The organism is Bacillus sp. K2I17, from assembly GCF_002209985.1.
Lineage (GTDB): Bacteria > Bacillota > Bacilli > Bacillales > Bacillaceae_G > Bacillus_A > Bacillus_A wiedmannii.
Map to the genome: position 1 here is coordinate 519045 of NZ_NJGF01000001.1, position 90559 is coordinate 609603.

96 protein-coding genes, 1 pseudogene and 4 other annotated features (1 of these 101 running past the window's edge) are annotated in these 90559 nt (G+C 36.5%); of the genes and pseudogenes, 21 read left to right on the top strand and 76 right to left on the bottom strand.

What is annotated here, in order from left to right; genetic code table 11:
• Both CER22_RS02955 and CER22_RS02960 read right to left on the bottom strand, forming a co-directional pair.
• Nucleotides 1-71, bottom strand: the 5' end (the start) of a protein-coding gene (locus CER22_RS02955; RefSeq protein ID WP_000439780.1) for a ComE operon protein 2. Its footprint begins 487 nt before the window's first position; 71 of the gene's 558 nt are visible here — the first part of the coding sequence; its start codon is at nt 69-71; its stop codon lies beyond the left edge, outside the window.
• A 63-nt stretch (nt 72-134) separates the two neighbouring features.
• Nucleotides 135-734 carry a helix-hairpin-helix domain-containing protein gene (locus tag CER22_RS02960; RefSeq protein WP_000989940.1) on the bottom strand — a complete coding sequence of 200 codons (600 nt, stop codon included), beginning with the start codon at nt 732-734 and terminating at the stop codon, nt 135-137.
• Nucleotides 735-811: 77 nt separating this feature from the next.
• On the opposite strand from CER22_RS02960, the gene comER reads away from it, so the two are divergent.
• Nucleotides 812-1639 carry a late competence protein ComER gene (gene comER, locus CER22_RS02965; protein WP_001020561.1) on the top strand — a complete coding sequence of 276 codons (828 nt, stop codon included), beginning with the start codon at nt 812-814 and terminating at the stop codon, nt 1637-1639.
• Nucleotides 1640-1810: 171 nt separating this feature from the next.
• Here comER and CER22_RS02970 read toward each other — a convergent pair whose 3' ends face one another.
• From CER22_RS02970 to CER22_RS03005, 8 genes are all read right to left on the bottom strand, one after another.
• The gene (locus tag CER22_RS02970; RefSeq protein ID WP_000873071.1) at nt 1811-2560 is read right to left on the bottom strand and encodes a class I SAM-dependent methyltransferase; all 750 of its coding nucleotides are present in this window, start codon (nt 2558-2560) and stop codon (nt 1811-1813) included.
• Nucleotides 2557-2913: a ribosome silencing factor gene (gene rsfS, locus CER22_RS02975; protein ID WP_000653202.1), complete on the bottom strand. Its 357-nt coding sequence runs from the start codon at nt 2911-2913 to the stop codon at nt 2557-2559. The genes CER22_RS02970 and rsfS overlap by 4 nt, the downstream gene beginning before the upstream one ends.
• Nucleotides 2910-3479, bottom strand: coding sequence for a bis(5'-nucleosyl)-tetraphosphatase (symmetrical) YqeK (gene yqeK / locus CER22_RS02980; protein WP_088608160.1), 570 nt, complete (start codon nt 3477-3479; stop codon nt 2910-2912). The genes rsfS and yqeK overlap by 4 nt, the downstream gene beginning before the upstream one ends.
• Nucleotides 3469-4038: a nicotinate-nucleotide adenylyltransferase gene (gene nadD / locus CER22_RS02985; RefSeq protein ID WP_001226041.1), complete on the bottom strand. Its 570-nt coding sequence runs from the start codon at nt 4036-4038 to the stop codon at nt 3469-3471. Before nadD ends, yqeK begins: the two co-directional genes overlap by 11 nt.
• Nucleotides 4039-4168: 130 nt before the next feature.
• Nucleotides 4169-4471, bottom strand: coding sequence for a ribosome assembly RNA-binding protein YhbY (yhbY, locus tag CER22_RS02990; protein ID WP_000955225.1), 303 nt, complete (start codon nt 4469-4471; stop codon nt 4169-4171).
• Nucleotides 4472-4476: 5 nt separating this feature from the next.
• The gene (gene aroE / locus CER22_RS02995) at nt 4477-5310 is read right to left on the bottom strand and encodes a shikimate dehydrogenase (protein ID WP_000812092.1); all 834 of its coding nucleotides are present in this window, start codon (nt 5308-5310) and stop codon (nt 4477-4479) included.
• Between the two features lie 15 nt (nt 5311-5325).
• Nucleotides 5326-6432 (bottom strand): ribosome biogenesis GTPase YqeH, encoded by a 1107-nt coding sequence (yqeH, locus tag CER22_RS03000; RefSeq protein WP_000140797.1) that lies wholly within the window; start codon nt 6430-6432, stop codon nt 5326-5328.
• A gap of 3 nt (nt 6433-6435) precedes the next feature.
• Nucleotides 6436-6948 (bottom strand): YqeG family HAD IIIA-type phosphatase, encoded by a 513-nt coding sequence (locus CER22_RS03005; RefSeq protein WP_000765308.1) that lies wholly within the window; start codon nt 6946-6948, stop codon nt 6436-6438.
• Nucleotides 6949-7195: 247 nt separating this feature from the next.
• Between CER22_RS03005 and CER22_RS03010 the strand changes: the two genes are divergently transcribed.
• Nucleotides 7196-7351: a sporulation histidine kinase inhibitor Sda gene (locus CER22_RS03010; RefSeq protein ID WP_000853283.1), complete on the top strand. Its 156-nt coding sequence runs from the start codon at nt 7196-7198 to the stop codon at nt 7349-7351.
• Between the two features lie 148 nt (nt 7352-7499).
• Here CER22_RS03010 and CER22_RS03015 read toward each other — a convergent pair whose 3' ends face one another.
• Both CER22_RS03015 and sigK read right to left on the bottom strand, forming a co-directional pair.
• Nucleotides 7500-8288, bottom strand: coding sequence for a phosphatidylserine decarboxylase (locus CER22_RS03015; protein ID WP_001255007.1), 789 nt, complete (start codon nt 8286-8288; stop codon nt 7500-7502).
• A gap of 290 nt (nt 8289-8578) precedes the next feature.
• The gene (sigK, locus tag CER22_RS03020; RefSeq protein ID WP_000051382.1) at nt 8579-9292 is read right to left on the bottom strand and encodes an RNA polymerase sporulation sigma factor SigK; all 714 of its coding nucleotides are present in this window, start codon (nt 9290-9292) and stop codon (nt 8579-8581) included.
• 181 nt (nt 9293-9473) lie between these two features.
• Here sigK and CER22_RS03025 point away from each other — a divergent pair, with 181 nt between their 5' ends.
• Entirely contained in the window at nt 9474-10367 is an 894-nt protein-coding gene (locus CER22_RS03025; RefSeq protein WP_142293420.1) for a hypothetical protein, read from the top strand.
• A 43-nt stretch (nt 10368-10410) separates the two neighbouring features.
• Here CER22_RS03025 and CER22_RS03030 read toward each other — a convergent pair whose 3' ends face one another.
• Nucleotides 10411-11910, bottom strand: coding sequence for a YcdB/YcdC domain-containing protein (locus CER22_RS03030; protein ID WP_088608162.1), 1500 nt, complete (start codon nt 11908-11910; stop codon nt 10411-10413).
• A 90-nt stretch (nt 11911-12000) separates the two neighbouring features.
• On the bottom strand, nt 12001-12150 hold the full coding sequence (rpmG, locus tag CER22_RS03035; protein WP_001265617.1) for a 50S ribosomal protein L33: 150 nt from the start codon (nt 12148-12150) through the stop codon (nt 12001-12003).
• A 337-nt stretch (nt 12151-12487) separates the two neighbouring features.
• Between rpmG and CER22_RS03040 the strand changes: the two genes are divergently transcribed.
• Nucleotides 12488-13138, top strand: coding sequence for a GTP pyrophosphokinase (locus CER22_RS03040; protein WP_000456212.1), 651 nt, complete (start codon nt 12488-12490; stop codon nt 13136-13138).
• 75 nt (nt 13139-13213) lie between these two features.
• Here the strand turns inward: CER22_RS03040 and CER22_RS03045 are convergent, their stop codons facing one another.
• A complete protein-coding gene (locus tag CER22_RS03045; RefSeq protein ID WP_088123422.1) occupies nt 13214-13681 on the bottom strand; it encodes a hypothetical protein in 468 nt (155 codons plus the stop codon).
• A 55-nt stretch (nt 13682-13736) separates the two neighbouring features.
• Nucleotides 13737-15122 carry an alkaline phosphatase gene (locus tag CER22_RS03050; protein ID WP_088123423.1) on the bottom strand — a complete coding sequence of 462 codons (1386 nt, stop codon included), beginning with the start codon at nt 15120-15122 and terminating at the stop codon, nt 13737-13739.
• A gap of 261 nt (nt 15123-15383) precedes the next feature.
• Between CER22_RS03050 and CER22_RS03055 the strand changes: the two genes are divergently transcribed.
• Nucleotides 15384-16217 carry a GNAT family N-acetyltransferase gene (locus tag CER22_RS03055; protein WP_088123424.1) on the top strand — a complete coding sequence of 278 codons (834 nt, stop codon included), beginning with the start codon at nt 15384-15386 and terminating at the stop codon, nt 16215-16217.
• A gap of 15 nt (nt 16218-16232) precedes the next feature.
• A complete protein-coding gene (locus CER22_RS03060; RefSeq protein WP_088064441.1) occupies nt 16233-17111 on the top strand; it encodes an alpha/beta fold hydrolase in 879 nt (292 codons plus the stop codon).
• A 41-nt stretch (nt 17112-17152) separates the two neighbouring features.
• Here the strand turns inward: CER22_RS03060 and CER22_RS03065 are convergent, their stop codons facing one another.
• The 3 genes from CER22_RS03065 to CER22_RS03075 form a co-directional block, all read right to left on the bottom strand.
• On the bottom strand, nt 17153-17653 hold the full coding sequence (locus tag CER22_RS03065; protein ID WP_000236605.1) for a DoxX family protein: 501 nt from the start codon (nt 17651-17653) through the stop codon (nt 17153-17155).
• A gap of 259 nt (nt 17654-17912) precedes the next feature.
• Nucleotides 17913-18449 carry a delta-aminolevulinic acid dehydratase gene (locus CER22_RS03070; protein ID WP_088608163.1) on the bottom strand — a complete coding sequence of 179 codons (537 nt, stop codon included), beginning with the start codon at nt 18447-18449 and terminating at the stop codon, nt 17913-17915.
• Nucleotides 18450-18467: 18 nt separating this feature from the next.
• On the bottom strand, nt 18468-19070 hold the full coding sequence (locus CER22_RS03075) for a histidine phosphatase family protein (protein WP_088123427.1): 603 nt from the start codon (nt 19068-19070) through the stop codon (nt 18468-18470).
• A gap of 198 nt (nt 19071-19268) precedes the next feature.
• On the opposite strand from CER22_RS03075, the gene CER22_RS03080 reads away from it, so the two are divergent.
• Together CER22_RS03080 and CER22_RS03085 are read left to right on the top strand one after the other, a co-directional pair.
• Nucleotides 19269-19580 (top strand): phosphoglycerate mutase, encoded by a 312-nt coding sequence (locus tag CER22_RS03080; RefSeq protein ID WP_088608164.1) that lies wholly within the window; start codon nt 19269-19271, stop codon nt 19578-19580.
• Between the two features lie 69 nt (nt 19581-19649).
• The gene (locus CER22_RS03085) at nt 19650-19772 is read left to right on the top strand and encodes a DUF4023 domain-containing protein (RefSeq protein ID WP_002173541.1); all 123 of its coding nucleotides are present in this window, start codon (nt 19650-19652) and stop codon (nt 19770-19772) included.
• A gap of 43 nt (nt 19773-19815) precedes the next feature.
• Here the strand turns inward: CER22_RS03085 and CER22_RS03090 are convergent, their stop codons facing one another.
• Entirely contained in the window at nt 19816-21054 is a 1239-nt protein-coding gene (locus tag CER22_RS03090) for a TolB family protein (RefSeq protein WP_088608165.1), read from the bottom strand.
• A gap of 297 nt (nt 21055-21351) precedes the next feature.
• On the opposite strand from CER22_RS03090, the gene CER22_RS03095 reads away from it, so the two are divergent.
• The 3 genes from CER22_RS03095 (at nt 21352) to CER22_RS03110 (ending at nt 27008) form a co-directional block, all read left to right on the top strand.
• A complete protein-coding gene (locus tag CER22_RS03095) occupies nt 21352-24099 on the top strand; it encodes a S8 family serine peptidase (RefSeq protein ID WP_088608166.1) in 2748 nt (915 codons plus the stop codon).
• 188 nt (nt 24100-24287) lie between these two features.
• Nucleotides 24288-24517, top strand: a binding site (T-box leader).
• Nucleotides 24518-24568: 51 nt separating this feature from the next.
• Nucleotides 24569-24796, top strand: a binding site (T-box leader).
• A 162-nt stretch (nt 24797-24958) separates the two neighbouring features.
• Nucleotides 24959-26713 carry an aromatic amino acid hydroxylase gene (locus CER22_RS03105; RefSeq protein ID WP_088064447.1) on the top strand — a complete coding sequence of 585 codons (1755 nt, stop codon included), beginning with the start codon at nt 24959-24961 and terminating at the stop codon, nt 26711-26713.
• On the top strand, nt 26694-27008 hold the full coding sequence (locus tag CER22_RS03110) for a 4a-hydroxytetrahydrobiopterin dehydratase (protein WP_087985280.1): 315 nt from the start codon (nt 26694-26696) through the stop codon (nt 27006-27008). Before CER22_RS03105 ends, CER22_RS03110 begins: the two co-directional genes overlap by 20 nt.
• 17 nt (nt 27009-27025) lie before the next feature.
• Here the strand turns inward: CER22_RS03110 and CER22_RS03115 are convergent, their stop codons facing one another.
• A complete protein-coding gene (locus CER22_RS03115) occupies nt 27026-27883 on the bottom strand; it encodes a VOC family protein (RefSeq protein ID WP_088608168.1) in 858 nt (285 codons plus the stop codon).
• 21 nt (nt 27884-27904) lie between these two features.
• Entirely contained in the window at nt 27905-28309 is a 405-nt protein-coding gene (locus CER22_RS03120) for a DoxX family protein (RefSeq protein ID WP_001071550.1), read from the bottom strand.
• A 156-nt stretch (nt 28310-28465) separates the two neighbouring features.
• Here CER22_RS03120 and CER22_RS03125 point away from each other — a divergent pair, with 156 nt between their 5' ends.
• Complete coding sequence (locus tag CER22_RS03125) at nt 28466-29011, top strand: helix-turn-helix domain-containing protein (protein ID WP_001020697.1); 546 nt, start codon at nt 28466-28468, stop codon at nt 29009-29011.
• 33 nt (nt 29012-29044) lie between these two features.
• Here the strand turns inward: CER22_RS03125 and CER22_RS03130 are convergent, their stop codons facing one another.
• The 13 genes from CER22_RS03130 to CER22_RS03195 form a co-directional block, all read right to left on the bottom strand.
• A complete protein-coding gene (locus tag CER22_RS03130; protein ID WP_001101451.1) occupies nt 29045-29422 on the bottom strand; it encodes a MaoC/PaaZ C-terminal domain-containing protein in 378 nt (125 codons plus the stop codon).
• Between the two features lie 108 nt (nt 29423-29530).
• A complete protein-coding gene (locus tag CER22_RS03135) occupies nt 29531-29989 on the bottom strand; it encodes a GNAT family N-acetyltransferase (protein ID WP_087985282.1) in 459 nt (152 codons plus the stop codon).
• Between the two features lie 56 nt (nt 29990-30045).
• Entirely contained in the window at nt 30046-30552 is a 507-nt protein-coding gene (locus CER22_RS03140) for a GNAT family N-acetyltransferase (RefSeq protein WP_000469127.1), read from the bottom strand.
• A 311-nt stretch (nt 30553-30863) separates the two neighbouring features.
• On the bottom strand, nt 30864-31259 hold the full coding sequence (locus tag CER22_RS03145) for an ankyrin repeat domain-containing protein (RefSeq protein WP_087985284.1): 396 nt from the start codon (nt 31257-31259) through the stop codon (nt 30864-30866).
• Complete coding sequence (locus CER22_RS03150; RefSeq protein ID WP_088123434.1) at nt 31226-32044, bottom strand: ABC transporter ATP-binding protein; 819 nt, start codon at nt 32042-32044, stop codon at nt 31226-31228. Before CER22_RS03150 ends, CER22_RS03145 begins: the two co-directional genes overlap by 34 nt.
• Nucleotides 32031-33059 (bottom strand): FecCD family ABC transporter permease, encoded by a 1029-nt coding sequence (locus CER22_RS03155; protein WP_060488239.1) that lies wholly within the window; start codon nt 33057-33059, stop codon nt 32031-32033. The genes CER22_RS03150 and CER22_RS03155 overlap by 14 nt, the downstream gene beginning before the upstream one ends.
• 5 nt (nt 33060-33064) lie before the next feature.
• Nucleotides 33065-34012 carry an ABC transporter substrate-binding protein gene (locus tag CER22_RS03160; protein ID WP_048541454.1) on the bottom strand — a complete coding sequence of 316 codons (948 nt, stop codon included), beginning with the start codon at nt 34010-34012 and terminating at the stop codon, nt 33065-33067.
• A 155-nt stretch (nt 34013-34167) separates the two neighbouring features.
• A complete protein-coding gene (locus CER22_RS03170) occupies nt 34168-34395 on the bottom strand; it encodes a YrhC family protein (protein WP_000661457.1) in 228 nt (75 codons plus the stop codon).
• Nucleotides 34396-34521: 126 nt separating this feature from the next.
• On the bottom strand, nt 34522-37125 hold the full coding sequence (gene adhE / locus CER22_RS03175) for a bifunctional acetaldehyde-CoA/alcohol dehydrogenase (RefSeq protein WP_088608169.1): 2604 nt from the start codon (nt 37123-37125) through the stop codon (nt 34522-34524).
• Between the two features lie 259 nt (nt 37126-37384).
• Entirely contained in the window at nt 37385-38518 is a 1134-nt protein-coding gene (locus CER22_RS03180; RefSeq protein WP_046956311.1) for a bifunctional cystathionine gamma-lyase/homocysteine desulfhydrase, read from the bottom strand.
• 3 nt (nt 38519-38521) lie between these two features.
• Nucleotides 38522-39445: an O-acetylserine dependent cystathionine beta-synthase gene (locus CER22_RS03185; RefSeq protein ID WP_088608170.1), complete on the bottom strand. Its 924-nt coding sequence runs from the start codon at nt 39443-39445 to the stop codon at nt 38522-38524.
• A gap of 82 nt (nt 39446-39527) precedes the next feature.
• The gene (gene mtnN, locus CER22_RS03190) at nt 39528-40223 is read right to left on the bottom strand and encodes a 5'-methylthioadenosine/S-adenosylhomocysteine nucleosidase (protein ID WP_048531328.1); all 696 of its coding nucleotides are present in this window, start codon (nt 40221-40223) and stop codon (nt 39528-39530) included.
• 14 nt (nt 40224-40237) lie between these two features.
• Nucleotides 40238-40876: a class I SAM-dependent DNA methyltransferase gene (locus CER22_RS03195; RefSeq protein ID WP_088064455.1), complete on the bottom strand. Its 639-nt coding sequence runs from the start codon at nt 40874-40876 to the stop codon at nt 40238-40240.
• A 136-nt stretch (nt 40877-41012) separates the two neighbouring features.
• Here CER22_RS03195 and CER22_RS03200 point away from each other — a divergent pair, with 136 nt between their 5' ends.
• Nucleotides 41013-41228 (top strand): YrzA family protein, encoded by a 216-nt coding sequence (locus CER22_RS03200; protein ID WP_000010984.1) that lies wholly within the window; start codon nt 41013-41015, stop codon nt 41226-41228.
• 34 nt (nt 41229-41262) lie between these two features.
• On the opposite strand, the gene CER22_RS03205 is transcribed toward CER22_RS03200, so the two are convergent.
• From CER22_RS03205 to alaS, 12 genes are all read right to left on the bottom strand, one after another.
• Complete coding sequence (locus tag CER22_RS03205) at nt 41263-41910, bottom strand: YrrS family protein (RefSeq protein WP_060488236.1); 648 nt, start codon at nt 41908-41910, stop codon at nt 41263-41265.
• Nucleotides 41911-42026: 116 nt separating this feature from the next.
• The gene (locus CER22_RS03210; RefSeq protein WP_088608171.1) at nt 42027-43781 is read right to left on the bottom strand and encodes a peptidoglycan D,D-transpeptidase FtsI family protein; all 1755 of its coding nucleotides are present in this window, start codon (nt 43779-43781) and stop codon (nt 42027-42029) included.
• A 92-nt stretch (nt 43782-43873) separates the two neighbouring features.
• Nucleotides 43874-44350, bottom strand: a complete 477-nt coding sequence (greA, locus tag CER22_RS03215; RefSeq protein ID WP_000179964.1) for a transcription elongation factor GreA — start codon at nt 44348-44350, stop codon at nt 43874-43876.
• A 279-nt stretch (nt 44351-44629) separates the two neighbouring features.
• Nucleotides 44630-45268, bottom strand: a complete 639-nt coding sequence (gene udk / locus CER22_RS03220) for a uridine kinase (RefSeq protein WP_000537082.1) — start codon at nt 45266-45268, stop codon at nt 44630-44632.
• A gap of 18 nt (nt 45269-45286) precedes the next feature.
• Nucleotides 45287-46567: a peptidase U32 family protein gene (locus CER22_RS03225; RefSeq protein ID WP_000217969.1), complete on the bottom strand. Its 1281-nt coding sequence runs from the start codon at nt 46565-46567 to the stop codon at nt 45287-45289.
• 18 nt (nt 46568-46585) lie between these two features.
• Complete coding sequence (locus CER22_RS03230; protein ID WP_000742789.1) at nt 46586-47515, bottom strand: peptidase U32 family protein; 930 nt, start codon at nt 47513-47515, stop codon at nt 46586-46588.
• 7 nt (nt 47516-47522) lie between these two features.
• The gene (locus CER22_RS03235) at nt 47523-48164 is read right to left on the bottom strand and encodes an O-methyltransferase (RefSeq protein ID WP_046956307.1); all 642 of its coding nucleotides are present in this window, start codon (nt 48162-48164) and stop codon (nt 47523-47525) included.
• A gap of 202 nt (nt 48165-48366) precedes the next feature.
• Nucleotides 48367-49437: an endolytic transglycosylase MltG gene (gene mltG, locus CER22_RS03240; RefSeq protein WP_087985288.1), complete on the bottom strand. Its 1071-nt coding sequence runs from the start codon at nt 49435-49437 to the stop codon at nt 48367-48369.
• Between the two features lie 220 nt (nt 49438-49657).
• Nucleotides 49658-49936, bottom strand: coding sequence for a DUF1292 domain-containing protein (locus CER22_RS03245; protein ID WP_000392245.1), 279 nt, complete (start codon nt 49934-49936; stop codon nt 49658-49660).
• Between the two features lie 12 nt (nt 49937-49948).
• Nucleotides 49949-50362 carry a Holliday junction resolvase RuvX gene (gene ruvX / locus CER22_RS03250; protein WP_001221204.1) on the bottom strand — a complete coding sequence of 138 codons (414 nt, stop codon included), beginning with the start codon at nt 50360-50362 and terminating at the stop codon, nt 49949-49951.
• Nucleotides 50363-50365: 3 nt separating this feature from the next.
• Nucleotides 50366-50632, bottom strand: a complete 267-nt coding sequence (locus CER22_RS03255) for an IreB family regulatory phosphoprotein (protein WP_000348590.1) — start codon at nt 50630-50632, stop codon at nt 50366-50368.
• Nucleotides 50633-50708: 76 nt separating this feature from the next.
• A complete protein-coding gene (gene alaS / locus CER22_RS03260) occupies nt 50709-53351 on the bottom strand; it encodes an alanine--tRNA ligase (protein WP_088608172.1) in 2643 nt (880 codons plus the stop codon).
• Between the two features lie 40 nt (nt 53352-53391).
• Nucleotides 53392-53611: a binding site (T-box leader), on the bottom strand.
• A 211-nt stretch (nt 53612-53822) separates the two neighbouring features.
• Between alaS and CER22_RS03265 the strand changes: the two genes are divergently transcribed.
• Nucleotides 53823-54167, top strand: coding sequence for a PH domain-containing protein (locus CER22_RS03265; RefSeq protein ID WP_060488234.1), 345 nt, complete (start codon nt 53823-53825; stop codon nt 54165-54167).
• Between the two features lie 38 nt (nt 54168-54205).
• Here CER22_RS03265 and CER22_RS03270 read toward each other — a convergent pair whose 3' ends face one another.
• Nucleotides 54206-55273 carry an AI-2E family transporter gene (locus tag CER22_RS03270; protein WP_048541428.1) on the bottom strand — a complete coding sequence of 356 codons (1068 nt, stop codon included), beginning with the start codon at nt 55271-55273 and terminating at the stop codon, nt 54206-54208.
• A gap of 176 nt (nt 55274-55449) precedes the next feature.
• On the opposite strand from CER22_RS03270, the gene CER22_RS03275 reads away from it, so the two are divergent.
• Entirely contained in the window at nt 55450-55662 is a 213-nt protein-coding gene (locus tag CER22_RS03275) for a hypothetical protein (RefSeq protein ID WP_000242555.1), read from the top strand.
• Between the two features lie 35 nt (nt 55663-55697).
• On the opposite strand, the gene CER22_RS03280 is transcribed toward CER22_RS03275, so the two are convergent.
• From CER22_RS03280 to cymR, 7 genes are all read right to left on the bottom strand, one after another.
• Nucleotides 55698-55826, bottom strand: a complete 129-nt coding sequence (locus CER22_RS03280; protein ID WP_001053553.1) for a YrzQ family protein — start codon at nt 55824-55826, stop codon at nt 55698-55700.
• An 18-nt stretch (nt 55827-55844) separates the two neighbouring features.
• Complete coding sequence (locus tag CER22_RS03285; protein WP_000469281.1) at nt 55845-56033, bottom strand: hypothetical protein; 189 nt, start codon at nt 56031-56033, stop codon at nt 55845-55847.
• Nucleotides 56034-56160: 127 nt separating this feature from the next.
• Nucleotides 56161-58497, bottom strand: a complete 2337-nt coding sequence (recD2, locus tag CER22_RS03290) for an SF1B family DNA helicase RecD2 (RefSeq protein ID WP_088608173.1) — start codon at nt 58495-58497, stop codon at nt 56161-56163.
• Nucleotides 58498-58593: 96 nt separating this feature from the next.
• The gene (locus CER22_RS03295; protein ID WP_000066396.1) at nt 58594-59253 is read right to left on the bottom strand and encodes a tetratricopeptide repeat protein; all 660 of its coding nucleotides are present in this window, start codon (nt 59251-59253) and stop codon (nt 58594-58596) included.
• 110 nt (nt 59254-59363) lie between these two features.
• Nucleotides 59364-60479, bottom strand: coding sequence for a tRNA 2-thiouridine(34) synthase MnmA (mnmA, locus tag CER22_RS03300; RefSeq protein ID WP_001038022.1), 1116 nt, complete (start codon nt 60477-60479; stop codon nt 59364-59366).
• A 16-nt stretch (nt 60480-60495) separates the two neighbouring features.
• Nucleotides 60496-61641 carry a cysteine desulfurase family protein gene (locus CER22_RS03305; RefSeq protein ID WP_000439914.1) on the bottom strand — a complete coding sequence of 382 codons (1146 nt, stop codon included), beginning with the start codon at nt 61639-61641 and terminating at the stop codon, nt 60496-60498.
• A 35-nt stretch (nt 61642-61676) separates the two neighbouring features.
• Nucleotides 61677-62093 (bottom strand): cysteine metabolism transcriptional regulator CymR, encoded by a 417-nt coding sequence (gene cymR / locus CER22_RS03310; protein WP_000704116.1) that lies wholly within the window; start codon nt 62091-62093, stop codon nt 61677-61679.
• A gap of 292 nt (nt 62094-62385) precedes the next feature.
• Here cymR and CER22_RS03315 point away from each other — a divergent pair, with 292 nt between their 5' ends.
• Together CER22_RS03315 and CER22_RS03320 are read left to right on the top strand one after the other, a co-directional pair.
• Nucleotides 62386-63672 (top strand): replication-associated recombination protein A, encoded by a 1287-nt coding sequence (locus tag CER22_RS03315; protein ID WP_000812941.1) that lies wholly within the window; start codon nt 62386-62388, stop codon nt 63670-63672.
• Nucleotides 63673-63709: 37 nt separating this feature from the next.
• On the top strand, nt 63710-64351 hold the full coding sequence (locus tag CER22_RS03320; protein WP_048541421.1) for an RsfA family transcriptional regulator: 642 nt from the start codon (nt 63710-63712) through the stop codon (nt 64349-64351).
• A gap of 489 nt (nt 64352-64840) precedes the next feature.
• On the opposite strand, the gene CER22_RS03330 is transcribed toward CER22_RS03320, so the two are convergent.
• The 11 genes from CER22_RS03330 to CER22_RS03380 all read right to left on the bottom strand — a co-directional run bounded on the left by CER22_RS03330 (nt 64841) and on the right by CER22_RS03380 (nt 79384).
• Nucleotides 64841-65608: a tRNA threonylcarbamoyladenosine dehydratase gene (locus CER22_RS03330; RefSeq protein ID WP_000903181.1), complete on the bottom strand. Its 768-nt coding sequence runs from the start codon at nt 65606-65608 to the stop codon at nt 64841-64843.
• Nucleotides 65609-65801: 193 nt separating this feature from the next.
• On the bottom strand, nt 65802-67577 hold the full coding sequence (gene aspS / locus CER22_RS03335; RefSeq protein WP_046958824.1) for an aspartate--tRNA ligase: 1776 nt from the start codon (nt 67575-67577) through the stop codon (nt 65802-65804).
• A gap of 12 nt (nt 67578-67589) precedes the next feature.
• Nucleotides 67590-68861, bottom strand: a complete 1272-nt coding sequence (gene hisS, locus CER22_RS03340; RefSeq protein ID WP_033656406.1) for a histidine--tRNA ligase — start codon at nt 68859-68861, stop codon at nt 67590-67592.
• A 69-nt stretch (nt 68862-68930) separates the two neighbouring features.
• Nucleotides 68931-69161, bottom strand: a binding site (T-box leader).
• A gap of 54 nt (nt 69162-69215) precedes the next feature.
• Nucleotides 69216-69392, bottom strand: coding sequence for a hypothetical protein (locus CER22_RS32910; protein ID WP_001242605.1), 177 nt, complete (start codon nt 69390-69392; stop codon nt 69216-69218).
• 269 nt (nt 69393-69661) lie between these two features.
• A complete protein-coding gene (locus CER22_RS03350; protein ID WP_001266955.1) occupies nt 69662-70102 on the bottom strand; it encodes a D-tyrosyl-tRNA(Tyr) deacylase in 441 nt (146 codons plus the stop codon).
• Nucleotides 70103-70119: 17 nt separating this feature from the next.
• Nucleotides 70120-72303: a GTP diphosphokinase gene (gene relA / locus CER22_RS03355; protein WP_001262796.1), complete on the bottom strand. Its 2184-nt coding sequence runs from the start codon at nt 72301-72303 to the stop codon at nt 70120-70122.
• A 210-nt stretch (nt 72304-72513) separates the two neighbouring features.
• On the bottom strand, nt 72514-73026 hold the full coding sequence (locus CER22_RS03360) for an adenine phosphoribosyltransferase (protein WP_000346221.1): 513 nt from the start codon (nt 73024-73026) through the stop codon (nt 72514-72516).
• Nucleotides 73027-73073: 47 nt separating this feature from the next.
• Nucleotides 73074-75413 carry a single-stranded-DNA-specific exonuclease RecJ gene (recJ, locus tag CER22_RS03365; RefSeq protein ID WP_088608174.1) on the bottom strand — a complete coding sequence of 780 codons (2340 nt, stop codon included), beginning with the start codon at nt 75411-75413 and terminating at the stop codon, nt 73074-73076.
• 101 nt (nt 75414-75514) lie between these two features.
• Nucleotides 75515-76408 carry a cation diffusion facilitator family transporter gene (locus tag CER22_RS03370; RefSeq protein ID WP_048541414.1) on the bottom strand — a complete coding sequence of 298 codons (894 nt, stop codon included), beginning with the start codon at nt 76406-76408 and terminating at the stop codon, nt 75515-75517.
• A 156-nt stretch (nt 76409-76564) separates the two neighbouring features.
• Nucleotides 76565-78829, bottom strand: coding sequence for a protein translocase subunit SecDF (gene secDF / locus CER22_RS03375; RefSeq protein WP_088608175.1), 2265 nt, complete (start codon nt 78827-78829; stop codon nt 76565-76567).
• Between the two features lie 270 nt (nt 78830-79099).
• Nucleotides 79100-79384: a post-transcriptional regulator gene (locus tag CER22_RS03380; RefSeq protein WP_000890214.1), complete on the bottom strand. Its 285-nt coding sequence runs from the start codon at nt 79382-79384 to the stop codon at nt 79100-79102.
• 186 nt (nt 79385-79570) lie between these two features.
• Here CER22_RS03380 and spoVB point away from each other — a divergent pair, with 186 nt between their 5' ends.
• Nucleotides 79571-81130 (top strand): stage V sporulation protein B, encoded by a 1560-nt coding sequence (gene spoVB / locus CER22_RS03385; RefSeq protein WP_048541409.1) that lies wholly within the window; start codon nt 79571-79573, stop codon nt 81128-81130.
• A 29-nt stretch (nt 81131-81159) separates the two neighbouring features.
• On the opposite strand, the gene CER22_RS03390 is transcribed toward spoVB, so the two are convergent.
• Nucleotides 81160-81807, bottom strand: a complete 648-nt coding sequence (locus CER22_RS03390) for a DUF421 domain-containing protein (RefSeq protein ID WP_000455380.1) — start codon at nt 81805-81807, stop codon at nt 81160-81162.
• A 103-nt stretch (nt 81808-81910) separates the two neighbouring features.
• Between CER22_RS03390 and CER22_RS03395 the strand changes: the two genes are divergently transcribed.
• Nucleotides 81911-82294 carry a TIGR04086 family membrane protein gene (locus CER22_RS03395; protein ID WP_000349129.1) on the top strand — a complete coding sequence of 128 codons (384 nt, stop codon included), beginning with the start codon at nt 81911-81913 and terminating at the stop codon, nt 82292-82294.
• Nucleotides 82295-82330: 36 nt separating this feature from the next.
• Here the strand turns inward: CER22_RS03395 and yajC are convergent, their stop codons facing one another.
• Genes yajC through ruvA form a run of 6 tightly spaced genes read right to left on the bottom strand, consistent with a single transcriptional unit; the run spans nt 82331 to nt 86664 of the window.
• On the bottom strand, nt 82331-82591 hold the full coding sequence (gene yajC / locus CER22_RS03400; protein ID WP_088608176.1) for a preprotein translocase subunit YajC: 261 nt from the start codon (nt 82589-82591) through the stop codon (nt 82331-82333).
• A 27-nt stretch (nt 82592-82618) separates the two neighbouring features.
• Nucleotides 82619-83758 (bottom strand): tRNA guanosine(34) transglycosylase Tgt, encoded by a 1140-nt coding sequence (gene tgt / locus CER22_RS03405; RefSeq protein WP_000125362.1) that lies wholly within the window; start codon nt 83756-83758, stop codon nt 82619-82621.
• A 12-nt stretch (nt 83759-83770) separates the two neighbouring features.
• Complete coding sequence (gene queA / locus CER22_RS03410; protein ID WP_048541404.1) at nt 83771-84823, bottom strand: tRNA preQ1(34) S-adenosylmethionine ribosyltransferase-isomerase QueA; 1053 nt, start codon at nt 84821-84823, stop codon at nt 83771-83773.
• A 19-nt stretch (nt 84824-84842) separates the two neighbouring features.
• A complete protein-coding gene (locus CER22_RS03415) occupies nt 84843-85043 on the bottom strand; it encodes a DUF2905 domain-containing protein (RefSeq protein ID WP_000138162.1) in 201 nt (66 codons plus the stop codon).
• On the bottom strand, nt 85040-86041 hold the full coding sequence (gene ruvB, locus CER22_RS03420; RefSeq protein WP_088064463.1) for a Holliday junction branch migration DNA helicase RuvB: 1002 nt from the start codon (nt 86039-86041) through the stop codon (nt 85040-85042). The genes CER22_RS03415 and ruvB overlap by 4 nt, the downstream gene beginning before the upstream one ends.
• A 5-nt stretch (nt 86042-86046) precedes the next feature.
• Nucleotides 86047-86664: a Holliday junction DNA helicase RuvA gene (gene ruvA, locus CER22_RS03425; RefSeq protein ID WP_016086163.1), complete on the bottom strand. Its 618-nt coding sequence runs from the start codon at nt 86662-86664 to the stop codon at nt 86047-86049.
• A 188-nt stretch (nt 86665-86852) separates the two neighbouring features.
• Here ruvA and CER22_RS03430 point away from each other — a divergent pair, with 188 nt between their 5' ends.
• Nucleotides 86853-87797, top strand: a complete 945-nt coding sequence (locus CER22_RS03430; protein ID WP_088608177.1) for an iron-hydroxamate ABC transporter substrate-binding protein — start codon at nt 86853-86855, stop codon at nt 87795-87797.
• A gap of 10 nt (nt 87798-87807) precedes the next feature.
• Here the strand turns inward: CER22_RS03430 and CER22_RS03435 are convergent, their stop codons facing one another.
• The gene (locus CER22_RS03435; RefSeq protein WP_088608178.1) at nt 87808-88338 is read right to left on the bottom strand and encodes a BofC C-terminal domain-containing protein; all 531 of its coding nucleotides are present in this window, start codon (nt 88336-88338) and stop codon (nt 87808-87810) included.
• 433 nt (nt 88339-88771) lie between these two features.
• On the opposite strand from CER22_RS03435, the gene CER22_RS03440 reads away from it, so the two are divergent.
• Nucleotides 88772-89215, top strand: a complete 444-nt coding sequence (locus CER22_RS03440) for a branched-chain amino acid ABC transporter substrate-binding protein (RefSeq protein ID WP_088608179.1) — start codon at nt 88772-88774, stop codon at nt 89213-89215.
• Between the two features lie 33 nt (nt 89216-89248).
• Here CER22_RS03440 and CER22_RS03445 read toward each other — a convergent pair whose 3' ends face one another.
• Both CER22_RS03445 and CER22_RS03450 read right to left on the bottom strand, forming a co-directional pair.
• Nucleotides 89249-89896, bottom strand: coding sequence for a YhcN/YlaJ family sporulation lipoprotein (locus CER22_RS03445; protein WP_001093539.1), 648 nt, complete (start codon nt 89894-89896; stop codon nt 89249-89251).
• Nucleotides 89897-90075: 179 nt separating this feature from the next.
• Nucleotides 90076-90559 (bottom strand): annotated as a pseudogene (locus CER22_RS03450) (peptigoglycan-binding protein LysM); the annotation flags it as partial.

Below are 90559 nucleotides of genomic sequence, written 5' to 3' on the forward strand. Positions count from 1 at the left end.
GTACATGTACTACGTAAAGATAGCAGATGGCTTTGCGTCATAAAATATTGATCCCATGAAATTCGTTCCATATTTTTCACCTACTTTTTTGTCTACTTGTAGTGTAGCGAATGAAGAAAAACTTCGTCAATCTTTTACGGAATAATAATTTGATCTTTTATTCTTTCCAATGACTTCACACCGATCCCATCAATCTCCAACAAATCTTCTATTTTCTGAAAAGGACCATGTTCTTCTCGATATTTCAAAATACTTTCTGCTTTCCGAGAACCAATGCCTGTAATTTTTTCAAGTTGTTCTTTAGAAGCTGCATTTATTTGAACTTTCCCCTCCCCCTTTGCAATAGCAGCTACCTCTTGCACTTGTTCGTTTTCATTCGGTACATAAAGGATCATTTGGTCTTGTACCATTTGTGCTAAATTTACCTTCTTCCTATCTGCCTCAGGTAAAAAACCACCTGCCTTTTCAATAGCATCCTTGACCCGGTCCCCTTCTTTCATTTCATACACCCCCTCTTTAACAACAGCCCCTTTCATATCAATTACAATTATTTTTTTCTGCTGCTTTGTATCCGATATTTTCGGTTTACTTTTCTTCTCTAGCTCTTTCGCTTGAACATCCGTTGCAATGACCGTTCGCTCTGTATGCTGGTTCGTTTTCCAAAAAAGAAGAAAAAGTACAGTTCCAATAATAGCTACTAATCCTAACCATTTCTTTGGAAAATCCCACATCATTTTACACCTCTAATCATAAATTTATAACATCATTCATATTGTTTAGGAGAAAGCTGTTACGAAGGAGGGATGAAACATTGAACATAGGAATTATAGGGACAGGGAACATGGGGAATATACTAATCGACGCATTTTTAGAAACCCGTGCTGTCAAACCTTCGTGCCTTACAATGATTAATCGAACGCCCGCCAAAGCATATCATATAAAGGAAAAACACCCTTCTGTTCATATCGCCAAAACTATCGATGAGGTAATCGAACGATCACATCTTATTTTTATTTGCGTAAAGCCGATAGATATATACCCGATCCTACAAAAATACGCTGAACATTTTTCTGATGAAAAGTGCTTAGTTTCTATCACAAGTCCAATATCTCCGTCACAATTAGAGACGCTTGTACCTTGCCACATTGCACGTATCATTCCGAGCATTACAAACCGCGCCCTGTCTGGCGCATCACTATTTACATTTGGAAGTAAATGCTCTGAAGAGTGGCAACAAAAGCTATTTCGCCTATTCAAAAACATTTCTACTCCTCTTATGATAGAAGAAGATATAACGCGCGTTTCATCTGATATAGCAAGCTGCGGCCCTGCATTCTTTAGTTATTTATTACAATGTTTCATTAACGCTGCTGTAGATAAAACAAATATTACACATGAAGAAGCCACTACTTTAGTAAGTGAAATGGTCGTTGGAATGGGGAAACTACTTGAAAAAGAGATTTTCACATTGCCTACTTTACAAGAAAAAGTATGTGTTAAAGGCGGCGTTACAGGAGAAGGCATTCGTGTTTTAGAAGAACATGTTGGGGATATGTTTCATAAATTAATTGAGCGGACACACGAGAAATTTGATGAAGATTTAAAATGCGTCGATCAGCAATTCAATAAACACACATAATAAATACGTCATCGTCATTCCAAATCCTTTTTATAAATACTTACTTTTTTACATTACATTTTCACCTAAACTAGTATTTTCACACTTCACGTATATCATCTTCTTATTATGCTAGAACTAAAATTACAACTTCTTTACAAAACAAAAGCAACCTTCTCGGTTGCTTTTGTTTTATCCGTTTTTCTTCGCCATGAAGAAAATACGCTCTGTTTGTTCTGTAACTTCAAGTCGCTCAAAATCACCAGTGACGCGAAGCACGGTAAAACCAGCTTCTTCAAGCCATGTCGTTAACTCTTCGACCTGATATGCACGTTGCACGTGACATTCGTCAAAACGATGGTACACATCTTCTTCTGGGTCTTGAACAAAGAATGTTAAATCATGTTCTACACTATTTGATTCTTCACCAGGGAAGCAATTCCAAATAAGAGATATTTCTTCTCCATTCACTGTGTATGTTTCATTTTGAAATACATGATGTATTTTATATAAAGAATGTACATCAAATAAAAACAAACCATCTTGACGTAAATGGTGAAACACTCTTCGAAATGTTTCTTGCACTCCATCTTCTTGCAATACATAGTTTAATGAATCACAAAAGATCGTTACACAGTCAAACTCACCTGGAACGTCAAGCTCTCGCATGTCTTGTTGGTAAAAAGGAATAAAGTATCCTTCTCCGCCTAGTTTTTGCTGAGCGACCGTTAACATCTCTTCTGAAAGATCGACACCGATTAAATCGTAACCCTTTTGTACAAGCGGAAGTGTTACATTACCAGTACCGCATGCTACATCAAGAATCTTCGCCTCTTTCATATCCGCTTGCTGTAAACTTTCCTCTGTGAATTCCACCCATTTATCATAAGGAACATCATTCATTAGTTCGTCGTACAACAATGCAAATTGTTCGTATTTCATTGGTCTAGCTCGTCTGTAATATCCTCACGTGGCACATCGCCCCAAAGACGCTCTAAATTATAGTGATTACGCTCATCTTTATGGAATACATGAGCAACTACATCTCCAAGGTCAACTAGTACCCAGCGTGCTTCGTCAAAACCTTCCATACGTTGTACGTCGATTTCAAACTCATGTGCTTTTGATTTAATTTCACGCGCAATTGCTTGCACTTGCTTATCTGAGTTACCGTGACAAATAATGAAATAATCTGCAATTGGTGAAATACCTTGCATATTTAGGACAACCATATCTTCTGCTCTCTTATCATCAGCCGCTTTTGCTGCTAATACTAATAAATCTTTATCTTTCATTTACTAATTTCCTCCTTGATAACTGCGTTGTATGTTTGGAATGTTAATGGATAAATCGTTTGATTTTTTTCCATTAAAAATTGAATTGTTCGCTTTAACGCAAATAATAAAGCTTGATTTATATCCTTATATGCGAGTTTACGAGCTTCCTCCACCCCTGGAAACTTTCGCCCAGGCTCAATGTAATCAGCTACATAAATTACTTTATCTAACATCGTCATTTTCTCATGACCACTTGTATGATATGTAATAGCTTGCAGGATTTCAGAATCCGTAATGCCTACTTCTTTTTCTACTAAGTATGCCCCAACAGGTGCATGCCATAACTCTTTGTTATAACAAAGTAAATCTTTCGGCAAATCTTCACTTTTAATAATCTCTTCCATCTCAGAAATCGCTCTACACTTCGCATAATCATGGAATATAGCTGCAACTTCAGCCTTTTTTTCATCCACACCGTATAACTTAGCAAGTTCAATTGCTGTCTCCATTACACCTATTGTGTGTATATAACGTTTTTCATGCATTTGTTGTTTGACAATATGAAGTGCTTTCTCACGATTCATACAACCCATTCCTCTCGATATACACCTGTACTTTTTCGGGAAGTAAATATTTACATGTTCTCTTCTCTTTATATCTCTCACGCAATAAAGATGAAGAAACTGCAAACTCCGGAATTTCCACAGTGGTGATAGGATAAGGCGTACGCAATGTATAACCAGGTCTTGCAACCCCAACAAACGTCACAAGATCGAGTAACGCTTCAATGTTATACCACTTCGGTAAATACTCAACCATATCTCCACCAATAATAAAGTGAAACTGCACATCCGGATACTTCTTCGTCAATTGTAACATAGTGTCATACGTATAAGATGGGCCCTTTCTGCTTAGCTCTTCTAAACAAATAGAAAAATGTTCCTCCGCCTCAGTCGCAAGCTCTAACATTTGTAAGCGATTTTCTACACTTGTAATATTCCGTCCTTGTTTATGTGGTGGAATTTGGTTCGGTAAGAACCATACTTCTTCTAAATTCAAAGCGTGATATACTTCATTTGCAATTAGCAAATGCCCATAATGTGGCGGATCAAATGTACCGCCAATGATGCCAATTTTTCTCAAAAGAAACGCCCCTTCCTTTTACCTACAGTAACTCTCTTCATTCCTATCCGAAGAGAGTTCACTGTTAATAAAAGTTCAATTGGTTTCGCTCTCTACATCATTACGCACTAACGATAAAAAATAGCATATGCTATTCTTTTGATCGCGGAAGTTTAATTTGTTTATTTTCTCTAGATTCTTTGTATAAAACGATTGTACTTCCAATTACTTGAACGATTTCAGCACGTGCGCCTTTTGCAAGTTCTTCTGCAACTTCACGACGATCGAATTCACAGTTTTGTAGCACACTTACTTTAAATAGTTCACGAACTTCTAAAGTATCTGCGATTTGTTTAATCATATTTTCATTTACTCCGCCTTTTCCTACTTGAAAAATTGGTGTTAAATGATGTGCTTGTGCACGTAAAAATCTTTTTTGTTTTCCTGTTAACATATATGTTAGCCTCCAAGCTTTCTTATAACTAATTGTTTCATTCTATCGATATTCGGTACACGCCCTGTCCACATTTCAAATGCAAGTGCACCTTGATAGACAAACATATCAATACCATTTTGAATCATTGCACCTTGCTCTTTTGCCTCACATAAAATTTTCGTTTCAAATGGATTATAAATTATATCTGATACAATCGTCCCTTTTTTTAACGAAGAAATTTGTAATGGCGTATATTCGACGCGTGGATGCATACCTATTGTTGTCGTCTGAATGATAATATCATAATTTCCTTGTTCTTCTGTTGCTTTTTCTAGCGATAAAGCAACAGAATTAACAGTAGCCGTACATGCAGCAATAAGTTCTTTCGCCTTATCTGCTGTACGATTAGCTACATCAATCTCTTTCACACCTACATCAGCAAGAGAAAAATAAATAGCTCGACTAGCACCACCTGCGCCAAGCAATAAAATACGTTTCTCCTGAAGTGGTTCACTACTAATTGACTGCAGCGCTCGGACAAAACCAATTCCATCTGTATTGTAGCCAATCAATTTTCCATCCTTATGAACCACTGTATTTACTGCACCAATTTGTTTTGCTAGCGGGTCAATCTCATCCAAATAATCCATAATAGCAACTTTGTGCGGCGTTGTTACATTAAATCCTGAAATACCTAATGCTTTTAAACCTCTTACTGCTTCCCCTAGCACTTCCTCTTTAACAAGAAATGCATGATAATGGGCATCCATATTCAAGTGTTCAAATGCATCGTTATGCATAACTGGCGATAATGAATGTCCAATTGGATTTCCGATTACACCATATAATTGTTTCATAAATCCCTCTCCATATTAAATTAAAGATTTACGTAGCGAAACACTTACTCCTTTTGGTACGTGTGCAACAATTTTTGCTCCCGATTCGTTTACCGTAACCCATCCTAACCCAGAGAATACAACATCCGTTTTTGGTTCACGAATATTAAATTCGTATTTCACTAACTCTGGCATATTTTCTAATTCTTCTGGTGTTGGCGGGCTTAGTAAATCCCCAGCATGATTTTTATACAATTCATCTGCTTTCTCAAGCTTTGTACGATGGATTGTTAAACGATTCGAGAAGTGACAAGTAAATGCACGACGACCACCACTTACATAATCAAAACGTGCCAATCCACTGAAGAATAGTGTTTGTTCTTCATTTAATTGGAACACCATTGGCTTAATTTCTTTTGTTGGTGTAATAAGCTTTAAGCTTTCTTTTCCAACATAATGAGCCATTTGATGGTGGTTAATAATACCTGGCGTATCATATAAAGAAGATTCTTCGTCTAACGGAATATCAATTAAATCAAGTGTTGTTCCTGGGAAATGAGATGTTGTAATTACATTTTCAGTCTCATCACTAAATTCTTTAATCATACGATTAATAAATGTTGATTTTCCTACATTCGTACATCCAACAACGTAAACATCTTTTCCGCCGCGGTAATACTCAATAGCATCTGCCAACTCAGCAATCCCTTGTCCCTTTGCTGCACTAATTAAAAAGACATCTTCTGGCTTTAATCCTAGCTGCTTTGCACTATAGCGCATCCAATGCTTTACTTTATCATGTTTTACTGACTTAGGAATTAAATCAGCTTTATTTCCAACAAGTAATACTTTATTATTTCCCACGAAACGATGTAGGCCAGGTAACCAGCTACCATTAAAATCAAAAATATCTACAATTTTAACTACTAACGCATCCGATTTTCCAATTCCATTTAGAATACGTAGGAAGTCATCATCTGTTAATGATACATCTTGAATTTCGTTATAATGTTTCAAGCGAAAACAGCGTTGACAAATTACTTGTTCTTTCTCTAAAGATGAGGTAGGAGCATATCCCACTTCGTTTTTATCTTCTGTTTGAATTTCTACACCGCAACCAATACACTTAATTGTTTCAGTCAAACTTTATTCCTCCCAGTTAATTAAACCTTTTTTCTTCATATTTCTCATAATTCTTCGTTCAATTTTTCGATTAAAGCGCGTTACTAATCCGTCCGTTTGTGCTACCGGTACAACTAAAATTGTATGAAGTCCCACTCGGTTTCCACCTAAAACATCCGTTAGTAACTGATCTCCAATTACTACAACTTCATCTGGTTGCAGGTGCATCTCTTGTATCGCACGCTTAAACGCGCGAACAAATGGTTTACGCGCACTATGAATAAATGGAATACCTAATGGATCAGCAAAGTCTTTCACACGTTGCTCATTATTATTTGAAACGACCGTTACTTGAATACCTTGCTCTTTCATTTTCAAAAACCATTCTTCAAGTTGTGGCGTTGCATTTGGACGATCCCATTCAATTAACGTGTTATCTAAATCAGTAATGACACCTTTAATTCCACGTTTTTTCAAATCTTCTGGTTGAACATGATATACATTTTTCACATATTCATTTGGTAAAAATAGCTTCAATTTCTTTCACCTCTTTGAGGAGTTTTCATAAAAATTTTTCGACAACATATTTCGATATATGACCTGTGGATAAAATTGTACACATTTTCCACATTAATTTTTCAGCCAATTTGGAATTTACTAACAATCTATACACATTTTATCCACCTAGGTATGTGGATAACCACTCGTTTGTGACTGTCATATTTTTTTGGTACATTAAATGCAACAACGAATCAATCCTTAAATTATTAGGAGGTGACTCACCTTGAAAACAAAATATATGGAACAGTTGTCTACTGAGTTACTCACTGAGTCTTATTATAAAGCAAAAGAACTAAAATTAAATCCCGACTTCATTTTACTTATAAAACAAGAAATGATTAGACGCTCATTAGAGGACAAGCTTGTCAAATCGTCTTGATTACATATAAAGTGAAATTTTAATGAGCTAACTTGTAAAAAGAGCCATCCTGCGATGGCTCTCGAATAAACAAGTACTCCCATCTAGGGAATTTCATCATTAAGCATCTTTGTCCATAACTCTTGCTTACAGTTATAAAATGTTTTCTTTACTTATGAGCCGAACGAGTAGCAATTTTTTCACCAAGACGAAGCTCTTGTCCACTCTTCAATTCCTGCACTACTTCTATCATATCTTTTTCAAACAATAACACAACTGTTGAGCCAAATGTAAAGTATGCCATTTCTTCACCTTTTTGAACAGTGTCTCTTTCATGCAACAACTCAATACTATTAACAAACATAGCTCCTACTTTTACAAGTGCCATATGTTCACCGTCACTATTTACTTCTGTAACAGAGCGATAATTTTTTGACAATGGCTCTTTCCCATATTCCATACCAGCTGCATTTACCGGATATGACTTTCTACCAAGTACAAACCTTTCAGTCACAGAACCAGAAAGCGGACTATGAATACGATGATAATGACTTGGGCTTAAATAAATAACCATGTATGTACCACCTGCATATCGCTTTGCACGTTCTTCATTACCTAGCATATCCACGATTGAATAACGCTTACCTTTAATATCAAATGTTTTTGTGTCCTCAATAGGACCGTGATCAGCAAAAACACCATCAACAGGACTAACGATACTCGATGCATCTGTATCAACACTACGCTTTCCTTCTTTTAGCTTACGCGTAAATAATTCATGCAATGTTCTATATTCCTTCAAACCCTTTTCCATCTCATCTTGGTTAATTTGAAAAACTTTCGCATACGATGGAATAATGATAGAGCTCAAACGAGATTGTGCAAATTTACGTAATATATAAGAAGTAAAACGACCATTTGTAAGTTCGATCATAAGTCGATATAATGTACGTCGCAAATTGCGAAACCTCCTAATCAGTCTATAACTTTAGCTTCCCCTTCTTTTCCTTCTATATCATATGTAAAATTGGTTCTTATTCCCACATATCATATAGAACTGTTTCATTATACATGCGGAAAACTAAGTATGGTATTATTCTTAAATTGTTTAGCACCCTCTAATATTACAGATAGAATCCGTCATTTTCAACAGTGAACATAGATTTCTTCTGAACACAACTCTTTTTCTTTCCTTATTTACAAAAAGAAAAGCAGCCCATTTTAAAATATGGCTGCTTGCAATGTACATTATTCTTTCGCTTTTTTCTCTTTCTCAGCTCTTACAAATTCATGGAACATTTTCATTAAAGCGCGCTTTTCAATTCTTGATACGTAGCTTCTGGAAATACCAAGTGCCTTCGCAATCTCTCGTTGCGTTTTCTCCTTATCAAGCCCCAGTCCAAAACGCTTCACGATTACTTCTTTCTCTCGTTCGTCTAAAATATCGATATACTCTTTAATCTTTTCTAACTCCATACTAAGCTGAATCATATCAATTACATCTTCAGACTCTGATTTTAATATATCGATAAGCGATATTTCATTCCCCTCTTTATCTTGCCCGATTGGATCATGAAGTGAAACGTCTTTTTTCGTTTTTTTCAGTACACGTAAATGCATTAAAATTTCATTTTCAATACATCGTGCTGCATACGTCGCAAGTTTTGTGCCTTTTCCTGCCGAATAGCTCTCGATCGCTTTAATGAGCCCAATTGTACCAATTGAAATTAAATCTTCTGCATCTTCCCCTGTGTTTTCAAATTTTTTAACGATATGAGCTACAAGCCGTAAATTATGTTCAATTAACAGATTTCTCGCTTGAGCATCACCTTGCTCCATTAACTCTAAGTACTTTCTCTCATCGTCTGATGATAACGGCTGCGGAAACGCATTATTCTTCACATAAGAAACAAAGACAAACACTTCTCGAACCATATATCCAATTGCGGCGAATAGACTCAAACCTTTCACCTCCGCCAAAATAGTGGTCTTTACTATGTGTATGTGGGCGTGAGGTTGTTTGTGTCTGTACAGTTTATTTATAAAACTCAACACTTCCAATATTTAAAATAATTTATCGTTATATTATAATTATATTAATTATTAGTTATATATGAATATGCTATTAAAGGGGACACTATTCATGCTTACATTAGATCGATTATTAAATGTAACAATTTATTTAGGGGTATTTTTACTTTTCATTTCGTTCATTACTTTTGTTATTAAGAGAGGGCCTGATTTATTATTTTTTCAATTTGGAATTTCTTTGTTTTTTGGAGCTCAAATTATAATTGGAATGAAATTTCTTCATAACTATGGTTTCTCCTTTCACTCAAAATTAGAACTACTTATCTTTATTTTCTATGTAATTGGATTTATTACATGTATACTATTGTTCTTTCACTTTCAAAATCACTATCGAATTTTTTTATTAATTTGTAGTTTTTTATTTTTAACTGGATCCAATTATTACTTTAAAGAAACATTAAAGTTTAGTGAAAAAATTCCAAAGCAACATAAAACTTTTTTAAATACAAAAGAAGAAGACTCTTTCCCAAAAGAAGTCCGTAAATTTTCCGAGGATTACAACAATATAATACGGAATGATTTTTATGAAATACCGATGATTCCCACTGAATTACAGATTACAAGCAAAAAAGATTCTTCCCATAGTACATCTTTCTTAGTTGAACTTCATAATATGGAGGATGAAATTACTGATGACTCTGTACAATTAACTCCATCAGACCGTTTTTATATACTGTTAAATACACAAAAAACAAAAATATCAAAAATAGTATATGAAGGGCGAAATTTTTTCACATTAACAGTCACACTAAAGGCTCTTAATTTACAGCAAGAACCAGAAATTCATAATATGTTTTTAGAAATAGATAAACGTAGAGCAATGAATCTTCTTGATTTCGAAACTAAAGCTCATTCTAAAGAATGGAAAGTAACATTTAAAAGTGATAGTTCTCCTTGCAACCTTCCTATCACATTTACATTTGAAAAACGAACAGGCAAATTATAAAAATAAAAAGAGTTATTTTCTTTGAAAAATAACTCTTTTTATTTTACTTGCTCCAAATTTTCTCCCCCGTATGCGCATCAATATAACGAATTTCTCGACTACAATCGAAGGATTCTTTATAATTTTCATCCGTCGTTTGTTTATACAGTAGTTCGTAGTTCGTTTCCTCTACGTCATTTTCTAAAAACCATTCTAAATTAACTCGCATGGCCCCTCTGTATATTGCTAACGCTTTTTCCTTTTTTACTTTTGGTGTTGTTTCGTATGTAAGCAATTCTTTTATAAGGTTGCTAGACTCTCCGGAATAATGCACCACAGCCCCATTTCCCGCATTGATATTAACCATAAATTGCTTATACTCTGCCGGAATGCCATTCACATATACGGAAAAAGTAAATCTTTCAATCCCATCTTCTGCTTCTTCATGTTCTTCCCAAAGACGTAGATATTGTGTGACATCTGGAATAACTTGTTCCAAAAATTGAAGTGCTTTTTGTAAACATTCCTCTCTAGGAAATATTTGCTTTACTTCTTTATCGTCTGTCAGTTTTATAAAACCAGTTAATTCATTGGTAGATTTATCAACCGTAATGCCAATTAAATTATTATATTTTAACATCGGTAAATGCTTTTTAAAGAATTCATTCATTAAATATGGATTCTTTTCTTCTTTCTGTTTTTGTAATTCCTCTTTCGGAACAAATTTCATTCTTATTTCATCATCATTTTCCGTCTCAGCTACTTTTGTAAAATTTTCTTTATTCCATTCAAACAAATCGAATATATCGTCTGGCCGGCTACCTTTTTTCGGTTTTTCAACAGCTACAGTTGAAGGCAATTTATAATGATCGGGCCCAAATAAATCTTTACCTGTACTTGCATTAATAAACGCATGACTAGGTTCTGGTTCATATACAAGATGGTACCCGGTTCCTTCTTCTCCACTTTCATATTTACATGAAGAGAATGTCAAATCTACAAATACAAGTCTCATATCTTGTCTAGCTTTTAAATTCTCTAAAACGATGTTCTTCTCAACAATTTCATTTGGCCATAGCGGTTTTTCTTGTATAGCTTTTTGTCCATTATAACGAAAATGCACAACATTACCTGAAGGATGAACTCGCACAACACACCCTGTATTCGGCAATGGATAGCCATTTACTTCTTGCATATAATTTACTTCTTTCCGACCACGCCTGTCGTCCTTAACCGTTACATATATATAAAATTCATATCCTTCTTTTGTATATTTTTTTAAGAATGCATTTGCAATCTCTCTTGCTTTATTCTCTCCTATTGCTTCCTTACCACTCGAACTCGAAAAATATTTTTTATCATCTATACTAAATTCGATTAAATTACCAGTATGTCTATTCAGCGTAATTTGTATCGTTCTCTCCTCATCCTCTTTATGTTCCCACCATAATAGATGATATGGGTCATCCACACCTTCTTGATCATCTACGACAAGCCTATAATCATCTGGAATATCAATCATATGAGCCACTTGCTCTTTTCTTTCTTTATCTTTTTGATTCATCATACCTCTCCTTCATTACAATTTAAGGTAATTATAACAAATAAAACTAAATGACTATAAACAAAAAAGACTAGAGATATCTCTAGTCTTCTACTTCGTCTCACGATGTAGCGTTACTCGCTTTAATCGTGGACAATATTTTTTTAGTTCGATGCGCTCTGGATTGTTTCGTTTATTTTTTTTAGAAATATAATTACGATCACCGCACTCTGTACAAGCCAATGTAATATTTACACGCATATGTAATTCTCCTTTCTTTCAAAGATCGCAAACTAAAACGTAATGATTACGATTTATATGTTATATAAGTTTATTCTATTTGTCAATTACAAAAAAAGACAAAAATCTGAAACAATTAGTTCATACGAAATTCACACGAATCTATTACTATAAGAATTGTACATAGTGAATTTATTAACAATCACGTTTATTCATATAGAATCTTACTCGAAAGGAGTTGAAAGTATGAAAACTAAATATCGTTTTATGATCTCCTCATTTGCTGCTTGCGCTTATATGCTTTGGTATTTAGTATAATAACAACCTCACTTGTAAATAGGAAAAGGTGTGTATATAAATGGAATATAATCAATCAACAGTTAACTACTGGAAAGCTTTTGTACTACCATATACATTTGCTTTAGAAGAGTTAAAAACTAAATTTGAAATTATGAACCGGGAAGCTCAATTTTTAGAGGATTACAACCCGTTTGAACATATAAAAACAAGATTAAAACAACCTGAAAGTATTATTAAAAAACTTGAACGTAAAAATTTATTACCGACAGTTGAGAATGCGCAAACACATTTACAAGATATCATCGGCATTCGTATTACATGTTGCTTCGTAGAAGATATTTATCATTTAAAAGAAGTCATTCAAAAGCGTGAGGATATGGAAATCATAGAAGTAAAAGATTATATCGCTAATCCAAAGGGCAACGGATATAAAAGTTTACACATGATCATTAAGTATCCTTTATCACTGAATTCTGGTACAAAAGATGTATTTGCAGAAATCCAGTTACGTACACTTGCTATGGACTTTTGGGCAAGTTTAGAACATAAACTTTATTATAAATATGAGGGGAAAATACCTGAGTATTTAAAAGATGAACTACATGATGCAGCAATGAAAGCTGAAGATCTTGATAATAAAATGGCAACAATTCGCCAAGATATTGATGATATCGAAGCATGTTCAAATCAAATTCTATTACCACTATAAAAAGGTTCTCTCCAATGAGAACCTTTTTTATTTCGCTATTTACGGGCAGTAAGACTCCCTGATTAAAGTTTCACTTTATTTCTTCCCTATCGTGCGAACCTCTTCAATTTTCCAGCCATCTTCTTCTTTTCCAAGCGCATACTGTACATTTTTCTGAAGAGTGACCTCCCCATCTATTTCCTTTTCCTTTGTTTCAACTACAACATACCCTGCTTTACTAGCTTTCATGTCTATATGTTCCAATTCAATTTTCTTATTTCCCTTTTGAAAAGCGGCTTCTTTTTGTGTTTTTAAATCTTCAGCACTAGGCATCTTCTTTGAGAATAACTCCATATGTTCAGCAAGATTTTTTTCATTTGTCGTCCGTACAAATTTCTCCATAACATCTTGAATCGATTTCTCTTCTTCTTTCGTTATTTGTACCTTTTCCTCAGTTTTTATAATAGTAGATTTTTGTTCTATATGATTCTCCTTGGATTGACACCCGACTAGCAATACTACAACTATTAGAAGGGATCCTATTCCCATGAAAAAAGCCTTCATCTTTCCCATCTCCTAAAAAGAAAAGTGAGGCATTTCGCCTCACTTTCATTTATAATTAGCGTCTTCCTTTATTCGGATCGCCACCACCAACAATATCAAAGACACGTTTAGCGATATTTGTATTCTCTTGAACGCCAGAGAACAAGTATTTACCTGGGCCAAATGCATATACGTTTACATCTTCCCCTGTATGTCCACCTGTCGTCCATCCTGTAACCGAACGCTTATTGAAAATATCCTCAATCGCATTATCAATCTTTGTTACATCTTTTGAAGGAGCTATATCATTTACCGCTTTAATTTCTTCTGGTGTTAACTGTAAATCAATATATTTTTTCAATGTTTCTTCTACATTTGCACCTTTTGCAATCTCATTTGCCATGAAGTCTGGTGTGCGTTTTGCAGCTTTAATTGGATCTACTTTAAAGTTATACTCACCATTCGCACCTAAAGATAATCCGCCAGTAGCGTGGTCTGCCGTTGCAACGACTAACGTATTTTTATCTTTTTTCGCAAACTCAATCGCTGCTTTAAATGCTTTTTCAAAGTCTTCCATTTCACTCATTGCACCTACGATATCATTATCGTGTCCAGCCCAGTCGATTTGACTTCCTTCAACCATTAAGAAGAAACCATTTTTATTTTTGTTCAAACGCTCAATTGCTGCATTTGTCATTTCTTCTAATGAAGGTGTTTTATCGGTACGGTCAATCATTTTATCTAAACCGCCTGATGCAAATAAACCTAGAATTTGATCGTTTTTATCATTTAACAATTGATTTCGATCTGTTACGTAGCTATAACCAGATTTCTTGAATTCTTCTGTAAGATTGCGATCTTTTCTAACAAAGTTATTTACACCGCCGCCAAGCATAACGTCTACTTTATGCTTCCCTTTAATTTTCTCATCAAAATAATCATTTGCAATTGCGTCCATATTTTTACGACTAATGTCATGCGCACCGAAAGCCGCTGGTGTTGCATGTGTAATTTCAGAAGTAGCAACGAGTCCCGTTGATTTCCCTTTTTCTTTCGCTTGTTCAAGAACAGTTTTCACTTCTGCTTTATCATTATCAACTGCAATTGCTGCATTATATGTTTTAACTCCTGCTGACATAGCTGTTGCTGCAGATGCAGAGTCTGTAATATTTTCATGTTCATCTTCCGGATATGTCTTTTGCGTTCCTACAAGATGCTTATCAAATTCTGTAGATTCCATCTCAAAAGTTTTTGGATTATCTTTCATATAACGGTGAGCCGTCATATATGAAGGTCCCATACCATCCCCAATTAATACAATGACATTTTTAATCTTTGCATTGCTTCCGCTCTCATCTGCATTTACTTCACTAGAACGTGTAAAATTCCATGTTGCCACCGAAGTAACTGCTAACGACGCCACAACTGCAAATGGCCATGCTTTTTTCACAAACTTTTTCACTGTCTTGTCCCCCTAATTAGGTTATTCATTTCCCACTATCAAATTTAATAGAAGACTATTAAGAGAAAATTAGTTATATGTAAATTTTTTGTTAACTTATGTAAATATCAGTTATAATTTGTATAAGTTTGTCCTTTCATAGCAACCTCCTTCCCCTTTACAATTAAAATATAAACAAGTTGGATTTCATGTAACGTAAATCTCTTATTTAACATTTTCAATCTACTTTTATGAAAATTAATAGAAATGTGGGGCGTATTTATGAAAACAATAAAGCTAGATGAATCTTTTATTTTTGATTTACTCGACCTTTGTAAAGCTATTGGATGGTTACAAGATAAAGAATTTATGAAAAAACAATTCGAAATGTATCTTTCTCTCGGCACACTTATCGGTTATATGCATGAAAATAAACTGATTGCAGCTGGAGGAGTATTTCCTTTTAAAGATAGTTTTTCTACTATTGGCATGTTAATCGTCCATCCTAATTTTCAAGGCCAAGGCATCGGACGTATTTTGCTAAATTGTTGCTTAGAGCACACTCATCCAAAACAACCAATTGCACTTATTGCAACAAAAGCTGGCGAGCCTCTTTATACATCATGCGAATTTCAAACAGTAACGACGATTCATCGTTTTGAAAAACAAACTACTAAGACACATATTGCTCATACACAACAAGTAAAAGAACCAGATCTTATATCACTTATTTTTCTCGATCAAATTACAACTGGAGCTAATCGTTCCTTACTTTACTCATCGCTATTACCAAGAGCCATACACTCTTTTAAAATTGAGAGAAATAACTGTATAGAAGCTTTTTCCTTATGTATACAAAAAGGTAATATATTATGCGTCACTCCACTTATCGCAAAACAAGAGAAGGATGCTATTCAATTATTCAAGAGAATCTGTGAATGTTGGAATGGCACAGTAAGGATTGATGTCCCACATTCACAATTTTCATTTCGTAAATTTCTTCAAACAGAAAATTTCCAAGAAACGCTCCTTTCACCTCTTATGATAAAAAATGGTAGCCAACTTCCTGGAAATCGTAATATGCTATTTGCTATGATAGACACAGCGTTATGTTAGAAAGGGGACACCTAATTGAAGCGATTTAGCTATTTTATGGTAGGTTGTCTTACTCTTACACTATTAGTAGGATGTAGTGCAGCAGAAAAGCCAGTAGAGCAAGTAAAACAAGTGAAAAATACACTTACAGCGAAACTAGCTACCGAGGAAAAAATGGTAGAAATAGATGGTCAAACCATTTACTTTAAAAAGATTGGTAATGAAAAACCACCTTTACTTATGATCCATGGATTTGGAGGATCGTCAGATGGTTTTCAAAAGATTTACTCAGACTTAGCAAAAGATCATACAATTATTTCTGTAGATGCTTTAGGATTCGGGCGCTCATCTAAGCCAATGGATTTTTACTATTCTTTCCCAACCCATGCAAATTTGTATTATAAATTAATGAAAAAACTAGGTTATGATTCGTTTGCAATACTAGGACACTCAATGGGCGGAGAAATTTCTCTTAATTTAACCTATTTATATCCTGAAGCCGTTACCCACCTTATTTTAACTGATGCTACAGGCGGTCCTCATACATTCGTTAATAAACAAGGTTCACCAAAACCACAGTTGTCGACTGATTTAAATACTGTTTCTACTATTGCAGATTATGATGAAAACAAAGTTAAATCCAAGCGTAATGATGAAGAGCATTACAATAAAATGAAATTATGGCCTAGACGTCTTCAAATCAATGCAAATGAAATTAAACAACCAACCTTAATTATATGGGGAAGAAATGATAGTAGCGTTTCTTGGAAAGAAGGAGAAACGTATCATCAATTCTTAAAAAATAGTACTTTCCATATTATCGAAAAAGGTTATCATGCACCATTTCGTCAAGAGCCACAAGAATTTGTAGGTTATGTAAAAGAATTCTTTAAGAACAATAAAGTTGAAAAATAACATAAGCGGGTATCTCATTTTGAGATACCCGCTTTCATATATTAAGCAGCTTGCTTTTGGCGCTTTTGAGTTTTTGATCCTAATACTTTCGGAATAACGAAACCATCTATTCCAAATTTACCAGCATTCATACCAGAGACTAGAACGAACATTGATAGGATAACCATTTCAGGATTTACACCAATTGACCCACTAAGCATATAGGAAAAGTTCATTACAAGACCGAAAAAGACCGCTGTTTTTGTTAAACAGCCTACAATTAAACCAATTCCGACTAAAATTTCTCCCCACGTTACAAGTGTATTAAATAGATCAACGTTTGGAATTGCGAAATCTTGTAAAAATGATGCCCACCAAGATTGAACAGCCGGTTGTGCTCCTTTAGATTTTTCAATTGCACCTTGTAAATAACCAGTTGCATCGAACCCTTTTCCTTGTAGTTTACCGATTCCAGCCATTAACCATGTATAACCAAGATACACTCGAATTACTGCCAACACAAAAGAAACTGCTTTGTTTTCTCTTAAAAATTGAATAACCATATCTTCCTCCTAAAGTTGTAATTAAGTTAGTTACAGATAATATAATATCATTAGTTACTTATTTTTAAAATGTTAATCATGAATAATTTGTGACATACATAAAAAACATTAAATACTAATATATAGTAACTTCTATTACCTGTAAAAACTTGAACATATCATACCATAGGTGATAATCATTTTCATTGAAGAAAATGTAAAAAAAATGTGAGTTAAGTGTGAAACGCATTTATTCAAATATAGAATAAATGCGTTTTCACTATTTATAGAATTGAAATGTACGTGTCTCCTCATCGATTAATTTCGCCTCTTGAAAAGCATCTTCTAACGTTTTTTCATGGCTAATAAGCCCATAAAATAAGCGTATTGTAAACATAAGTGCTGCATTCCCATCTACATAATCTATCGATCCAATATACGATTTCGCCCCACTATGTAAGAAAGATTCTGCTAGTTTTCGCTCCCCTAACGTACACCCGCTATTTACAATATGTGTATTATGCAATTTTGCATATTTATAAATTTCTGCTGCACCAAAGTATCCCCTCGGTTCATCTTGCTCATATATATCTTCACCTAACTCTTCCATGACAAACTTTCCTTCCTCACCATGAAAGCAAAAAATAACATACTTGATATCATTATATAAACCTTTTCCAGAAAGAATATTAATGAACTCTCTCGGTCTACCAATCCAGTATGTTACAACTTTTGCCCCAAAATATTCAAGCGATGCTCGGATTGATTGCGCCTCTAAATCCGAATTGAAACCAACTACTAATGCAACATTCAACATACACCCTCCATCCTATAATTAGATCTCATCAATCAGACTTTTAAAAGATACATCCATTTCATATATACCTGTTTCTTGCAAAAAATCAGATCTAGTTAAAACGACTTTCTGTACATATTGCCTATACGCTGTAATTGTCCCGTCGTGAGATACAATGCAAATTCTTTCAGCGCCTAGCTCATAGCACCAAAGAAGAAAATCATCTACTATTTGCTGAAAACGATTCTCTGAAATAGTATTTATACCTTCCGTCCATAACTGCTTATTTGTACTTTTCTCTATCGAAAAATGTGGAAATAAATTTGCTATCATTTCCTGATCTACTATGTCATCACATGGTAATGTTTTCGCTCCTTCTCGATAAGGAAAAATACGTGGGGATACATATGGATGGACGATTTTTTGACAAGCTACTTTCGCACTCCATATTGCCGCTGTTTGTAAAGTTCTACGTGTAGGACTAACAATTAATATATCCGTTTCTTGTAATGGCACATTGCATTGAAGTAATTTAGCCTGATTCTTTCCCTCATCCGTTAATGGCGGATGAAGCACTTGTAAACTTGACGGCAAATCCTTTGTATGTTCACCTTCTCCGTGCCGAACAAAGACAAGCTTCATATCCAGCCTCCTCTCTCTATGAAATCCTCTTACATATTTCTTCCCTATCTCATTCTTTATTCCTGCTATATGAAAAACTGGTATGTAAAAAACATTTGACACAATTAATTAAAAAACATTACAATTATAATATGTAAAATACTTTTTACAAGAGAGAGGTGAATCACAAATATGAAATGAATTATCGCCTTTATCGGAATGATCATATGGGGATACATAAATGGATTTTTTAATAGTGATAAAACTGCTAATCCTTGGATTACAGATGATGAACGTGAAACAAAAATTAAACAGAAAGCAATTATTGCAAGCTGGTCTGGTGTTTTCATGTTTTGTATCATTAACCTCTTAAACAAATGGTTAGGTTTAGGAACGAGTAATACATCACCTTACTTACCATCTTCTGTCGCAACTATTTTAAAAGAAAATGTAGAGTTACAAGTTTTACTTATGCTATTTATTACGTATGGCATATTTTACGTATACTATCGAAGAAAATTAAGCGCTTAACTTTTATCTCATGATTATCCTCCTAAATGGTTATAGTAATTAGGACGAAATGAAAGGAGCGATATAAAAATGAGTAACTCGAATGACTTTTTAGATACACTACATGAAAAACAAGCAAAAGATGAACAAAATAGAAAGCATCAGGGAAACGGAAACCCCGCGAAAAAAAAGCCAAATAAAACACATAAATAACAATAAAAAAAACTGCCTAAAATTATCTTTTAGGCAGTTTTTTTTATTCTTCTTTCACCGAGATAACATTTTCCCAGTTCCATTTCTCATAATACCATTCTGGTACATCTATATTTTCAATCCACTTCTTTTCCTGTTTTCCATCACTACTGGAAAGCCATACATTGGCTTTCTTACGGTCTGAACGTATCCATATCAATTGATTGTTCTTCTTCATAAAGATGGGATGATAGTCACCTTGCTTATGGGGTGGCTTTGTGATTTGATGTTGTTCGTCGCTTGTACTATCGATCTCATATAAGGATGGCAGTGGCCTTTTTTCTGGCGGAGTTTCTATCCCTGCCTCTTTTGCTCGTGAAACGATCATTACTTTATCGTTCTTCCATACAAAATCCCAATCGACATATCCTTTCGGCGTAAAGGTGTTCTGCTGAAGTGCCGGCAGCTCTTTTACTTTTAAATGTTTATTCTCTAACGCAACTCTTCCGCTTCCTTCAATATAAGCTAAAATATTCTTGGATGGCGCCCATTTGAACCATTGTGTGTTTAATAACATTTGATCTACTTTTTCAAATCGACTGCCATCTGCTCGAACTAAGCAAAGCGTATTACTATCAGCTGACCACGAAGCTGTCGGTACCGCTAAAAATGAAATCCACCTTTGATTCGGTGACCACTCAAACCCACTTGCAACTAGCGCTAGAAAATCATCATGTTCATTTGGTAATGCATACAAATGCTTCATTTTGTGAGGATTCATATGTGCATCTTTTTGCACTTCATATAGCTGAGCTCCTGTCCATCCTGTTGGAAGTAAGTGTGCTTCAGAAGATACAAGAAACTTCTTTCCATCAGGGTACCATGCATAATCACCTACACCAGCTGACACATTTTCAAAATCTGTATTCTTATTTTTGACATCAAACGTATTTAATGTATTTGCAAATACAAATGCAATTATATTCTCTTTCGGTGACCATTGATAATTCGATACCTCAGATTGCAACGGCCTAACTTTTTTTCCATCTTCCAGTCGGTACAACTCCAAGGTGTTTTGCTTCTTTCCTTTAGCATAAGAAATCCATTCTCCATCATGAGACCATTTCGGCCCTGTTATGTACTCGCCTTTTGTTATTTGTTTTTCTTTTCCATCAATTTTAACCCAAAGATCATGATGACGAATAAAAGCAACCTTCACCCCATTATGTTCCGCACTAGTACTAAAAATTGAAGATAAAAAAATAAACAAAACCACACTACTACTCACGATAATTTTTTTCATATGTCCCTCCATTTTTCTTATAGCATTCCTCATATTCCGCTTACTATATGCTAATTTCGCTCCATATTAATTGCACAATTGTTGTGGATTTATACACAGTAAGGATGTGCTTCCCCCCACTGTGTATGAGCCATTCGACATAATTCCAAAAAATTTCCCAAGAAATTTTTAATTCAAAGAGGATTGGTATGAATTATGTCGAAAGTATAGTTTAGCCAACATTCGATTTTATATTTCAGAACAAAAATGTAAGATAACTTTTCGGAATATTGGCACTTTTTATTAGGGGGAGTTTCAATGAACAAAACTACATCTGCACTATTAAGTATGGCGCTTGTCTTTTCTAGTTTTGGAGCTTTAAGCGCGCATGCTGAATCGCTACAAAAGGAGAAGCAATTTAGTCCACAGTTAAAAGCGAATATTGAGCAATGGGGAGAAAACAAAATCGCGCAAAATGTTGAAACAAAAACATCAAAAGAAATTTCAGTCATTGTAGAATTGCAACATGCTCCGCTCGCTTCACAAAGTAACATTCAGCATGCTCCAGATTTAAAAAATGGAAATGTGCAATCATACCATGCACAACTAAAAAAGGCGCAAGAGGATACAACAAAGAAAATTAAAGAAAAAGCACCAAAAGCAAAGATAAAAGAAACGTATAGTACGTTATTTTCTGGATTCTCTATTTCTATCCCAGGAGATCAAGTTGCTGCTTTAGCCTCTTTACCTGAGGTAAAAGCTGTTTATCCGAACTTAACATATAAATTGCATGAAACAGCAAAAAGCGCAACTAAAGAAGAAGCGCCAAATATCGGCGGACCGACAATCGGTGCACCTGAAGCATGGAATTTAAAAGATCCATCTGGCAAACCGCTTGATGGAAAAGGTATGAAAGTCGCTATTATTGATTCTGGCGTAAACTATACACACCCCGACTTACAAGCAAACTATATCGGTGGATACGATACAGTCGATGAAGATAACGATCCGATGGATGGTAACGTACACGGTACTCATGTAGCTGGTATTATTGCTGGTAACGGAAAAATTAAAGGCGTTGCTCCAAATGCGTCTATTCTAGCCTATCGTGTAATGAATGATAGCGGTACTGGTACGACCGAAGATATTCTTCAAGGTATTGAGCGCGCTATTCAAGATGGTGCAGATGTTTTAAATCTATCTCTCGGTCAAGATTTGAATGTCCCTGATCAACCTGTAACAATGACGTTAGAACGCGCAGCAAAACTTGGTGTTACTCCAGTCGTTTCAAATGGAAATGATGGACCAAAACCTTGGTCTGTTGATGCTCCTGGTAACGCAAGTAGTGTCATCTCTGTTGGCGCATCAACTGTTTCTATTCCATTCCCAACATTCCAAGTAGCTGGTTCTAATAAATCTTATCAAGGATTACCGTTATCAAAAGCAGATTTCCAAGTAGGAAACGATGCTCAGCTTGTCTATGTTGGCTACGGTAATTCAAGCGATTACGCTAAACAAGATGTGAAAGGTAAGTTCGCCCTTGTTTTACAAGGAACTTCGAGCACGTTAGTAAAGGCAGAACAAGCGAAACAAGCTGGAGCTATCGGGGTGCTACTAATTTCTAATGAAAAAGAAATTAATATTATGCCTGAATATTTTGGCCGTGAAGAGATAGCTCTTCCAGTTATGCAACTATCAAGTACAAATGGCGAAGAATTGAAAAATTTAATTACAAAAAGAAAGAAAAATATAAAGATTGGACAACCGAACAAAACAGAACTTATTGGTAACTTCAGCTCAAGAGGACCATCACAAGGAAGTTGGCTCATAAAACCTGATGTTGTTGCACCTGGCGTACAAATTACTAGTACGGTACCAAGGGGTGGCTATGAATCTCACAACGGAACAAGTATGGCTGCGCCACAAGTAGCAGGAGCTGTTGCCTTACTACGTCAAATGCATCCTGATTGGACGACAGAACAATTGAAATCTGCTCTTGCCAACACTGCAAAAACATTAAAAGATGTCAATGAAAATACATATCCTGTTATGGCACAAGGATCAGGTTTAATTAACATTCCGAAAGCAGCTCAAACGGATGCGTTAGTAAAACCGAACAATGTAAGTTTCGGTCTTATTAAACCGAATAGCGGCAAAGTGAAACTAACACAAAATATTACGTTACAAAATCTTTCTAACAAAAAGAAAAACTTTTCAACTCGTATTGAATTACTAGATACAAAAACAAAAATCCAAACTTCTTTCCCTTCTTCTATTAGTATGAAACCGAATAGTAATATTGAAAAACCTTTTACTATTACTGTAGATAGCTCCTTACCGCAAGGCGTATATACAGGGAATCTGTATGTAAAAGAGCAAGGGAAAACTGAAGAAATGCGTATTCCATTTACATTTAGTATCGATCCGAAAGAATACAAGCGTATTGATGGCCTTGAAATCGTTAATTCTACTTTCAGTCCAAATAATGACAAAATATTAGATGACAACCTAATCAATTACTATTTAGTTACACCAGTTGAAGATATAGCGTTTCATGCCAATTTAATCACGAAAGACCGTGTGACATATCAAGGCACGGTATATCAAGGTAAAAACGAAACACCAGGTTATAAATCTTTCAAATGGAATGGTACAAAAACTGATGGATCTCCTCTACCTGATGGCTTATACCAAATCGAAGCTGTCGCTTCTACCTCGGGTGGAGAAACAAAGCAAACAGGAGCTGTATTTATCGACCGAACAGCCCCTAAGTTAACACACGAAATTGATCAAGAAAATCTTGTTATTAGAGGGAAAGTTGACGATATCCTACTAGATTGGATGACAGAATCTGGTTGGGTTGCACCTGGTATTCCAGTGAGAATGCAATATGAAATTAACGACAATGGTGTGTGGGAAAGTGCGTTCCTGAATCCTTGGGAGAAAAGTTACGACATTTATTTCGATCGTAACCAATTACAAGAAGGAAAAAATACTATTCATATTGTAGCAACTGATGCAGCTGGAAATACATCTAATTTAAATGTTGATTTAGAAGTGAAATAAAGTGAAACTTTAATCAGCCCTCACTAATCGGACGTTTACGGACAGTAAAGCTTCCATCTAACTTCTTTGCTCCGGCCGAATTTTGAGGTAGGAGTTTTACTGCCCACAAATAGCGAGATAAAATTATTGTTGACAATCTTTTAAAAATAGTTTTATAATACGAAACATAGTTTAGTTGAACGAATTATATATCGGCTTTGAAGGAATACTAGTAGCGACTTATATCCCTGTCTCAGAGAACTGATGGTTGGTGCGAATCAGTACATATACAAGCGTGAATTACAATTCTGGAGCTTCTTTCCCGTAGTGCACATAATGCATGAAGAGAAAGGCGGATCTTTCCGTTATCTTAAAGTGAGTGGTAAACAATTTTTCTGTTTACAATTAGGGTGGTACCGCGATTTTTATCGTCCCTATCGGATTTTCCGATAGGGGCTTTTTTGCGTCCTTCCCTTTTGCACAATTTCATATATACGCGTTGAAAGAATCGCAGTAATATCTTATATCCCTGTTACAGAGAGCTAATGGTCGGTGGAAATTAGCACATATATAAATATGAATTACAATTCTGGAGCTTCTTTTTCGTAGTGCTTGTACGCATGAAGGAAAAGACGGAGTTTTTCCGTTATCATTAATTGAGATGTAAGTATTTTTTCACTTACAAATAGGGTGGTACCGCGATTCTTTCGCCCCTATCGGATTTTCCGATAGGGGCTTTTTCTATTTCTCACAGAAACAAATGTTAAATAATTCCGAATCTTATGATAAAATTTTATAAGCGCTTACAATTTTGAAAGGTGGTGGTTCCAGCTATACCCAACCAATATTCAATTTTATAGAAAACAAGGAGGATGTCTAAATGACAAAGAAAACAGAAATTCCATCGCATTTAAAACCATTCGTATCCACGCAGCATTATGATCAATATACACCGGTGAATCACGCTGTTTGGCGTTACATTATGAGACAAAATCATAGTTTCTTAAAAGACGTTGCTCATCCAGCCTATGTGAACGGACTACAATCATCTGGTATAAATATAGATGCAATTCCAAAGGTAGAAGAAATGAATGACTGTTTAGCACCAAGCGGATGGGGAGCTGTAACAATTGATGGACTTATTCCCGGCGTAGCATTCTTTGATTTCCAAGGACACGGATTACTACCAATCGCAACAGATATTCGCAAAGTAGAAAATATCGAGTATACACCAGCTCCAGATATCGTACACGAAGCAGCAGGACACGCACCTATTTTACTGGATCCTACATATGCGAAGTATGTGAAACGCTTTGGACAAATTGGTGCGAAAGCTTTCTCCACAAAAGAAGAACATGATGCTTTTGAAGCTGTTCGTACATTAACAATCGTAAAAGAAAGCCCTACTTCTACTCCTGACGAAGTTGCCGCTGCTGAAAATACTGTAATTGAAAAACAAAAATTAGTTTCTGGTTTATCAGAAGCTGAACAAATTTCACGTCTTTTCTGGTGGACAGTAGAATATGGGTTAATCGGAAATATAGATGCTCCAAAAATATATGGTGCTGGTCTCCTTTCTTCTGTTGGCGAAAGCAAACATTGCTTAACGGACGCTGTAGAAAAGGTTCCATTCTCTATCGAGGCATGTACAGGTACAACTTATGACGTAACAAAAATGCAACCACAACTATTTGTTTGTGAATCATTTGAAGAGCTGACTGAAGCACTTGAGACATTTGCTGAAACGATGGCCTTTAAAACAGGTGGAAAGGAAGGTTTAGAAAAAGCGATTCGCTCTGAAAACTATGCAACTGCTGAACTAACTAGTGGATTACAGATTACAGGTACATTCAGCGAGACAATTGAAAACGATGCAGGTAAAGTGATTTACATGCGAACAAATTCACCAACTGCATTAGCAATTCATAATAAACAACTAGCGAATCATTCTACATCTATACACAGTGACGGCTTTGGAACACCAATTGGATTACTCACTGAAAATATTGCATTAGAAAATTGTACAGATGAACAACTACAATCATTAGGAATTACAATTGGAAATATTGCTGAGTTTACTTTTGCAAGTGGTATTCATGTAAAAGGAAAAGTAACAGATATTATAAAAAACGATAAGAAAATTGCTCTTATTTCCTTTATCGATTGCACAGTTACTTATAACGCCCGCGTATTATTTGATGCTTCATGGGGCGCATTTGATATGGCTGTTGGCTCACAAATCATTTCAGTATTCCCAGGAGCAGCAGATGCAGCATCATTTTTCCCAATTGATGAAGAAACAGAGGAAACTCCAGCACCTCTTGCATTAACTGAGCTGGATCGTATGTATCAAACAGTTCGTGATATTCGAGGTGGAGGTATTTTACACGACGCACATGTCGATCAATTAGTAGCAATTCAAGAGGTATTAAATAAATTTTATCTGAAAGAATGGCTGCTTCGCCTTGAAATATTAGAATTACTTTTAGAGCATAACAAAGGACACGAAACATCAGCAGCATTATTACAACAACTTTCTACTTTCACAACTGACGAAGCTGTAACACGCCTTATTAACAATGGTCTTGCACTACTGCATGTAAAGGATGTGAAAAATGATGCTACGATTAACTGAAGAAGAAGTTCAAGGGGAATTATTAAAGGTGGATAAATGGATGATAAAAGATGAAAAATGGATTGAACGAAAATATATGTTTTCCGACTACTTAAAAGGAGTCGAATTTGTCTCTGAAGCCGCCAAACTATCAGAAGAACGTAATCACCATCCATTTATCCTTATCCAGTATAAAGCAGTCATTATTACTTTGTCATCTTGGAATGCAAAAGGTTTAACGAAACTAGATTTTGAGCTTGCAAAGCAGTTTAATGAACTATTTTTACAAAACGAAAAAGCAATTATAAGAAAGTAAAAAAAGAGAAGCCTTTTTTAGGCTTCTCCTTTAATTTTGAAATGGATACAATGTCCAAATGGATCTTGGGCTTGTAATATTCCATCTTTGTACGTAGCAATCTTGCCAATATTTTTTAAGCTTTCACATACTTGCTCTTTTTGTTTTTCATCTGCTAGTACAATTGTGAAATATTTCAAGCCAACAGAATTTGGCATTTGCGGCGGTATTCCTTCACCATGCCACGTATTTAAACCGATATGGTGATGATAGCCACCTGCCGATACGAACAACGCGCCATTACGAGCTGGGATTGTTACTTCAAAACCAAGACCATCCACATAGAAACGTTTCGCTTCTTCCAAATCAGCTACATGGAAATGAATATGCCCCATCACAGTACCAGCTGGAAAACCATTCCACGCAATTCCTTGCTGCAATAATTCTTCACCAGCTAACGGGTTACTAACAAATGGTAGTTCTCCATTCTCATCACGCCAAACTTCTTTTTGGCGATCATGATAAATTTCAATCCCGTTTCCATCTGGATCAGCTAAATAGAGGGCCTCACTAAAGTAATGGTCGGCTCCGCCGTGCAGTGGATATACCATTTCTACAAGATGACGAAGAATATTCGCTAAATCCTGTCTACGTGGTAGTAAAATTGCGTAATGATATAACCCCGTTCTCCCTCTTTGCTTTGGTAAAGCTTCTTTCTTTTCTTCAATGATAAGGAGTGGTTCGTTATTTTCATTCCCAAATGTAACGACCATTTCATCTTCTTTTAGTACTTTCATACTTAGTACTTCTGTATAAAACTCTAGTGATTTCTTTATATTTGATACATATAAATGAACAACATCAAGTGTTGTATCGGGATGAAGTTGAAAACTCATCTTGTTAGCCCCCCATTTAATTTAGTTCTTCTTTGACATTTTCTCTTTTAAGAAATTATCTACAAAACCGTCTGCTTTCGCAACAAATAAGTACGCACCCATTGCTAACAATGCAAGTTCTAATTCGAAGCCAGGATTTTTTCCATCCCCTAATAAACCAGCTGACCATTTTACTTTTACAATTGCTCCAACCATTACAAGTGCAAATAATAATCCAATATATCTAACACCTAAACCTAGAATTAACAATATACCACCAACTACTTCCGCTGTTGCTACACCGTATGCAAGACCTCCTGGTAAACCAATGCTTGTAAACCACCCTGCAATATTGTCAATCCCCGATTGGAATTTTGTTAAACCGTGCATAAAGAATGTTACCCCTAACACGATACGAATAATTAAGTTACCGATATGTTGATTCATTTCATTCTCTCCTTTATAGTTTTCTTATACAAAACTTTTATTTACATTACAAAACATACACTAATTTTTTTTATTCGTCAATTCATTTTCACTGGGAAAAAATATATTTTTTTTGCTATGATACAAATAGTTGTTTACAAAAAGGAGCTTGATTTTATGAATATTGGTTCTGCAATACGTGAAATTCGTCAACGTAGAGGCATAACAATCGCACAAATTTGTGAGGGAACAGGTCTTTCTAAAGGATTTATGAGTCAGGTTGAAAATAATAAAACATCACCATCTATCTCAACTTTAGAAACAATCTCCAATTTTTTAAACGTTCCCCTTCCCTATTTATTATTAGAACAAAAAGATCGGTTGAAAGTTGTCAAAAAGGTAGAGCGTAAATACAGTGTATACGGAAAAGATGAACAAAGAATTGAACATGTTGCAGAGCAAGGTGGCCTCCGCCTAAACCTCGTGGAAATTCCTGCTGGGTTTCCGAAAGAAAATATACCAAATGCCCATGAAGGGGAAGAATGTCACCTTGTATTACGCGGAAAACTAGAAGTTCAACATGGAGAAGATATTGCAATAGTAGAAGAAGGTGATTCTTTCTCCTGGAATGCATGTGTTCCTCATATCGTTCGTAATATAGGGGAAGAAACTGCATTATTACTCATCTCTAGTCATGCAGAAAATCGAAAACGTGTTTATTAAATAAAAAAGAAGCCTGTAAATCAGGCTTCTTTTTTATCCCCTTATAACGCCATAACTTGTCCCAACTAGTACAGTCTTTTCATGTTGATTGCGATAAACTGACTCGATTGAAACCTTTTTATATCCTTCCATCTGTTCAATATTTGTTAAAGTTAATTCACAAGTGATCGTATCTCCTGTAAAAACCGGTCTAATAAACTCACTTACTAATTCTCTTGCTATGTAATGTAATTCTTCTCCTACTTTCGTTCCAATACTAGCAGTTAATAAACCATGAACCATTAAACGTCCTTTTTCATCATATTCCATATGATGCCTACCTTTATCTCCTGTAATATTTGCAAATTCAAAAACCTCTTCCTCAGTAAATCTTCTTTCGTATTTAAATACATCCCCAACTTTTACATTCATTTTTATCCCCCGTTTAATAAACAGAATTTTCTTTTATTTTATCATAAAATGAGTCTCAGTTCAGTTTATATTATTAAAATAGCATCCTTTTTCTACACTATCTTACTTTTATCGGTGCCCATCTTTTTTTGCTACTTGATACCCGTAGTACGCACATGTTCCATTTCTCGATAATTCTCTCACCTCAAAACCACAACTTCTATAAAAATCAAAATTACTCGCAGATGTATGTGCAAACCAGTCTCCATGTGGCAACTTTTGCAAACAAAGAGCGACAAGTTTCTTACCTAATCCCTTCCCTCTATATTCACATTTCACAACTAAATTTACTATGTTCGCGATCATGATTCCATCAGAAATGACTCTAACCATCGCAATCATCTCTTCTTCATCCCAAATTGTGAATGCCCATGTTGAATTTTCGAATGCTATCGTGAATTTTTCAATTTGCCAAGAAGGGATATCATCATTACTCCAACCAGCATCTTCGAATAAAGTTTTAATTGCATATGCTGGCACACCATTCGTTCCCTCACGAATAATAAGGCCATTATGATAAATATACATGTAATCCCCCCTTTATTTTTATATACCATTCTTCAAAAGATGCAATTTACCTTTTTTCATCCAACGCGTTTAATGGAATAAACAAGAACGTCCATCCCATGAAATGAAGTTGTTTTCTCATAACTAAGCCCTGTTTTTCTAGCAACAAAGATTGAGGCGGGGTGATCCGGATTAATAAGAGAAATTAATTTATTCATTCGTAACGCTTGGAAACCATAGTCTCGAAATGCTGCCGCTGCTTCTTTCGCATACCCTTTTCCCCAATACTGAGGTAATAACCAATAACCAATTTCAATTTCTTCTTTTCCATCTATCTGCTGCTTTACTAACCCTGCATGACCAATTCGTATTCCCGTTTCCTTTTCAATCAATACAAATAAACCAAGACCGTTTTTATAGCTAGGAATCACCCACTCCTCCAAACTTTTTTTACATTGCATATATGTTTTTAACGTCCCATTTCCAATATAGCGCATTACCTTCTCATTTCCCCATAGCGAAGCATAGAACTGCAAATCATCCATTGTATATTTGCGAATTTGTAAACGATCTGTATGAAACATCTCTGCACTCCTTCCCACGAATTTGTACTTAACTACACGATCATGTTTTGTATATATACTAAAATGTTACTATCTATTATAAATGAACCAAGAATAAAATACAGAATATTCAATCCCTCAAGAATCTAAAAAAGGCAGTAGACAAAATATTGTCTACTGCATCCATATCATAACTAGCATAAAGAAAACTACAATTGAGGGGGGTGTAGGATTTTCAAATATACTAGATACTTATCCCGTTCTAACGGGCGGTAAACTTTTCAATTATATGAAAGTGAAAAGTTTACCGCACATAAGAACCTTTGCGGTCATTAAGAGATCACCGTTAAGTACTCAAATACACGCTGTGCTTGTTCTCCACCCATTCGTGCATGTTGAAGAAGGGAAATACCATGTGGACCCGATGCACGCAATGCCTCTGGTTGTGCTACTAAAATAGCTTGTACAACTTCTAATTCTCCAAGCATCGCGGCCGCGAAAATGTCCATTCGAGCACCCTTTTCTAGTAAATAGAGAGCAATATCTTTACGACCTACATGTGCCGCCGCTCCTAACGCACTTTCCCAATCTGATCCGCCCCAATTGTAAGAGGCATGAAGTAAGCTTGGCGATTCAGCCAACAGTTCTTGTACTTTTTCTAAATCTCCGTGAGCTGCCATAACAAATTCTCTTACTAACTCAGTGGTAATACATTCTTCTGTTCGCATCTTGCTCCTCCTTTTTTAGAAATTCGTTTTGGTATGAAAAATGGCTTGTCACTTCCTTGAAAAATATCTACCTCTATGCCGAACACACGTTGAAACATTTCATGACATAACACTTCTTCTGGTATACCGTCATACTGAAGCTGCCCTCGCTTTAATACGAGTAAACGATCACTATATTGAGCCGCTTGGTTAATATCATGTAAAACCATTACAATTGTCATGCCAAACTCCTCGTTTAACCGTTTCACAAGTTCCATTACTTCCAACTGATGAACGATATCTAAAAAGGTTGTTGGCTCATCTAATAATAAGACATTTGTACGTTGTGCTAGCGTCATTGCAATCCAGGCACGTTGTCTTTCTCCTCCTGATAAAGATTGCAAAAGGCGATATTCATACCCTTGAAGATTTGTAACAGACAATGCCCAATCAACAATTTTTTCATCGTCTTTATTTAAGCGACCTCTCCATGATTTATGAGGTCCTCTTCCAAATTCGATTAATTCTTTCACTGTTAAATCTAATTGATGATCATGCATTTGTGGTAACATCGCTAATTGCTTCGCTACATCGGCACTTTTCATCGTATGAATACTTTTTCCATCTAAAATGATATCCCCTTCACTTTGTTTAAGTAGTCTTGCCATTAAACGAAGCAAAGTAGATTTCCCTGATCCATTCGGTCCAATTAAACTAACGACCTCTCCAGCTTTAATATGTACATTCATATTTTGCATTTGAAATCTTTCAGAATGTGCGTAAAACACTTTATTAACGGAAATCACGTTGTTTCCCCCCTCTATGAATTAAATATAAGAAGAACGGACCGCCTAAGAAGGATAATAAAATACCGACAGGCAATTCAATTGGATCGAACCAACTTCGAGCTATCGCATCCGCGAAAACAAGTAATATCCCTCCACCAAGGCATGATAATGGCAGTAAATATTTATAGTCATTTCCAACTAATAAACGTAACATATGTGGTACAACAAGACCGACAAATCCAATAAGACCAGAAACACTAACTGCAATTCCAGCTAATAGTGTACTTACTACTATTAAATAAAACCGGCTTCTCTCCACGTTATGACCTAATAATTTCGCCATTTCATCTCCAAGCATTAATACTCGAATATGCTTTATACCAAAGAAGGCTAATATAATAGCGAATAGTGCATAATAAATAATCATGTTTAAATGTGCCCAACTTACACCACCAATGCCACCTGCTAACCAGGGTAACACCGATTGTACTTTGTCACTATGTAATAACATTAACGCTGACGTCGCTGCACCAATTAATGCATTGATTGATACACCTACTAAGACAATCCTTGAAGGCGGCGCCCCTTTTTGCCATGATAAAGCATAAATGACCATCGCCGTTATGAAAGCTCCTATAAACGCCCCGAGCGGTAAAAATGCCATATGCTGAGGGAATAAAATCATAATTACAATTGCTACAAGGCCTGCTCCAGATGAAACCCCGATAATACCAGGGTCTGCAAGAGGATTTCTCATAACCCCTTGCAGCAGTGCACCAGATGCTGCTAAACATGTTCCTACTATAAATCCAACGAGCACTCTCGGTATACGAAGGTCCCATACAATTCGATGAACCGTCGAACCTTCATCTTCTATCCCTGTTAGAATTTCTCGTAAAGAAAAGGATAGGCTTCCTGCGAAAAGACCGTAAAAAAGACCTAGAATCGTTAATACAACTAAAGTAACTGCTATTATCCATCTTTTTTTCGCAAAAGGATGTTCCTTTTCCCTTACTACTTCACTACTTTCCATACGTATCATTTCCTTACATCTTGTATACTTTTATACATAAAGTCCATTGCTTCTGTAACTTTTGTTCCAGGATTTGATCCAAATAAGTCTGGTGGCAAAATAACTACACGATTTTGTTTTACTGCATCTAAATTTTTCCACGCTTCATTTTTCATCATTTCGCCTTCAAATGCTTTTTTAACGCTATTTGGATCTCCATGTGTAATTAAATAAATCACATCTGGATTTGCCTCAATAATACGTTCTACACTTAGCTGCGCATATTGCGGATATTCCTTCATTTCCGGAAAATCAGCTGCAATATTTTTTCCGCCTGTTTTTTCTAAAATATTACCTGATAAAGATGTTGGTAATGCTGCTAAATAAGTACCTGGTGCTCCGTATACTAACAGTGCTTTCACATCACTCTTTTTCTCATATGTCTTCATTTGATCATTAATTTTTTGATTAAGTTCTTTTGCTTTATCTTCTTTCTTCATTATCGTTCCATATAGTTCAATATTCTTTTGAATATCTTGTACAGAATTCGCAGAAGAAATCATTACTTTCGTTCCTTGTCCTTCAACCGTTGGAACATTCTTTTGAAACCCATTGTTAGCAATAAGTACATCCGGTTTTAAACTAGCGATTTGCTCAAAATTCGGTTGATGTGCATTCCCGATTACTTGTACTTTCTTTACATCCTCTGGAAGAGTTATTTTTGCATCCGGACGACCTACTATTTTTCCGCCTAAAGCATGAATAATATTCATGTCCCCCATACTTAATGTTGCAAAACTCTCTGGCACTTTATCGAATGTTACCTTTCTTCCTGATAGGTCGGTAACTTCGATTTTCTCTTTTCCTTTTTCTGTTTTTGTTGCAGATGCTTTTTCGTCTCCCTTTGCATTGCAACCTATTAACAAGAAAAAAATAGATAAAATCGCTGTGAATAGCGTAATAGATTTTTTCATTCTTCCACCTCTAAATGATAATGATAATCATTAACTACTATTCTACTTTAATTGATAAGGATTATCATTGTCAATATAAACCGCATACATTTTTTACAAAAACAAAAAGCACTACAAAAAGATTCGTTCTTTTCGTAGTGCTCTATTTCATAATATTACTCACATTCGTTTCCCTCTAACTGTTCTCGCATCATTTTCACACGCTGAAAGAAAAAGAATGATAAACTTAAAAATATAACGGTACTCCCCATCATAACAAAAGATTGTATTGCTTCTTTTGCTCCATTCGGAATCAATAAGCCAACCATTAACAATGTACTTACAGCGAGAAGGATTTGTCCGAACCGAGTATAATCTTCTATTTTTCCTTGTAATTCTTTCATTATATTCTCACTCCTCTATTTCACTGTATCATATTCTATTAAACTTAAAGACCAGTAAATACAGCCATTCTGGGAGATGTTTTCCAAATGAAAAAGAGCCGCTTTATTGCGACTCTTTCATACCCATTACTCCCCTTTATATGCTTCCATATAAATTTCTTTCAACTCTGAAATGAGAGGTAATTTCGGATTAGCTGTTGTACATTGATCTTCAAAAGCTCTTTCTGCTAATAATCCAACAACCTCTTCAAATTGGTCTTTAGCAACTCCTTGTCCTGCAATACTCATATTTATATTTAAGCTTTTTCCAAGCTCAATAATTGCTTGGACGAGGGATTCCACACCTTCTGCTGTCGAGCCTGCTGGAAGCCCGAGCATTCTCGCAATATGTGCATAACGTTCATCAGCCACAAAGTGCTCATATTTTGGGAACAATGCGTGTTTTCTTGGCTTAATAGCATTATAGCGAACTACGTGCGGCATAAGAATTGCATTCGCACGCCCATGCGGAATATGAAATTCCGGTCCAATTTTATGTGCTAAGCTGTGATTAATACCTAAGAAAGCATTTGCAAATGCCATCCCTGCGATTGCAGAAGCATTATGCATTTTTTCTCGTGCTTCTTCGTCATTTCCATCTTTAAATGCTCTTGGTAAATATTTAAATACGAGATCAATGGCCTTTAATGCTAATCCATCTGTATAGTCATTTGCTAGAACAGACACATACGCCTCGATTGCATGCGTTAATACGTCCATACCAGTGTCTGCTGTTACATGTGGTGGTACTGTCATTACAAACTGTGGATCAACAATTGCTACATCTGGTGTTAATTCATAATCCGCGAGCGGATACTTTATATTATTTTTCTTATCTGTAATAACCGCAAATGGTGTTACTTCTGATCCTGTTCCTGATGTTGTTGGAATGGCAACAAACTGCGCCTTACTTCCTAATTCCGGATATTTACATGTACGTTTTCTTATATCTAAAAACTTCTGTTTAATTCCATAGAATGTTGTTTCTGGTTGCTCATAGAAAAGCCACATCCCTTTCGCTGCATCCATAGCTGAACCACCACCAAGTGCGATAATTACATCTGGCTTAAAACTTCTCATCATTTCCGCACCTTTAAACACAGTTTCATCTGATGGATCTGGCTCGACCTCAAAGAAAACTTCGACTTTTACATCATTTGCATGTTTACGTAAATAATGCGTAACCGTATCTACATATCCGTGCTCAACCATTCCTGGATCCGTTACAATAAATGCACGTGAAATGTTAGGCATATTTGCTAAATATGCTGTCGCATGTTTTTCAAAATAAATTTTTGGTGGTAATTTGAACCACTGCATATTCTTTTTTCTATTTGCCAACCTTTTTATATTTAATAAATGCGTCGCTGTTACGTTTTGAGAAACTGAGTTTTTCCCATACGAGCCGCAACCGAGCGTAAGTGATGGAATAAATCCATTATATATATCACCGATTCCACCTTGTGATGAAGGAGCGTTTACAATAAGACGGCAAGCTTTCATACGTAATCCAAATTGTTTTTGTACTTCTTTATTTGTAGAATGAATGACTGCTGAATGTCCTAAACCACCAAGGTCTAACATGTCTTCGCAATATGTAAGTCCCTCTTCTAGTGAATTTGCTTTTACACAAGCTAATACTGGACTCAGTTTCTCACGAGATAGTGGATATGCTTCTCCGATACCTTGTATTTCAGCTACAAGCATTTTTGTATTTTCAGGCACAGTAATTCCAACTAATGCGGCAATGTACTGTGCTGATTTCCCTACAATATCACTATTTACTGCACATGTATTTTCATTAATAACAAGCTTTTCTAATTTTCTTCTCTCTTCTTCTGTTACAAAGTAACAATTGTTTGCAATCATTTCTTTTTTCACATCATCATAAATTTCCTTGTCTACAATGATTGCTTGTTCTGATGCACAAATCATACCGTTATCAAATGTTTTTGATAAAATTAAATCATTAACAGCTCGTTTTATATGCGCTGATTTCTCTATATAGCATGGTACATTACCAGGACCTACACCTAGCGCTGGTTTTCCAGTAGAATAAGCTGATTTCACCATACCTGCTCCTCCAGTTGCCAAAACAAGCGCAACACCTTCATGGTTCATTAATTGTTTCGTTGCTTCGACAGAAGGTCTTTCAATCCACTGAATACAATGTTTTGGTGCCCCGGCCTTCACCGCTGCATCATATACTGTTTTCGCCGCTGCAATGGAACAGTTTTGTGCTGAAGGATGAAATGCGAAAATAATTGGATTTCTCGTTTTCATCGCGATTAATGCTTTAAACATTGTTGTCGACGTTGGATTCGTTACTGGCGTTACCCCAGCTACTACACCGACAGGTTCCGCAATTTCTATTATTTCTTCATGAGGATCTTCGTGAATAATCCCTACTGTTTTATCTTTTTTTATGCTATGCCAAATATATTCAGTAGCAAAAATATTTTTAATACATTTATCTTCATATACACCACGACCTGTTTCTTCAACAGCCAACTTCGCAAGCGGCATATGTTGATCAACACCTGCTAATGCCATTTCATGAACAATGTTGTCAATTTGCTCTTGTGTAAAACTTTCTAATGCTTGTAAAGCCTTTCGACCGTTATTCACTAACGTATCAATCATCTCTTTTACTTCCTGCATTTCATTTACAACTTTCTCTTTGACTACCATGTAAATTCCTCCTATTCTGCTATCATGGACTAAATAAGACCCTATAGGTCATAATGAGTCCCGATTAGCGCAAAAAAAATAGAGTTGCTTTCCTACATGAACCTCATTGTTTGTGAAATATTTCACAAGTTTGTTCGTGAGTAACACTTCATGAACTTAATATACATGAAATGATTTCATTTGTGTATGTCTATTTTGTGAAGTTTTTCACAAAAAGATGTAATAAAAATGCACTGCCTATATGAGCAGTGCATTTTTACTATGCTAACGCTTGTGCTAGATCTTCAATTAAATCTTCACCGTCTTCAATACCGACAGAAATACGAATTAATGTATCTGTAATTCCTAGCTCTTTACGACGATCTGCTGGGATTGATGCATGTGTCATTTGAGATGGGATAGAAATTAAACTTTCTACTGCCCCTAAACTTTCAGCAAGTGTAAAGTATTGTAAGTTCTCTAGTACTTTATTTAATGTTTCTTCACTATCTACATCAAATGAGATAATAGCACCAAATCCATTTGCTTGTTCTGTCGCTAGTTCATGGTTTTGATGTGATGCAAGACCTGGGTAATATACTTTATTTACTTTTGGATGGTTATTTAAAAACTCAGCAATTGCACGTGAATTCGTTTCATGCTCTTCCATTCGAATTCCTAATGTTTTTAAACCACGAAGTAGTAAGAAGCTATCTTGTGGGCCAAGAATGCCTCCTGTTGAGTTTTGTACAAAGTGAAGGTCTTCTGCTAATTGCGGGCTATTTACAACTACTAGGCCTGCAACTACGTCACTATGACCTCCTAAATATTTCGTTGCACTATGAAGTACAATGTCTGCTCCTAAAGTAATCGGCGACTGCCAATATGGCGTCATGAATGTGTTATCGATAATTGTTAATAAATCTTTCTCTTTAGCAAGAGTAGATATTTTCTTAATATCAGTAATTTTCAGTAATGGGTTCGTTGGTGTTTCCACATAAATCGCTTTCGTATTTGGACGAATCGCTTCTACAACTTCCTCTAGGTTTGTTGTATCTACAAATGTATGCTCAATGCCGAAGCGATTTAATACTTTCGTGATAACGCGGTACGTTCCACCATACACATCATCTGTTAAAATAACGTGGTCACCTTTTGAGAACAACATAATTGTAGCTGTAATAGCAGCCATTCCTGAACCAAATGCAAAACCAGCATGACCGTTTTCTAATACTGCAATCATTTCTTCTAAAGCTGCACGTGTTGGGTTGCCTGTACGTGAATATTCATATCCTTGATGCTTACCAACTGCTTCTTGTTTGTACGTACTTGTTTGATAAATCGGTACATTTACAGATCCAGTTGAAGGTTCTCCTATGCGAATACCATGAATTAACTTTGTCTTTGCTCTCATTTTTTATTCCCATCCTTTGTATATGTCTTTACTTAAATAACGCTCACTACTATCAGGAAAAATCGTTACAATATTTGTACCTGGCGCCGCTTTCTCTGCTTCAAGTAAACTTGCATGAAATGCTGCTCCGGAAGAGCTCCCAACGAGCAGTCCTTCTTTTTGCGCTAATTCCTTCACTCGTAAAAATGCATTTCGATCAGAAATTGTATGAATTTCATCAAAATAAGATGTTTTCAAAAATGGCGGGATAAATTCAAGGCCAATCCCTTCTGTTTCATGCGAACCAGCTTTACCACCATTTAAAATAGATCCTTCTGGTTCGACAATAACCGTTTTTATATCTATATTTTTTTCTTTCAAATAAGATGCAGTTCCCATGAATGTACCACCAGTTCCTGCTCCTGCAACAAATATGTTAATCTCTCCGTTCAGTGCATCCCACAGTTCAGGACCTAGTGTTTTGAAATAAGCACGCGGGTTTGCTTCATTCGCAAACTGACTTGGAGAGTATGAATTCGGTATTTCATTTACTAATTCTTTTGCTTTTGCAATTGCGCCGGTCATTCCTTGCTCAGTCGGTGTATGCACGACCATTGCGCCTAGTGCTTTCATTAATTCTTGTTTTTCAATACTAAATTTCTCTGGTACACAAACAATAACGCGTAAATCATGTTGTAACGCTGCAAGTGCCAGTCCAATACCAGTATTTCCAGCAGTTGGTTCAATAATTGTTCCACCCTGGGTAACAAGCCCTTTTTCTAGCGCATCTTCGATTAATTCTCTTCCTAAACGGTCCTTAACGCTTCCACCTGGGTTATAAAATTCAAGCTTTGCAAATAAACGGACCCCTTCTGGAAGTGAAAAACGAGTAATTTCTACAATTGGTGTATGACCAATCAACTCATGAACTCCACGATATACATTCATCGTGTTCTCCCCCTTATTTGCCAATAAAGAAAAGGCAACTGTATGTATTTTCTTTATATGAGACAGTTGCCTTTTTGTTACATTACTTTAACTCTTCTAGTACTTTTACGATAAAGTTTGTAGAATGAAGAGCTGCTTGATCTAAAAATTGATCAAATGAAACATTTGATTCTTTACCTGCAATATCAGAAAGCGCACGAATAATAACAAACGGAACTTCATATTGGTGGCATACTTGTGCAACAGCTGCTGCTTCCATTTCTACTGCATAAAGGTCTTCAAATTTATCACGAATTGCTGCAACGCGGTTCGGATCACTCATAAATGAATCACCTGTTGCAATCATACCTTTTACAACTTGAATATTTTCTTCTGCCTGCATACATTTCTCAGCTAATGTAACTAATGCTTCATCAGCCTTGAATCCAGGCGGCATTCCTGGTACTTGACCATACTCATAGTTAAATGCTGTTACATCTACGTCATGATGACGAACTTCTGTTGAAATAACTACATCTCCAACGTTTAGAGAATGATGGAAGCCACCAGCTGAACCAGTATTAATTACTTTTTCAGGCTTATATCTTTCTAATAAAATTGTCGTTGACATCGCTGCATTTACTTTACCAATACCAGACTTTAACAAGATTACTTCGTGTCCTGCTAATTGTCCTTTCGTAAATTCACAACCCGCAACCGTTTCTGTTTCTGCTTGTTCTAATTTGTCACGTAAAATACGTACTTCTTCTTCCATTGCTCCAATTACAGCAATTCTCAATCTAATCCCTCTTTCTATTGCTTAGTTGCCTCCATTACCCAAACGAAATGATTTGATCTCGTAAACGTTACATGGAAGCCATTGTTTTCAAAAATAGACTGCATGACTGGAATACGTGTATAGTATTCCGTTTGCAAATCGTTTGCTAACTGATGGAAACCTCTTTGTTTTGCTGTTTCAACAGTTTTATCATATGCATCTTGATCTGCAAATATCGTATCAGCAAACACTATTTTACCACCTTTGTTTAGCAATTGACTATACTTCGCAATCGCTACATTTTTTTCATCATCTGTTAAATGATGAAATGCGTAGGTGCTTACTATGGTATCAATTGAATTTGGGACTTCAAACGAAAGAAAATCACCTTCTGTAATGGACAATTCTTTTGGCAATTTCTCTTTTGCAATCATGCGCATTTCACGTGACGGTTCTATACCGTAAACTGTGCGTCCAGCAAACAATAATTTATTTGTTAAATTGCCAGTACCAACACCAAATTCTAATACATTACCAAATGACTTGTTAACTACATCCTCTAGAATGTCCTCATAATGGGCGAAAACTTCTTTATATTGTATATCTTCGCCTTGTACAAATGAGTCGTACGTATGAGCCCACTCATCAAATAAACCATTAAATTCTGTACCCATAAAAATTCCCCTTTTTCTTATCGGTTTTATCAGTATAATATGCCCTCTTTCTAAAAATGTCAATTGAAATGTACATGGTATTTCCTTCTTTTCTTTGTTACACTATAGTTGATTAAACAGGAGAGGGGCCGTCTTCATGTCATTTACCTTTGAAATGTTAGAAGATAAAGTAGAATTTTTTGAAGCGGGAGACTTAGCTTCTTTAGAACGAAAAATTAGTGAACAAATTGATAATAATAAAGCACTTATGCTTGAAGTTCATCACATCTCACATCAAATGGTTATGGATCCTGAAAGCAAAAGACCGTATTATAGCGCGGTTGTTCATTTTAAATTAAAAAAATTGCGTTAACAAAAAAGAGAAGCTCCTAAGGAGCCTCTCTTTTTTAGTTTAGAGTTTGAACAAGTACTGGTTTCCAGCCCTCATTCTCTACCCAATCAATATTTACATAATATTTTTTACCTGATTGTTTATCTTGTACGTTACCGTAAGCTTTATTTTTACCGTTATTTCCGATTCGATGAATAACTAATTGCTCTACTGGAACGTCAATTGCAGCTGAAATTGCTTGGTTCATCTCATTCCAATCTGCTGTACCTTTTTTAAACGTCATCGCAGGTGTTGCACCTTGCTCTGTACCTACTGGCTTCCAAGAAGACTTCGTATAAGCGTCAGTTGCCTTTGGCTGTGTTTTTTCAGCTGGTACTTTCTCGTTAGCTTTCGCTTCTTCTTCAGCTTTTTTCTGTTCTTCTTCAGCCTTTTGCTTCTCTTCTTCCTTATTCTTAGCCTCTGCCTTATCTTGCTCGTTCTTCTTCGTCTCTTCTTTGCCTTTAGCTTTCTCAGACTTATTCTCTTTTGTTGTTTGCTGAGCTACTTTTTTATCACTAGAAGACGCTTGTTCTTTTCTTTCAGGAACAAACAATTGATATGATACAATAGCTACTAATATTAATACAATTGCAATTGCAATATTTAAAACACCGTTTTGACGACGTTTTTGTTGTTTCTGTTGGAATCTAGATCCTCCTGCCATTCTTCAAACCTCCATGCAGTTTTTCATACTTGCTATTGTAACATTAAATCTAGAAAGGTTGAACATTTACAATAATATTTTCACGAAATGAAAACATTTCACTATGAATTGCAAGATTACTTTTCATTCTCTAATCGATAGATTGATTCTACGATAGCTTTGAAAATAGGTGTAACTTTATTTACATTGCTATTCGTTTCTATATCCACGACAACTAAAGCATATCTTGGATTTTCATATGGAAAATAACCCGCAAACCAACGATTCACTTTCATCCCTTTTCCTGTTTGCGCTGTCCCAGATTTTCCGGCAACACTTAGTGGTAACGACCTGAATGCTGCTCCTGTTCCTTTCTCCGTTGTTACAACACCCCTTAATAACTCTTGTAATGTTTTCACCGTTTCATAGGAAAGCTGTTTTCCACCTAATGTATGGTCTTCAAATGTATAGAAGTCCGTTCCATTTTTATACATTATTTTTTCCACAGCTTTCACTTCCATCTTTTCTCCACCTCTAGCAATCGTCGCCATCATATTTGCAATCGCTAGAGGTGACATACGTACATCTTTTTGTCCAATTGCTGTTTGCGCTACCGCCTTTTTACTATTCTTATTTCCTTCACTACCCCAAATCGTAACCCTCTTCTCCTCTGGCATTTGCTCAAAATGAGTTGTATGAAATACAGAACCTTTCCATCCAACCTTACTAGCGGCTCCTAACGCTGCTACGTAAGTTTCTAACACCATCTTATCCTTTTGTATTAGCTCATTACCTAACTCTGAAAATGTCCTGTTACAGCTTCTAGCAAAGCTCTCTTTAAAACTAAGTGTACCCATCATAACTTGTGGGTGGTCTTCACCATATAAATCTTGATTACAATTAAATGTACGATTAAACACATTTTCATTTTGATCAATCACTGCCGCTGCAACTATTGTTTTAAAAACAGAACCGGGAAAATGTGGTGTCAACATTTGATTTTCAAGTGTAGTTGTATATAAACGCTCATCCTTCACCTGCACAGATGGTTTACTGACCATCGCTAAAATTTCATTTGTCTTTACATCAAGTAATACTAATCCCCCCTTCTTTATTTCGCTTGCTTCAACCACTTCTTCTGCTTTTTGCTGTAACCTGTTATGTAAAGTTGTTTGAATCGTCACTGGATAAAACGGATTTCCAGGCGCAGTATATTTCGCTTGTTTTCCAAAAATCGGTTCCCCTTGTCGGTCCACTTGATACAATACTTTTGCCTCTCCATCGGTCAAAAGAAATTCATCAAATGATTGCTGCAATCCTGAAATACCAATTGGCGTTTGCCCTGAAATTTTTCTTACTTCTCCGTATCGTTTTTGAAATTCTCGTTCATTCTCCCCCACATCGCCAATTAAATGATTCACCCTGCCAGTTTGCCGTAAACGAACTTCAGCTGCTACAATACCTAATACATTTAATTGATTTACCTTCTCCATCTGCTCTCGTGCCAAGCGAAATGGACCATTTCCCCTTTGCATGATAAATGCACTTTTCTTGTCTTTCATTTGACTTTCAATCTCTTGTCTCGACACACCAATGATATGCGCAATTTTCTCTAACATGTCATTTTTTATTTGTAGAAATGGAAAAACAATTAAAACAGGATACTTTTTCTCACCTATTCCCTTACCGTTCCGATCTATAAAATGGCCTCGTCCATCATCTACCGTAATGGACTGCGTCCGTTGTGTAACACTTTTTTCAATTAAATTTATCTTACGATCTGTAAATGATTCTGTATCTATAATTTGTATTTGAATTAAACGACAAAGTAAAATAAACATGATACATATAAAAAAAATTAAAACAATTGTAATTCTCCGTTTTATTTTCATAAAAAAACACCTCGTCTATTATAGTTTGGACGGAGTGTTTCATCTTTTATACAAATAAAAAAATCACTCGCTTTTACACGAGTGATTTTTTATTATTTTACAGAGATAATCTCTACTTGCATTTCTCCACCTGGAGTTTGGATTGCTACCTTCTCACCAATTTGCTTACCTAATAAGCTTTTTGCAATTGGAGAATCGTTAGAAATTCTTCCTTCAAATGGATCTGCTTCTGCGCTACCTACGATTGTGTAAGATTCTTCATCTCCACCTGGTAACTCTTTAAATGTTACTGTTTTACCTAATGTAACAACTGTAGACTCTTCGCCGTTATCTGTGATGATAACTGCGTTACGAATCATGTTTTCTAATTGTGTAATACGTCCTTCTACGAACGCTTGCTCATCTTTCGCTGCATCATACTCAGAGTTCTCAGAAAGATCTCCGAAGCTACGTGCAATCTTAATTCGCTCTACAACCTCTTTACGTTTTACCGTTTTTAAATCTTCAAGTTCGTTCTCTAGCTTTTGCTTACCCTCTTGCGTCATAGGGTATGTTTTTTCTGTTGCCATATTTTCCACTCCTTTTATATACCAATCCCCCGAAAAAAAAGAGGAGTTCCATATGAAAACTCCCCCACTTATATGTATAGCGGAGGTTTCTAGCACGCCTGTACTAGCGGAGTTGTCACATACAACCCCGTATTCCCAATTCCTCTTTATATAAAGAAGATATGTATGGAAAGTTGATATAAATATGCCCTCACCTATATATAGATGAGGTTGCATGTTTCATTGTATTCGATAGGAAGGGAAAAAATCCCTTCCTATCGTATATCTTTTACTATGCTATTACAAATTTACTTTTTGTTCAAGAATTGTTGCAATTTTTGTCACCATAATATCAATTGCAACATGGTTTTGTCCACCTTCAGGGATAATAATATCCGCAAATTTCTTAGAAGGCTCAATAAATTGATTGTGCATTGGACGTACAACACTTACGTATTGATCAATAACTGAATCCATCGTACGGCCGCGTTCCTTAATATCACGCTGCATGCGGCGTAAAATACGAAGATCTGCATCTGTATCAACGAATAGCTTAATGTCCATTAACTCACAAAGACGTGGGTCTTCTAAAATAAGAATTCCTTCTAAAATGATTACATCTTTCGGCTCAACTGGAATAACTTCTTCTGAACGCGTATGCAATGTATAGTCATATACAGGCTTATCAATTTGCTCATATGCAAGTAACTGCTGCAAATGTTCAATTAACAGATCATTATCAAACGCAAGCGGATGATCATAATTTGTTTTTAAACGCTCTTCCATTGGTAAATGGCTTTGATCTTTGTAATAATAATCTTGCTCTAAGATTAAAATAGAATGACCTTTAAAATGGTCAAAAATCGCTTTCGTTACACTCGTTTTACCTGATCCCGAACCACCAGCAATTCCAATTACAACAGGCTTATTCGTCCCCATTCGACTATCAACTCTTTCTTATTGAAGTATGCTTTTGCGCATCATATTATTCACATACACTGGTTGATCCACTTTGAATTTCACGATTTGCAGCGGATGTCTCGCTGCATCTAATTCGTTTCCATCCTCATCCCAAATTTTCTCCACCGTCTGCGTAAAGTTTTCTATTTCTGGCCCAAAGAACTCCACTTCATGTCCTGGTTTGAAATGATTACGTTGCTCAATCGTTACGATGCCTGTTTCTTCATTATAATCTAACACTAAACCAGCGAAATCATACGTTGTTTTCTTACTATGATTTCCAAACATTTGCTCTTGATGTCCTGGAACCCCTTCAAAGAATGCGGGAGCTGTATCACGATTTGCACATTTATCAAGCTCATCTAACCATTCTTGTTTAAACTCAAAATTATCCGGATCCGCACAATACGCATCAATTACTTTACGGTATACCGTTGCTACAGTTGCTACGTAATGGATTGATTTCATACGTCCTTCAACTTTTAAGCTATCAATTCCAATTTCAATCATTTTCGGAATTGATAAAATTAAATTTAAGTCTTTTGGACTCATTGCAAAGTGAGCATCTTCTTCTTGGAATAGAGGAAGCTCTTTTGCATCTTTATGTTGTGATACTGTTTGAACTAAATCATAGTCCCAACGGCAAGATTGACAACAACCACCACGGTTAGAGTCACGTGCTGTCATATGGTTACTTAACGTACATCTGCCTGAATATGCGATACACATTGCACCATGGACGAATGCTTCAATTTCAATATCCACTTTTTCTTTAATTTCTTTCATTTCTTCATAGCTTGCTTCACGAGCTAATACAAGACGATGTAAACCTTCTTCTTTCCAATACTGTGCTGCTTTCCAGTTGGATAGTGATTGTTGTGTACTTAAATGCACTTCAACAGAAGGCGCTACACGTTTGCAAGTCTCAATAATAAGCGGATCAGCAACGATAATTCCCGTTACGCCAGCTTTTTCAATCCCTTTTAAATATTCCTCTAGCCCGTCCATATTTTCATTATGTGCAAAGATATTTGTTGTTACATATATTTTTGCTCCATATTTCTTTGCAAATTCAACACCTTCTGCCATTTCTTCCAGTGTAAAGTTACCTGCATTCGAACGAAGACCAAATTCTTGTCCACCTAAATATACAGCATCTGCCCCATAATGGATAGCTACTTTTAATTTTTCTAAGTTACCCGCAGGGATTAACAGTTCAGGTTTCTTCACAATAACGCGTTTGCCATCGATTACTCGTGAAATTTCTTGTACAGTCATTTCCTACACCCTCCTCGTTTAGTAAACCGTCTCTTTAAAGAAGAATCCTGTATCTAACGGACGATTTACTGGTTGCATTTCTTCTATCTCTTTATATAAATCGTCTTTCACGTCATAATACGCATCACGATCTTCTACACATAAATCAATTGCTTTACGATATTTCTTCGTTACCTCAATAATGTATGCAGAGCTTTTTAGTACACCATCAACTTTTAAGCTAGCGACTTCAGCGTCAATTAGTTCTTCTAACTCATCGATGAAACAAATATCGTTTGGACTCATAATGTGAGTACCATTTTCATCTTCATAAATTGGATATTTATTGTTACGCTCTGGGTCATATAAGAACATATTCTCTTCATATTTTTTCTTTTCAATGTCAAGATTACGTCCTTGATACTCAAAGTAGTTTCCTACTAAGGAACGCTTCGATTGGAACATACAAGTCATACCGTGAATTTGTACTTCAAGTTCCACTTCAGCATTTTCTTTTAATTCAACAATTTCATCTAAGCTAAGCTCACGAGCTAATACAGCGCGTTTTGCTCCTCTTTGTCCCCAGTAGTTACAAGTAAACCAGTTTGTTGCTGTTGTTTCTGTATTCCAGTGCAATTGCATATTTGGCGCTACTTCTCGGACCGCCATTAATACTGCTGGGTCTCCGAAAACAATTGCATCTACACTTACTTCGTTTAAAAATGCAACATAATCTGTTAATTCGTCTACTTTATCATTGTGGAACATAGCGTTCATTGCTACGTATACTTTCACACCATTTTCATGCGCAATCTTCACAGCTTGTTTCACATCTTCACGTGAAAATTCCCCTGCTAAACGTAAACCGAACTTTTGCTCACCGATCATTACCGCATCTGCTCCTGCTTTCGCAAGAGGTTCGATATCCACTACTGCTTTTGGCGTTACTAACAATTCAGGTTTCTTCATACCTTGGTCACCCTCTCTTTTTACTAACAGCTACTCCATCACCAATTGGGAAAATCGTTGTATCATATCCTTCATGGTTCATAAGCCATTCATTGTACGTCTTAATACGACGGATTAAACCACGTGTACGTCTGTTTTCAATTTTCTCTTTTGTCGTTACAAGGCCATGGTACATAACATTATCTGAAATAATTACCCCACCAGGGTTTAATAACGGTTCATATAAGTCAAAAAAGCGACGATATTGTCCTTTTGCTGCATCAATAAAAATAACGTCAAACGTTCCATGTTCTTCTACTTGCTCACCTGTTTCTAACGCATCACCGTAAATAACAGAAATACGCTCTTTAACTGATGAACGTTCTATATATTCAAGTGCTTTTTCATATCGCTCACGATTGCGTTCAACTGTCACAATGCGAGAATTTGGAATAGCTTGCATCATACGAATACTAGAATAACCAATTGCTGTACCAAGCTCTAAAATGCTTTTTGGTCCAATTAAACGTAAAAATTGCAACATAAATTCCATTCCAAGTCGATCCATAATCGGCACATGATTTTCTTTCGCATAATCTTCCATTTCAAGAATTAATTTATCTTTCGGATCAATAAATGATAATAGGTACTCGTTAACTGCATCCTCCATAATGGTCCTCCTTATTTACATGGAGAAGTGCCTCTATGACGTCTTTTCACACATAGAATGCAATAAAAATACAAGCCAGCTTCATCCTTAGCTTGTACGTCCCGTTTTGATATTAAAAACGATTCTTCTGCCAGTTTTTAACCCGATATATTTTACCACAAAAAAGAGGGATGTGCGACATTTTTCGCTATCCCTCCCCATTTCACTGTTTTTTCGTAATATATTTTTGCTTTAATGCATTATGCTCTTCCAATGTTTTCGCATAGTACACTTCACCAGTTGGTGCAGCTAAGAAATAATAATAATCTGTTTGTGCAGGCTCTAACGCCGCTTCCACTGAATGTTTACCAGAGTTTGCAATCGGACCAACCGGCAATCCTTTCACAACATACGTATTGTACGGTGAGTTTACCTTTAAATCTTCGTATAATACACGTTGTTTATGCTTTCCAAGTGCATATAATACCGTTGGATCAGTTTGCAGGGGCATACCTTTTTCCAAACGATTATAAAAGACACTAGAGATTTTTTGACGATCTGTAAAGCCTGTTGCCTCTTCTTCAATAAGTGAAGACAATGTTAAAAGCTGATGAACATCCCAGTTTTTCGCTTTCATTTTTGCCTCGTTTTGAACAATGATTGCATTCGTTTTCTCAAGCATTGGAATTACAATTTCTTCTAACGTCGTATCTTTTTTATAGAAAGAGTACGTCGCAGGATATAAATAACCTTCTAATGGATATTTAATATTGCTATCAAAGATTTTATCCGTTAACAACTTCGGATACTTTTGCTGCATTTTTTGAATAAATGCTTTATCGTTTAATTGACGTACGACATCATCTTTATTCCACTTTAATTCGTTTGCAACCGTTTCTGCAATTTCAGTTACTTGTGCACCTTCTTTTATCGTCACTTTATAAAGAGCTGGACGATGTACATTACCAGATGACATTTGTTCAATAACATCTGAGGCACTCATTGAAGGATTTAATAAATATGTACCCGCTTGTAAATTTTTAGATTTAGCCTTTGTATAAAAACTAAAAACTGTACCGTTTTTCACAGCACCTTTTTCTTCTAAAATCTCACCAATTTTACTAGTAGATGATCCTTTTGGAATTTCTACTTCAATCTCTTTTTTATTCCCGCTATCAACTGGTCCTAATGCGGATGAAATATACGCATAGACTGAACCACAAACTAAAAGCAGTGCAATAATCGAAAATAAAAAAAGACGTCTACGCTTTTTTTTCACTTGATTCTCTATCAACACTCTTCCTCCTTAATTAAATTGTAGACCGTATGTATATCTTTCTATACAACACGATATAAAAACACAATAAATTTATTTATCTTTTTTTAGATAGACATTTTATTTTTCTACAATCCGTCTCATTATACTACAAAGGATTACACGGTTTCGACAAAAAATCTTTCATTTTACATATAAAAAAAGGTGGACTATATGTCGTCCACCTTTTCAGTACTTATTATTCAGCTTCTTGCTCATCAGCTAGAGTGTTGAACATTTCTTGTACCATTTCCCACTCTTCTTCAGATTCGATTGGAAGTAAACTTCCGCCCTCTTCTTCATTTTGCTCATAAGCCATTGCATCATAAATTGGGTCTCCATCTTCGTCTACTTCACCGATTGGAGAGAAGACTACGTATGATTTTTTGCCAAATTTTTCAGCATCAAAAGTGAAAATAATTTCACATAAATGTTCGTTACCTTTTTCGTCTACAATTGTAATTTGATTTTCTTCCATTTTGGTCACCTCTTATTTACTATCTAAAAATCCTTGTAAGATTACGACTGCAGCCATCTTATCGATTACCTGTTTTCGCTTCTTACGACTCACATCAGCTGAAATGAGCAGACGTTCCGCTGCCATCGTTGACAAACGCTCGTCCCACATTACAACTTCTAATTGTAACAGATTTCGCAGGTTTTCTGCAAATTGCTGGCACGCTTCACCACGTGGGCCAATTGTACCATTCATATTTTTAGGTAAACCTACTACTATTTTGTCCACATTGTACTGCTTTACTAACTCAGAAATACGGTCAAAACCAAAGTGGCCTCGTTCTTCGTTAATCCTGATTGTTTCCAGCCCTTGCGCTGTCCAGCCCATTTCGTCGCTCATTGCAACTCCGACTGTTTTTGTACCTACATCTAAACCTAATATCCGCATAAACTACTCCTCACGATGATGTTTCAAGTACGACTTCACAAGCTCTTCAATTAACTCATCACGTTCAAGCTTGCGAATGATGCTTCGTGCATCTTTATGGCGAGGTATGTATGCTGGGTCTCCACTTAATAAATAACCGACGATTTGGTTAATCGGATTATAGCCTTTTTCTTGAAGTGCATCATACACAGTTAAAAGTACATCATTTACATGGACACTCTGTTTTTCATCTTGAATGCTAAACTTCATTGTTTTATCAAAACCGTCCATTTCAAGCACCTCACTTATATAGTAAGTATAGGGAGAAGAACTTCTCCTCTCCCTACCATTGTACACTACTATCTCTTTATTTTGAAACAGATTTAACGTACTCTTGTACAAATGCTAAAGCTTCCTCAACTTGCGCTGGGTTTTTACCGCCTGCTTGAGCCATGTCAGGACGGCCACCACCACCGCCGCCACAACGAGAAGCTACTTCTTTCACAAGTTTACCAGCATGGTAACCTTGGCTAATTAAATCTTTCGTTACGCCAGCTAAGATGTTTACTTTATCATCATTTACAGACGCTAATACGACAACTGCAGACTCTAATTTATTTTTCAGGTCATCCATCATCGTACGTAAGTTGTTCATATCTGCAACGTTTACTTTCGCTGCTAATACGTTTACGCCATCAACTGTCATTACTGAATCAGTTAAGTTTCCAGCTTCAATATTGCTTAATTTTGCAGCAAGAGATTCGTTTTCTTTTTGAAGTTGTTTTACTTCAGCAAATAAACCATCCACTCTTGTTAAAATATCTTTCGGGTTTGTTTTCATTTTTCCTGCTGCTTCTTTTAATAAACCTACTTGATCGTTCATTAATTCGTATGCAGATTTACCAGTTACTGCTTCAATACGACGCGTTCCTGCACCGATACCAGACTCAGCAACGATTTTGAAAATACCAATTGAAGCTGTGTTATCAACGTGACAACCACCGCAAAGCTCTAAGCTATAATCGCCTACTTGTACAACGCGTACAACATCACCGTATTTTTCACCGAATAATGCCATTGCGCCCATTTCTTTCGCTTCTTCAATTGCTTTTTGAGAAATCTCAACATCAATACTTTCCCAAATTTTCTCGTTTACGATACGCTCAATTTTTTCTAATTCGTCAGCTTGTACTTGACCGAAGTGAGAGAAATCAAAGCGTAAACGTTCAGAAGTTACAAGAGAACCTGCTTGGTTAACATGCGTTCCAAGTACGTCTTTTAATGCTTGGTGTAGTAAGTGAGTTGCTGTATGGTTTTTCACAACGCTACTACGGTTTTTCGTGTCGATAATAGCTTTCACAGCCGCATCTTTCGTTAATGTACCTTCTTCAACAACAACTTTGTGTAAGTTTTGACCATTTGGTGCTTTTTGTACGTCTTTTACAAGTACTTTCACGCCGTCAGCAAGAAGGTAACCACGGTCTGCAATTTGTCCACCGCTCTCAGCATAGAATGGTGTTACATCAAGCATTAATTGCCCTTCTTCACCAGCTTGTAAGCTATCTGTGTATTCGCCGTTTTTCACAAGTGCAACAACGTTACTTTCTGTTGCAACTGTACCGTAACCAACGAACTCGCTCGCTACTTTCACTTCTCCAAGGACACCGCCTTGAACTTGCATAGAATCAACTTCTTGACGAGCAGCACGTGCGCGCTCACGTTGTTTTTCCATTTCACTTTCAAAGCCTTCCTGATCAACTGTCATACCAGCTTCTTCTGCATATTCTTCTGTTAATTCAATCGGGAAACCATATGTGTCATATAGACGGAACGCATCTACTCCAGAAATAACAGTTGTTTTTTCCTCTTTTGCTTTTGTGATAACTTCAGCTAAAATTGCTTCCCCATCATGAAGTGTTTCATGGAAACGCTCTTCTTCATTTTTCACAACTTTTGCTATGAAATCTTTCTTTTCAAGTACTTCTGGGTAGAAGTCTTTCATTACCTCTCCAACAACCGGCACTAATTCAAACATGAATGGACGGTTGATGTTTAATTTCTTCGAATAACGAACCGCGCGGCGTAATAAACGACGTAATACATAACCACGGCCTTCGTTAGATGGAAGAGCACCGTCACCTACAGCAAATGTTACTGTACGGATATGGTCAGCAATTACTTTAAACGCCATATCTTTTTCTAAGTCACCATTACGATACTTCTCACCAGAAATTGATTCTGTTGCGCCAATCATCGGCATGAATAAGTCTGTATCAAAGTTTGTAGGTACATCTTGAACGATAGATGTCATACGCTCTAGACCCATCCCTGTATCGATGTTTTTCTTAGGAAGCGGTGTATATGAACCGTCTGGATTATGGTTAAATTGAGAGAATACAAGGTTCCATACTTCTAAGTAACGCTCGTTTTCTCCACCTGGATATAATTCTGGGTCACTAAAGTCATTACCATAAGCTTCTCCGCGGTCATAGAAAATCTCTGTATTCGGTCCGCTTGGTCCTTCACCGATATCCCAGAAGTTTTCTTCTAAACGGATGATGCGCTCTTTTGGAACACCCATTTTTTCATTCCAAATTGTGAATGCTTCTTCATCTTCTGGATGGATTGTAACTGATAGTAATTCTTTATCGAATCCGATCCATTTGTCGCTCGTTAAGAATTCCCAAGCCCAAGTAATTGCTTCTTCTTTAAAGTAATCACCGATTGAGAAGTTTCCTAACATTTCAAAGAATGTATGGTGACGAGCTGTTTTCCCTACGTTTTCAATATCGTTTGTACGAATTGATTTTTGGGCATTTGTAATACGTGGATTTTGCGGGATTACACGTCCATCAAAATATTTTTTTAATGTCGCTACACCACTGTTAATCCATAACAGAGATGGATCTTCATGCGGAACTAGTGATGCACTAGGTTCTACTGCATGTCCTTTTTCTTGGAAAAAGTCTAAAAACATTTGACGAATTTGTGCGCCTGTTAGTTGTTTCATTGTATTTTCCTCCTTAAATATAAAAAACTCCCGCCCCTATAAAAGGGACGAGAGTTAACTCGCGATACCACCCTAATTATGAATTGATTATTATAACAATCAATTCATCACCTCATGGTGCCGTAACGTGGCAAGACGGCAGTGATTAGCTGCTCTCAGGATTAGCTTTCTGTTACCCTTCATTTAAAGCTTCTTTCAGCCATATGGAAGCTTCTCTCTATAAATGGACTGTAACGTACTTTTTCCGTCATTGATTTAATGTATTATATGACTAAATATAATAGAATTCTCTTAAGTTTGTCAATGTAGATAATCATTTATATTGCATTAACCATAGTTATTCTACTATTCATTCTTAACAGCCTTTCAATATATTATGCATTTATTAATAAATTGTACTACCTCTATATTTTTTTCAGAATATTATTTTTTTTTTATAATTAAATTATCAATAATAAAGGAGTGAGCAAAATGACAACTTTATTGAACAAGGCTAAAAACATATTAACGACTGACGAAACGATATTATTTTACACTGCATGTTCATTAGATATATTTATTTATCGTTCCGTTGCAAGACCAGGACTGTTAATTTTAACGAACAAACGGCTCTTCTTTTATGGACCAGATGTAAGTAAGAACCCAATATTTGAAGAGTACTCTTTTGCAAACATTTCTAATCTAAAAGAGCAAAAGCGGCTTTTCAGCAATCAAATTATATTTATGTACGATAATGAATGGAAAAAAATAAAGCATATTCAAACAAATGATGTAAGCTCTCTCGTTCAACAAATACACGAGCAACTCTCTAAATAATGAAAGCCCTCTACTTTTATAAGTAGAGGGCTTTCATATTACACATCTTCTTTTTTCCAAAGAGGTCTTACATGAACAATCACTGTACGAATAACCGCTAAAATTGGAACTGATATTAGTAATCCTACAATCCCAGCTATCTCTCCTCCAACTAGTAATGCAAGCATAATAATAACAGGATGCATACGAAGTGACTTACCAACGATGTAAGGTGATAAAATGTTACTTTCCAAAAACTGCAAAATAGCAATCGTAATTCCCGCCTTAATGAGTAAACTCGTTGATACCGTTGCCGCAATCATCAATGTCGGTATCGCCCCTAAAATAGGACCGAAGTACGGGATTATATCCGTTACCCCAATAATAATGCCGAGTAATAGTGGATATTTCATACCGATAAACCAAAAGGAAAGAACAGATACTCCCCCTAATACTAAGCAAACAAATAACTGTCCTCGAATATAACTTCCGAGTGACTTATCAATTTCTTTCGCCAGCATTTGCCCTGTACTACGCCACTTACTTGGGACTAGTTTCCAAAAGATGTGATAAAATTCACCGTAATCTTTTAATATGTAAAATACAATGAACGGTATTAAGAAAATAATAAGCAACGAATCCAGTACGCCACGAGCCGTACTCATCACTTTATTTAAAAGTGATTGTATCTTCGTTTCTACACCAACAAAAATTTGTTTCACCTTTTCATGAATAAATGATGGGAAATTTGCTGTTTGTTCTGTGACGCCATCCATCCAAGAATCATACATTTTTGTAAACTGCGGAAATTGTTCATTAATCTCTTGTAACTGTTTAATAACAACTGGCGTTCCTTTATAAATCCCATAACCAATTCCGCCAAAGAAAAGGATGTAAATAAGCAAGATAGCAAGTGTACGTGGCATCCCCTCTTTATGAATTTTTTCAATTAAAGGATGCAATAAATACGCAATAAAGCATGCAATAAGAAACGGTGTAATTGCCACTTTAAATACAAAAATAATCGGTGCCCATAGCGGCTTAATTTTTAAAAAGACAAGTAAACAAAGAAATACAAGTAACAATAACCCTAAACGATATATCCAAATGATTTTAAGATTCTTCACACGAAAAACCTCCTCCACCTTTATTTTGAAAATAAACAGGGTAGGTTATGTGCAAAAGTTTTAAAATCTTTTCGTGCAGACCATACTGTTTTGTAAAGACATACATATACATAACATAACAAGGACAACCACCCCTGAGAATGCAGCATGAAACAATATAATCAGGAGGGCTAATAATGGTTTTATTTATGCTCGTATTATCAGCACTTTTTATGATTCTTGAATGGGTTTGTATCGGGTTTGGGATTTGGAAAGGTTTCTTTATTCGTTCCTCGCGAAAAGAAAGGGCGAAGCAGTTATTTCATTACGGAATGCTTGGCGTTGGATGTTACGGCCTATCGTATCTCTTCTCTGAAATTGGACTTTTATATTTACATACAAGTGCATAAAAAAACTCCCTTATCATGAAGGGAGTTTTTTGCGCTTATAAATAAGATTTAATCATCTTACGTGCTTTTTTCATATTGCGTTTTGAAAATACATCTTGCTTGCGAGCATATTGATATGCTGCCGCTCCAACACCTAATGCGATTAATGAATTGCGTAGATTCAAAGTAAATCCCCCTTTTCGTTATCCGATCGTTCTTTCGTTCTCATCAAATAAATCATCAAGAGAGCTTAATGAACCATCTTCCTCTACTTGATGCGTATGGATTTTCCCTTTTGAAACCGATAATTCGATATAACAATTCCAGCAATAAAATTGGTTGACACCTATTTTTCCAATGTCTTTCCCTTTGCAATTTGGACAAATGAACATATGGCTTTCATCTCCTTACAGTCTCCCAGATTCTATTCGCCATTATGTCCAAACCGCATTCATTTATACATTGCTGGAGCCTTTCAACGTTATACGTTTGAAAGTTTCACTATATAATTTCACCTTGTTACATGAAATCATACGGTGAAATGTTTTCCACGTCCATTTCTTCGCCATTAACTGTTACCATCTGTACTTCTCCTTGTGATTCTTGCAAACGATTCGCTAAAGTCGTTTGACGCATTGCATCATCAAGGCGATTTACACCAGATTGGAAAGCTGCTTCCTCCCCGCAAATAATGAGGAACTTTTTACTTCTTGTAATACCAGTGTAAATTAAATTACGACGTAACATACGATTGTAACTTTTCACTATCGGCATAATCACAATCGGAAACTCACTACCTTGCGATTTATGAATCGAACAGCAATAGGCATGTGTAATTTGATTTAAGTCTGGCTTTGTATACGTTACCTCAATTCCATCAAATGAAACGATAATCATATCTTGTTGTTCAACGTTCTCTTTCGCATAAAACACCGAAACAATTTCTCCGATATCACCATTAAACACTTGGCTCTCCGGTTGATTAACGAGTTGCAGTACTTTATCGCCTCTTCGGTATACAACATCACCGTAAGCAATTTCTTTACTCTTTTCCCTTTTCGGATTAAACACTTCTTGCAACGCTTCGTTTAGTACATTAATACCGGCAGGGCCACGATACATCGGGGCCAGTACTTGTACATCTCTTGCGCTAAACCCTTTTGTCTTAGCATTTTCACAAACCTTCTTAACAACCTCAACAATTTGAGCTCCTGTACAGCCGATAAATGAACGATCTTTTTGATTTTGCGCTAAATCTGGTGGAAGCGTTCCATTTTTTATCGCATGGGCGAGTTGAATAACAGATGAGCCTTCCGCTTGACGATAAATTTCAGTAAGCTTCACTGTTGGAACTGCACCTGCATTCAATAAATCTTTCAACACTTGTCCAGGTCCTACAGATGGTAATTGATCTTCATCACCTACAACGATAACTTGAATGTTAGTCGGCAATGATTTAAACAGCTGATTTGCAAGCCAAATATCAACCATTGAAAATTCATCAATAATAAGCAATTTCCCTTGTACCGGATCCGTTTCATTACGCTGGAAAGACCCTTCTGGGGTCCAGCCAAGTAAACGGTGAATTGTACAAGCTGGAAGCCCCGTTGATTCACTCATTCGCTTCGCTGCTCTTCCTGTTGGGGCCGTTAATAATATCGGAAATGGATTATCGTCACTGTATTCACTCGGATTTAACGATAGCCCGTGAAGTGACGCATACATTTCAACAATTCCTTTAATAACTGTTGTTTTCCCTGTTCCTGGTCCACCTGTCAATAACATCATCGGTTTATGAAGTGCCGTTTGAATCGCTTCTTGTTGAAACGGTGCATACTGTACATTCAGTTGTTCTTCAATTTGACCTAACGTCTTTAACACTTCTGCTTCAGGAAATGAGGGTGTTTCCTCCTGATTCATAAGCCTGCGAATAGACTTTACAACACCTTTTTCTGAGTAGAATAACGATGCTAAATACACTCGTTCTTCTTCTATGATAACTTTCCCTTCACTTTGCATCATTTCAACGCAAGCTACAATGTCTTCCTCGGTCACTCTTCCTTCTTGATTATTTAAAAGTGACATCGTTTCTCTTACAAGTTGATTTTTTCCCATATAAACATGACCAAGTTGCAAAGAAACATTCTCTAACGTATAAAAACAACCCGCACGTACACGGTCATCATGATTACCCGATATACCTAACGCACGTCCTATATCATCCGCTCTTCCAAATCCAATCCCGTCCACTTCTTCAATAAGCTTATACGGATTATTACGAATCACTTCTAATGTCATCTCTTTATATTGCTGGTAAATCTTAATAGAAAGCTTCGTTCCAAAACCGTAACCATTTAAAAAACTCATTACTTTCTCTAGTCCTTGATGTTCAACAATTGTCTCATATATTTCTTGAGCTTTTTGCTTATTGACAACACCATTTAACGCATCCGGATCATCCATAATTTTAGAGATGGCATGTTCCCCAAGATGATCCACAATTTTTTCAGCTGTACGCTTTCCTATCCCTTTAAATAAATCACTCGCTAAATATTGCACCATACCAGCTTTTGTTTGCGGCAATTCTTTCTTAAATGTTTCAACTAAATATTGTTTCCCATACTTCGGATGGTCTTTAAAATGCCCTGTCAATGTAAACACTTCATCTTCATGCATGCGGGGAAAATGACCGTTTATCATCACTTTTTTTTCGTCGTACGTTTCATTCGTCTCAATGACTTTCATACTGACAACGGAATAGAGGTTTTCTTCGTTGTGGAAAATGGTGTGAAGAACTTGCGCTTTTATAAACTTTTTATCTTCCTCAAACAAATCCATTGCATGTTGATTTCCCATCTTTCCTCTCCTTTCCGGTTCGTTTCACTTTAATGAGCAGTACATCCCCCACCTATTTAGATGAGGGATAACTACCCATTAAACTATATTTTCATCTTATTCAGCTTCTTGCTCCAATAAACGAACACCATTACCAGCTAAAAAGTGATCTGGCTGAATTTCAGTTGCTTTCTTAAATAAAGTAAGAGCCTTCTCGTTATTTTCTTCAAATACGTACGCAACACCTAAATTATAATACGCATCTGCATGCTCTTCATCCATTTCTAATACCTTTTCAAAATAAGGTTTCGCCTCTTGAATATGTTCTAAACGTGCAAAGCAAAGTCCGCACTGGAACACAGCCTCTACATCGTTTTCATCTAATTCTGTTGCTCTTTGTAAAAATGGAAGTGCAAGACGATCATTTCCAAGCTGCACATGTGTAATACCTAACATAAATGTTACATCAGCTGATTGTAATCCCGCTTGCATCGCTTGTTCAAATACAGCCTTTGCCTCTGCAAATTGCTCTTGACCGTAATATACATTTCCTAATCCATAATAAGCAGCCGCAGATTTATCATCTAATTCTAATGCACGTTTATAAAATAAAATTGCTCTTTCACTATCACCTAGTACATCTAATAAGTTCGCAAAATTAATGTATCCAAGCGCATCTTTCGGATTTTCTTCGATTGCTTCTGTGAAATTTTTAGCAGCTTCTTCCCAGTTTCCTTCTTGCATATATTGAATACCTGTTTCAAGTTTGTTTGACATGTCCTTCACCTCTACAACAAATTATAACAAAGAATGTATTTTCCAAGCGAACGAAAATTCGCTTTATGTAAAAGAAACCTCTAACCGCTAATCGGCAGAGGCTTCTCATTTTATCCTAAATAATCCAATTTCTTACCACTACGATATACTTCATCAATTGTAGCACCGCCTAAGCACTCATCTCCATCATAGAAAACAACTGCTTGTCCTGGTGTAATTGCACGAATTGGCTCATCACAAAGAATACGAACTGTATTTTCATCAACGATTTGAACCGTTACTTTATTGTCTTCTTGACGATAACGGAATTTCGCTGTGCACTTAAATTCTTTTTCTTTCGCTTCATTACTTACCCAGCCGATATTCGTAGCAATAACTTCATCACCATATAGAAGCTCGTTATGGAATCCTTGATCAACATATAAAATGTTTTCTTTCAAGTTTTTCCCAACAGCAAACCACGGATCACCGTTACCACCAATACCAAGGCCATGACGTTGTCCAATTGTATAGTACATTAAACCGTCATGCTTCCCTTTCACTTCACCAGATAATGTTTGCATCACACCTGGTTGCGCTGGTAAATAGTTGCTTAAGAAATCTTTAAAGTTACGCTCACCGATAAAGCAAATACCAGTACTATCTTTCTTCGCCGCTGTCGCTAAACCAGCTTCTGTCGCCATTTCACGAATTTGCGGTTTCTTTAATTCACCTAATGGGAACATTGTTTTTGATAATTGCTCTTGGCTTAATTGATTCAAGAAATACGTTTGGTCTTTATTATCATCAACGCCGCGAAGCATTTTATATTCGCCGTCCATATAAGCAACGCGTGCATAATGACCTGTCGCTACATAATCAGCACCAAGCGCAATCGCATGCTCTAAAAATGCTTTAAATTTAATTTCTTTGTTACACATTACATCTGGGTTTGGTGTACGACCAGCTCGGTACTCATCTAAGAAGTACGTAAATACTTTATCCCAGTATTGTTTTTCAAAGTTTACTGCATAATACGGAATGCCAATTTGGTTACACACTTCAATTACATCATTGTAATCTTCTGTTGCTGTGCAGACACCATTCTCATCTGTATCATCCCAGTTTTTCATAAAAATTCCGATTACATCATAACCTTGCTCTTTTAATAAAAGAGCTGCTACAGATGAATCGACGCCACCGGACATCCCGATGACAACGCGTGTTTCTTGAGGTAGTTTGTTCATCATGTCACCTCCCATGCTAATTTTGTGTTAATCGCTTCACGATTTTCACTGTTTCGTACGCCGCTTTCTCAATTTGCTCTTTCGTATTTCCAAGTCCGAAACTAAAGCGTACGGATGAACGTATTTGATCGGAGTCTTTTCCGAACATCGCTACTAATACATGTGATGGATCAATCGAACCAGCTGTACACGCCGAGCCACTTGACACTGCAATGCCAGCTATATCTAAGTTCACAAGGAACGGTTCAATGTTCATTCCTGTAAAACTGATATTAAGCACATGTGGTAAGCGATATTCTAAGTTTCCGTTTACCTCGAAAGTAATGTCTTCATTTTTGAAGACAGATACCATTATATCTTTAAACTCTTCATATTGGGCATTTTTTTGCTCACGAGTTTTTTCAGCTAACAAAATTGCATGTTGCAAACCAACGATACTCGGTACATTTTCAGTACCAGCACGGCGTTTTCTTTCTTGCTCCCCGCCTATTAATAACGGTTCAAATTTCACATTTGCACCAGCGTATAGGAACCCTACACCTTTTGGTCCATTAATTTTATGAGCTGAAATCGATAATAAATCAATGCCGAACTCTTTCACATCTATTTCTACTAATCCGTAAGCTTGTACCGCATCTGTATGAAAATAAGCTTGATGCTCTTTTAGCAACTTCCCTATTTCCGCGATTGGTTGCATCGTCCCGACTTCATTATTCCCAAACATAACGGATACGAGAATCGTCTCTTCTGTTAATGCATTTTGTATATCAGAAACTTGAACGCGTCCTGTTTCATCAACAGGTAAATATGTCACTTCAAACCCTTCGCGCTCTAACAATTCACACGTATGCAAAATTGCATGATGTTCAATTCGCGTCGTTATAATATGGTTACCTTTATGACGATTCGCACGTGCTACACCTATAAGCGCTAAATTATCAGCTTCTGTACCACCGCTCGTAAATATAATTTCATTCGGATTCGCATGAATGCTACGCGCTCCCGCGCGTCTCGCCTCATCTACTGCATGGCGCGTTTGACGTCCATAAAAGTGAATACTAGACGGGTTCCCGAATGTTTCTGTCATATATGGAATCATCTTTTCGACCACTTCTGGGTGAGTCGGAGATGTCGCAGCATGATCTAAGTAAATGCGTTCCATTAAATCTCCTTCTTTCCAAATCGTTTCACAAGGAATTAAATGTAAAACATATAGCCCCCGTGATTTTCTTCCTCATAACGTACTAAATCTTCTAACGTTGTACTATCTAACACTTCTTGCACCGCATCACGAACACGCATCCATAATTGGCGTTGTGCCGGTTCCTCTTCTTCTATCATTTCTACAACACTAATCGGACCCTCTAATACACGGATTACATCCCCAGCTGTAATGTTAGCTGGCTGATCAGACAATACATATCCGCCATATGCCCCGCGCGTACTCTTTACTAGACGAGCGTTACGAAGTGGTGAAATTAATTGCTCTAAGTAATGTTCCGATAAATCATGTGCCTGCGCAATTGATTTTAAGGAAATTGGACCTTCACCAAACTTTTTTGCAAGATCGATCATAATTGTTAAGCCGTAGCGGCCTTTCGTTGAAATCTTCATCTATTTTGCACCTCTTTTCAAATTTTCACTTCTATTGGTTATATCTTATTTATAAAAGAACACAATTTAAAATCCTATGAAATTATAGCATAATATAGTATTATAAGAAATTTCAACTTGTGTATCAAAATGATAACATAAAATCACATTGAAAAACTCGGAAATTATTACAATTGAAAGAAAAATGAAAATATTTATATTCATTTTTCCCACAAAACAGCATCCTATTTCAAATTCCACTAAAAAAAATGATACGATAGAAAGAGATTATACATTAAGGGAGACGGTAAAAATGAAACAGCCACTCGCACATCGAATGCGCCCTACAAATATTCAAGAAATTATCGGACAACAACATTTAGTTGGTGAAGGAAAAATTTTATGGCGAATGGTCCAAGCAAATCATTTTCAATCTATGATTTTATACGGCCCTCCAGGCACAGGAAAAACATCCATTGCGAGCGCAATTGCAGGAAGTACTGGAACCCCTTTTCGCCTTTTAAACGCTGTTACTCATAATAAAAAAGATATGGAAGTTGTTGTACAAGAAGCAAAGATGCATCGACACCTCGTTTTAATTTTAGATGAAGTACACCGTCTAGATAAAGCAAAACAGGATTTTCTATTACCTCATTTAGAAAGCGGACTCCTTACCTTAATCGGTGCAACAACGAGTAATCCGTTCCATGCTATTAATTCTGCTATTCGAAGTCGTTGTCAAATCTTCGAATTACACGCATTAACAGAAGATGATCTTTTAATTGGCTTAAAACGAGCACTTGAAGATAAAGAAAAAGGTCTTGGGGAATATGATGTAACGGTTACGCCGGAAGCATTACATCACTTTGCAAATGCATCTGGTGGAGATATGCGTTCTGCTTATAATGCACTTGAACTAGCTGTTTTATCTAGCTTTACAACAGACGAAAAAGCTGCGGTAATTACGCTAGAAATTGCAGAAGAATGCTTGCAAAAAAAGAGCTTCGTTCACGACAAAGGTGGAGATGCTCATTATGACGTATTATCGGCATTTCAAAAATCGGTGCGCGGAAGTGATGTAAATGCAGCACTTCATTATTTAGCACGTCTTATTGAAGCTGGTGATTTACAAAGCATTGGTAGACGTCTTCTTATTATGGCATATGAAGATATCGGACTTGCTAGCCCACAAGCCGGACCGCGTACACTAGCAGCTATAGAATCAGCGGAACGAGTTGGATTCCCGGAGGCACGCATACCACTTGCAAATGCTGTTATCGAGCTTTGCTTATCACCAAAATCAAACTCAGCTTACAAAGCACTTGATACTGCATTACACGATTTACGTAACGGTCAAACAGGCGACATTCCAAGTCATTTAAAAGATAGTCATTACAAAGGCGCAGAATCACTTGGAAGAGGCATTGGATACTTGTATCCACACGACCATCCAAATGGATGGGTACAACAACAATACTTACCTGATAAAATAAAAAACAAACAATATTATAAACCGAAAACGACAGGGAAATTTGAGCAAGCACTTTCTACTGTATATGAAAGATTACAAAGTTCGAATAAAACGAAAAATAAAGGGTAACCTAAGCGAAAACGTCACCATTATGGAGGCTTCGCTTATGAAAACACGTCAAGATGCATGGACAAAAGAAGACGATCTCCTTTTAGCAGAAACTGTTTTACGACATATTCGCAGCGGTAGCACACAAATAAAAGCATTCGATGAAGTCGGCGATACATTGAACCGCACTTCCGCAGCTTGCGGATTTAGATGGAATGCTGAAGTAAGACCGAATTACGAAGATGCGGTGCAACTTGCAAAAAAACAACGTAAAGAATTAAAACGCTCTGAAGCTAAAATAGAAAAAGAGCATTTCACGCAAACGAAACAACTCGTAATTGATGCCGAGTTTTCAGAAGATATTATGCCAAACAAACAGGATCTTACAATGCAACATGTCATCTCGTTTTTGCAAAACTTAGAGCATACCAACCCTTCACTCGCAAAGTTACAAACTGAAAATGAAGTATTACAAGCTCAGCTCACGACTTTGAAAAAAACGAATCATGAACTGGAAGCAAAATTAGCGGTACTCTCAAAAAAACAACAAGCAATCGAAGAAGATTATGCAATGCTTGTTAGAATTATGGACCGTGCTCGAAAACTCGTTTCGGTTGAAGAACAAGAGGAACAGATCGCTCCAATTTTCAAAACAGATCAAAATGGAAATTTAGATATTATTTATTCTGCAGAGAATTAAAAACAGGGACGTCACTTTTTTGACTAAGTGATGTCCCTGTTTGTTTCTTTGGTGGAGAGTATATATGTATGTGTCGGTAAATGAAATTACACCGACGATTTTTCAAATATATCTATCGTAACTCAAAATATATCAACGATTTTTTAATATATCGATGATTCGACAAGAAATATTCCTCCCTACCACACAAGAAAACTCTCGGTATAGATTGGATATTTTTCACTAAAATGTTATTATAAACATATATATTTTAAGGGCGATGGTTGCTATTTCATTAATAGTCTTCAAAATAACACTCGGTATTCTCGTTCTAATATTAGGTCTTTTTACCATTAAGAGTTTAAAAAAGACTTCCGCCTATAAGTCGGATAAATACGATTATTCTTTATTAGGATTACTTACATTCGAATTATTAGTATTGCAAATATATGCAATTCTTTAAAACATAATAGAAAAAGCATATACCCTAGACGGATATATGCTTTCTTTTTATTCTTGTCCTACACGCTTCACTTCAACGTTTTTAATACGTTCACGTACAACGTGACTTGCCATAATTAGGCCTGCCACAGATGGTACGAATGCATTTGATGAAGGTGGTAATTTCGCTTTACGAATTTTTGCATTTTCGTCTGGTACGATTTCTTTACGTACTTCTTCACGAATTACGATTGGGTTTTCGTCAGAAAAGACAACTTTTACACCTTTTTTAATACCATCTTTACGAAGCTTCGTACGAATTACTTTCGCAATTGGATCTGTATGTGTTTTAGAGATGTCCGCAATACGGAAACGAGTTGGGTCCATTTTATTTGCTGCACCCATGCATGAGATAATTTTAATTTTTCGACGTAAGCATTGTTTAATTAAATGAATTTTGAACGTAATCGTATCAGATGCATCTACTACGAAATCCAATCCATGTTTGAAGAACTCTTCATATGTTTCATCAGTATAAAACATTTCTAGTCCAATTACTTCACACTCTGGATTAATGTCTGCGATACGCTCTTTCATTAATTCTACTTTTGAACGTCCTACAGTAGATACTAACGCGTGAATTTGACGGTTTACGTTTGTAATATCTACAACGTCTTTATCGACTAATACGAGACGTCCTACGCCAGAACGTGCTAACGCCTCTGCCGAAAATGACCCTACGCCGCCAATTCCTAAAATACCGACTGTACTATTTTTTAATATTTCAAGTCCTTCTTTACCGAAGGCTAATTCATTACGTGAAAATTGATGTAACATTCAGCTCTACACTCCTATTACAAAAATGGTCTATCATGTATTCTAGCGTTTTTCCGACTATTTGTATAGAAAAAGTTATAGAATTCCTAAAAATACATATTTCGAGAATAAAAACATAGTGTAAACCGGACTTTTTAAACAACCTCTCAAAAAAAGTCTAGACGGCTATAGTATAACCATCTAGACTTTATTCTTACTTCTCTTCTTTTAAGCTTAATTTTAAGTTTAACTCTTCAAGCTGTGCTTCTGCTACTGGGCTTGGAGCTTCTGTTAATAAGCAGCTTGCGCTTGCTGTTTTCGGAAATGCAATTGTATCACGAAGGTTCGTACGGCCTGCAAGTAACATAACAAGACGGTCTAAACCTAATGCGATACCACCGTGTGGTGGAGTACCGTATTCGAATGCTTCTAATAAGAATCCGAATTGCTCTTGTGCTTCTTCTTGTGAGAATCCAAGTGCTTTGAACATTTTTTCTTGTACGTCACGCTCGTAAATACGAAGTGATCCACCGCCAAGCTCATAACCATTTAATACAAGGTCATATGCTTGTGCACGTGCTTTTTCTGGTGCCGTTTCTAATAACTCAACATCTTCACGGAATGGCATTGTGAATGGGTGGTGAGCTGCGAAGTAACGATCTGCATCTTCATCGTACTCAAGAAGCGGCCAATCCGTTACCCATAGGAAGTTAAATTTACTTTCGTCAATTAACTCAAGCTCTTTACCTAGACGTAAACGAAGTGCACCTAAGCTATCTGCAACAACGCTCTTCTTATCTGCTACGAATAGTAATAAGTCGCCAGCAGTAGCTTCTAATGTAGCCATTAACGCGTTTGCTTCTTCTTCACCGAAGAATTTCGCGATTGGTCCTTTTAAGCCGTCCTCTTCCACTTTAAGCCAAGCTAGACCTTTTGCACCGTATACTTTTACGAATTCAGTTAATGCATCGATATCTTTACGAGAGTATTTGCTCGCAGCACCTTTTGCATTAATTGCTTTTACTTGTCCGCCGCTTTCTACAGCACTTGTAAATACTTTAAAACCACAACCTACTGCAAATTCAGATAGGTCTGTTAATTCCATTTCAAAGCGTGTATCTGGCTTATCAGAACCGTAACGAGCCATTGCATCAGCATATTTCATACGAGGGAATGGTGCACTCACTTCTACACCTTTTGCATCCTTCATAACTTTCGTCATCATGCGCTCCATCATATCTAAAATTTCATCTTGTGTTAAGAATGAAGCTTCGATATCGATTTGCGTGAATTCTGGTTGACGGTCTGCACGTAAATCTTCGTCACGGAAACAACGTGCTACTTGATAGTAACGCTCAAATCCGCCGACCATAAGAAGCTGTTTAAATAATTGTGGAGACTGTGGTAACGCATAGAATTCACCATCATGTACACGACTTGGTACTAAATAGTCACGAGCTCCTTCTGGTGTACTCTTCGTTAAAATTGGTGTTTCCACTTCTAAGAACTCTTCTGTGTCTAAGAAGTTACGAATTGTTTTCGTTACGTCGTGACGCATTTTGAATGTGTTAAACATTGCAGGACGACGTAAGTCTAAATAACGATATTTTAAACGCACATCTTCTGATGCATCTGTATCATCAGCAATAATGATTGGCGTTGTTTTTGCTGCATTTAATACGTTTACTTTCGTTGCTTGTACTTCAATACGACCCGTTGCCATATTGTCATTAATTGCGCCTTCACCACGCTCAACAACTGTACCTTCTACGTGCAATACGTATTCACTACGAATAGTTTCTGCTATTTCTAACGCTTCTTTTGATGTTTCTGGGTTAAATACAACTTGCACGATACCTGTACGGTCACGTAAGTCGATAAAGATTAATCCACCTAAATCACGGCGTTTTTGTACCCAACCTTTTAATTGAACTGTTTGTCCAACTGCTTCTACTGTTACTTTTCCACATGCATGTGTTCTTTCAGCCACTGTAAGTTCCCCCTATATTAATTTCTCTGCTACGTATGAAGCAAATACATCTAATGCTACTTCTTCTTGTTCCCCTGTTGCCATATCTTTTAAGTTAATGATGCCTTTATCTAGCTCATCTTCCCCTAATACAGCTACAAATTTCGCCTTTAGACGATCTGCTGATTTAAATTGTGCTTTCATTTTACGGTCTAAATAATCTTTTTCAACTGATAATCCAGCTTTACGAAGATCAAACGCAACTTTCGCAGCATGGTCTTTCGCTTTTTCACCAAGCGCTACAACGTAGCAATCAATACTATGTTCAATTGGTAATTCGATGTTTTCAGCTTTTAGCGCCATAATTAAACGTTCGATACTCATCGCAAAACCGATACCTGGCATTTCTGGTCCACCGATTTCTTGTACAAGCCCGTTATAACGTCCACCACCGCTTAATGTAGTGATAGCACCGAAACCTTCTGCCTCACTCATAATTTCAAAAACAGTGTGTTGGTAGTAGTCTAAACCACGTACTAAGTTCGGATCTTTTTCAAATGGAACATCCATCATCGTTAATAGTTCTTGAACTTTGTCGTAGTATACTGCTGAATCTTCGTTTAAGTATTCTGTAATAGATGGTGCTGTTCCCATTAATTCATGGTTACGGTCCTTCTTACAATCTAAAATACGAAGAGGATTCTTTTCTAAACGAGATTGGCAGTCAGAACAGAACTCACCGATACGTGGCTCGAAGTGTGCGATTAACGCATCACGGTGCGCTTGACGGCTCGCCGCATCACCTAAGCTGTTTAATACAACTTTAATATTTTTTAAGCCCATGCCGCGGTAAAACTCTACAGCAAGTGCAATTACTTCTGCATCAATCGCAGGATCGTTACTACCGATTGCTTCAATACCGAATTGTACGAATTGACGATAGCGACCTGCTTGTGGTCTTTCGTAACGGAACATTTGACCAATATAGTATAATTTCGTTGGTTGTGTTGCATCACCGAACATTTTGTTTTCAACGTAAGAACGTACAACAGGTGCAGTACCTTCTGGACGTAATGTTAAACTGCGCTCTCCACGATCTTGGAATGAGTACATTTCTTTTTGTACGATATCTGTCGTATCACCAACACCACGTAAAAATAGCTCAGTGTGTTCAAAAATTGGTGTACGAATTTCTTTATAGTTGTAACGACGGCAAATTTCGCGTGCTTGCCCTTCGATATACTGCCATAACTCAACAGTGCCTGGAAGAATATCTTGCGTTCCGCGTGGGATTTGAATAGACATATTCAGTTCCTCCTCAAATTGTTTTAATCTTAATAAAAATAAAAAAACTCCCGCCTCTACTGTTTGAACAGTAGGGACGAGAGTATTATACCCGTGGTGCCACCCTAATTGAAGCACGTATGCTTCCACTTTTTTAATAACGCTTAAATGTGCGTTCATCCCTACTAAGCATATATGCCGTTCAAGTTGAAACCTCTAGAGTGTCATTCAATCAGTCATCATGCAGAAATGTTTTCAGCCTAAGACATTTCTTCTCTTTCCATGTGTGTCTCATTTACTCTTCTCTATCAACGGTTATATTCATATGTAAATATAAAATTACTATACGTTTGTTGAGTAGGATTGTCAAGTACTCTAAGAGCGTTCAATCTGCTTCTTTAGACGCTTTACATCTTGAAGAGAAATCCCAAACTCAGAAGCAAGTTCCATTGAAGTATTGTTTTGCTCTTTTGAAATAAAATCATGAAAATTCACGTTAAACAGTTGATTTGCACCATTTGTAACAGAATGCCCTTTTTCATTCATACGCATACGTATATCCCTCACATTCAATATGGATGTTTTACTTTTTATTGTTCCATATTGATGAAAGAGTTATACATAACTGAAACAGCTATTAATTCCAAATAAAGTAAAACTTTAATGAATAAGGGTTTTGTCCATCGCCACTCATTATTAGCCCTCACTAATCAGGCTTCGACGGGCAGTGGATCTCCCACAAATAGCGAGATAAATGAACAAAACATACAACAATGTATAAAAAAGAAGGGATTATATAATCCCCTCTTTTTTAAGCAACACTATTTACTATCCACAATTAAGGTCACCGGACCATCATTGATTAAAGAAACATCCATCATTGCTCCGAACTTCCCTGTTTCTACATGCAATCCTTGCTTACGAACTTCCTCATTAAAGAAATCATATAAACGCTCTGCATAATCAGGTTTGGCAGCATCCATAAAGTTGGGACGTCTTCCCTTGCGACAATCTCCGTATAATGTGAATTGCGAAATTGATAGAACTTGTCCTTCTACATCAAGTACAGAATGGTTCATCTTTCCGCTCTCATCTTCAAAAATACGTAAGTTCGCAATTTTTTCTGCAATGTAAGTTGCATCTTTTTCTGTATCTTCATGCGTAATGCCAACTAGTAATGTTAAACCGAACGGAATTTGTCCTACGATCTCACCGTCTACTGTGACAGACGCTTCTTTTGATCGTTGTAAAACAACTCTCATCTTTTCTACACTCCCTATTAATGCATCATGCGTCGTACTGCATAAATTTCTGGAACACGTTTAATGCGTTCTACTACTTTTTTCAAGTGCTGTAAGTTACGAATAGAGATTGACATATTAATTGTCGCCATCTTATTACGGTCACTTCTACCAGAAACTGCCGAAATATACGTTTTCGTCTCTGTAACAGCTTGTAATACTTCATTTAATAAGCCACGGCGATCGTAACCTGAAATTTCAATATCAACGTTATACTCAATTTCTTTTTCAGGACTACCTTCCCACTCTACTTCCAATAAACGTTCTATAGCTTCTTCTGTATGAACATTTACACAATCACGGCGGTGAATCGATACACCTCGGCCTTTCGTAATATACCCAACGATATCATCACCTGGTACTGGGTTACAGCATTTTGATAAACGAATTAATAAATTATCCGCACCACTTACTTTAACGCCAGAATCCCATTTTCGAATTTTCATTGGTTTACGAACTTCTTTAACTTCAACGATTTCTTCTTCTTCACGTTGCTTACGGAATTTGTCCGTTAGTCGCGTAACAATTTGCGACGCTGTAATCCCGCTATATCCAACTGCTGCAAACATATCTTCTTCATTTGCAAAATTGAACTTCTCGGCAACACGTTTTAAATTGTCAGGAGCTAACACTTCTTTCATCTCATACTCTAGGCTACGCACTTCTTTTTCAACAAGTTCACGGCCTTTTTCAATATTTTCATCTCTACGTTGCTTCTTAAAGAATTGACGTATTTTGTTTTTCGCATGAGATGTTTGAGCAAGTTTCACCCAGTCTTGACTTGGCCCATACGAATGTTTCGATGTTAAAATTTCAATGATGTCACCAGTTTTTAATTTATAATCAAGCGTCACCATTTTGCCGTTTACTTTTGCACCAATTGTTTTATTTCCAATCTCCGAATGGACACGATACGAAAAGTCAATCGGAACAGATCCAAGTGGCAATTCCATTACGTCGCCTTTCGGTGTAAAGACGAATACCATGTCAGAGAATAAATCAATTTTTAATGACTCCATAAACTCTTCTGCATTAGAAGCTTCATTTTGCCATTCTAATATTTGACGGAACCATGTAAGTTTCTTCTCTAATGTACCTGTTGTTTCTGCTGTTTTTCCTTCTTTATACGCCCAGTGCGCCGCGATCCCGAATTCTGCAATCTCATGCATTTCTTTCGTACGAATTTGCACTTCAAGCGGATCACCTTTCGGTCCAATTACAGTCGTATGAAGAGATTGATATAGATTTGCTTTCGGCATCGCAATATAATCTTTAAAACGACCTGGCATCGGCTTCCAGCACGTATGAATAATTCCAAGTACCGCATAACAATCTTTAATACTATTTACAACGACACGTACAGCTAATAAATCGTAAATTTCATTGAACTGTTTATTTTGCAGTGCCATTTTACGATAAATACTGTAAATATGCTTTGGTCTTCCAGAAATCTCAGGTTGAATTGCAACTTCTTTTAATTTCTCACGAATACCAGTCATTACTTCGTCTAAATATTCTTCACGCTCTGCACGTTTACGCTTCATTAAATTTACAATACGATAGTATTGCTGTGGATTTAAATAGCGAAGTGACGTATCCTCTAGCTCCCATTTAATAGTACTAATTCCGAGTCTATGTGCTAAAGGTGCAAAGATTTCTAACGTTTCATTTGCAATGCGACGCTGCTTCTCTTGAGGCAAATGTTTCAATGTACGCATGTTATGAAGACGATCAGCTAGTTTAATTAAAATAACTCGAATATCTTGAGCCATTGCGATAAACATTTTGCGATGGTTTTCTGCTTGTTGTTGCTCATGAGATTTATATTTAATCTTTCCGAGCTTTGTTACACCATCGACAAGCATAGCAATTTCTTTATTAAATTCCCGTTCAATATCTTCTAATGTAATTTCTGTATCTTCCACTACATCATGTAAGAAACCTGCTGATACTGTAGCTGGATCCATGTGTAAATCAACTAAAATACCTGCAACTTGAATTGGATGAATAATGTACGGTTCACCCGATTTTCTGTATTGTTCGCTATGCGCATCACGTGCATATTCATAGGCACGTGCCACTAGCTCAATATCTTCATCTGCTAAATATTGACTTGCTTTCTCGAGTACCTGTTCAGCTGTTAGTACCTGCTCATTTGCCATCGAATCACCTTTTATTGAAAATTGACTTTATCTTAATTAAGTAGAATAAATTATATTCTATCATTATAACCTAATGATTGTGAATTGTGAAAAGGAAAAGATTTTACTGACATTTCACCTTATTTTTTTGTGCAATTATACAAAAGTACCCGCTCCTCTCCAAGAGATTCACGGGTACTTTTTATCACCGTAGTTTTACCTATATAGTGATTAGTATTTTTCTAATACTAATACATCGTAACCATCTAACATTTTACGACCATCTAAGTAAGTAAGCTCTACTAAGAATGCAATTCCTGCTACAACTCCGCCAAGTTCTTCAACTAGCTTAATTGTCGCTTCAATTGTTCCACCTGTAGCTAATAGATCATCTGTAATTAATACGCGTTGACCTGGCTTAATTGCATCTTTATGGATTGTTAAAACATCTTTACCATATTCTTTACCGTAGTCAACTGTAATTACTTCACGTGGTAATTTCCCTAATTTACGAACTGGTGCAAAACCTACTTCTAACGCATAAGAAACTGGGCAACCGATAATAAAGCCACGTGCTTCTGGCCCTACTACAACGTCAATGTCTCTTTTCTTTGCATACTCAACGATTGCATCTGTTGCTGCTTTGTATGCTTTACCGTCGTTCATTAACGGTGTAATGTCTTTAAATACAATACCTTCTTTTGGATAATCCGGTACAATTGCGATATGTTGCTTGAAATCCATATTTCTGAATCCTCCTCAGATCTAAAAGGTTTGTAAATACAAATCCTTTACCCTAACTGTTCTACTTCTTTATGATTACGAATCGTTTCAAACCATGTATATAGTTGCTGATATGTGCTATAAACCAATTCTTTTTCTAATTGTAAGTGGTTCATTTTCTCACGATATGTGTTCGATTCAATTAAATCACGCTTTTGTTTTTTGTCTGCCATAAAAATGACGCCATCTTTTATTGTAACAAATTCTAACTCAAAAAACACCTGTGTCATGAAATTTACTGTATCTTTTGACCAACCTTTATGTCGACATAGTTGTTCTCCATATTGTCTTAAAGAAAATGGTGCTTTTTGGCTCAAGAACGAATAGTACCATTTAAAATGTTCCCTTGTTGGAACAGTACTAAATAAATGATTATTCTCTTGATAAAATAGCGTATAAATTCGCGACGGGAACCCCACTTTAAATAAATCTCGTAATTCATCTGTTCCTTTTGGCAAATCAAGTAACACGATGTATTGATCGTCTAAATGAGTTACTTCTGATGCATGCATTATATGCTCTTTAAAGTCTTCTAAAGAAAATTTATTCAATACCTCTTCAGAAAAATACACCATCGTTATTTTTTCTTTCGGAAGCTCTGATACATTCGCTTCTACGTTACGCATACTACGCCAATCAAATAATTGCCACGCCTCTACAGCAATATCTTGTACCATTAATTGCGGCTTCTTAAAATTATTCCATTCATTGATAGATGCTTCCCCTATTACAGATACCTTTGCAACTGGAGAAATTTCTTTCGCATACGCACCAAATCCAAATCCGATTGTATCCAGTGTCGCTTGTCCATCGCGAAGAGCCATTTTCAAATGAGAGCCATCTGATCCGATTGCACGAATACTTTCTAACTCTGCATCCTTCACTGCAATACGCGGTTTTGGATTTCCAACACCAAATGGCGCTAATTTTTGCATGTCTTCAATTGCTGCCAGTGTTACATCCTCCACTTTACAAAAGACATCAACAGCTGTAATTGGAATAAAATCTTCTTCTGTTAAAATTACCTCTGCTTGTTCATTTAAGCGGCGGCGCAATTCATCTACATCATTCATATGTAGCGTCATTCCCGCTGCCATCGGATGCCCTCCGAAGTGTGGCAATAACTCTCTACAATCTGACAAGTTTGCAAACAAATCAAATCCTGCAATACTACGTGCTGAACCTTTTGCTATTTCTTTTACAGGATCAATGCATAATACAATCGTTGGACGATAAAAACGTTCCACTAATTTAGATGCGACAATTCCAATTACACCTGGATTCCAGCCTTCTTTTGCCAGTACTAGTACTTTATTGTCTTCTGGGGGGAAATTATTTTCCACTTCAGCGATAGCTTCTTCTGTAATTTGCTTTACAATATCTTTTCGCAGTTTGTTCAGCTCATCAATTTCTTCAGCTAGCTCTTTCGCTTCTTCTGGATCATCTGATAATAAAAGATGTACAGCCGGCGTAGCATCTTCTAAACGGCCAACTGCATTAATACGTGGTGCGAGTGAGAATCCAATGCTCTCTTCTGTAATTTCACTTTGCGAAACGTTAGCAACTTTAAATAGCGCCTTTAGTCCGATATTTTTCGTCATGCGCATATGTTTTAAACCGCGCTTCACTAGCAATCTATTCTCACCATGAAGTGACACTAAATCGGCTACTGTACCAATTACTGCAATTTCTAATAAATGTTCTGGTACACGACCTAGTAGTGCATGTGCAACTTTAAATGCAACACCTACACCAGCTAAATAGTGAAACGGATATACACCGCCATCTAATTTCGGATGAATAATCGCAAGTGCTTCTGGCAATTCTGGTGGTGGCTCATGGTGATCTGTAATAATAAGATCTATTCCAAGCTCCTTCGCTACCTTCGCTTCATGTACTGCTGCGATACCAGTATCGACAGTAATAATTAGTGAGAATCCTGCGCTATGCGCCCAACGAAATGCTTCTTCGTTTGGTCCATAACCTTCTGTGAAACGGTTTGGGATATAAAATTCTACATTTGCACCTAATTCTTGCAAAGCAAGATATAACACAGTCGTACTACTTACTCCGTCCGCATCGTAGTCACCAAATATTAATATTTGCTCTCCATTTTGAATCGCCTTATTGACACGTCCTACCGTTCTATCCATTCCTTCTAATAAAAATGGATCATGAAATTCTTGATTTTCTGTATTTAAAAAATCTAAAATCTTATCTTCTGTATCTAGTCCTCTACCGAGGAATAACGAAACGACAAGTGGTGATAATTTTAATTTACTTGCTAATTCACTCACTCGCTCGTCATTATATTCTTTTTCTTTCCAACGCGTCTTCGGTTGTAACACGAAATCACCCCTTAACCTGTTCATTATACAAGACAGATTAAGGGGTGACAATATAATGCAAACTACGCTGCAATATCTATATACTAAAATGTTAATAATGTTTAATTTGGAGAATACGGATTTATATGTACAAACACATTTTGTACGTTATCTTGTTCCATAAGCGTTTCTTTCACATGCTTTCCAATGCGGTGCCCTTCTTCTACAGTAATGTATGGATCTACAGAAACTTTAATATCGACAATAACGTAATGACCATGCTCCCTTGCATATAAAGAACCGATTTTTTTCACACCATCTATTTGAAGTACTGCTTCTCTAAGCGGAACAACATCTTCCTCATGAAGAACATGATCAAGCGTTGCATGAATTGCTTCTGCCCCAATACTCCATGCCATTTTTGCAACAAGAAGTGAAACAAATAATCCTGCAATTGGATCGGCATATACAAGCCAATCTAACCCGAGCTTACCACCAATAATCGCTGCACAAATACCGATTAAAGCTGCAATTGAAGAAAATACATCCGAACGATGTTCATATGCATTTGCAATAATTGCATCACTATTTACCCTCTTCCCTAATCGGAATTTATATTGAAACATTCCTTCTTTCACGATAATTGAAAGAACAACAGCAAAAATCGTAATTCCCTTCGGTGGTTCTAGTTCCTGCGAAAAAGCTTTTATAGACGAAATCGCTATCTCGATTCCCACAATAAATAATAATACTGCAACAATAATCGCTGAAATCGATTCCGCTTTACCATGACCGTACGGGTGATCTTCATCGGGCGGTTGCTTCGCTGCTCGCAATCCAAACAATACAGCTAGTGAACCAATTACATCTGATGCAGAATGCACGGCATCCGCTAATAGCGCTTTACTGTTCCCAATATAACCAATTACCGCCTTTACAATCGCTAATATAATATTACCAACGATCCCGACAATAGCACCAAACTCGGCCTGTTTAAAACGTTCATCTTTTTCCATAATTAAAATCCCTTCTTTTCTTAACCTATCTTTTTATTGTAACAAAAACAGCGATAACAACACCAGTTTTTCCCATATCCCTTCTGCTAAAAAGTTGCTATCTTATTGTATCCACAAACGAAAAAAGAGATGCCTCATAAAGAGACATCATCTTTTTTATACTTGCGGTTCAGATTCTACTTTCTCAACCTTTTTCTTATTTTTTCCCTTTTTCAAACGACGGTTTTCAAGCATTAACCAAATTTGAGAAGCAACGAAAACAGAAGAGTACGTACCTACAACTAATCCGACAAGTAACGCAAACGAGAAGTTACGTAGTGACTCACTACCGAAGATAAGTAACGCAATTACCGGGAATAACACTGTTAATACGGTGTTAATCGAACGACCAAGCGTTTGACGAATACTTGCATTTACGATTTCTTCTAAGTCTTTTATATCGCGAACTCGTTTTTTCTGTTTGTATAATTCACGGTTTCTATCAAATGTAACAATTGAATCATTAATAGAATAACCGATGATTGTTAATACCGCAGCGATAAACGTTAAGTCTACCTCTAATTGGAAAATACTAAATATAACAACCATAACGAATGCATCATGTAATAATGCAAGTACTGCAGATAATGCGTACGTAAATCTGAATCGAATACTTACGTATAAAATGATAACCGCAGAAGCAATTAATACTGCGATAAATGCATTTCGTGCAATTTCTTTACCAATTGTCGGTGAAACTGTACTTACATTTGGATCTGTACCATATTTATCATGGAAGAATGTTTTTGTTTTCGCAATTTCATCTTTTGATAGCACACCTAATGTACGAACCGCGAATCCTTTATTATCATCTCCAGTCGGTACAATATTTTCTTCCTTCACATCAATTTTCAATTCTTTAAAATCTTTATTAACATCAGACACAGTAAGTGCTTGTTTTGATTGCAAGTCGATACGTGTACCACTCGCAAAGTCAATACCAAGGTTCAATTTGAAAATTGGCAGTATAATTGCACCTGCAATTACAACTACAATCGAGAAAACAAGGAATTTATGACCGATATTTACGAAGTTAATACGATCAAATCTTGTCGGTGGATGTACTACACCCTTTGTTAACGGAATAATATCCTTTTGTTTCACACCAAAGTATCCTGGCTTTTTATCGAAGTAACGGCTCTTTACAAGTAAACCTAGTAAGAAACGAGTACCGAATACGTTCGTAACGAAACCAACTAAAATACTTACGATTAAACTTGTTGCGAATCCTTTTACAGAGCTATTACCATAAACGAATAATACACCAGCCGCTGCAAGAGTCGTAACGTTTGCATCTAAAATTGTTGCTAATGAACGATGATTACCAGCACGGAATGCTGACATCATTGACTTACCAATTTTCAACTCTTCTTTCAGTCTCTCGTACGTAATAATATTCGCATCAACTGCGATACCTACCCCGAGCACTAATGCCGCAATACCTGGTAATGTCAGAACCGCATGCATCCAGTTAAATACGAGTAGCGTAACAAAAATGTATAGACCTAACATAATAACCGCTACAATTCCTGGTAAACGGTAGTATACAAGCATAAATAAGAAAATAAGAGCGATACCAATCGCACTAGCGAAAATCGTTTGCTCTAACGCTTGTTGACCAAATTTCGCTCCAACTGATGTTGAATACATTTCTTTTAAATCAACAGGAAGTGCACCTGCATTTAATAAAGATGACAGTTGTTTCGCACTTTCAACTGTGAAGTTTCCACCTACGATAGATACTTCAGCTTGATTAAACACTTGGCTTACTGTTGCTGCTGATAAGAACTTCGGATTCGGTTTTGCAGATTCTGCTTTGTATGAATCTTTTCCTTCTTCAAAATCAAGCCAAATTACCATTAAATTCGTTGGTGGTGGCATTTTTGAAATTTTTTCAGTTACTTCACGGAATTTTTCAGCGCTCTTTAGTGTAAGACCTACGCTCGCACGGCCTTGGTCATCAAATGTTTGCTTCGCTCCGCCGCCTTTTAAATCCGTTCCGTCCATAAGAAGGTTGTCATCTACATCACGGAATGTTAATTTCGCTTGTGTTGATAACATTTCACGTGCTTTTTGCTGATCTTGTACACCAGCAAGCTGTACGCGAATTCGATCTTGCCCTTCGATTTGAATGTTCGGCTCACTTACACCGAGAACATTGACACGATTTTCAAGAGCGCCTACTGTACTTACAAGTACGTCTCGATCGATTTTATCACCTTTTTTGGCTGGTTTTACTTCATATAGAATTTCAAAACCACCGCGAAGGTCTAGTCCTAGACTAATTCCTTTTGCTATGTCTTTTCCTGCCGCACCAATTACTCCACCGATTAATAAAACGATGAGGAAAAAGGCGGCAATTCTCGTACCACGCTTTGCCATATGTACCCTCTTTCTGCTACTAACACTTTAAATAAATCTCTTACGATTTACTTTTACACGTGTGCATACGCCTAGTTAGTAGACTTCCTTTCTATAATTTTGCTAGTTCATCACTAGCTGTGTCGGTAAGTTTTTCACAATACCTACACTTTCATTATTTATTTTTTCTCTTCACTACCCCCTTTATATATAATCTTAGACATAATTATTTCCTCATTATCAATACCTATCATTATACTGCAAAAGGAAGAACAAACCAATTGCAGTCGGTTATTTATTTTCATATTCATCAAATGACCAAAGTGGCGCTTGATATGCTTCAACAGTTAAATAATTCATATATTCATTAGTACTTACTCTTAATACATCATTTACTAATTCATATAATCTAACATCACCGTTTATTTTTTTCCACTTCTTCACTTTAAGAAACTTCCAAATATCATCATCTGTTACTCGGTCATAACCGAACATGTGAAACTCTTCTACTTTGCTTTCTAAAACGACTTGTAACTGTCCGCGGTATGATTCTACCAAAGCCTCTTTTTCTAACATACATAAACATCTCCTTCTTATTTCAGCACGAAAAGTCGCTTTTAATCCCGCTCTAATGGACAGCAATAACTACTTTCAAGAGCACTCTCATACTTCACTCTCTTAAATGCTTGTCATTCTTGTCTCATACGTGCATATAAATTATTGTAAATCATTCCACTGATTTTGAGAAGGTAGGAGAAGACCATGACGAGACAAAGCTTTTTAAAAGGTGCATTTATTTTAATGATAGCCGGCTTTATTACCAAAATCCTTGGATTTATTAACCGGATTGTAATGGCACGTATTTTAGGGGAAGAAGGTGTTGGCCTTTATATGATGGCCGTTCCTACATTCATTCTAGCAATTACATTAACACAAATCGGCCTTCCTGTCGCAATCGCAAAATTTGTAGCAGAAGCGGAAGCTGTGAACGATAAACAAAGAGTTAAAAAAATATTAACAGTATCATTAGCTGTTACATCCGTTATTAGTATCATTTTAACAATCGGAATTATGCTCCTCACACCTATTTTAGCAAAAACATTATTAACTGATGAACGAACGTACTATCCATTAATGGCCATTTTACCTGTCGTTCCTGTTATTGCTGTTTCTTCTGTTTTACGCGGTTATTTCCAAGGGAAACAAAATATGAAACCTAGCGCTTATGCTCAAGTTATAGAACAAGTTGTCCGCATTACAATTATCGCTATATGCATTCAGTTATTTTTACCTTACGGTGTAGAATATGCTGCAGCTGGCGCTATGTTATCAGCCGTTCTCGGTGAAGTTGCATCGTTATTATTTTTACTCACTTTATTCCAGCGCGAAAAACATTTATCTATACGCTCTGGATTTTTCACTACTGTAAAGGAGAGCAAGGGTACATTTTATTCTCTTATGGATATTGCCCTTCCAACTACAGGAAGTCGTTTAATCGGTTCCGTTTCATATTTTTTTGAACCTATCGTTGTTATGCAAAGCTTAGCGATTGCCGGAGTTGCTGCCTCTGTCGCAACCCAGCAATACGGTATATTAAACGGTTATGCATTCCCACTTCTATCACTGCCAGCCTTTATTACATACGCTCTTTCTACAGCACTCGTTCCATCTATTAGTGAAGCGATGGCTAAAAGACAGCATAAATTAGTGGAACACCGCCTCCAACAAGCTCTTCGGATCTCATTAATTACTGGTGGGTGGTCAGTCGTTATATTATACGTATTCGCTTCTCCTATTTTAACTCTTATGTATGGATCGGATAGTGCAACAGCGTTTATCCAGCTTCTTGCACCTTGCTTTTTATTTCATTACTTTCAAAGTCCACTTACCTCTGTTTTACAAGCTTTAAACTTAGCAAGAGCTGCAATGATGAATACATTTATTGGCGCCATCGTGAAATTAATCGTTATTTTTGTACTAGCTTCAAGGCCAGATTTTCAAATGATGGGGGTTGCCCTTGCAATTGCAGCAAATATAGTGACGGTAACATTCCTTCATTACGCTACTGTTTTAAAGAAAATTACATTTACCATTTACGCAAAAGACTACATTTTCGGCGGACTTGCTATCGGTATTGCAGGCGCTTTCGGTTTTTACCTTCATAAATATATAATTTTCTCTCATTCACTCGGCGTACAAACATTATGGGAAATCACTTTAACAACAATCGTTTATATTATCCTCCTCTTCACTTTCAAACTCATTCGAAAAGAAGAGTTGAGTCGACTTCCAATCATTCGAAAACTTTCATTTTTGAAGTAAACGGGCTTACTATTTCATATAGTAAGCCTCTAGTTTTCTTTCAAATCAACAAAAAATTGTCCGTTTTGAAAGCTGCAGTATAAAATTTGTGTGATATCGTTATAACCTAAGTTTTTTAATTTTCCAATGAGCCATTCGTCTGTATGTTCAATCATTTGTAAATGATTCAATTGAATTTCTCCATCAATAATAAGAGGAAGAGTAAACTGCAATGTATCCTGTTTACCTTTTTGTTTTTGAAAGACAGATAACTTCCCAGATGGTTCTAAAATAGCGTATTCTACATCTCGGATATCTCCAACTCCTTGCTCCCTTAATTGCATCAATAAATCATCTATATTATAACGCTGCTTTCTCATCTTCTTTTCATCAATTTTCCCCGCATTTACAAGAATAGCCGGCTCACCTTCTATTAAATGCCGAAATCGTTGAAACTTTAATGAAATGACTGACAGAATAATCTGTATACACATAAGAAAAGTCATCGGAACTAATTGGTGCCAAAGTGATTTATCGGTATTTTCAATTGCGACTACAGCCATTTCCCCAAGCATAATGAATACGACTAAATCTAATACACTTAACTCTCCAATTTCACGTTTACCCATAAGACGAAAAATAATTAATATGATGATATACAAAAGCATCGTCCGGCCAATGATTGATACCCATTCCATTTCTACATCTCCTTTTTTACGTATAGACTCCCCTATAAAAAATAAACTAGTCTAACTTGGGAAAAAAGAAAATATGCTTGTATTAAAAAGGGGGAATGTATAAATGGATGGAACGAAAAAATTATCAACCGCAATCGGCTTTGGTATCATTACCTTATTAATTTTCGCATCAATTATTAGCATGGTTATGGCTCTTTTATTAAAGTTTACAGATATGACTGAAGAGACATTAGCTGTTACTATTTTTATACTAGCTCTTTTATCTATGCTTATATCCGGATTTACTGCCGGCAAAAAAGCACAAGGGAAAGGTTGGCTAGTAGGTTTCACAACAGGTCTTACATTCGCTATACTTGTTTTTCTAGTTAACTATTTAGGCTTCTCTCAAACTTTATCGAACTCCCAGTTACTTTATCAATTAGCATTAATGGGCGCGAGTACACTCGGTGGTATTTTCGGGGTAAATATGTCAAAACAAAATAACTAAAAAAGGCCCTGCACATTTCATGCAGGGCCTTTCTCATTAGTTTTTCACAACTTCACGAATCGCATTACGATCGAAAGTTAAGTGTGAACCACCAGATTTAATAACGATTTTCGTCTCATCTACTGATTCGATTGTACCGTGTAAACCACCGATTGTTACGATAGTATCACCTTTTGCTAACTCATTTTGCATTTGAGCAACTGCTTTTTGACGCTTTTGTTGCGGGCGGATTAATAAGAAATAGAAAATCGCAAACATCGCAACGATCATAACGATATTCATCATACCTGGATTCATCTTTTGTTCCTCCTTTTAAATTATGTATTAGAAGTTTTTAGCATTCGGTTTATTAAAGCCATACTGTTCAAAGAATTCTTCGCGGAAATCGCCAAGACGGTCTTCACGAATAGCTTGTCTCACCTGCTCCATTAAGTTTAACAGAAAATGAAGGTTGTGATAAGACGTTAAACGAATTCCAAACGTTTCATCACATTTCATTAAGTGACGAATGTACGCACGAGAGTAATTTTTACATGTATAGCAATCACAATTTGGATCAAGCGGACCGAAGTCTCTTGCAAATTTCGCATTTTTTACAACTAGACGGCCTTCACTTGTCATACATGTACCATTTCGAGCGATACGAGTTGGAAGTACGCAGTCAAACATATCAATACCACGAATTGCACCATCGATTAACGAGTCAGGAGAACCTACTCCCATTAAGTAACGTGGCTTATTATCTGGAAGAAGTGGTGTTGTAAACTCAAGTACACGGTTCATAATATCTTTCGGTTCACCTACAGATAAACCACCTACAGCGTAACCAGGGAAGTCCATTGAAACAAGGTCTTTTGCACTTTGACGACGAAGCTCTTCGAACTCTCCGCCTTGTACAATACCGAATAAACCTTGATCTTGTGGACGTTCATGCGCTTTTAAACAACGTTCTGCCCAGCGGCTTGTACGTTCTACAGATTTCTTCATATATTCAAAAGTAGCCGGGAAAGGTGGACACTCATCAAATGCCATCATAATATCCGATCCTAATGCATTTTGAATTTCCATCGCTTTTTCTGGTGATAAGAATAATTTATCTCCATTTAAGTGGTTACGGAAGTGAACGCCTTCCTCTTCAATACGACGGAAGTCACTTAAACTGAATACTTGGAAACCACCAGAGTCCGTTAAGATCGCACGATCCCAGTTCATAAATTTATGCAAACCACCTGCTTCACGAATAATTTCGTGACCTGGGCGTAGCCATAAATGATACGTATTACTTAAAATAATGCCAGAATCCATTGCTTTTAATTCTTCTGGTGACATTGTTTTAACTGTTGCAAGTGTACCAACTGGCATAAATGTTGGTGTATCAAATGAACCGTGCGGCGTATGTACACGTCCTAAACGGGCACCTGTTTGTTTACAAGTTTTAATAAATTCATAACGAATTGCTGTCATAATTTACTCCTTTTATTTGTTTCCCATTTTAGCGTGAGATGCAACGAACATTGCATCACCGAAGCTAAAGAAACGATATTTTTCTTTTACTGCTTCATTATAAGCATGAAGTACATTATCTCTATTTGCAAATGCACTTACAAGCATAATTAATGTTGATTTCGGTAAATGGAAGTTTGTAATTAAACCATCAATTGCTTTAAATTCATAACCTGGGTACATAAAAATGTCTGTCCATCCAGAAGCAGCACAAAGCTTACCGTTATGATCTGTCGCAATTGTTTCTAACGTACGAGTTGAAGTCGTACCTACCGTAATAATACGTCCACCATTCTCTTTCACGCGATTTAATAACGCAGCTGTCTCTTCAGACATATGGTAATATTCTGCGTGCATATGGTGTTCTTCAATCGTATCTGCAGAAACTGGTCTAAATGTTCCAAGTCCTACGTGAAGTGTAATGAAAGCTAACCCGACGCCTTTTTGTTTTAACTTCTCCAGTAACTCTTCTGTAAAGTGAAGTCCCGCAGTCGGCGCTGCTGCTGAACCGATTTCTTTCGCATATACTGTTTGATAGCGATCGCGATCTTCTAGCGTCTCTTTAATATATGGAGGAAGTGGCATTTCCCCAAGTTCATCTAAAATTTCATAGAAGATGCCGTCATATGAAAATTCAAGATGACGTCCACCTTGATCTGCAGTTCCTATGCAAGTTGCTTTTAATTTCCCTTCGCCAAAAGAGATAACAGTTCCTTCTTTTACACGTTTCGCTGGCTTAACAAGCGTTTCCCACTTATCGCCTTCTTCTTGTTTTAGAAGAAGTACTTCAATGTGCGCGCCTGTATCTTCTTTCACACCGTGCAAACGAGCAGGCATAACTTTCGTTTCATTTAAAACTAAGCAATCCCCCTCATGTAAGTAAGAAAGAATGTCTGTAAAATGTTTATGCTCAATATCGCCTGTTTCACGATCTAACACCATTAATCTTGATGTTTCACGATCTTCTAATGGGATTTGTGCAATAAGTTCTTCTGGTAAATGAAAATCAAACAGATTAATATCCATAACTATATCCACCTATTTCTTATTTAAATCGATTTATTATATACATAATAAAAGATAATACAATACTTAACACAATACATGTAATGATAGGAAAATAAAAGGTAACGTTACCTTTTTTCACAAAAATATCGCCTGGAAGCCTTCCTATGAACTTCCAAGCTAATCCAACAACAATGAGCAAAATACCAGCTGTAATAAGCAGCTTTGGCATCTCCGTCATACTTTTGGCATCTCCATTCCGAAATGCTCATATGCAAGCGGCGTTACGATTCGGCCTCTTGGCGTTCGTTGTAAAAAGCCAATTTGTAATAAATATGGCTCATATACATCTTCAATCGTATGAGATTCTTCTCCAATCGTTGCCGAAACCGTTTCTAACCCGACTGGGCCACCACGGAATTTCTCAATAATACCAAGCAGTAATTTATGATCGATATGATCTAGACCTAATTTATCTACTTGCAGTAGTTCTAACGCCATTTGTGTAATTTCCATCGTAACCGTTCCGTTACCACGAACTTGTGCGAAATCTCGTACACGTCGTAATAAACGATTCGCAATACGAGGTGTACCACGAGCACGTCTTGCAATTTCTAGTGCGGCTAACGAATCAATTTCAACTTCGAATACTTCTGCTGTACGTTCAACAATCTCAGAAAGCTGATCTACTGTGTAATACTCTAATCTTGAAAGTACACCGAAACGGTCACGAAGCGGCGCTGATAATGCCCCCGCACGGGTCGTTGCTCCAACTAATGTAAATGGCGGTAAATCTAAACGTACAGACCGTGCTGATGGCCCTTTTCCAATTACGATATCAAGGCAAAAATCTTCCATCGCAGGATATAACACTTCTTCAATTGACCTATGCAAACGATGAATTTCATCAATAAATAATACATCACCCGGCTGAAGTGCTGTTAATACAGCTGCTAAATCTCCCGGCCTTTCAATTGCTGGACCTGAAGTTGTTCTAACATTTACGCACATTTCATTGGCAATAATATTGGCAAGCGTCGTTTTACCAAGTCCTGGTGGTCCATATAGAAGCACATGATCTAACGTTTCTTCACGCATTTTCGCTGCTTCAATAAACACTTCTAAATTATGTTTCGCTTTATCTTGGCCAATATACTGACGGAGCGTCTGTGGCCGTAATGAATATTCTAAATCCGAATCTTCATATGCAGATTCCCCTGAAAGGAGACGTTCGTCCATTATACTCACCTCTTACCATTTAGTAAAAGACTAAGTGCCTTTTTAATATACTGATCCGTCGTTAATGATTCTTTTAATAACTCTGGTACAACGCGAGAAACTTCTCGTTCTGCGTATCCAAGTGCGCGCAGAGCTTCCAGCGCCTCATCAAGCTCAACTGATGAACCTTTCTTCTCATCAAAACGTTCTGTGTCTGAGAATAAATCAACAAATGCATCTGGCACGACATCAGCTAGTTTTCCTTTTAAATCTAAAATCATTTGGCGTGCTGTTTTCTTTCCGACGCCTGGGAACTTCACTAAAAACTTCTCGTCTTCGTGTTCAATCGCTTGAACGACCTGTCCTGTTTGACCAGACGCTAAAATTGCAAGAGCGCCTTTTGGTCCAATACCAGACACACCTAACAACTTTGTAAATAATAAACGCTCTTCACGTGTTTTAAACCCGTAAAGTGCCATAATATCTTCTCTCACATAATGATATGTATAGACACGGATTTCTTGCTTACTTCTTTGAAATACATACGGATTTGGTGTGAAAATTTGATAACCAATTCCATTATGGTCAATTACGACATATTCCGGTCCTACATACTCCACGTAACCTGTAACATATTCAAACAAAATACGATCTCTCCCTCTTAAATCATGTATTCCATTTTAACATATTTAATGATAGAAAAGCGAGACTACCCCAACAAATGTTCCCTATTTGAAACTTCTGTTATTTTCCATTGACAGAAAGTATGAAGCACCTTAATATACAGAAGTCGATAATGATTATCAACATTAATTCAAGGGGTTACATCAGGATGAAGCAGAAGCTATTTATTTTATTTACTATTATGCTAGTTGTTCTTTCTATCGTTGGCTGTTCTTCTCAAAAAGAAGAATCGAAAGCGAAAGAACACCTGAAAACAAAAGTTGTAAAACACACTAAAGGGGAGGCTACAATTCCAGTAAATCCAAAGAGAATTGTTGACCTGTCTGGATCAACAGAAGAATTATTACTTCTTGGACACAAACCTGTTGGTACAACAAACACATATAAAGATAAAATCCAAAATCATTTAACAGAAAAATTAGACGGAGTAAAAGCAGTAGGGTGGTACTGGGCACCTAAAGTTGATCTAGAAGCTGTTACTGCATTAAAACCAGACTTAATTATTTTAAATAATCGTCAATTGAAGATCTATGATCAATTAGAAAAGGTTGCACCAACAGTTGTTTTAGAAACAAACTTAGAAGACTGGCGCGGTAAGTTTAAAGAAGTAGGTAAACTATTTGACGAAGAAAAGAAAGCAGACAAATGGATTGCAGACTACGATAAAAAAGCAGACTCTTTATCTAAAAAAATTAAAGAAAAAACAAAAGATGAGAACTTTATGTTCGTCGCAGTTACACCACAAAACTTCCGTGTATACGGTAGCTTCGGATACGGTGACATCATCTTTAATGACTTAAAACTTCCAGCAACAAAAGGTACAGATTTAAAACAAACGATGGCACAAGTATCGTTAGAAGGTCTTGTTGCATTCCAACCTGATCAAATGTTTATTGTAAACTTTGGCGGCGAAGCTGATAAAGTTTACGAAGACTACAAAAACAGTGCCGTTTGGAAAGACAATAAAGCAGTTAAAAACAATCACGTATATGAAGTATCAAATGAAATCTTCAATACGAAAGCTTTCAATCCAATCGGAAAAGATATGCTAATTGATGAAATCGCAAAACAAATTTTAGATAAAAACAAGTAAAAAAAGCAGCTCACCATGAGCTGCTTTTTTTCTTATTTTGCACTGCGTATTGCTTCATTTTTCCAATCGTCTTCACAAAACCTTCTTTTGATTTAATACGAATACCACGCTTCAACTTCGCACGCTCATAGCTCTCAAGCTTTTTCATATCAATTTGAAAGAAGGAATGAATCGCATTATCACTTTTCGGTACACCTTTGAAAATTTGTAATATCCCTTCCTCTGACACACCAAAATAACCGCTCGTCTTTAATAACGGAGAAATATCATCAACTTTCTTTTGTAATACAATTTGTACATCATCACGATCAACGAGCTGCCATTCTTTATACTGCTGTAAAAACTTTTCTAAGTCCGCTACTTTTTCTGTAAAGATTTCCTCACTTACTTCTCCATCAACATACATTCGCTCTAATAAAATTGTAACTTCAGGCTCTTTTTCTGTTACTTCTGGTACTGGCCCTTCCGCCTTCACATTCGTTTCATAAACGAAACAAAACATCATAACGAAAGCTTGCATCGTAATCAGTATCCATTTCATTTCCGTTCACCTCTTTTAGGCAAGATCAAACTTTCATTAGTAGTTTTTCCGGAAATGGAGGTTTTATCCATATAAATGACCATATTACATTTCTCTCGAAAATAAAAAAATGCAGATAAAGTTTTATCTTTATCTGCATTAGCATTTGTTTTTATATAAAATGAAAGACGCCTGCAAAGCAGGCGTCTTGATGCGTTTACGGCGAAAGACCAGGCGACCACATTCGCGTGTTTAGCACTTAAGCATATCTCTCGTCTTACGTAAATTAGCTCATCGCTTTGCTAATATAACATTAATAAAGTATAAGTGCAACATGTTTATAAAAATATTTTATTTCCTCTTTTACTCAAACGAACTTCGTATAAATTATAAATTGATAAATGCAATATATATATTACAATTAATATAATAGCGAAATCATAATAAACAGGAGATGGATATTGTGAAAAAAATAAAGGATGAACGTCTCATTCTGAAAACATTAAAAAACATACGTATTGCCTTTCTTTTTCAATCGCTTGGTATAATTGGCATTTTAGGATATATCGGATTCACTGAAGGAATGGATCAAACTACGAAATCTCCATTATGGTTATTATTTATCCTTACAAGTATCGTACTTAGTTATTTACAGTTAAGCGTTTCTATCGATGTAGAAGAAGGCGAAAAGGATATAAAGTTAACTCCTTATTACAAGCTTGTCTTACGCTCTCTTATTGTTGGAATTATTATAGCTATTATTTATATCATTTTCAGTCCAGAGAGACCTTTTTTCGAAGCTATTTTAACAGGTAGTATTTTCTTTATATGCTTTTTAATTTCTTATTCCACTAGTTATTTCATTAAAAAACGTCGTTTACAAGACAACGATGAATAAAGAGGAAGGGCTACCCCTTCCTCTTTCGTTTTGCTATCGCATAGTACCAGTTAAACCGTAACGAATGTCTCGGAACATATTTCCTATATCACGATTAAAATCGTTTGTAACAGTACCATTACGTAGACGTGTGCTCATTGCATCGACACGAGTAAACATATCATTTCTTACAGAAACATATACGTTTCTGTTTCCAACTTCATTTGAAACCGCTTGACGAATTTCGTTCGCCATCGCCGTTTCATTTGTCACTGTATTACGTGGTTTTACTGCAATCGCTACATCGTTTCCATATACAACTGTAGACACGCGGTCTACGTTATTCATACGTTTCACACGATTCGTTATTCTTTCAGCTGTTTTACCATCATTGTTAATGTATGAATTGTTCATTGTAATATTACGAGTTGGATGCGGATTAGCAATTTGTCCGTTGTAATTTACATCGCGGTAATAATTGTTATATCCTGTATCGTTACGACCATTTCTATATGTTACATAATCTGTATAGCGATCATTACGCGCTACATTATCACGATACTGGTGTGTATCATTATAAGATGTATGCTTATAGTTGTAGTTACGTCCATCCATTGCATTGTTATCTTTTGGTGTACCACATGCAGCTAATGCACTGGTAACTAACAAAGAAGCAGCAATCACTTTTACTTTCGTATTCAATACAAAAACCCCCTCTGTTAGAATGAACTTCTCTTCTGAAAAGCTCCCTCTTATGATGAGTAACAGAGAAGGTTTTTACACTGTTAATATTTCACTGGGGATTTTCTAACATTTGATGTAAATCTTCCATTTTCAGAACGACTCTACATACAAAAAAGGCGGGAATAATCCCGCCTTTTTTAAACTTCCTCTTCGTCCTCTTCTTCTGAAACCGGCTCCCCAAATACATTTGGTGGATCTGGTTGATAATACATCGTTCCTGGCTGTGGCGCATATGCCGATTGAGTTGGTTGATAATATAAAGGATTCGCGTATTGTGGTCCTCCAGGTTGCGGACTATATAGCCTACTCTCTCCTCCGCATCCACAATCTTCCTCTCCTTGCACGAGCGGTGGCATATTATTATCCATTGGCATCATATTTAGATTTGGCATAGACGTATATTGCGGTCCAAACGGTGCCCCTTGCTGATATGGCATTTGATATGGATTTTGTTGTTGATAATACGGATTTGGCGGCATCATAGGCTGTTGGTATGGTATTTGATATGGCATCATATTCGGTGGTTGATTATTATCCATTATCGGCATCATATTCGGCATTTGATTGTTATCCATGATTGGCATCATATTTGGCATTTGATTGTTATCCATGATTGGCATC

What these genes read in the sequence shown, in the direction of transcription:
- CER22_RS02960 (WP_000989940.1), bottom strand. Translation starts at nt 734, where the DNA reads ATGATGTGGGATTTTCCAAAGAAATGGTTAGGATTAGTAGCTATTATT.
- CER22_RS02970 (WP_000873071.1), bottom strand. Translation starts at nt 2,560, where the DNA reads ATGAAATACGAACAATTTGCATTGTTGTACGACGAACTAATGAATGAT.
- rsfS (WP_000653202.1), bottom strand. Translation starts at nt 2,913, where the DNA reads ATGAAAGATAAAGATTTATTAGTATTAGCAGCAAAAGCGGCTGATGAT.
- yqeK (WP_088608160.1), bottom strand. Translation starts at nt 3,479, where the DNA reads ATGAATCGTGAGAAAGCACTTCATATTGTCAAACAACAAATGCATGAA.
- yhbY (WP_000955225.1), bottom strand. Translation starts at nt 4,471, where the DNA reads ATGTTAACAGGAAAACAAAAAAGATTTTTACGTGCACAAGCACATCAT.
- aroE (WP_000812092.1), bottom strand. Translation starts at nt 5,310, where the DNA reads ATGAAACAATTATATGGTGTAATCGGAAATCCAATTGGACATTCATTA.
- CER22_RS03025 (WP_142293420.1), top strand. Translation starts at nt 9,474, where the DNA reads ATGCTTACATTAGATCGATTATTAAATGTAACAATTTATTTAGGGGTA.
- CER22_RS03030 (WP_088608162.1), bottom strand. Translation starts at nt 11,910, where the DNA reads ATGAATCAAAAAGATAAAGAAAGAAAAGAGCAAGTGGCTCATATGATT.
- rpmG (WP_001265617.1), bottom strand. Translation starts at nt 12,150, where the DNA reads ATGCGTGTAAATATTACATTGGCTTGTACAGAGTGCGGTGATCGTAAT.
- CER22_RS03040 (WP_000456212.1), top strand. Translation starts at nt 12,488, where the DNA reads ATGGAATATAATCAATCAACAGTTAACTACTGGAAAGCTTTTGTACTA.
- CER22_RS03045 (WP_088123422.1), bottom strand. Translation starts at nt 13,681, where the DNA reads ATGAAGGCTTTTTTCATGGGAATAGGATCCCTTCTAATAGTTGTAGTA.
- CER22_RS03055 (WP_088123424.1), top strand. Translation starts at nt 15,384, where the DNA reads ATGAAAACAATAAAGCTAGATGAATCTTTTATTTTTGATTTACTCGAC.
- CER22_RS03065 (WP_000236605.1), bottom strand. Translation starts at nt 17,653, where the DNA reads ATGGTTATTCAATTTTTAAGAGAAAACAAAGCAGTTTCTTTTGTGTTG.
- CER22_RS03070 (WP_088608163.1), bottom strand. Translation starts at nt 18,449, where the DNA reads ATGTTGAATGTTGCATTAGTAGTTGGTTTCAATTCGGATTTAGAGGCG.
- CER22_RS03075 (WP_088123427.1), bottom strand. Translation starts at nt 19,070, where the DNA reads ATGAAGCTTGTCTTTGTTCGGCACGGAGAAGGTGAACATACAAAGGAT.
- CER22_RS03080 (WP_088608164.1), top strand. Translation starts at nt 19,269, where the DNA reads ATGATCATATGGGGATACATAAATGGATTTTTTAATAGTGATAAAACT.
- CER22_RS03085 (WP_002173541.1), top strand. Translation starts at nt 19,650, where the DNA reads ATGAGTAACTCGAATGACTTTTTAGATACACTACATGAAAAACAAGCA.
- CER22_RS03090 (WP_088608165.1), bottom strand. Translation starts at nt 21,054, where the DNA reads ATGAAAAAAATTATCGTGAGTAGTAGTGTGGTTTTGTTTATTTTTTTA.
- CER22_RS03095 (WP_088608166.1), top strand. Translation starts at nt 21,352, where the DNA reads ATGAACAAAACTACATCTGCACTATTAAGTATGGCGCTTGTCTTTTCT.
- CER22_RS03105 (WP_088064447.1), top strand. Translation starts at nt 24,959, where the DNA reads ATGACAAAGAAAACAGAAATTCCATCGCATTTAAAACCATTCGTATCC.
- CER22_RS03110 (WP_087985280.1), top strand. Translation starts at nt 26,694, where the DNA reads ATGATGCTACGATTAACTGAAGAAGAAGTTCAAGGGGAATTATTAAAG.
- CER22_RS03115 (WP_088608168.1), bottom strand. Translation starts at nt 27,883, where the DNA reads ATGAGTTTTCAACTTCATCCCGATACAACACTTGATGTTGTTCATTTA.
- CER22_RS03120 (WP_001071550.1), bottom strand. Translation starts at nt 28,309, where the DNA reads ATGAATCAACATATCGGTAACTTAATTATTCGTATCGTGTTAGGGGTA.
- CER22_RS03125 (WP_001020697.1), top strand. Translation starts at nt 28,466, where the DNA reads ATGAATATTGGTTCTGCAATACGTGAAATTCGTCAACGTAGAGGCATA.
- CER22_RS03130 (WP_001101451.1), bottom strand. Translation starts at nt 29,422, where the DNA reads ATGAATGTAAAAGTTGGGGATGTATTTAAATACGAAAGAAGATTTACT.
- CER22_RS03135 (WP_087985282.1), bottom strand. Translation starts at nt 29,989, where the DNA reads ATGTATATTTATCATAATGGCCTTATTATTCGTGAGGGAACGAATGGT.
- CER22_RS03140 (WP_000469127.1), bottom strand. Translation starts at nt 30,552, where the DNA reads ATGTTTCATACAGATCGTTTACAAATTCGCAAATATACAATGGATGAT.
- CER22_RS03145 (WP_087985284.1), bottom strand. Translation starts at nt 31,259, where the DNA reads ATGCGAACAGAAGAATGTATTACCACTGAGTTAGTAAGAGAATTTGTT.
- CER22_RS03155 (WP_060488239.1), bottom strand. Translation starts at nt 33,059, where the DNA reads ATGGAAAGTAGTGAAGTAGTAAGGGAAAAGGAACATCCTTTTGCGAAA.
- CER22_RS03160 (WP_048541454.1), bottom strand. Translation starts at nt 34,012, where the DNA reads ATGAAAAAATCTATTACGCTATTCACAGCGATTTTATCTATTTTTTTC.
- CER22_RS03170 (WP_000661457.1), bottom strand. Translation starts at nt 34,395, where the DNA reads ATGAAAGAATTACAAGGAAAAATAGAAGATTATACTCGGTTCGGACAA.
- adhE (WP_088608169.1), bottom strand. Translation starts at nt 37,125, where the DNA reads ATGGTAGTCAAAGAGAAAGTTGTAAATGAAATGCAGGAAGTAAAAGAG.
- CER22_RS03180 (WP_046956311.1), bottom strand. Translation starts at nt 38,518, where the DNA reads ATGAGAGCAAAGACAAAGTTAATTCATGGTATTCGCATAGGAGAACCT.
- CER22_RS03185 (WP_088608170.1), bottom strand. Translation starts at nt 39,445, where the DNA reads ATGAATGTATATCGTGGAGTTCATGAGTTGATTGGTCATACACCAATT.
- CER22_RS03195 (WP_088064455.1), bottom strand. Translation starts at nt 40,876, where the DNA reads ATGGGTACAGAATTTAATGGTTTATTTGATGAGTGGGCTCATACGTAC.
- CER22_RS03200 (WP_000010984.1), top strand. Translation starts at nt 41,013, where the DNA reads ATGTCATTTACCTTTGAAATGTTAGAAGATAAAGTAGAATTTTTTGAA.
- CER22_RS03205 (WP_060488236.1), bottom strand. Translation starts at nt 41,910, where the DNA reads ATGGCAGGAGGATCTAGATTCCAACAGAAACAACAAAAACGTCGTCAA.
- CER22_RS03210 (WP_088608171.1), bottom strand. Translation starts at nt 43,781, where the DNA reads ATGAAAATAAAACGGAGAATTACAATTGTTTTAATTTTTTTTATATGT.
- greA (WP_000179964.1), bottom strand. Translation starts at nt 44,350, where the DNA reads ATGGCAACAGAAAAAACATACCCTATGACGCAAGAGGGTAAGCAAAAG.
- udk (WP_000537082.1), bottom strand. Translation starts at nt 45,268, where the DNA reads ATGGGGACGAATAAGCCTGTTGTAATTGGAATTGCTGGTGGTTCGGGA.
- CER22_RS03225 (WP_000217969.1), bottom strand. Translation starts at nt 46,567, where the DNA reads ATGACTGTACAAGAAATTTCACGAGTAATCGATGGCAAACGCGTTATT.
- CER22_RS03230 (WP_000742789.1), bottom strand. Translation starts at nt 47,515, where the DNA reads ATGAAGAAACCTGAATTGTTAGTAACGCCAAAAGCAGTAGTGGATATC.
- CER22_RS03235 (WP_046956307.1), bottom strand. Translation starts at nt 48,164, where the DNA reads ATGGAGGATGCAGTTAACGAGTACCTATTATCATTTATTGATCCGAAA.
- CER22_RS03245 (WP_000392245.1), bottom strand. Translation starts at nt 49,936, where the DNA reads ATGGAAGAAAATCAAATTACAATTGTAGACGAAAAAGGTAACGAACAT.
- ruvX (WP_001221204.1), bottom strand. Translation starts at nt 50,362, where the DNA reads ATGCGGATATTAGGTTTAGATGTAGGTACAAAAACAGTCGGAGTTGCA.
- CER22_RS03255 (WP_000348590.1), bottom strand. Translation starts at nt 50,632, where the DNA reads ATGGACGGTTTTGATAAAACAATGAAGTTTAGCATTCAAGATGAAAAA.
- alaS (WP_088608172.1), bottom strand. Translation starts at nt 53,351, where the DNA reads ATGAAACAACTAACAGGCGCACAAATTCGTCAAATGTTTTTAGACTTT.
- CER22_RS03265 (WP_060488234.1), top strand. Translation starts at nt 53,823, where the DNA reads ATGACAACTTTATTGAACAAGGCTAAAAACATATTAACGACTGACGAA.
- CER22_RS03275 (WP_000242555.1), top strand. Translation starts at nt 55,450, where the DNA reads ATGGTTTTATTTATGCTCGTATTATCAGCACTTTTTATGATTCTTGAA.
- CER22_RS03285 (WP_000469281.1), bottom strand. Translation starts at nt 56,033, where the DNA reads ATGTTCATTTGTCCAAATTGCAAAGGGAAAGACATTGGAAAAATAGGT.
- recD2 (WP_088608173.1), bottom strand. Translation starts at nt 58,497, where the DNA reads ATGGGAAATCAACATGCAATGGATTTGTTTGAGGAAGATAAAAAGTTT.
- CER22_RS03295 (WP_000066396.1), bottom strand. Translation starts at nt 59,253, where the DNA reads ATGTCAAACAAACTTGAAACAGGTATTCAATATATGCAAGAAGGAAAC.
- mnmA (WP_001038022.1), bottom strand. Translation starts at nt 60,479, where the DNA reads ATGAACAAACTACCTCAAGAAACACGCGTTGTCATCGGGATGTCCGGT.
- CER22_RS03305 (WP_000439914.1), bottom strand. Translation starts at nt 61,641, where the DNA reads ATGGAACGCATTTACTTAGATCATGCTGCGACATCTCCGACTCACCCA.
- cymR (WP_000704116.1), bottom strand. Translation starts at nt 62,093, where the DNA reads ATGAAGATTTCAACGAAAGGCCGCTACGGCTTAACAATTATGATCGAT.
- CER22_RS03315 (WP_000812941.1), top strand. Translation starts at nt 62,386, where the DNA reads ATGAAACAGCCACTCGCACATCGAATGCGCCCTACAAATATTCAAGAA.
- CER22_RS03320 (WP_048541421.1), top strand. Translation starts at nt 63,710, where the DNA reads ATGAAAACACGTCAAGATGCATGGACAAAAGAAGACGATCTCCTTTTA.
- CER22_RS03330 (WP_000903181.1), bottom strand. Translation starts at nt 65,608, where the DNA reads ATGTTACATCAATTTTCACGTAATGAATTAGCCTTCGGTAAAGAAGGA.
- hisS (WP_033656406.1), bottom strand. Translation starts at nt 68,861, where the DNA reads ATGTCTATTCAAATCCCACGCGGAACGCAAGATATTCTTCCAGGCACT.
- CER22_RS32910 (WP_001242605.1), bottom strand. Translation starts at nt 69,392, where the DNA reads ATGCGTATGAATGAAAAAGGGCATTCTGTTACAAATGGTGCAAATCAA.
- CER22_RS03350 (WP_001266955.1), bottom strand. Translation starts at nt 70,102, where the DNA reads ATGAGAGTTGTTTTACAACGATCAAAAGAAGCGTCTGTCACAGTAGAC.
- relA (WP_001262796.1), bottom strand. Translation starts at nt 72,303, where the DNA reads ATGGCAAATGAGCAGGTACTAACAGCTGAACAGGTACTCGAGAAAGCA.
- CER22_RS03360 (WP_000346221.1), bottom strand. Translation starts at nt 73,026, where the DNA reads ATGGATTTCAAGCAACATATCGCAATTGTACCGGATTATCCAAAAGAA.
- CER22_RS03370 (WP_048541414.1), bottom strand. Translation starts at nt 76,408, where the DNA reads ATGGAAAAAGATGAACGTTTTAAACAGGCCGAGTTTGGTGCTATTGTC.
- secDF (WP_088608175.1), bottom strand. Translation starts at nt 78,829, where the DNA reads ATGGCAAAGCGTGGTACGAGAATTGCCGCCTTTTTCCTCATCGTTTTA.
- CER22_RS03380 (WP_000890214.1), bottom strand. Translation starts at nt 79,384, where the DNA reads ATGTTAGAAAAAGAGGCTTTGGTAGAATCATACCGCGGACAGTTACAA.
- spoVB (WP_048541409.1), top strand. Translation starts at nt 79,571, where the DNA reads ATGACGAGACAAAGCTTTTTAAAAGGTGCATTTATTTTAATGATAGCC.
- CER22_RS03390 (WP_000455380.1), bottom strand. Translation starts at nt 81,807, where the DNA reads ATGGAATGGGTATCAATCATTGGCCGGACGATGCTTTTGTATATCATC.
- CER22_RS03395 (WP_000349129.1), top strand. Translation starts at nt 81,911, where the DNA reads ATGGATGGAACGAAAAAATTATCAACCGCAATCGGCTTTGGTATCATT.
- yajC (WP_088608176.1), bottom strand. Translation starts at nt 82,591, where the DNA reads ATGAATCCAGGTATGATGAATATCGTTATGATCGTTGCGATGTTTGCG.
- tgt (WP_000125362.1), bottom strand. Translation starts at nt 83,758, where the DNA reads ATGACAGCAATTCGTTATGAATTTATTAAAACTTGTAAACAAACAGGT.
- queA (WP_048541404.1), bottom strand. Translation starts at nt 84,823, where the DNA reads ATGGATATTAATCTGTTTGATTTTCATTTACCAGAAGAACTTATTGCA.
- CER22_RS03415 (WP_000138162.1), bottom strand. Translation starts at nt 85,043, where the DNA reads ATGACGGAGATGCCAAAGCTGCTTATTACAGCTGGTATTTTGCTCATT.
- ruvB (WP_088064463.1), bottom strand. Translation starts at nt 86,041, where the DNA reads ATGGACGAACGTCTCCTTTCAGGGGAATCTGCATATGAAGATTCGGAT.
- CER22_RS03430 (WP_088608177.1), top strand. Translation starts at nt 86,853, where the DNA reads ATGAAGCAGAAGCTATTTATTTTATTTACTATTATGCTAGTTGTTCTT.
- CER22_RS03435 (WP_088608178.1), bottom strand. Translation starts at nt 88,338, where the DNA reads ATGAAATGGATACTGATTACGATGCAAGCTTTCGTTATGATGTTTTGT.
- CER22_RS03440 (WP_088608179.1), top strand. Translation starts at nt 88,772, where the DNA reads ATGGATATTGTGAAAAAAATAAAGGATGAACGTCTCATTCTGAAAACA.